Source organism: Streptomyces sp. NPDC020917 (assembly GCF_044333795.1).
In the GTDB taxonomy this organism is placed as follows: Bacteria; Actinomycetota; Actinomycetes; order Streptomycetales; family Streptomycetaceae; genus Actinacidiphila.
On sequence record NZ_JBIRRR010000003.1, the window covers coordinates 115,344 to 230,686 of the forward strand.

General features: G+C 70.6%; 92 protein-coding genes and 4 pseudogenes (2 of these 96 cut by a window edge). 36 read left to right on the top strand and 60 right to left on the bottom strand.

The annotated features are described in order from the left end of the window. The 5 genes in view from ACH4TG_RS07855 to ACH4TG_RS07875 are tightly spaced (at most 41 nt apart) and all read right to left on the bottom strand, a layout consistent with a single transcriptional unit that may run on beyond the window. On the bottom strand, positions 1 to 767 hold the 5' portion of the coding sequence (locus ACH4TG_RS07855) for an ABC transporter substrate-binding protein (RefSeq protein WP_398241293.1). It extends 139 nt beyond the left edge of the window; 767 of the gene's 906 nt are visible here — the first part of the coding sequence; its start codon is at positions 765 to 767; its stop codon lies off the left edge, out of view. Beyond that, a complete protein-coding gene (locus ACH4TG_RS07860) occupies positions 764 to 1,732 on the bottom strand; it encodes an ABC transporter ATP-binding protein (RefSeq protein ID WP_398241294.1) in 969 nt (322 codons plus the stop codon). Before ACH4TG_RS07860 ends, ACH4TG_RS07855 begins: the two co-directional genes overlap by 4 nt. Further along, complete coding sequence (locus ACH4TG_RS07865) at positions 1,729 to 2,562, bottom strand: ABC transporter permease (RefSeq protein ID WP_398241674.1); 834 nt, start codon at positions 2,560 to 2,562, stop codon at positions 1,729 to 1,731. The genes ACH4TG_RS07860 and ACH4TG_RS07865 overlap by 4 nt, the downstream gene beginning before the upstream one ends. A gap of 38 nt (positions 2,563 to 2,600) precedes the next feature. Next, on the bottom strand, positions 2,601 to 3,617 hold the full coding sequence (locus ACH4TG_RS07870) for an ABC transporter substrate-binding protein (RefSeq protein ID WP_398241295.1): 1,017 nt from the start codon (positions 3,615 to 3,617) through the stop codon (positions 2,601 to 2,603). A gap of 41 nt (positions 3,618 to 3,658) precedes the next feature. Continuing rightward, positions 3,659 to 4,705 carry an ABC transporter substrate-binding protein gene (locus ACH4TG_RS07875; protein ID WP_398241296.1) on the bottom strand — a complete coding sequence of 349 codons (1,047 nt, stop codon included), beginning with the start codon at positions 4,703 to 4,705 and terminating at the stop codon, positions 3,659 to 3,661. Positions 4,706 to 5,171: 466 nt separating this feature from the next. On the opposite strand from ACH4TG_RS07875, the gene ACH4TG_RS07880 reads away from it, so the two are divergent. Next, entirely contained in the window at positions 5,172 to 5,975 is an 804-nt protein-coding gene (locus ACH4TG_RS07880) for an IclR family transcriptional regulator (protein ID WP_398241297.1), read from the top strand. 48 nt (positions 5,976 to 6,023) lie between these two features. Here ACH4TG_RS07880 and ACH4TG_RS07885 read toward each other — a convergent pair whose 3' ends face one another. The 7 genes from ACH4TG_RS07885 to ACH4TG_RS07915 all read right to left on the bottom strand — a co-directional run bounded on the left by ACH4TG_RS07885 (position 6,024) and on the right by ACH4TG_RS07915 (position 18,440). Next, positions 6,024 to 6,413, bottom strand: a complete 390-nt coding sequence (locus tag ACH4TG_RS07885) for a hypothetical protein (protein ID WP_398241298.1) — start codon at positions 6,411 to 6,413, stop codon at positions 6,024 to 6,026. A 23-nt stretch (positions 6,414 to 6,436) separates the two neighbouring features. Beyond that, positions 6,437 to 8,236 (bottom strand): protein kinase, encoded by a 1,800-nt coding sequence (locus ACH4TG_RS07890; RefSeq protein WP_398241299.1) that lies wholly within the window; start codon positions 8,234 to 8,236, stop codon positions 6,437 to 6,439. A gap of 170 nt (positions 8,237 to 8,406) precedes the next feature. Next, positions 8,407 to 9,738: a flavin monoamine oxidase family protein gene (locus ACH4TG_RS07895; RefSeq protein WP_398241300.1), complete on the bottom strand. Its 1,332-nt coding sequence runs from the start codon at positions 9,736 to 9,738 to the stop codon at positions 8,407 to 8,409. Continuing rightward, complete coding sequence (locus ACH4TG_RS07900) at positions 9,738 to 12,725, bottom strand: aminotransferase (RefSeq protein ID WP_398241301.1); 2,988 nt, start codon at positions 12,723 to 12,725, stop codon at positions 9,738 to 9,740. Before ACH4TG_RS07900 ends, ACH4TG_RS07895 begins: the two co-directional genes overlap by 1 nt. A gap of 65 nt (positions 12,726 to 12,790) precedes the next feature. After that, complete coding sequence (locus ACH4TG_RS07905; protein WP_398241302.1) at positions 12,791 to 13,231, bottom strand: Lrp/AsnC family transcriptional regulator; 441 nt, start codon at positions 13,229 to 13,231, stop codon at positions 12,791 to 12,793. Between the two features lie 179 nt (positions 13,232 to 13,410). After that, complete coding sequence (locus ACH4TG_RS07910) at positions 13,411 to 14,418, bottom strand: LacI family DNA-binding transcriptional regulator (protein WP_398241303.1); 1,008 nt, start codon at positions 14,416 to 14,418, stop codon at positions 13,411 to 13,413. After that, positions 14,415 to 18,440 (bottom strand): glycosyl hydrolase, encoded by a 4,026-nt coding sequence (locus tag ACH4TG_RS07915; RefSeq protein WP_398241304.1) that lies wholly within the window; start codon positions 18,438 to 18,440, stop codon positions 14,415 to 14,417. Before ACH4TG_RS07915 ends, ACH4TG_RS07910 begins: the two co-directional genes overlap by 4 nt. 278 nt (positions 18,441 to 18,718) lie before the next feature. Here ACH4TG_RS07915 and ACH4TG_RS07920 point away from each other — a divergent pair, with 278 nt between their 5' ends. Beyond that, on the top strand, positions 18,719 to 20,221 hold the full coding sequence (locus tag ACH4TG_RS07920; RefSeq protein ID WP_398241305.1) for an arabinose isomerase: 1,503 nt from the start codon (positions 18,719 to 18,721) through the stop codon (positions 20,219 to 20,221). 110 nt (positions 20,222 to 20,331) lie between these two features. On the opposite strand, the gene ACH4TG_RS07925 is transcribed toward ACH4TG_RS07920, so the two are convergent. Further along, on the bottom strand, positions 20,332 to 21,498 hold the full coding sequence (locus ACH4TG_RS07925) for an SGNH/GDSL hydrolase family protein (protein ID WP_398241306.1): 1,167 nt from the start codon (positions 21,496 to 21,498) through the stop codon (positions 20,332 to 20,334). Positions 21,499 to 21,981: 483 nt separating this feature from the next. Between ACH4TG_RS07925 and ACH4TG_RS07930 the strand changes: the two genes are divergently transcribed. Both ACH4TG_RS07930 and ACH4TG_RS07935 read left to right on the top strand, forming a co-directional pair. Beyond that, on the top strand, positions 21,982 to 23,562 hold the full coding sequence (locus ACH4TG_RS07930) for a hypothetical protein (RefSeq protein WP_398241307.1): 1,581 nt from the start codon (positions 21,982 to 21,984) through the stop codon (positions 23,560 to 23,562). Continuing rightward, positions 23,454 to 26,312, top strand: a complete 2,859-nt coding sequence (locus ACH4TG_RS07935; RefSeq protein ID WP_398241308.1) for a family 78 glycoside hydrolase catalytic domain — start codon at positions 23,454 to 23,456, stop codon at positions 26,310 to 26,312. Before ACH4TG_RS07930 ends, ACH4TG_RS07935 begins: the two co-directional genes overlap by 109 nt. Before the next feature lie 189 nt (positions 26,313 to 26,501). Here ACH4TG_RS07935 and ACH4TG_RS07940 read toward each other — a convergent pair whose 3' ends face one another. The 7 genes from ACH4TG_RS07940 to ACH4TG_RS07970 form a co-directional block, all read right to left on the bottom strand. After that, positions 26,502 to 28,277: a hypothetical protein gene (locus ACH4TG_RS07940; protein ID WP_398241309.1), complete on the bottom strand. Its 1,776-nt coding sequence runs from the start codon at positions 28,275 to 28,277 to the stop codon at positions 26,502 to 26,504. 105 nt (positions 28,278 to 28,382) lie between these two features. Then, a complete protein-coding gene (locus ACH4TG_RS07945; RefSeq protein ID WP_398241310.1) occupies positions 28,383 to 29,375 on the bottom strand; it encodes a LacI family DNA-binding transcriptional regulator in 993 nt (330 codons plus the stop codon). Positions 29,376 to 29,394: 19 nt separating this feature from the next. Next, positions 29,395 to 30,378 (bottom strand): hydroxyacid dehydrogenase, encoded by a 984-nt coding sequence (locus ACH4TG_RS07950; RefSeq protein WP_398241311.1) that lies wholly within the window; start codon positions 30,376 to 30,378, stop codon positions 29,395 to 29,397. Between the two features lie 166 nt (positions 30,379 to 30,544). After that, positions 30,545 to 31,678, bottom strand: coding sequence for a glycoside hydrolase family 99-like domain-containing protein (locus ACH4TG_RS07955; RefSeq protein WP_398241312.1), 1,134 nt, complete (start codon positions 31,676 to 31,678; stop codon positions 30,545 to 30,547). Positions 31,679 to 31,808: 130 nt separating this feature from the next. Next, positions 31,809 to 33,458 carry an extracellular solute-binding protein gene (locus ACH4TG_RS07960; protein ID WP_398241313.1) on the bottom strand — a complete coding sequence of 550 codons (1,650 nt, stop codon included), beginning with the start codon at positions 33,456 to 33,458 and terminating at the stop codon, positions 31,809 to 31,811. A gap of 149 nt (positions 33,459 to 33,607) precedes the next feature. Next, a complete protein-coding gene (locus ACH4TG_RS07965; protein ID WP_398241675.1) occupies positions 33,608 to 34,471 on the bottom strand; it encodes a carbohydrate ABC transporter permease in 864 nt (287 codons plus the stop codon). A gap of 59 nt (positions 34,472 to 34,530) precedes the next feature. Then, positions 34,531 to 35,508: an ABC transporter permease gene (locus tag ACH4TG_RS07970; protein WP_398241314.1), complete on the bottom strand. Its 978-nt coding sequence runs from the start codon at positions 35,506 to 35,508 to the stop codon at positions 34,531 to 34,533. 881 nt (positions 35,509 to 36,389) lie between these two features. On the opposite strand from ACH4TG_RS07970, the gene ACH4TG_RS07975 reads away from it, so the two are divergent. Both ACH4TG_RS07975 and ACH4TG_RS07980 read left to right on the top strand, forming a co-directional pair. Then, positions 36,390 to 37,379, top strand: a complete 990-nt coding sequence (locus tag ACH4TG_RS07975) for an AraC family transcriptional regulator (protein ID WP_398241315.1) — start codon at positions 36,390 to 36,392, stop codon at positions 37,377 to 37,379. A 438-nt stretch (positions 37,380 to 37,817) separates the two neighbouring features. Beyond that, the gene (locus tag ACH4TG_RS07980; RefSeq protein ID WP_398241316.1) at positions 37,818 to 39,329 is read left to right on the top strand and encodes a hypothetical protein; all 1,512 of its coding nucleotides are present in this window, start codon (positions 37,818 to 37,820) and stop codon (positions 39,327 to 39,329) included. Between the two features lie 159 nt (positions 39,330 to 39,488). On the opposite strand, the pseudogene ACH4TG_RS07985 reads toward ACH4TG_RS07980, so the two are convergent. Then, a pseudogene (locus tag ACH4TG_RS07985) lies at positions 39,489 to 39,659 on the bottom strand (response regulator transcription factor); the annotation flags it as partial. Between the two features lie 824 nt (positions 39,660 to 40,483). Here ACH4TG_RS07985 and ACH4TG_RS07990 point away from each other — a divergent pair. Further along, positions 40,484 to 41,761: a hypothetical protein gene (locus ACH4TG_RS07990; protein WP_398241317.1), complete on the top strand. Its 1,278-nt coding sequence runs from the start codon at positions 40,484 to 40,486 to the stop codon at positions 41,759 to 41,761. On the opposite strand, the gene ACH4TG_RS07995 is transcribed toward ACH4TG_RS07990, so the two are convergent. From ACH4TG_RS07995 to ACH4TG_RS08025, 7 genes are all read right to left on the bottom strand, one after another. Further along, positions 41,727 to 42,416, bottom strand: coding sequence for an SDR family NAD(P)-dependent oxidoreductase (locus ACH4TG_RS07995; protein WP_398241318.1), 690 nt, complete (start codon positions 42,414 to 42,416; stop codon positions 41,727 to 41,729). The two genes, ACH4TG_RS07990 and ACH4TG_RS07995, sit on opposite strands and share 35 nt — an antisense overlap. Positions 42,417 to 42,485: 69 nt before the next feature. Next, positions 42,486 to 42,863 (bottom strand): DUF2255 family protein, encoded by a 378-nt coding sequence (locus tag ACH4TG_RS08000; protein WP_398241319.1) that lies wholly within the window; start codon positions 42,861 to 42,863, stop codon positions 42,486 to 42,488. Further along, positions 42,860 to 44,386 carry an MFS transporter gene (locus ACH4TG_RS08005; protein WP_398241320.1) on the bottom strand — a complete coding sequence of 509 codons (1,527 nt, stop codon included), beginning with the start codon at positions 44,384 to 44,386 and terminating at the stop codon, positions 42,860 to 42,862. Before ACH4TG_RS08005 ends, ACH4TG_RS08000 begins: the two co-directional genes overlap by 4 nt. A 150-nt stretch (positions 44,387 to 44,536) precedes the next feature. Next, the gene (locus tag ACH4TG_RS08010; RefSeq protein WP_398241321.1) at positions 44,537 to 44,857 is read right to left on the bottom strand and encodes a carboxymuconolactone decarboxylase family protein; all 321 of its coding nucleotides are present in this window, start codon (positions 44,855 to 44,857) and stop codon (positions 44,537 to 44,539) included. 490 nt (positions 44,858 to 45,347) lie between these two features. Beyond that, positions 45,348 to 46,016, bottom strand: a complete 669-nt coding sequence (locus tag ACH4TG_RS08015) for a hypothetical protein (protein WP_398241322.1) — start codon at positions 46,014 to 46,016, stop codon at positions 45,348 to 45,350. Next, positions 46,013 to 46,537: a SigE family RNA polymerase sigma factor gene (locus ACH4TG_RS08020; RefSeq protein ID WP_398241323.1), complete on the bottom strand. Its 525-nt coding sequence runs from the start codon at positions 46,535 to 46,537 to the stop codon at positions 46,013 to 46,015. Before ACH4TG_RS08020 ends, ACH4TG_RS08015 begins: the two co-directional genes overlap by 4 nt. Positions 46,538 to 46,625: 88 nt before the next feature. Then, positions 46,626 to 47,243, bottom strand: a complete 618-nt coding sequence (locus tag ACH4TG_RS08025) for a hypothetical protein (RefSeq protein WP_398241324.1) — start codon at positions 47,241 to 47,243, stop codon at positions 46,626 to 46,628. 330 nt (positions 47,244 to 47,573) lie between these two features. Between ACH4TG_RS08025 and lepB the strand changes: the two genes are divergently transcribed. From lepB to ACH4TG_RS08045, 4 genes are read left to right on the top strand one after another with little or no spacing between them, the layout of a single operon-like run. After that, positions 47,574 to 48,374, top strand: a complete 801-nt coding sequence (gene lepB, locus ACH4TG_RS08030; RefSeq protein ID WP_398241325.1) for a signal peptidase I — start codon at positions 47,574 to 47,576, stop codon at positions 48,372 to 48,374. An 8-nt stretch (positions 48,375 to 48,382) separates the two neighbouring features. Next, positions 48,383 to 49,645 (top strand): choice-of-anchor P family protein, encoded by a 1,263-nt coding sequence (locus ACH4TG_RS08035; protein ID WP_398241326.1) that lies wholly within the window; start codon positions 48,383 to 48,385, stop codon positions 49,643 to 49,645. A gap of 41 nt (positions 49,646 to 49,686) precedes the next feature. Beyond that, complete coding sequence (locus tag ACH4TG_RS08040) at positions 49,687 to 50,025, top strand: hypothetical protein (protein ID WP_398241327.1); 339 nt, start codon at positions 49,687 to 49,689, stop codon at positions 50,023 to 50,025. Between the two features lie 35 nt (positions 50,026 to 50,060). Beyond that, positions 50,061 to 51,110 carry a LacI family DNA-binding transcriptional regulator gene (locus ACH4TG_RS08045; protein ID WP_398241328.1) on the top strand — a complete coding sequence of 350 codons (1,050 nt, stop codon included), beginning with the start codon at positions 50,061 to 50,063 and terminating at the stop codon, positions 51,108 to 51,110. 56 nt (positions 51,111 to 51,166) lie between these two features. Here the strand turns inward: ACH4TG_RS08045 and ACH4TG_RS08050 are convergent, their stop codons facing one another. The 3 genes from ACH4TG_RS08050 to ACH4TG_RS08060 all read right to left on the bottom strand — a co-directional run bounded on the left by ACH4TG_RS08050 (position 51,167) and on the right by ACH4TG_RS08060 (position 54,096). Further along, entirely contained in the window at positions 51,167 to 52,426 is a 1,260-nt protein-coding gene (locus ACH4TG_RS08050) for an MFS transporter (RefSeq protein WP_398241329.1), read from the bottom strand. Between the two features lie 183 nt (positions 52,427 to 52,609). Continuing rightward, positions 52,610 to 52,846, bottom strand: coding sequence for a hypothetical protein (locus tag ACH4TG_RS08055; RefSeq protein ID WP_398241330.1), 237 nt, complete (start codon positions 52,844 to 52,846; stop codon positions 52,610 to 52,612). Positions 52,847 to 52,926: 80 nt separating this feature from the next. Then, positions 52,927 to 54,096 (bottom strand): RNA-guided endonuclease InsQ/TnpB family protein, encoded by a 1,170-nt coding sequence (locus ACH4TG_RS08060; RefSeq protein ID WP_398241331.1) that lies wholly within the window; start codon positions 54,094 to 54,096, stop codon positions 52,927 to 52,929. Positions 54,097 to 54,107: 11 nt separating this feature from the next. On the opposite strand from ACH4TG_RS08060, the gene tnpA reads away from it, so the two are divergent. From tnpA to ACH4TG_RS08075, 3 genes are all read left to right on the top strand, one after another. Further along, on the top strand, positions 54,108 to 54,536 hold the full coding sequence (gene tnpA, locus ACH4TG_RS08065; RefSeq protein WP_398241332.1) for an IS200/IS605 family transposase: 429 nt from the start codon (positions 54,108 to 54,110) through the stop codon (positions 54,534 to 54,536). Positions 54,537 to 55,034: 498 nt separating this feature from the next. Then, complete coding sequence (locus ACH4TG_RS08070; protein WP_398241333.1) at positions 55,035 to 58,151, top strand: discoidin domain-containing protein; 3,117 nt, start codon at positions 55,035 to 55,037, stop codon at positions 58,149 to 58,151. A 397-nt stretch (positions 58,152 to 58,548) separates the two neighbouring features. Next, positions 58,549 to 59,718 (top strand): alanine--tRNA ligase-related protein, encoded by a 1,170-nt coding sequence (locus tag ACH4TG_RS08075; protein WP_398241334.1) that lies wholly within the window; start codon positions 58,549 to 58,551, stop codon positions 59,716 to 59,718. Positions 59,719 to 59,760: 42 nt separating this feature from the next. Here ACH4TG_RS08075 and ACH4TG_RS08080 read toward each other — a convergent pair whose 3' ends face one another. Beyond that, complete coding sequence (locus ACH4TG_RS08080) at positions 59,761 to 61,230, bottom strand: MFS transporter (RefSeq protein ID WP_398241335.1); 1,470 nt, start codon at positions 61,228 to 61,230, stop codon at positions 59,761 to 59,763. A gap of 153 nt (positions 61,231 to 61,383) precedes the next feature. On the opposite strand from ACH4TG_RS08080, the gene ACH4TG_RS08085 reads away from it, so the two are divergent. Then, positions 61,384 to 61,950, top strand: coding sequence for a TetR/AcrR family transcriptional regulator (locus tag ACH4TG_RS08085; RefSeq protein WP_398241676.1), 567 nt, complete (start codon positions 61,384 to 61,386; stop codon positions 61,948 to 61,950). 31 nt (positions 61,951 to 61,981) lie between these two features. Here ACH4TG_RS08085 and ACH4TG_RS08090 read toward each other — a convergent pair whose 3' ends face one another. From ACH4TG_RS08090 to ACH4TG_RS08140, 11 genes are all read right to left on the bottom strand, one after another. After that, complete coding sequence (locus ACH4TG_RS08090) at positions 61,982 to 62,587, bottom strand: dihydrofolate reductase family protein (RefSeq protein ID WP_398241336.1); 606 nt, start codon at positions 62,585 to 62,587, stop codon at positions 61,982 to 61,984. A 93-nt stretch (positions 62,588 to 62,680) separates the two neighbouring features. Next, positions 62,681 to 63,379, bottom strand: a complete 699-nt coding sequence (locus ACH4TG_RS08095) for an SDR family oxidoreductase (RefSeq protein ID WP_398241337.1) — start codon at positions 63,377 to 63,379, stop codon at positions 62,681 to 62,683. Positions 63,380 to 63,915: 536 nt separating this feature from the next. Further along, positions 63,916 to 64,278: a hypothetical protein gene (locus ACH4TG_RS08100; protein ID WP_398241338.1), complete on the bottom strand. Its 363-nt coding sequence runs from the start codon at positions 64,276 to 64,278 to the stop codon at positions 63,916 to 63,918. Positions 64,279 to 64,482: 204 nt separating this feature from the next. Continuing rightward, the gene (locus ACH4TG_RS08105; protein WP_398241339.1) at positions 64,483 to 66,813 is read right to left on the bottom strand and encodes a DUF4838 domain-containing protein; all 2,331 of its coding nucleotides are present in this window, start codon (positions 66,811 to 66,813) and stop codon (positions 64,483 to 64,485) included. A gap of 28 nt (positions 66,814 to 66,841) precedes the next feature. Next, positions 66,842 to 67,732, bottom strand: a complete 891-nt coding sequence (locus ACH4TG_RS08110; protein ID WP_398241340.1) for a MurR/RpiR family transcriptional regulator — start codon at positions 67,730 to 67,732, stop codon at positions 66,842 to 66,844. A gap of 113 nt (positions 67,733 to 67,845) precedes the next feature. Continuing rightward, positions 67,846 to 70,170, bottom strand: a complete 2,325-nt coding sequence (locus tag ACH4TG_RS08115; protein ID WP_398241341.1) for a heavy metal translocating P-type ATPase — start codon at positions 70,168 to 70,170, stop codon at positions 67,846 to 67,848. Positions 70,171 to 70,260: 90 nt separating this feature from the next. Beyond that, positions 70,261 to 70,428 carry a hypothetical protein gene (locus tag ACH4TG_RS08120; protein WP_398241342.1) on the bottom strand — a complete coding sequence of 56 codons (168 nt, stop codon included), beginning with the start codon at positions 70,426 to 70,428 and terminating at the stop codon, positions 70,261 to 70,263. Positions 70,429 to 70,508: 80 nt separating this feature from the next. Then, positions 70,509 to 71,252, bottom strand: coding sequence for a sulfite exporter TauE/SafE family protein (locus ACH4TG_RS08125; RefSeq protein ID WP_398241343.1), 744 nt, complete (start codon positions 71,250 to 71,252; stop codon positions 70,509 to 70,511). After that, positions 71,249 to 71,614, bottom strand: coding sequence for a rhodanese-like domain-containing protein (locus ACH4TG_RS08130; protein WP_398241344.1), 366 nt, complete (start codon positions 71,612 to 71,614; stop codon positions 71,249 to 71,251). The genes ACH4TG_RS08125 and ACH4TG_RS08130 overlap by 4 nt, the downstream gene beginning before the upstream one ends. Before the next feature lie 36 nt (positions 71,615 to 71,650). Next, the gene (locus tag ACH4TG_RS08135) at positions 71,651 to 73,009 is read right to left on the bottom strand and encodes a rhodanese-like domain-containing protein (RefSeq protein WP_398241345.1); all 1,359 of its coding nucleotides are present in this window, start codon (positions 73,007 to 73,009) and stop codon (positions 71,651 to 71,653) included. Between the two features lie 98 nt (positions 73,010 to 73,107). Further along, a complete protein-coding gene (locus tag ACH4TG_RS08140; protein WP_398241346.1) occupies positions 73,108 to 73,749 on the bottom strand; it encodes a histidine phosphatase family protein in 642 nt (213 codons plus the stop codon). 708 nt (positions 73,750 to 74,457) lie between these two features. Here ACH4TG_RS08140 and ACH4TG_RS08145 point away from each other — a divergent pair. The 3 genes from ACH4TG_RS08145 to ACH4TG_RS08155 all read left to right on the top strand — a co-directional run bounded on the left by ACH4TG_RS08145 (position 74,458) and on the right by ACH4TG_RS08155 (position 77,239). Continuing rightward, a complete protein-coding gene (locus ACH4TG_RS08145) occupies positions 74,458 to 75,192 on the top strand; it encodes a ferric reductase-like transmembrane domain-containing protein (RefSeq protein WP_398241347.1) in 735 nt (244 codons plus the stop codon). Between the two features lie 122 nt (positions 75,193 to 75,314). Continuing rightward, complete coding sequence (locus ACH4TG_RS08150; RefSeq protein WP_398241348.1) at positions 75,315 to 76,913, top strand: FAD-dependent oxidoreductase; 1,599 nt, start codon at positions 75,315 to 75,317, stop codon at positions 76,911 to 76,913. Further along, positions 76,910 to 77,239, top strand: a complete 330-nt coding sequence (locus ACH4TG_RS08155) for a hypothetical protein (RefSeq protein WP_398241349.1) — start codon at positions 76,910 to 76,912, stop codon at positions 77,237 to 77,239. The genes ACH4TG_RS08150 and ACH4TG_RS08155 overlap by 4 nt, the downstream gene beginning before the upstream one ends. Before the next feature lie 89 nt (positions 77,240 to 77,328). Here the strand turns inward: ACH4TG_RS08155 and ACH4TG_RS08160 are convergent, their stop codons facing one another. Further along, positions 77,329 to 78,492 carry a TIGR03086 family metal-binding protein gene (locus ACH4TG_RS08160; protein ID WP_398241350.1) on the bottom strand — a complete coding sequence of 388 codons (1,164 nt, stop codon included), beginning with the start codon at positions 78,490 to 78,492 and terminating at the stop codon, positions 77,329 to 77,331. Between the two features lie 54 nt (positions 78,493 to 78,546). Here ACH4TG_RS08160 and ACH4TG_RS08165 point away from each other — a divergent pair, with 54 nt between their 5' ends. After that, a complete protein-coding gene (locus tag ACH4TG_RS08165; protein WP_398241351.1) occupies positions 78,547 to 78,990 on the top strand; it encodes a MarR family winged helix-turn-helix transcriptional regulator in 444 nt (147 codons plus the stop codon). Positions 78,991 to 79,065: 75 nt separating this feature from the next. On the opposite strand, the gene ACH4TG_RS08170 is transcribed toward ACH4TG_RS08165, so the two are convergent. From ACH4TG_RS08170 to ACH4TG_RS08195, 6 genes are all read right to left on the bottom strand, one after another. Beyond that, on the bottom strand, positions 79,066 to 81,354 hold the full coding sequence (locus ACH4TG_RS08170) for an FtsX-like permease family protein (protein ID WP_398241352.1): 2,289 nt from the start codon (positions 81,352 to 81,354) through the stop codon (positions 79,066 to 79,068). Further along, complete coding sequence (locus tag ACH4TG_RS08175; RefSeq protein ID WP_398241353.1) at positions 81,351 to 82,049, bottom strand: ABC transporter ATP-binding protein; 699 nt, start codon at positions 82,047 to 82,049, stop codon at positions 81,351 to 81,353. Before ACH4TG_RS08175 ends, ACH4TG_RS08170 begins: the two co-directional genes overlap by 4 nt. After that, positions 82,046 to 82,570, bottom strand: a complete 525-nt coding sequence (locus tag ACH4TG_RS08180) for a PadR family transcriptional regulator (RefSeq protein ID WP_398241354.1) — start codon at positions 82,568 to 82,570, stop codon at positions 82,046 to 82,048. Before ACH4TG_RS08180 ends, ACH4TG_RS08175 begins: the two co-directional genes overlap by 4 nt. Before the next feature lie 462 nt (positions 82,571 to 83,032). Next, positions 83,033 to 84,109 carry an MAB_1171c family putative transporter gene (locus ACH4TG_RS08185; protein WP_398241355.1) on the bottom strand — a complete coding sequence of 359 codons (1,077 nt, stop codon included), beginning with the start codon at positions 84,107 to 84,109 and terminating at the stop codon, positions 83,033 to 83,035. Beyond that, positions 84,102 to 84,608 carry a hypothetical protein gene (locus ACH4TG_RS08190; RefSeq protein WP_398241356.1) on the bottom strand — a complete coding sequence of 169 codons (507 nt, stop codon included), beginning with the start codon at positions 84,606 to 84,608 and terminating at the stop codon, positions 84,102 to 84,104. Before ACH4TG_RS08190 ends, ACH4TG_RS08185 begins: the two co-directional genes overlap by 8 nt. Further along, the gene (locus tag ACH4TG_RS08195; protein ID WP_398241357.1) at positions 84,605 to 85,042 is read right to left on the bottom strand and encodes a helix-turn-helix domain-containing protein; all 438 of its coding nucleotides are present in this window, start codon (positions 85,040 to 85,042) and stop codon (positions 84,605 to 84,607) included. Before ACH4TG_RS08195 ends, ACH4TG_RS08190 begins: the two co-directional genes overlap by 4 nt. A 337-nt stretch (positions 85,043 to 85,379) precedes the next feature. On the opposite strand from ACH4TG_RS08195, the gene ACH4TG_RS08200 reads away from it, so the two are divergent. Together ACH4TG_RS08200 and ACH4TG_RS08205 are read left to right on the top strand one after the other, a co-directional pair. Next, positions 85,380 to 85,835: an RICIN domain-containing protein gene (locus ACH4TG_RS08200; protein ID WP_398241358.1), complete on the top strand. Its 456-nt coding sequence runs from the start codon at positions 85,380 to 85,382 to the stop codon at positions 85,833 to 85,835. A gap of 227 nt (positions 85,836 to 86,062) precedes the next feature. Then, positions 86,063 to 86,725 carry a hypothetical protein gene (locus tag ACH4TG_RS08205; protein ID WP_398241359.1) on the top strand — a complete coding sequence of 221 codons (663 nt, stop codon included), beginning with the start codon at positions 86,063 to 86,065 and terminating at the stop codon, positions 86,723 to 86,725. Between the two features lie 99 nt (positions 86,726 to 86,824). Here ACH4TG_RS08205 and ACH4TG_RS08210 read toward each other — a convergent pair whose 3' ends face one another. The 3 genes from ACH4TG_RS08210 to ACH4TG_RS08220 form a co-directional block, all read right to left on the bottom strand. Next, positions 86,825 to 87,508, bottom strand: a complete 684-nt coding sequence (locus ACH4TG_RS08210; RefSeq protein ID WP_398241360.1) for an alpha/beta hydrolase — start codon at positions 87,506 to 87,508, stop codon at positions 86,825 to 86,827. Between the two features lie 375 nt (positions 87,509 to 87,883). Beyond that, complete coding sequence (locus ACH4TG_RS08215) at positions 87,884 to 88,447, bottom strand: TetR/AcrR family transcriptional regulator (protein WP_398241361.1); 564 nt, start codon at positions 88,445 to 88,447, stop codon at positions 87,884 to 87,886. Next, a complete protein-coding gene (locus ACH4TG_RS08220) occupies positions 88,447 to 89,385 on the bottom strand; it encodes an oxidoreductase (RefSeq protein WP_398241362.1) in 939 nt (312 codons plus the stop codon). The genes ACH4TG_RS08215 and ACH4TG_RS08220 overlap by 1 nt, the downstream gene beginning before the upstream one ends. 712 nt (positions 89,386 to 90,097) lie before the next feature. On the opposite strand from ACH4TG_RS08220, the gene ACH4TG_RS08225 reads away from it, so the two are divergent. Beyond that, a complete protein-coding gene (locus ACH4TG_RS08225; protein ID WP_398241363.1) occupies positions 90,098 to 92,023 on the top strand; it encodes a putative Ig domain-containing protein in 1,926 nt (641 codons plus the stop codon). Between the two features lie 416 nt (positions 92,024 to 92,439). Then, complete coding sequence (locus ACH4TG_RS08230; protein WP_398241364.1) at positions 92,440 to 92,790, top strand: hypothetical protein; 351 nt, start codon at positions 92,440 to 92,442, stop codon at positions 92,788 to 92,790. Positions 92,791 to 92,813: 23 nt separating this feature from the next. Here the strand turns inward: ACH4TG_RS08230 and ACH4TG_RS08235 are convergent, their stop codons facing one another. After that, positions 92,814 to 93,332, bottom strand: coding sequence for a TMEM175 family protein (locus ACH4TG_RS08235; protein ID WP_398241365.1), 519 nt, complete (start codon positions 93,330 to 93,332; stop codon positions 92,814 to 92,816). 359 nt (positions 93,333 to 93,691) lie between these two features. On the opposite strand from ACH4TG_RS08235, the gene ACH4TG_RS08240 reads away from it, so the two are divergent. After that, the gene (locus ACH4TG_RS08240; RefSeq protein ID WP_398241677.1) at positions 93,692 to 94,729 is read left to right on the top strand and encodes an alcohol dehydrogenase catalytic domain-containing protein; all 1,038 of its coding nucleotides are present in this window, start codon (positions 93,692 to 93,694) and stop codon (positions 94,727 to 94,729) included. A gap of 163 nt (positions 94,730 to 94,892) precedes the next feature. Here ACH4TG_RS08240 and ACH4TG_RS08245 read toward each other — a convergent pair whose 3' ends face one another. After that, on the bottom strand, positions 94,893 to 95,534 hold the full coding sequence (locus ACH4TG_RS08245; protein WP_398241366.1) for a TetR/AcrR family transcriptional regulator: 642 nt from the start codon (positions 95,532 to 95,534) through the stop codon (positions 94,893 to 94,895). Between the two features lie 275 nt (positions 95,535 to 95,809). On the opposite strand from ACH4TG_RS08245, the gene ACH4TG_RS08250 reads away from it, so the two are divergent. From ACH4TG_RS08250 to ACH4TG_RS08260, 3 genes and pseudogenes are all read left to right on the top strand, one after another. Beyond that, positions 95,810 to 96,445: a nuclear transport factor 2 family protein gene (locus tag ACH4TG_RS08250; protein ID WP_398241367.1), complete on the top strand. Its 636-nt coding sequence runs from the start codon at positions 95,810 to 95,812 to the stop codon at positions 96,443 to 96,445. Between the two features lie 456 nt (positions 96,446 to 96,901). Beyond that, entirely contained in the window at positions 96,902 to 97,273 is a 372-nt protein-coding gene (locus tag ACH4TG_RS08255) for a nuclear transport factor 2 family protein (RefSeq protein WP_398241368.1), read from the top strand. Between the two features lie 289 nt (positions 97,274 to 97,562). Continuing rightward, a pseudogene (locus tag ACH4TG_RS08260) lies at positions 97,563 to 98,195 on the top strand (menaquinone biosynthetic enzyme MqnA/MqnD family protein); the annotation flags it as partial. A 306-nt stretch (positions 98,196 to 98,501) separates the two neighbouring features. Here the strand turns inward: ACH4TG_RS08260 and ACH4TG_RS08265 are convergent. Beyond that, positions 98,502 to 98,690: a hypothetical protein gene (locus ACH4TG_RS08265; protein WP_398241369.1), complete on the bottom strand. Its 189-nt coding sequence runs from the start codon at positions 98,688 to 98,690 to the stop codon at positions 98,502 to 98,504. Between the two features lie 339 nt (positions 98,691 to 99,029). Between ACH4TG_RS08265 and ACH4TG_RS08270 the strand changes: the two are divergent. The 3 genes and pseudogenes from ACH4TG_RS08270 to ACH4TG_RS08280 form a co-directional block, all read left to right on the top strand. After that, a pseudogene (locus ACH4TG_RS08270) lies at positions 99,030 to 99,739 on the top strand (LLM class flavin-dependent oxidoreductase); the annotation flags it as partial. A gap of 49 nt (positions 99,740 to 99,788) precedes the next feature. Then, on the top strand, positions 99,789 to 100,190 hold the full coding sequence (locus ACH4TG_RS08275; protein ID WP_398241678.1) for a hypothetical protein: 402 nt from the start codon (positions 99,789 to 99,791) through the stop codon (positions 100,188 to 100,190). A 214-nt stretch (positions 100,191 to 100,404) separates the two neighbouring features. Then, entirely contained in the window at positions 100,405 to 101,676 is a 1,272-nt protein-coding gene (locus tag ACH4TG_RS08280) for a glutaminase (protein WP_398241679.1), read from the top strand. A 773-nt stretch (positions 101,677 to 102,449) separates the two neighbouring features. Here the strand turns inward: ACH4TG_RS08280 and ACH4TG_RS08285 are convergent. Further along, positions 102,450 to 103,202, bottom strand: coding sequence for an SDR family NAD(P)-dependent oxidoreductase (locus tag ACH4TG_RS08285; RefSeq protein WP_398241370.1), 753 nt, complete (start codon positions 103,200 to 103,202; stop codon positions 102,450 to 102,452). Positions 103,203 to 103,325: 123 nt separating this feature from the next. On the opposite strand from ACH4TG_RS08285, the gene ACH4TG_RS08290 reads away from it, so the two are divergent. The 4 genes from ACH4TG_RS08290 to ACH4TG_RS08305 all read left to right on the top strand — a co-directional run bounded on the left by ACH4TG_RS08290 (position 103,326) and on the right by ACH4TG_RS08305 (position 108,051). After that, a complete protein-coding gene (locus ACH4TG_RS08290; RefSeq protein ID WP_398241371.1) occupies positions 103,326 to 104,276 on the top strand; it encodes an AraC family transcriptional regulator in 951 nt (316 codons plus the stop codon). Positions 104,277 to 104,693: 417 nt separating this feature from the next. Then, the gene (locus ACH4TG_RS08295; RefSeq protein ID WP_398241372.1) at positions 104,694 to 105,206 is read left to right on the top strand and encodes a GNAT family N-acetyltransferase; all 513 of its coding nucleotides are present in this window, start codon (positions 104,694 to 104,696) and stop codon (positions 105,204 to 105,206) included. Between the two features lie 346 nt (positions 105,207 to 105,552). Then, complete coding sequence (locus tag ACH4TG_RS08300; RefSeq protein ID WP_398241373.1) at positions 105,553 to 106,740, top strand: hypothetical protein; 1,188 nt, start codon at positions 105,553 to 105,555, stop codon at positions 106,738 to 106,740. A 600-nt stretch (positions 106,741 to 107,340) separates the two neighbouring features. Further along, the gene (locus ACH4TG_RS08305; RefSeq protein WP_398241374.1) at positions 107,341 to 108,051 is read left to right on the top strand and encodes an SDR family NAD(P)-dependent oxidoreductase; all 711 of its coding nucleotides are present in this window, start codon (positions 107,341 to 107,343) and stop codon (positions 108,049 to 108,051) included. Between the two features lie 974 nt (positions 108,052 to 109,025). Here ACH4TG_RS08305 and ACH4TG_RS08310 read toward each other — a convergent pair. Further along, positions 109,026 to 109,664 carry a LysE family translocator gene (locus ACH4TG_RS08310; RefSeq protein ID WP_398241375.1) on the bottom strand — a complete coding sequence of 213 codons (639 nt, stop codon included), beginning with the start codon at positions 109,662 to 109,664 and terminating at the stop codon, positions 109,026 to 109,028. 353 nt (positions 109,665 to 110,017) lie between these two features. On the opposite strand from ACH4TG_RS08310, the gene ACH4TG_RS08315 reads away from it, so the two are divergent. Both ACH4TG_RS08315 and ACH4TG_RS08320 read left to right on the top strand, forming a co-directional pair. After that, positions 110,018 to 110,587 (top strand): Uma2 family endonuclease, encoded by a 570-nt coding sequence (locus ACH4TG_RS08315; protein WP_398241376.1) that lies wholly within the window; start codon positions 110,018 to 110,020, stop codon positions 110,585 to 110,587. Between the two features lie 888 nt (positions 110,588 to 111,475). Then, positions 111,476 to 114,025 (top strand): family 20 glycosylhydrolase, encoded by a 2,550-nt coding sequence (locus tag ACH4TG_RS08320; RefSeq protein ID WP_398241377.1) that lies wholly within the window; start codon positions 111,476 to 111,478, stop codon positions 114,023 to 114,025. Between the two features lie 46 nt (positions 114,026 to 114,071). On the opposite strand, the pseudogene ACH4TG_RS08325 reads toward ACH4TG_RS08320, so the two are convergent. After that, positions 114,072 to 114,205: pseudogene (locus tag ACH4TG_RS08325) on the bottom strand (ABC transporter ATP-binding protein); the annotation flags it as partial. A gap of 157 nt (positions 114,206 to 114,362) precedes the next feature. Next, positions 114,363 to 115,343, bottom strand: partial view of a polysaccharide lyase family 8 super-sandwich domain-containing protein gene (locus ACH4TG_RS08330; protein WP_398241378.1) — the 3' portion only. It continues 1,989 nt past the right edge of the window; the window shows 981 of its 2,970 coding nt (coding positions 1,990-2,970); its start codon lies off the right edge, out of view; the stop codon is at positions 114,363 to 114,365.

Consider the following 115,343-nt stretch of genomic DNA (forward strand, 5'->3'; position numbering starts at 1 on the left):
ACGAAGGCGTCGGAGACCGGCTCGATGCGCCACGGCAGCGCGGCCAGGGCCTCGCGCCAGTCGGCGGCGGTGCCGCCCTGGTCGGCCGCGGCGATCGCGGCGGCTTCGTCGAGGTGGCCCGCGGCCCAGTCGTCCGCGGCCTGAAGGGCGGAGACGATCACGGCGATGAGCTCGGGCCTGGTGTCGGCGACGTCGCGGCGGGTGAAGAACACCGAGCGGTCGGCGATCACGTCGCCGGCCTCGGCCAGGGTGCGGACCCGGCCCTCGCGCCGGGCGGCCGACAGTTCGGCGCCCTGCCCGACCCAGGCGTCGATCCGGCCGTCGAGCAGCTGGGCGTAGGAGTCGGCGGCGGAGCGCTCGGCGGTGATGTCGGTGCCGTAGGACAGGCCGTGGCCGGTGAGGGCCTTGCCGACGAAGTGGGTCTGCCAGGATCCGATGGCCAGGTGGATGGTGCGGCCCTTGAGGTCGGCGACCGAGCCGATGCCGCTGCCGGCGCGGACCAGCAGGGCGCCGTGGCCGGGGCGCGGTGCGGAGACGGCGGCGTACACCAGGTCGTGGCCGGCGGCCTGCGCGGACAGCGGCGGGGTGGAGCCGGTGCCGCCGAAGTCGATCGTGCCGTCGGCGAGGGCCGCTGCGGTCCTGAGGCCGCCGATCTGATGCCAGGCCACGGTTTCACCGAGGGGGCGGAGGGCTTCTTCGAGCAGGCCGAGCCGGGACAGGTGGTACAGGGACGGGTTGGCCGGGTGGACGCCGACGTTGACGGTCATGCGGGGTACTCCTTGGCGGATTCGTTCGTGGGGGCGGACGCGGGGACGGCGCCGCTGCCGGGCGCGTCGCTGCTCTGCGGGCCAGGCGCGGACCCGGGTCCCGGTTCCGGGGCGGCTTCGGTCGCGGGCGGTGGGCCGTGGACGCCGAGTTCGGTGAGCAGCCGGGTGCGCAGGGCGGCGAAACGGGGGTCGGCGCTGTCCCTCGGGTGGTCGATGGCGATGGTCTCGTCGGTGGCGAGCCGCCCGTCGCGCAGGACCGCGACCCGGTCGGCGAGCCGGATGGCCTCGTCGACGTCGTGGGTGACCAGGAGAACGGCGGGCCGGTGCCGGCGGCACAGTTCGCCGACCAGGTCGTGCATGCGCAGCCGGGTCAGGGCGTCGAGGGCGGCGAACGGTTCGTCCAGCAGCAGGAGTTCCGGTTCGCGGATCAGCGCGCGGGCCAGTGCGACACGCTGGGCCTCGCCGCCGGACAGCGTTGCGGGCCAGGCGTCCGCGTGCCCTTCCAGGCCGACTTCGGCGAGGGCGCGGCGGCCGGTCTGCCTGGTCCGCGGCCCGCGCGGCAGTGCGACGGTGACGTTCGCCAGGACGCGCTTGGACGGCACCAGCCGGGGCTCCTGGAAGACCACGGTCCGGCTCTCGGGGACCAGGACCGTCCCGGCGTCGTGCCGGTCCAGTGCGCCGAGGATCCGCAGCAGGGTGGTCTTCCCGGTGCCGCTCGCACCGAGCAGCGCGAGGAACTCGCCCTGGGCGATGTCGAGATCGAGGCCGTCCAGGACGTCACGGGCGCCGAAGGTGCGGCGCAGGCCGCGGATCCGGACGGCGGCGCGGCGGCCGCTGGGCTCCGGCGGGGATGCGGCGCCGGCTCCGGGCGCGGTACCGGTGGTCCCGGCGGTGGGGGTCCCGGCGGCGCCGGTCTCTGCGGCGGTGTGCTCGGGCCGGCCGGAGCCGGTCAGGGTGCTGCTCATCGGGCCGCCCCCTGGGTGCGCCACGGCATCAGCAGCCGTTCCAGCACGCGGGCGGTGCCGTCCGCGAGCAGTCCGATGAGGGCGTAGATGAGGATGCAGACGGTGAGGATGTCGGTGCGGGAGTACTCCTGCGCGGTGGACATCAAGTACCCGATGCCCGCAGTGGAGTTGATCTCCTCGGCGGCGATCAGGGCGATGACGCTGAGCGTCATCGACAGCCGCAGTCCGGACAGCAGCGCGGGCAGCGCCCCGGGGAGCACCACTTCGCGGACTAGGGCCAGCCGTCCCATGCCGAAGCTGCGCATGGCCTCGACGAGCTTGCGGTCGGTGTTGCGCACGCCGCCGGCCGCGGAGACGTACATGGGGAAGCTGGTGGCGACCGCGATGAGCACCACCCGGGCGGTCTCGCCGATGCCGAACCAGACCATGAACAGCGGCACCAGGGACAGGAACGGAATGGTGCGCAGCAACTGCATTGAGGAGTCGAGCAGTTCCTCGCCGAGCCGGGAGAAGCCGGTGATGACGCCGAGCACCAGCCCGGCGCCGGCGCCGAAGGCGAGGCCGAGCCCGGCCCGGGTGAGGGACACCGACAGGGCGTCGCCGAGCTGGCCGCTGCTCCACAGTTCATGGAAGGCCGAGAGGACCTGGCGGGGCGAGGCGAGGAGGGACGGGCTGAGGGTTCCGGAGGCGGACGCCCAGATCCACACCAGCAGCAGCGCCAGCGGGCCGAGCAGCCGCAGCCCGAGGCTCAGTGCCCGGGGGCGGGGCCGCGCCACCGTGGGCCGCGGGGCGACCAGTCCCGGGGCCTCCGGGTCGGTGGACGTTCCCAGCGGCGGCACGGGAACGGCGTGCGGGGCGGCGGTGGCGGTCACTTGGCCTCCGCAGGTGCGGCGGTGATGTCGATGATGTGCGGCGTGACGTCGAAGACGCCCTTGGTGATCTTCTGATCCGCGAAGAACCGCGCGACGGTGGCGAAGTGCGCGAGCTGCGCGCCGCCGATGGGCTGCGCGGTGCCGCTCGCCTTGTCGATGGGCAGTTCGACGGCCTTCTGCGCCGCGCTGACGGCTTCGGGGCCCGAGGTGGTCTTGACGTTGAGGTACGCCTCGGGGTTCTGCTGCTGCTTCAGCCCGGCGTCGTGCAGGTAGGTGTACAGGGCCTTGACGACCTCGGGGTGCTGCTCGGCGAAGCCGTTGCGGACCGCCCAGACCGCGTAGTTCTCGGAGCCGACCTGTCCGCCGGTGGTCAGGAAGCGGGCGCCGGAGTTGGCGATGGCCGGGACGGAGTACGTCGCCCAGGTCGACCATGCGTCCACCTGGCCGGAGTTGAAGACCGGGCCGATCTGGTTGGGCTGCAGGTAGACGCGCTTGACCTTGTCCACCGGGATGTGCTGCTGCTGGAGCGCCTTGAGCAGCAGGTACTCGCTGGTACCGCCGTGCCAGACGGCGACCTTCCTGCCGACCAGGTCGCTGATGCTGGTGATGCCGGAGTCCTTCTTCACCAGGATTCCCTCGCCGAGTTCGTCGGGGTCGACGGCGGCGAAGAGCTTGAACCCGGGGCTCTGGGCGAGCGCGGCGATCGCGGAGGTGATGGAGCCTTCGGCGAAGTCCAGTGCGTTGGCGTCGAGTTCCTGTGCTGCGGGGGCGAACGCGCCGGCGGTGCCGGTCCAGGCGACCTTGGCGTGCACGGTGGCGAGTGCCTTGTCGAGCGAGCCGTCCTTGCGGGCGAGGGCGAGGACTCCGGAGTTGCCGCCGTCGGGGATGCGGACGGTGACGGTGGCGCCGCCGGCGGCGGTGTCGGTGCGCGCGGATGTGGTGGAGGAGCAGGCGGCCAGGCCCAGGGCGGCGAACACGGCGGTGGTGGCGAGGGCGAACTGTCGGACGTTCACGGGGATCTCCAGGAAGGGGCCGGCCAGGGCCGGCGCGGGGTTCAGGCGGTGGTGGGGGCGTACGGGGCGGGGACGGTGGCGTCGGCTGCGGCGGCCCGGGCGGCCCGCAGTTCATGGGCGCGGCGCAGCGGTTCGGGGTCCGCCCACGCCGCGACGTCCACCGGGTCCGGCAGGAAGCGGTGCGCCGACAGGAACCGCTCCTGCGCGGCGAGCAGGTCCAACCGCTCCTGGCTGAGGTCGAGTTGCAGGCTGCTCGCGGTGCCGTCGCGGTAGGCGCCGGCCACTCCCTCCGGGCCGGCGCCGGTCTCGGCGCCGAGGATGCGGGGCACGTCGCCGGGATGGGCCGCGGCCCAGTCGGCGGCGTCGAGCAGCACCGCGAGGAAGCGCGTCACCAGGTCGGGGCGGTCGTCCAGCAGCCGCTGGTGGACGGTGATCGGCCGCGGGGTGCCGTTGTTGATCCGGGCCCTGCGATCGGGCACGGCGTCCAGGTCGATCGCGACCTCGGCGCCGTAGCGGCGGGCGGTCTCCACCGCGACCGCGCCCTTGACGTAGACCGCGTCGACCACGCCGTCCCGCAGCGCGGCCAGTTCGCCCTCCCACTGTCCCTGCGGCGCGCCCGGCACGTCGACGAGGTGCGCGTCGTCCAGGGTGAGTCCGGCCAGGCCGAGCGCACCGGCGTGGCCGTGCAGCGCCATCGCCCGCCAGAAGTCGATGGGGATGTCATGATGTGGGACGGCGAGCCGCCGCCCGCGCAGTTGCTGCGGGGTACGCAGGTCGCTGCCCTGCCGGACGAGGATCGTCTGCCGCTCCTCGATCCAGGTCAGTGCGATCACCCGCGTCTGCTCACCGCGTGAACGGGCCCACAGGGCGGGGACGTTGCCGCCTTCGCGGAACAGCGCGGTGAGTTCGTGGGTGAAGTGGCTGCGCGGCAGGCCGCCGGCGGCGCCGCGCCCGGCGGCGTCCCGCAGCGAGCGCACCGCGATGCCGTCGGGGGCGAACTCCGCGGTCAGGGTGCCCCGGTCGGCGGCGATGCCGGTGGCGGTCGGGACGGGGCAGCGGGTGAACCAGATCTCGTCCGGAACGGACATGGGTGCTCCAAGCGACAGGCATGGGGAGGGCGGGGCGCGGGCGGTCCCGCGGCGTCGGGAGGGGCGCGGCCTCGTGGGAACGCGCGGGGTCGCCGACGGGAGAAGCCGTGTGTGCGTGTGCGGGATGGGGCGGGGCGGGGCGGGGCGGGGTCAGCGACAGCTGGCGCCGCGGGACCGGCCGAGGTCCAGGTACAGCCGGGCGGAGAGCAGCGGGCGGAACGGGCTGAGCAGGCCGGGCGTGATGGTCACGGGGCGCTCCCTTCCGTTCCGGTGCGAGGCATGGCGTCTGCCGGCGGCGCATGCGGCGTGCGTGCGGTCTGCAACGGAGGCTGGCACACCTTTTCGACTCGCGGCAACATCTCCCACGATGTGGGACACCGCGGGAGGCAATGTTCACGTCGGGAGACACGGCGCAATGTTCCGGCAACAGTTGCCAGAACGTGGCGGCCTCCGCATGCTTGGGGCCATGACGACGGATGCGCGCGCCAACGTCGCCGGCGCGCCCCCGGGGGCCCAGGCGGTCACCCGCGCACTCCGGCTGCTGCACTGTTTCCGTGACAACGCGGGCGAGTTGAGCGCGTCCCAGCTCGCCCGCCGGATGGAGCTCTCGCCCTCCACGGCGCACCGGCTGGCCCGCACATTGGTCGCGGCGGGCTTCCTGGAGCAGGACGCGCACACGGCCCGCTACCGGCTCGGCCCGTCCGTCGCGGAACTCGGCCAACTGTCCCTGCACCAGAGGGGGATGCACCGTGCGGCGCCGGAACTCGACGCGTTGGCGCGGACCACCGGTGCCACGGCCGACCTCGCCATCCGCGACGGCGGCCATGCGGTGATCCTGGTCGGCGGTTCGGTGAACGCGGCGTCCGGTCTGGGCCTGCGCCGCCCGCTGCACTCCACCGCGCTGGGCAAGGTGCTGCTGGGGTGGGCCCGCCCCGGCGGGCGGCAACTCGACGAGCTACCTCCGCTGCGCGCGCACACCGACCGGACCATCACCGAACTCGCCGACTTGCGCGCTGAGTTGGAGCGGGTGCGGGAGGCGGGCTACGCCCTCAACGAAGGAGAGTCCGCATACGGTGTGCGCACGGTCGCGGTCCCGGTACTGGACGCCGCGGGCCACGCGCACGCGGCACTCGCGGTGCGATCGACGCCCGACGCCCTCACCGACGAGCGGCTGCCGTGGTTCGTCGCGCGGGCCCAGTCCTGCGCCCGCGCCCTGGAGGTCCTGCTGCTGCCCCCGTCCCAGCGGCACTCCCCCACCGACGCGGGCTGACCAGTTCGGAGGGTTCCCGGCCCTGGCCGTCGAGGTGGCGGCCGGCGGTCAGGCGTCGGGGTCGACTTCGGGGTGCGTGAACCGCACGGGCTTGCCCAGCGACCGGGCGTAGGCGATCTCGGCTCGGGTGCTGTCTCCGACGTAGTCGCCGACCACGAGCACCTCGTCAGCGAGCCGGATCTTCGCCCGGTGCAGATCGTCGAGTCGAACCTTCAGCGCCTCGGCCTCGGCGGGATCGGACCAGAGTGCGTGCGGCGACTTCATGTCACAGCCCGGTTTGACGACAATCCTTCCGGCTGCGGTCTCCCGCAGATCGGCCTCGGTCATCTCGGCCATGAAGCGGGTGGAGCCACAGATCACGACGACAGGCGGGAGGCCGAGCTGCTGCTTCGCGTCGGCGAGCTTCTCCTCGGGGGTGAGCAGTTGCGGGTGCGACACTGGTTTCTCCTGGTGGTGTGGGCCTAGTAGGGAACCGACCCGCACCAGGTCTGGGCCCAGGCGGAGGCCCCGTACTTGTTGGCCGCGCGCACCGCGACACAGATCTCGTCGCCAGAGTACGGGTCCTGGATCGTGTAACTGGTGTTGCTCGTCGAGTAGACGGTGTCGATGCTCTTCTTCGTGTAGTTGCTGCCCTTGTTGGTGTAGTGGATGTCGTAACGGGTCGCCCGGGACACCGCGGACCAGCTCAGCCTGACCGGCATGGTGCACGCCCCGACACAGTAGTTCGGGTATTCGATCTTGTAACTCTTCATGGCGGGCGGCACGGAGCCAGAGGACGTGCCGGACGAACCGGACGAGCTCCCGCCGCCCGTGCCGCCGGAGCCCGAGGACGAGCCGCCTGAGCCTGACGAGCCTCCCGACTTCGAGCCCGAGGAGCCGGACGACGAGCCGCCGGGGGCGGTCGAGGTCCCTGCTGACGGACCGGAACTCCCGTCGTGGCTCCCTCCTTTGGGCTTGCCCTTGCCGCTCCCGTCCTGCGCTGCCTTTCCCGTGGAAGGCGAACCGCTCGGGCTGCTGGGCGAGTTGCTGACGACAGGGGTGGAGGTCGCGCTGATGCCGGGCGCCTGGGCGTGCGCTCCTCCGCCGTCACTGCTCCAGGGCTGGAGCACCGCCAAGGTGCCCCCGCCGGCGCCGAGAACGAGAACGACGGGCAGCGCGATGACCGTCCGGCGACGGGGGCGTCGGTCACGCTTCTCCTGCGTCCCCGAGCTGTCGGCCGCCTGGATGACGACGGGCGGCTCGGCCTGCTTGTGCAGGCCGACGGTCTCCCGATCCGCGGCCTCCTCACGCAGCAGCACCTCGGCGTCGAGCAGCCGCGCGGCCTGCTGTGCGAGGTGCGCGACCACGTCGGCGGGCAGCCACGCCCGCCCTGCGGCCCCCGCCCCGGCTTCCTCGGGCCGGTCCGCCAGCAGTACGTCCACGCCGGGCCGCTGCTCGACGTCCTTGGTCAGGCACCGCGCGATGAGCGATCGGAGGGCGGGGTCGTCCACTCCCTCCAGATCCGGCTCGTCCTGCACGATCTGGTACATGACGGAGTGCTGGTTGCTCGCCCCGCGCCCGAAGGGCATCTGCCCTGTCGCCGCGTACGTGAGCACGCACCCGACGGTGAACACGTCGCTCCCGGTCCCGGCGCTCTGTCCGCGAATCTGCTCCGGCGACATGAAGCCGGGCGATCCGACCACCATCCCGGTACTGGTGAGCAGCGAATCGACGGAGGTCTCCAGGGCCCGCGCGATCCCGAAGTCGATGACCCTGACGCCGTCCACGGTCAGCATGACGTTCGAGGGCTTCAAGTCGCGGTGCACGATCCCCGCGCCATGGATGTCCTTCAGGGCGCGCAGCAGGCCGTCGGCGAGCGCGTGCACCGACGCCGCGGGCAGCGGGCCGTGCCGACGGACGACTTGCTCCAGCGACAGCCCCGGAACGTACCCGGTCGCCACCCACGGGGGCTCTTCGTCGGGCCCGGCGTCGAGCACCGGGGCGGTGTACCGGTCGGGGACGCGTCGCGCCGCCCCGATCTCGCGCCGGAACCGCGCCCTGAAGTGGTCGTTGGACACGTGCTCCTCGTGCACGACCTTCACCGCGACGGTGCGTCCGCTGTCCGATCGCGCGAGGAACACCCGCCCCATGCCGCCTGCTCCGAGCCGGCCGAGCAGCAGATACGGCCCGATCCTCGTCGGATCGAAAGCGGTGAGGGGCTTGATGCCCCCCTCGGTGTCGTCCTCCCGCTCGCTGCGCCCGTCCCCGCTCGCGCCGCCCATGCCGGTATGGCACCCCCGCACTTGTTGCACCTGGTGATCAACTCAACGCCTCAGACAATAGAGGTCTTTGACGTTCCTGATGAAGCCGACGCCCGGAGCGGCAAGGACGGTTCCGTCCACGCGGTGGCCGGGCCCCGGCCGAGGCTTGTCACCGGCTGGCCCTTGCTGCATCACCTCGAAGGGTTGACGCCCTGTGCGAGCCCGGCCAGGGAGATCGGCGAACCGAGGATCCGCTCCGCGGCGCGATGGCCTGAGTGGAGCGCACCGTGGACGGTGGACGGCTCGCGCCCCCACGTCGCTTCTCCCGCAAAGTGGAGAACGCCGTCAACGGGTCCTGCCATCGCGTCATGATCGGCGTGCGAGGAGCCGACGGCGACGTAGGAGTACGAGCCGAGGGCGAGAGGATCGATGCCCCACCGGGTGATCCAGTGCGCCACCGGCCTGGGAACAAGGTCGCCGTAGATCTTGCGGAGGGAGTGGAGCACCGACGAGACCACCTCCTCGTCCGTCTTCTGCTCGATCTCCCGCCCCCAGGCACCTCCGGCGAAGGTCAGGAGCATCGGCTTGCCGCTCACCGCGGAGACGTCGTACCAGGAATGCCAGGGGACGCTCGCCTGGCCGTGCTGCCGGATTGCGTAGATGCCGTCCTGCCAGAACCGGTCGGGAAACTGGAGGAAGACCTTGTTGAACACGCCCATTCCGAGGCGGGCGATCGGTCCCGCAACGGAGTCGGGCAGAGCGGGCGTGAACTCGATCGCCCCGGCTTTGAGCACGCCCAACGGCACCGTGACGATCACGTGGGCCGCCTCGAAGGAGCCGTCCTGCGTGTCGACCCGCACGCCTGTGGCCGACCTGGTGACGGCGGTCACGGTCGTTCCCAGACGCACGTCAAGGCCTTCCGCGAGAGCCCGCGGAAGCACGTCGTAGCCACCGGGGAAGATCACTTCGTCACCTTCGATGGCATCCTCGTCGAGGGCGTGGGCGGCGACCTCTTCGGCCTCTGCGCCGCACTGCTCCTCCGTGCGATGCCGGTAGAACGCGCGGACCCGTTCGGCGCGTTCGGGTTCCCATCCCGTTCTGGCGAGAGCGCGCTCGGCCGCGGCGGCGTAGCTCTCGTCGTGACCGGAATCCGCGATGGTCGTCTGGAAGAGGTCATCTGCCGTGTCGACATCGACGGTCCATTGCCGGGCCGCTTGGTCGTCCAGCAGGCGCCGCGACTCGTCATAGTCGGCGATCGGCCGCCCGCCGGCCTGGAAACTCCCCACCGTGAACTCGTGTGTCTCCATCGCCAGCGCGGCGACAAGTCCCGTGAGGGGGTTGCCGGTGAGGCCATGGATCCATGAGGCGCCACGGTCCACGCAGAATCCAGCCGTGCGGTCCGTCCGAATCCGCCCTCCGACGCGGTCTCGCGCCTCCAGCACGACCACACGTTGTCCTGCGGCGTGCAGCAGTCGCGCCGCGGTAATGCCGGCAATTCCCGCACCGACGACGATGGTGTCCATCATCTTCTCCCTTCCAGGAGTCCTGAGGTCGGATCTGGGTGTCGTAGTTGGTCGAGCGCCCGGTCGAGCATGTCGGCGTAGAAGTCGGCCGCGGTGGTGTCGATGCACAGCGGAGGCTTGATCTTGAGGATGTTCAGATGATCGCCGGTGGGCTGGACTATCACGCCGAGGTCGAGCATCCGCTCGCACAGCTCCGCGGTCTCTTCCGTGGCGGGATCGAGCGTGTTCCGGTCCCGGACGAGTTCGAGGCCGAGATAGAGGCCCGAGCCGTGGACTGCGCCGATGACCTCGTGGCGGTCGGCGAGTTCCTGCAGCCGGCTCCGCAGGTGGCCGCCGACGCGAACCGCGTTGCCCTGGAGGTCCTCGTCGCGCAGGGTGTCGAGGACGGCGAGACCCACGACGCTGGAGACCGGGCTGCCGCCGGTGGACGAGAAGAAGTAGCCCTGCTCCTGGTAGCGGTCGGCAACCGCCTTGGAGGTGATGACCGCGCCGAGGGGATGACCGTTCCCCATGGCCTTCGCCACGCAGACGATGTCGGGGACGGCCTGCTGCTGTTCGAAGCCCCAGAACCAGTGGCCCAACCGGCCGTAGCCGACCTGGACCTCGTCGGCGACGGCCAGGCCGCCGTGCCGGCGGACCGCGGCGTACACCTCGGCGAGGTACCCGTCGGGCAGCGCCACTCCCCCGGCATTGCCGTAGAAGGTCTCGCTGAGGAACGCGCCTGGCGGGCGGCCCGACGCGGCGAGTTCGTCGATCACCGCAACTGCCTCAGGTGCGTAACACACCGCGTCCGGCCCGCGGTGCCGACCGCGGTAGGAGTTGGGCGAGTCCACGGTGTGGACCCAGTCCGGGCGGGTGGCAAGGGCGTTGGGGTTGTCCTGGAGTGAGGTGGAGACCGCGTCGGAGGCGTAGGTCCAGCCGTGGTACGCCTCGCGCAGCGCGACGACATCAGGCTGTCCGGAGGCGCCGATGGCCAGACGGATGCCCAGGTCGACCGCCTCGGAGCCCGAGTTGACCAGGAACACCGTGTCCAGCGGATCGGGCAGCAGGGCGGCAAGGCGCTCGGTGAATTCGACGACCGAGGCGTAGTGGAAGCGCGAGTTGGTGTTCAGTCGCCGCAGTTGCTGCGAGACCGCCTGCTCGACGCGGGGGTGGGCGTGGCCCAGCGGGGTGACATTGTTGACACCGTCGAGATAGGAGCGGCCGGCGGTGGACAGCAGATGGTGCCGCCAGCCGCGTTCGATGCGGGGCGGATCGTCGTAGTAGTGCTCCTGCACGGTGGCGAACACGGCGTCGCGCCGGTCGAGCAGGTCCACGGGCGCTTCGGAGCCCTTGTCCGGTAGGCCGAGGAGCGGGGACGGGTCTGCGGTGAGCGCCAGCCACCCCGCTGCGTATTCGGGGCGTACCAGCGCCGGCACGAGTGGGCTGTCGGCCTTGCGCAGGCCGACATGGACCAGGGCTCCGGCCGGGAGCCGGACGAGGTCGTCCCCGGCCTGGATCAGCGCCCCCGGGGAGACCGCCGGTCGGACCTGCGGGGGGAAGGACAGCGTCAGGACCTGCGCGCCGTAGGCGATCTGCACCTGCCCAGGCACCGCCGTAAGTGCCTGTCCCGAGCCGGGGGCCTGCAGCGTGCCGGCCCGGCCGAGTCGCAGATCGATGCCCGTGGCCACGGTCGCGGGAGAGACGGCGGACAGGGCAGGCGCCGCGGTGAGCCGCGCCTGCGCATACCGGGTGGCCACCGCGGCGGCGCCGGCGGCGAGCGCGGCGGCCGCCAGCCGGTCCTCGGCATCCGTTTCGAGCCAGGCGCCGCGGTCCATCGTCTCAGCGTCCGTGGACAGGTCGAGCAGATGCAGGTCCGCGTCCGCCAGGCCGCGCAGCAGCGGCTGCTGGGGCGCCTGGGCGCGAACGGGATCACCGGCCAGGCCGATCGCGTCCTCGACGAGGTGGGTCATCACGGGAGCCGGCAGGAGCGTGGCCTGTTCGAAGATGCGCCATTCGCGGTCGAGCGCGGCCCTGGCGTAGGCGTTGTCCCCGTCGACAGCGGCCTGGTGCCGCCCGCTGACGACCAGGCCGGCGGCCCGCAGCACCACGAGCGGCCACAGCGCCTGCGCTTCCGCCGGCGAGAGCGGCCGCAGCTTGTGGAAGGCCCGGACGGCGGGCAGCACGTGATGCGGCTCGGCACCATCGTGGTGGAGCATCGACGAGATCGTGACGGCCAGTTCGCTGACCGCCCAACTCACGGTCGTATCGCCGAAGTCGATGACTCCGTCGGGCATCGGCAGACGGCTGAGGGGAGAACGGATCAGGTTGTCGTCCGTGAGGTCCAGGTGAACCGGCTGCGACGGCAGCACCGGTGCGAGCTTCTGGACCCGCGTCCACGCATCGGCTGTCGCGGCTTCGACGGAAGCACGCCGCTGGGGCTCCTCGATGTGCCCGAGCAGCTTGGCGACGACGCGGTCGGCGTACCGCAGGTCCCACTGCAACACGCGCTCCAGCCCCGGGTGCCGGAAGTCCCGCAGCGCGGTGCTCACCTGGGCGGCGGTCATGCCCATGGCCGCCACCGTGCGCGGGGACAGGTGCCGCGGGCCGGAGAGCGACCCGCCGGGCAGGTACTCCAGCAGGCGCGCGATGACCGGCCCGTCCTGGGTGTCCACGGTTGTGCGACGTGCGGCACCGTCAGGGCGGCGCAGTACGGTGGCAACGCGCAGTTCCGGGTGGGCCGCGGCGATCAGGTCGGCGGCGGTGTCCTGGGCTTCGATCTCCAACGGGCCGAAGGCCGGATGTGCGATCTTCAGGACCGCCAGGGCCGGCCCGTCGTCCGCGTACAGGAGGAAGTTGGCGTCCTGCTGGCTGCCCAAAGCCTTGGCGTGCGCGCTGATGTCCAGGTGTTCGGCAGCAATACGCTCTGCCTCGGCCGCTGTCACCTGCGGTGCGGGAAGCGAGCCTTCGGCGAAGAAGTCGATCGTGCGGTGGGCGTCGTGCGGCATGCAGGGTCCTCGGGCTGGTGGGTGGAGCACGATGCGGATGGGCGGGGCCGGGACCGACGGGTGCCTCAGTCGACGTGCCACAAGAAGCGGTGGGTGTGAATCGCGAAGTACGGGAAGTTCTCCACGGACGCGACTCCCTCGATGGGCCGTACGACGTCGTTGATGAAGTCCAGGACCTCAGCGGGGTTGCCGCACACCACCTCGACGAACAGATCGAAGCCACCGGCAGTCAGGACCGTGTACACCACTTCGTCATGCCGGGACAGTTCGTCGGCCACCGCCCGGGAGTCACCGTCGACGCGCAGGCCCAGGAGCGCCATCGTCGACCGCCCCATGGTCATCGGATCGGTCACCCCGACGACCTGGACCGCCTTGCTGTCGACCAACCGTTGCAGTCGCAGTCGCGCGGCCGACGGCGACAGTCCCACCTTCGGTCCCAGATCGGCATACGGAATCCGGCCGTCGACCTGTAGCTCCCGCAGGATGGCCCGGTCGATGTCGTCCATGAAGCACTTCCCGTCTTCCGCAAGCAGCATGCCCTACCGCCGATTCAAGCATGGTCCGGGATTACCACGCTCGAATCAAGAGTTTCAGCGACGGAATCGCGCACCGGCGCCCGGCTGGGGAGCCGCCGCAGAAGTGGGCACGCCTGCACGCCCCGCCAGGTCCGGAGAACGTTCCAAGATCATGTTCGGCGGGTCGAGTCCCGGCGAACGAGCCGAGGGACGAACACGCGGGTCTCGTGGACGTGTTCGTCGCTGGCCTCGATCTCGTCCATGAGCAGGTGCACTGCGGTACGACCCAGGTCTTCCACCGGCTGCTGGACGGTGGTCAGCGGGGTGGCTGCCAGGGTCGCGATGTCCAGGTCGCCGTAACCGACCACGTGCACGTCGCCGGGGATGCGGACGCCGCGTTCCGTCAGCCCCTGGCACACGCCCACCGCAAGGAATTCGTTCGTGCAGAACACCGCGTCCGGGAGCGTGCTCAGGTCGCGGGCGACGGCGGCGCCCGCGGCGACCGTCATCTGCGTGGCGACGGCTTGGTCGAGCCGGGCACCACGGTGGCTGCGGATCGCCTGGCGAGCCCCCTGGTACCGATCGGCGCACTGCCTGATGCCACGACCGCCGTTGACGACGAGGACGTGGCGCGCGCCGCTGTCCAGCAGGTGCTCCACTGCCAGACGGCCGCCCGTGACGTCGTCGACGGCGACCGAACAGCCCTCCTGCGGCGGCATCTTCCGGTCGGTCAGGACCAAGGGGATGCCCCGCCGGCGCAGCCTGGCAAGGCGGTCCGGGTCCGCGCCGAGAGGGACGACCACGACGCCGACCGCGCGCTGTTCGGCGAGCATGTCGAAGTAGTCGCGCTCCCGGTCGGGGTGATCGCCGCTGTCGCACAGGACGAGCGAGAAGCCGTGCTCGTACGCCGCCTCGGCCGCCCCCCGGGCGATCCGTGCGTAGAAGGAGTTGACGATGTCCGGGAGGACGAGCCCGATCGACGAGGCGCGGCCGCTGCGCAGGCCGGCCGCCCCCGGGTGCGGCACATAGTCGAGGTCGGCGATCACTGATCGAACCCGGTCGGCGGTGCGGGCGGTGACGCGCTCGGGGCGGTTGAGGACGTTGGAGACCGTGGACACGGAGACGCCCGCGGCGGCCGCGACGTCCTGGATACGCGCGGGCGGCCTGGTGGTCGTCATGCCCCTCGTCCTCCCATCGCCTGAGTCCCGGCGACGTGTGCCGTCTCCGCCGACGGCGGTGCGGTCACGATGGTAACCGGGCCCAGCAGGCCCGAGACGAGCTGCGAGGGAAAGGTCCAGGCAGTGGGGGTGGCCTCGCTGAAGTACGGGGCCAGCGTGTTGTACACCGTCACGTCGAGGCGCACCGTGCGGCCGGCTGTGCCCGGCAGTGGGAAGCGGTAGGGGGCGCAGAAGGCCTCGCCTGCCTTCTCCCCGTCCACGGCCACCTCGACGGAGCCGCGTACCCGGCCGAGGTCGAGTACGGGCGGTACCGCCGGGTCGTGGCCGGGCGGGATCGTCACCGTACGCGAGTAGCGCAACCCTCCGCTCCAGCCCGCGAGCCCGATGCCGTGCCAGTCGGCCAGCGGGACGGGGGCCTCGGCGATGCGGACGGTGACCGGTCCGGACAGGGCGCTGCCGCCACGGAGAGCAGCAGTGGGCTCGGTGACGATCTCCATCAGCGCGGGCGCCTGGAGAGGCTGTTCCAGGTGGAGTGCGCTGCCGTCGAGCCGCCGCTGGGTGCCGTCCAGCATCACCTCGGCAGCGAGTCGTAGCGGTAGATCCACCGCCACCGTGCCGGCGGGCAAGGTGGCCCGCAGGCGTTGTTGCTGCGGCAGGGCGTTGTCGGTGGCACGCACCGCGTCCACGGTCTCGCCCAGGGCCGGAGCGCCGTGCAGCCATGCGGTGTCGTGCAGCGGGTGCGGTCGGGTCGCGGCGTAGCACGGCTGCAACTCCGTCCAGCGGCCGCGGTGTTCGATCGCCGTACCCCGCCAGTCGCCGGTTTCGGCTTCCCAGCCGGCGCCGCTGACCAGCGCGACGGCTCCGGATCGCGTACGGGCGACCATGTCGACGAAGAGCACGTCCCCGCCATGGACACTGTCGGCGACCAGTTCCAGCAGATGGTCGCCCGCCGGCAGCCGCAAGGCGTGGCGGAAGAACATCGGGGTCGCGCCCCAGGCCGACGCGTAGTACTCGACCTTCTCCTGCCGGGCCACAGCGGCGCCGTCCAGCAGTACGGTGACGCCGGTGGCTGCGCCGACGACGAGGACGGCCTCGGCGGCGTCGTGGTCGAGACGCACGCGGGCACGGTAGGTGGCCTTGCCTGACGGCCGTACCCCATCCGGGAGGCGCATGAACTGGGGCCGCGGTGAGAACGTGCCGGGCCGGGTCAGGCAGAAGTAGCTGCCGAGCGGTTCGGCGTCGGCGTCCGCGGCGAGCCCGGTCCGGACGTCCGCATCGAACAGTTCGTACTCGATGACGTTCAGCGGCTGGTCGACGTCGATGCGGACCGTGGTCAGATAGCCGCTGCCGGTGGGGAGTTCCACGCCGTTCCACCACAGGCGCTTGCCGGCCGCGGCGCCGACGTGGAGGTCGGCGGCGCCGAGCCGGTCCGTCTCGACGATGGCCCGGACCCGGGCAACCGTGCCGTCCGTCGGCATGCGGAGGCGAACGAACTCCTCGCCGACGAAGCCCTTGTGGCCGAGGGTGCCGTAACCGGGATCAGCCACGCCCCGGCAGGCGGAGTGGACCGAGACCTCCCATCCGGCTGCGTCGCCGGCCAGCGGCGCCTGCCCGGCGAGGACGCGGGCGACGGCGTCGCGGTCCAGCGGGTCCGGTGCCTGCCCGACCGGGACCGGGGAGAGTACCCGGACGCGATTGCCGTAGGTCGCCCGCGCGGTCTGCGCCGGGTGACCTGCGGGCCCCTCGGACCATCGGAAGTTCCAGATCTGCAGGTCCTCGATGGGCGACGCGGCGGGCAGCGCCATGTCACCCCAGGTGTTGTCCATGGTCGGGACGAGCCGGCCGCGCCAGCCCGTGGATATGTCGGTCGTGACGGCCGCCGGAGCGGGTGCCGCAGGCGTGGGCTCCGCGGTCGACGCCTCGCCTTCTCGCCAGGCGACGATGACAGCGGGAGCCCCGTTCACCGGCACCTCGATCCTGGAGCGCTGCCCGGACACCGTGACCGGGACGGCCCGACGTACGCCGGTGGCCGGGTCCCAGACCTCCGCTTCCGCCACGACGGCGTTCACCTCGACCGACGACATTCCGGCATAGCGCGCCGGGTCGAAGTCGAAGTCCTCCCACTGCCGAGTCATGGGATCGCGCAGCGGATGGCCGCTGGCGTTGGGGAACGCTCCGGTGACCAGGGCGACGGCCTCGTTTCCCCGGCGGCGGACCAGGAGGGGAACATCGCCGGTGGCGTGGTCGAAGCGGCCGGCCACGGACCTGGCGCCGGACTCGGGGTCGGCGACACGCTCAAGGCGCGGGTGGGCGGCCAGCGCGGTGACCACGGAATCGTCTCCGCCGGTCCCGGCCGCGAAGGCGGGCAGCCGGCCGACGACCACGACCCGGCCGCCGGCATCGAGCAGCGCGACGAGTTGCCGGGCCGTGGCCGTCTCGAGCACGCTCGCGGAGGGCAGCAGGACCGCGGAGAACCGCAGTCCGGCCACCTGCAGCGTGCCGTCGGCGACGTCGGCACGCTGGACCGAGTCGTCGTCGATGACGTCGAAGGCCACCCGCTGCCGGTCCAGTTCACCGATCCGGGTGTGGAACCAGTTGTTGGTGCCGCACAACTGCAGGTAGTGGCGCTGCGTCTCGTCCAGGTCCGTGTGCGCGCCGCCGGCCTGCCCGTCCCCGAAGTGGTCGACGGGCAGGTCCAGCGGCAGCAGCGCCTGCGCAGTGGTGGTCGGGTGCAGGACGGCGACACCGGCGCTGTACGTTCCCCACGACATGATCGATGCGATGCGGGAGACGGCCTGGGAGAAGGCCGGGTACTGCTTCCAGTACGGCTGGCGCCAGTCGGTCGACGGGGGTGCCCATTCGAACCAGCCGCCCGCTGTGCCGAAGTAACTGGCGTGCGGGTTGTACAGGTTGGCGCCGCTGCGCAGGAAGGGCAGCAGCCAGTCGTACGTGTCCTCCAGCGTCCCGCCCCAGCCGGAGGAGTGGAACGCCTCGATCCACACCCGCTCGTGGCCGTAGAGGTGGGCCATCGACGAGTGGATCTTCGCGTCGCCTTCGTGGTCGCTGCCCGCGGCGCTGTACCAGCGGTGGGTGCGGAAGTAGTCGGTGTAGAGCTGCGTGGACTGCGTGGGGTGTCCCGCCCGCGCCGGGTTGCTCTGGTCTGCGCCCAGCAGCATGCCGCGGCTGTCGTGCCATCGGCCGAGCGGCTTGAAGAGCGCTTCCTCGGTCAGCTCGGCGCGGACGCCGTAGTAGTCGGTGCGCACCTTGGCGGCCTGCCGGCCGCCGAGCCGGAACAGAGCGGGCAGGTGGTCGAGGAGGTCGTAGCCCCGGCGGGCCGTGAACTCCGAAGGAAAGCGGGACGTCCAGGAGTTGGTGGCGGGCAGCTCGTCCTGGAAGCTTCCGGCGATGACGTTGCCCAGATGCTGCGGAACGCGGCGTTCGTACTCTCCGTGGACGGTGTCCATCAGGAGACCGACGGCGTGCGGGTCCAGGTAGTCGAAGGCCGTCGGGACGGAGGTGACCAGCAGGACCTCGGTGCCGTCGGAGGTGTCCGCGACCTGGAGCCGGCTGCCGTCCGCCCCGTACGCGCCGATCAGTGTCTCGGTGCCCAGCAGGTCGACCCGACCGCCGGTGACGACCGCGTCACGGCAGCGCAGCGCCTGGCCGGCCGCCTCCGGGTGTCGGTGGGTGATGCCGCCCTGGACGTTGGCGCCCGAGAAGCCCACCTGGTCGTAGAACCACAGCCGCATGCCGAGCCGCTGCGCGATCTCGCAGGTGTCGCTGAACCGCGCCCACCACTCCTCGCTGAACCAGGCCGGATCGTCGGCCTTGGCACCGAACGCGGGCCCCGCCGGGGCCAGGTTGATCACGACAAGGTTGTGGATGCCACCCGCAGCGAACCTGCGCATCTGCCACTCGAGCCGTTCCCGGGTGACCTTGGCGCCCGACCACCACCACAGCGGCGTCGGACCGAAGTCGCGGGGCGGGTTCCGGAACAACTCGGTGAGGGTGCGTGAGAGCACAGTGCCGCGGTCCTCTCGCTGACTTCGGACACTCAAGGAATTGGAACGATTTTACCGTCGTCACCGTACGCGTCGGATGTGGCTTGTACCAGCCCTCGATCACCTGCTTCATGCGCGATTTGCGTGCCTCATCCCCCTTCGCGCCCGGCGACAGGAAGGAGTTCCAGCGTCTTGAAAAAACGTTCCAATCGGCTCTACAGTCACTGCCATTGCTCAGTGTCACCGCTCTCGTGCGTTCAGGCGCCGTCGCGCATCCGCTGAAGGAAGGCACAGCCCCGATGACTCCGAAGGAATCAGCGCTCAGGGTCGATGCGACCGAACCGGACCGGACCCCCGACGCAGCGCACCGGGTGGCCGCTCTGCGCAGGCTTCTCCCGCCCGCACCGCGCAGGGCGGCCCGGATCGGCCTGGTGGCAGGCGGCCTCGGCGCCTACTGGCCCCAGTTCCCTGACCTGCTCCCGCAGTTGCGGGAGTCGGCCCGTTACGTCACCGAGCGGTTCGAGGCACTGGACGCGGAGGTGACCGACGTCGGCTTCATATCGGACGCCCGCGAGGCCGAAACCGCCGCCGAGCGGCTGCGCCGAGCGGACTGCGACCTGATCGTGGTGTTCCTGGCCACTTACCTGACGTCGTCGATGGTCCTGCCGATCGCGCAGCGTTCGGGGACCCCGGTCCTGGTGATCGATCTCCAGCCGACGGAGCGGATGGACCACGCGTCCTTCGACACGGGCGCGTGGCTGGCCTACTGCGGGCAGTGCCCCGTCCCCGAGGTGGGCAACGTCTTCCGCCGCGCGGGCATCCCGTTCCGTTCCGTGTCGGGTTGGCTGCGCGACCCCAACGCCTGGCGACGCATCGAGCAGTGGGTCGCCGCGGCGAAGGTCCGAGCGGCGCTGCGGCACGCCCGCCATGGCCTGATGGGCCATCTGTACCCCGGGATGCTCGATGTCTCGACCGACATGACGCTGCTGTCCGCTCAGTTCGGCTCGCATGTCGAGGTTCTCGAGTTCGACGATCTGCGGGTGCGGGTCGCCGCTGTCACGGATGCGGAGGCCGAGGAGCGGATGGACCTGGCCCGGGAGATCTTCACCCTCGACGACTCCGTGGTGGCGGAGGACTTCGCCTGGGGGGCCAGGGTCTCCGTCGGACTCGACCGGCTGGCCGAGGACTTCGGGCTGACCACACTCGCCTACTACCACCGCGGACTCGGCGGCGAGCAGCACGAACGGCTCGGCGCGGGAATGATCCTGGGGGCGTCGCTGCTGACCGCACGCGGCATTCCGGCCGCCGGCGAATTCGAACTGCGTACATCGGTCGCGCAGCTGGTGTCCGAGAGCCTGGGGGCGGGAGGCTCGTTCACCGAGATCCAGGCGCTCAACTTCTCCGACGGCGTGGTCGAGATGGGGCACGATGGTCCGGCGCATCTGGCGGTGAGCGCACGGGATCCGCTGCTGCGGGGACTGGGTGTCTACCACGGCAAGCGCGGATGGGGTGTCTCCGTGGAGTTCGACGTCAGACACGGCCCGGTCACCGCTTTCGGTATCGGTCAGGATCAGGACGGCACCTTGGTGTTCATCGCCTCGGAGGGGGTGACCGTACCCGGGCCGCTGCTGGAGATCGGCAACACCACCAGCCGGGTCGACTTCGGCCGCGACCCCGGCGAATGGGTGGACGCCTGGAGCGAGACGGGCATCGGGCACCACTGGGCCCTGTCCACCGGCCACCGCGCTGCCGACTACAAGGCGGCCGCCCACCTGATGGGGGTGCCCTTCCGGCAGGTGTGACTCACGGATCACGCGTCGGCCCGGTCCGGAGGTCTTCGGCGCGGAGGGCAAGAAGGCCAGTTGCTGAGCCGAGCGACACAGCGCCCGGTGAACCACCGCCGGCCCCGACCTCAACGCCCCGGATCCAAGTGGTTCTGCATCGATGTCGCCAGCTTGACCGAGATCTTGTCGTGAGCGGCGACGGTCGGATGCGTGCCGTCGGTCGTCTCGGTCGCCGTATCGATCCACCCAGTGGTGTCGACGTACGTCACCTTCGCGTCTCCGGCAGCGTTTCTCGCGCTTACGGTCTCAGAGATCTCGTTTCTGTGAGCGGTATTAAATGGTGACATGGCAAAAATCACCGCTTCAGGATAGTACGTTCGCAGATTCTCGAGGAACGTCGCATACGCAGGCTTGAAATTCGGCGCCTTTGTGCCTGTTGAAGGGTCATTGGTGCCGAGATTGATGACGACGTAGTCCGGTACGTATTCCGAGGTGTCCCATTCCGGTACGGCCGATTCGCCCGGAACGTATTCCGACAGCTTGGTGTAACGGCTCACCATCCCTGACGAGTCCGGCCCGCCTGACCCCGCGGCCACCGCTATCCCGCCGAACGCAACAGTATTGTGGGAAAAACCCAGGAGCTCAGGCGTCTTAAAGCTGAAGGAGCTCCCCAGCGAATTGGTCAGTCCGGCCCCGATGTATCCCACTGAAATTGAGTCGCCTATGAACTCCATGGTCGGCCTCCCGGCACACGGATGCACGCTTGCGCCGTGGTCGACCCTGAAGTACTCGATCTTCGGGAAGGACTGCTGGTACTCCGAATAGACCTTGACTGAATGAAGCCCCTCCTGGAGTCCTGATGCAATGGTCAGCGTACCGTTCGCGTTGATGTTGCGCTGGAACGCGCCGCCGTCCACCGCGTAGAGAAGTCTGCACGGCGCCTCAAGCGTCACGGAGAGAGACGTTCCAGTGAAATGGAACTCGAGACCGCTTTCGAAGTACCCGTAAAAGGATCCGTTCGCTTGCTCCTTCCAGCGCCCCCAGTACTGGATATTATGGGCACTCGCCGGGATCAAGCCCTTGGCGTATGAGGCCGAACCATCTGCGTGAAGAGTCGGCTGCGTGTCGAGCAGTGTTGCCGGGAGGCTGCCGCCACTGGGGCTCGCCGCTGCGACCGCGCGATGCGACGTACCCAGGATGATCCCGCCCGCTGCGATCGGAATTGCTCTGAGGAGCGCCCTCCTGTCGATCCTGCCGGCACCTCTCCCCATGACCTCGGAATCCCGTTCGGACATACCGCCGCCTCCTTCGATGCGTTTTGGGCTCAGGGTGTTGACGAACGTGCCTTCTTCGGCTCGTTCGGCCCAAGGGAACGGTAACGACCGGCCTCCTGCTAGTCCTTGGACTATGTTGTCCGAATACCGGACGATATTTCCTGGCTCCGCTCCACCCTGCAGCGCCGCTTCGAGGATCGAGGTGGATCAGTCAACATCCTCCAGGTTTTGCCCAATTCGGTGCCAGTGGCCGGGCTGCGACGAGGGGCTAGTGTCCTTGGCGCGGAGTCACCGGTTCGAGGTCGCCTTGTGCCGGCGGATCATTTCCCTGAGGTGGCTGCGTACACGTACGAGGTGCGTCTCATCGTTGGAGGTTGCGCTATGTCTCGTGGAACGGGTTCAGGAGCGGACGGGCTCAGCCGCCGTGGTGCGTTGAAGGTGGCGGCGGCGGTATCGGGTGCGGCAGTGCTGGGTCTTCGAACGAAGGGTGCGACGGCGGCTGGCATGCCGGACGCGCGTTCCGCTCGAACATTGGTCGGCGCGATTCGATGGGACGCGTGGGTGGGCGGTGAGTACCACGTCGGCAGCACGGTGAACCGGACGCTGTCTCCGCAGGAGTATCAGTTCCGGCTGCCGTACTACGCCGACATCACCGTGCCTGGTCGCGTGCTGGTGGATCAGGGCTTCGACAGCGACACGACAGGGGCTGCCCCGTCGGGGTGGAGTGTGTCGGCGCCGAGTGCAACCACCGTAGCGGTGGCCGCCAGGCCGGACGGCGGTGGCAAGTGCGTGTACCTGCATGACGCTTCCGGGTCGGACATGGCGTCGATGACGCACACGTTCACTCCCCAGAACAGGGCTCTGACGGTCGAGTGGGAGTGGAAGGAGACGGTCGCCGGCAAGTGGTCCCGAGCGCTGCTGGTTGCCGGATCGAGTGCGGTCGTCGACATCGCGACTCGGGTGGATGCCACGGGCAAGCAACTGGTGTACCGCGCACCCGACGGGAGCTGGAATGTCATCCAGGCCATTGCCGACGACACCTGGTATGCGCTGAAGGTGATCGCTGATCCGGCGCCGCCGCAGGAGTCCGCGCCGTGGGTGGACATCTTCGTCGACGGGGTGCGCAGGGTCAGCCACGCAGCCTTGCTCGTGTCCGCGCCGACGTTCGACAGCCTGACCCTCCGCACCAACGAGACGCTGACGTCGGATCTGTACATCGACAACGTCAGCGTCGAGGTGACCGAGTCGGTGAACAGCGATGGGGCCAGCCAGGGCGTCATGGACCAGGAGATTCACTACGCGGCTGCGGCGGGCATCGACTACTGGGCCTTCGTGTACTACCCCCAGGAGCCGTTGGCGCAGGGCAGGGAGCTGTATTTGTCCAGCGCGTACAAGGACGACGTCAACTGGTGTGCCATCGCGGACGGCAATTTCCTCTCGGCGTTCGATGCGAACCTTGCAGAGCTGGCGTCACATTTCGGCGAGACGAATTACCAGAAGGTACTCAGTGGCCGCCCGCTGGTCTACTTCTTCTCCGCCCCCACTGCCGACCAGGTCACCAAGATGAGGGCCAAGGCCACCGAGGCAGGGGTACCGGATCCGTACATCGTGGTCATGGGGTGGACCGCGCCGAGCGCCGGCGCCCTGAAGACCGCGGTCGGCGCTGACGCCGTCAGCCGGTACGCGACCGGAGCCGGGAACGGGGCTGCGTATTCCTCGCTCGCTGCGTCCGAAACCGCCCAGTGGTCCGACTACGCGACCGCGGCCGGGCAGGTCGTTCCCACCGTGACCACCGGATGGGACGAGCGGCCCCGATACGACTACCCGGTCTCCTGGGAGCCCGACTACTCGACGTTCGCGAACAGTTGGGCCCAGCAGGCGACGCCCGGTGAAATCGCGACCCACCTCGGCGGAGCCGTCAGCTGGAGCAACACCCACACGGCGAACACGCCGGCCAACACTGTTCTGATCTACGCGTGGAACGAGTTCGACGAAGGCGGCTGGATCTGCCCGACCCTGGCCGAGATACAGAACAGTGGCAGGCCGCTGCGCCTGGACGCCATCGCATCGGTCCCCCGGACCTGACGTTCTCACCCATCTGTCGCAGAACGGAGCTCCGTTCCTTCATGACCACCCCAGTCGAGCCTGAGGATTCTCACGATGCCGATACGACCGTGGAGATCGTCGAACTCGCCACGGCCGATGATGCGGGCCTCGTTGCAACGGGTGCCGGCAGACCCTTGCTGGCCTGGCGGTTGAGCGCGGAAGATCCCTCGTTCTCGCAGCGCGGCTACGAAGTCCAGTGGGCCGCCGATGACGGCTTCCGCACGGGTGTGGTCAGCAGCGGCACGGTGTCGAGCGACCGGAGTCACGACATCCAGATGCCCGGGCCCCCGCTGCTCAGCAGGGAGGTGCGCTGGTGGCGGGTGCGGGTCCGCACCGATCGCGGATGGACGGGATGGAGCGGCCCTGCGCATGTCGAGGCGGCGCTGCTGGAGCAGGGGGACTGGTCGGCTCGCCCCATCGCGCTGGGATCCGACATCGGCCGCCGCACAGCGGGGCCTGCGCCGATGTTCCGCCGTGAGTTCCGGGTCCCTCCGAACTGGCGATCCGCCCGCCTGTATGTGACCGCGCTGGGAGTGCACGACACCCGCCTGAACGGGGTGGCCGTCAGCGAGGACCTGCTGGAACCAGGCTGGACCAGCTACGGGCACCGGCTGCTCTACTCCACCTATGACGTGACGCGGATGCTCGAACCCGGCGCCAACGTGATCAGTGCGACGGTCGGGGACGGATGGTACCGGGGCACGCTCACCTGGGAGTCGCACCGCAACGTCTACGGGGACGCCACCGCGCTGATCGCCCAACTCGAAGTCGTTCTGGACGACGGGGAACGGCTCGCGGTGTCCACGGACGACGCCTGGCGGGCGTCCACGGGCGAGATCGCCTCGGCGGGTCTGTACGAAGGAAGCGCCATCGACCTGCGGAACCGCCAGGACGGGTGGCAACTCCCGGGTTTCGACGACAGCGCATGGGCCCCGGTTGTCACCCTGGACCTCCCCGCAGGGCTCGAGCAGCGAGCCATGCCCGCCGTCCGTGTGATCGAGACCCGATCGCCTGGCCTCGCCGCCCGTTCGCAGCGGATACGGGTCGACGCGGGACAGAACCTCACGGGCTACGTCCGCATCACCGCCGCGGGCATGCGCGGCGCCAAGGTGGTCGTCCGGCATGCGGAAGTCGTCGACGGGAACGACGAACTCCACACCGCCGCGCTGAGGGGCGCCACTTCCACGGACACGTACGTCCTGGCCGATGAGCGCGCGACGGTCCTCAGCCCTGCATTCACCGTCCACGGATTCCGCTACGCCGACATCACCTTCGATCCCGGTGTGACGATCGGCGAGGTCGAGGTTGTCGTGGTGGCTTCGGACCTCTCCGTCACGGGCGCTTTCTCCTGCTCCGAGGAGTCCGTCAACAGGCTCTTCGACAATGTCCTGTGGTCCCAACGGGGCAACTTCCTGTCGCTTCCCACCGACTGCCCCCAACGTGACGAGCGCCTGGGCTGGACCGGGGACATCCAGGTCTTCGCCGCTACGGCCTGCCACATCGCCGACTCGCGGTCGTTCTTGCGCAACTGGCTGCGGGATCTGGCGGTGGAGCAGCGAGCGGACGGTTGCGTCCCCAACGTCGTTCCCGACGTGCTGCACCTGGTGGACGGAAGCGACTTCGAGTTCGGCAGCACCGGGTGGGCGGATGCCGCAGTGATCGTGCCCTGGGCGCTCTACGAGGCGTACGGCGACGTGGACGTGCTGGCGCGGCACTACGACTCGATGTCGCGGTGGGTGGAGTGGAGCCGGCGGCAGTTGGACGGCGACGGCATATGGTCGAGCGGGTTCCACTTCGGTGACTGGCTGGACCCTGGTGCGCCGTCCGAGCGCCCCTACGAGGCAACGACACCGACGCCTTTCGTGGCGACTTCCTCCTTCGCCCACAGCGCTCGGCTCCTCGCCCGTGTGGCGCTGCTCCTCGGCCGCGACCAGGACGCCGAGCGCTACGCGGGAATCGGCGACGCCGCGGCCGGGGCAGCGTGGGCACGCTTCGCCGACGAGGCCCTCGGCACGCAGACCGGTTGTGCCCTCGCCTTGGAGTTCTGCATCGCGCCACAGGAAGATCGCGCAAAGATCGGAGAGCGGCTGGCGGACCTGGTACGGACCTCCCAGGGACGCATTTCCACCGGCTTCCTGGGCACCCCCCTGGTGCTGCCGGCGCTGACAGCGGCGGGACAGCACGAGCAGGCGTACCGGTTGCTGCTCAACGATCGATGCCCGGGTTGGCTGCACCAGGTCCGCCAAGGCGCGACGACGATCTGGGAGCGTTGGGACGCCCTGGATGAGTCAGGCACCATCCACGCCGGTGACCTGGACGACGGAGCGTCCATGATGTCCTTCAACCACTATGCCTATGGAGCCGTCGCAGCGTGGCTCTTTCGCTCCGTCGCGGGGCTGGCGCCCGACGCCGAGGCCCCCGGCTACCGCAGGATCGTGTTCGCCCCTGTCCCGGGCGGCGGACTGACCTGGGCGCAGGCGGAGATGAAGACCCGTTACGGGGTGGCCGCGATCCGCTGGGAACTCGACACGGATCGCTCGTTGTTCATCGCGGACGTCGAGGTTCCCGGCGGAGCGTCGGGGCTCTTCATTCTGCCGCCCGGCACCCGGGAGTCCCACCGCGACGGCGCTGAGCCCACCGCCTGCGGGTACGGAGTTCACCAAGGCCGAACGGCTATGACCCTACGAGCGGGGCGTCACCGGTTGGTGCTCGACGTACGGCACGAGTGAGCAGTGACCGGCGGTTCCACGCCGATCGCTGCTCGGTGGCGTCAAGGGTGCGACGTCAACCGTCCGGCAACGGAACCCGATACACCCGCCGGGCCTCCGCCGAAGCCTGCCGCATGGCCGGCGCCGGCGGGGTCCGTCAACGCGATCGGCTCCAGCGCGGGCGCCCGGCAGGAGACGTGGAACCCGTGATCAGCCGGTCGCGGTGATCCAGTAGCGGACGGTGTCCGCCGGGCCGGGCAGATCGAGTCGGGCAAGACCGTACAGCCCGCGGCGGCCCTCCCAGCCGGCTGGGACCACGGCGACGTCGGCGATACCGCCGTCCACCCGGATCTCCACGGTCTCGTCGGCCAGACGCAGGCGCACACCGTCGGGCAGGCGCTCGACAGTCGTGCGGTCGGGTGCGCCGATGTCGGCCGGGTACGGGACCAAGAGGGTCGGGTGCGCGTTCGCACCGGGCACCGATTCCTCGACTTCGATGCCTTTGCGCCCGTCCGTGAGCAGGCGGACGGCGAGGCGGTGGCGGCGGGCGGGTGCGCGGTCGGTGGCGGGGATCCCGGTGTCCAGGACGAGCGCCGCCTCTGGCTCGGAGAATACCGGGACACACGGGGTGTGGCGACGCGCGGAGAGCACCTCCAGGGGCTGCCGGCCCGGGCCGGCGCGCAGTGCGAGGCCGATGGCCGCCTTGCCGGCCTCGACGGTGGCCTGCGCCACGCCGAAGCCGAGGCTGCGGCCGGGGCCGAAGACGAGGTCGGCGATGCCGAAGGCGTCGTACGACTCGGCCGGGTCGCCGTCCAGGTGGACGCTGACGCATCCCCGGTGCGCGACCGTCCGGAAGATCGGTGCCCCTTCGACGCGTACCGCCTCGCGGGCGTCGAGCGCCGGCGCCGGATCCCCAGGCCATCCGGGACCGCCGTAGCCGTCCATCAGGGCGTCGGCGAGGAAGGCGAGGGCCAGCGAGGAGTAGTGGGCGTCGGCGGTGTAGATCTCGTAGCCGACGCGCAACTCAGCCGGCAGCACGTTGTCGACGGGGCTGAACGGACCGCCGGCACGCTGGCGTTGGCCCAGCAGGTGGACGGCGCGATCGGCGGCGGCGCGGGCGGCCCCGGCAAGGTCCTGGTCGCCGCCGTCGCCTGCGAACCAGCCCGCGGCGAGGGTGAAGAAGGCCGCCTGCTGACCGACGGTCCAGCTCTGCCCGGTGCTCCGGTGCGCGGAGGCCATCGACCCGTCGGAGAGCTGCATGTCGAGCGAGCGGCGCAGTCCGGTCTCCAGCAGCCGGGCGAGGACGGGCCGCAGCTCGCCGTCGTAGCCGTCGGTGAGGATCTCGGCGAGGTGGCCGCGGGTGAACAGGTCGTAGGAATTGGGAAGTCCGGGCTCGGCGTAGAAGCCGCGTTCGAGGTCGATGAGCTCCTCGAAAAACACCGCGATCAGCCGGTCGATGTCCTCCCGGGTGTACCCGGACAGCCCCTCCCGGTAGCGGATCCATTCACCGCGGAGCCAGACCGCCGCCCAGTTGAGCGGTGGGCGGAACTTGAAGGACTTCTCCGGGTCGACGGCGGCGGCCTGTTCCCGAAGGGCGCGTACGGTGTCGGCGTCGGCGCCGATACGCGGCAGTATCCGCAGGGTCTTCAGGATCGGAGGCCAGGTGAAGTCGCGGTGGTTCACACGGCCGGTCACGCTGCCGGTGGTGCGGTCGAAGGTAGAGGCGCACGCGGGGAGTTCGGGGTCGGCGGTATGGCCGAGGGCCGCGGTGATGCCGCGGACCGCCCGTTCCAGACGGTCCGGTCGTCCTTCGGGCGGGCCGAGCAGGGCGAGGACGGCGTTGCCGTAGGCGTGGTAGGCGGTGCCGTACTGCGTGGGTTCTCCGAAGCAGGGGTCGTGGAGCTCGCCGGAGTCCTGGAGGTGGTCACGGAAGCTGTCCACTCCGGCTTCGAGGATTCCCAGGGCCGTATCACGTTGGTCTGGCATGTCAGCGTTCCCATCAGGGTTCTCAGGAGCCCGGGGGCCGGGCACTCGGCAGGTGGGCGGAGGGAGACCGGCCCAGTCGTGCGGACGTCGTCCCGGGGGCCGGGGTCACCCGCTCATCGCCGCCGTCGCACGCTGCGACGACGCTCGGACCACCAGCTCAGGCCGCAGGACCAGGTGCTCGTGCTCGTGCTTGTGCTCGTGCGTCAAAGGGGTGGCGCCTTCCCGTAGGAGTAACCGGACGGCCTGCCTGCCCATCTCCGCCGACGGCCGTTGCACCGTCGTCAGCGGAACGACGGCCGACAGTCCGTGCGCCCCGTCGTCGAAGCCGACCACGGCCACGTCATCGGGCACCCTGAGGCCGGCACGGTACAGCGACTGCAGCACCCCCGATGCCAGGGCGACGTCAGCGCAGACGATCGCCGTCGGGCGACAGGAGCGGGCCAGCAGTTCGTCCCCGGCCTGCCTGCCGGCCTCGGGCGTCAGGGCGCCGGCACGTACCGTGAGCGGGCCCTTGACCGGCGGACCCTGTTGCGGGGACAGCGACGCGGGCCCGTCGACCCAGGCGATGGCCCGGTGTCCTCGTTCGCGGAGATGCCGCAGGGCATCGATTCCGCCGGCGGTGTCGTCTATGCGCAGGGAACATGTGGAGGGCCGCGGACGGTGATCGCCGACGACGACCGAAGGAAGACCGCGTTCGCGCAGAGCCCCTGATGCCTGATCGGTCCATTCGCCCGCCACCAGTACGACGCCGTGAACTCGCTGGGAGGCAAGGAACGAAACGTAGCCCGCCGCTTCCGCATCCTGCGGGCGCCCGGAGTGAACCATCGTGCCGAATCCCCTCCCGGATGCTTCTTCCTCGATCCCGCGGTTCAGTTCGACGGCTGACGGCGCCGCCAACTCCGGCAGCATGACGGCGATGACGGGAGCGGGCAGTCCGTGCAACTGCCGCGCCCCTTCCGTGCGCACGAATCCCAACGCGCCGATCGCGTCCTGTACGCGCTGCCGGGTGGCGGCAGCCACGATGGCAGGGCGGTTCAGGACGTTGGACACCGTGGCGATGGACACGCCGGCTTCCTTTGCGACCTCGTGGATCGTCACTTTGCGCGGCATGGAACTCTCACGCCTGAATGGCGAGGCCCTGGAGGGTGACGCGGCCGAGCGGCGGGAGGCCCGCGCAGTAGCGCTCGAGTTCGGTCAGCGCTGCCTGGGCCATCCTGCGGGTCTCCGTGCCCTGGGAACCGGCGATGTGCGGGGTGATCAGGACATTCGGGAGATCGTACAGCGGTGAGCGCGGGGGCAGCGGCTCGGGGTCCGTGACGTCGAGGACCGCGTCCAACCGCTCGGAGGCGCAGGCGTGTTCCAGCGCGATGGTGTCGACCAGCGTGCCCCGGGCGGTGTTGATCAGCGTGGCATGGGGTGGGAGGGCGGCCAGTTCGGCTGCGCCGATCATGTGCTGGGTCTCCGGCAGGGCCGGCGCGTGCAAGGACAGCACGTCTGCACGCGGCAACGCCTCGCCCAGCTCGGCGGGTCGAGCTCCTGCCGCGAGCACGTCGGCCGGATCCGCATACGGGTCCACCACCAGGATCGGACCGTCGTGGAGCGTGTGCAGTTGGGAGACCACGCGGCGTCCGATCCGGGAGAATCCCACGATCACAACCGTGCGGTCGTGACCGCTCAGCTTGCCCCGGCGGTCGCGGTAGGAGTGGTCGTCACGGAAACGGCGCGCGTCCTGGGCGAGGAACGGCACCTTCTTGAACGCCCAGAGAATCGCGGCGATCGTGTACAGCGCCACCGGCTCGGCATTGACGTCGGCCGCGTTGGTGACCAGGATCCCGCGCTCGAACACCTGGTTCCGGACGACTCCCCGTACGCTGCCCGCGGCGTGGAAGACAGCGCCCAGGCGGGGCGCCGCATCCAGAAGGTCCTGGTCCAGTGGCGGGCATCCCCAGGAGGTGAGGAGCACTTCCACCTCGCCCAGGCGGGCCCGGGCCTCGGGTGAGCTCAGCTCGTCCACCAGGATCGGGGCGTCCACGGTGGCCAGCCCTTGTAGCCGCGTCAGCTCGGCCTCACCGAACTGGGTCCGAAAGGTTTCCGGCGCCATGGCCAAGAGGGCCTTCGGACGACGCGAGGGCGGGATGGGGACGTCCTCATGCCGATCGGCATGTTTCATTGCTTCCTCCGTCGAATGTCTGTCTCGTCGCTGACTTCGGGAAGGGTCCCGCGGCCCGGCGGGCGGGGAGAACCAGCCGGGCCGCGGGCGATGTGTGTCAGTGGCGGGTGCCGAACACCCGGCGGATCTCCTCCAGATGACCGAACTCGTGCACGGTGTCGGGCTCGAGATACGTGCCCTCGGTCCACTCGTTCCAGGCGTTGATCGTCACCAAGGGAGAACCTGTCTTCTCGACGTAGGACCGCACCCTTTCCAGCGCCTTTCCGAACTGCTCCGGAGTGCAGTCCGAGATGATGTTGGTGTGGGGATAGCCGAGGGCCGGGTTGTACCGGTCCGACTGCACGGTTCGCGGTGACGAGTCCCACCCGACCGTCACGTTGGGGTAGTACGGCTGATCGAACTTGGCCGCGAGTACCTCCCATCCCTTCTCCGCCTGCTCCAGGACGTCGGCGTACGGGGTGAGCAACGTCGGCAGCGCATGGTGGTGTACCCACACGTACGAGGTCACGCTGTCGAAACCCAGGCGGTTCAGCAGGACGGCTTCGTCGAGCGCCAGGCCGTCCTGCGGTAGGACCGGCTGGTCGCGCGCGATGGCGTTGAGGTGGACGCCACGGTGTCCCGCCCTCTTGGCACGCGAACGCAGATGGTTCAACGCGGCCTGGGTGGCGTCGATGCCACCGAGCCCTTCGAGGAGCGTGGGGAGGTCGTAGATGGACAGGTAGGGACGGCCGTCGATGTGCAGGTACGCCGGGTGGTTGACATACCGCTCCAGGAGGTAGTCCGTGGCGGCCCGGAACTGAGCGGCGTCGACGTGGCCCGACTCCAGCTGAGTGGCACCCGTCGCGGATTTCCATGGGTGGATGTTGGTCCAGTGATGGTTCGCCCACATGACCGCGAACTTCATGTCGCCGTCGGCCGCGGCAGGCATGAAGGCGTTCTCCAGCGGACGCTCCAGGTAGGGACGTCCGCCGTACCAGTACCAGTCGAAGATGAAGGCGTCGACCCCGTGCTGGGTGGCCATCTCGACCTTGGCGGCCATGACCGCCGGATCGGCCTCGTCCTCATAGCCACGCAAGGGGACACGGGGCTGCATATGCCCCTCGAAGCGCGGGGTGGCCTTCTTCGCCACCTCCCACTCGGTCCATCCCTCGCCGTGCCACTGCTCATTTCTCGGGTCGACGTGGTAGTTCGGAAAATAGTAGGCCGCAAGCATCACCTCACGCCTGTTCATGCACAGCACCCCGCATATTCGAAAGCGGCCGGATCGGCCGGGATTACCCGATGGGATATCGCATGGTCCACGCCTGCGCGTGCGATGGCCCACATGGTGCCGGCCATCGCATGCGCGGTCTCGCCGCGGGTCACTTCGTCGTGTTCGCCGCGTACTCCTCGGCGAATTCCTGGGCGGTCTTGTCGCCACCACCCGATTTGAACTTCTTGACGGCGCCGTCCCACGAGCTGACGGGCTGCCGGCCGGTGACGATTCCGGTGATGGCATCGGCGATCTCCGGACCGAGTATTTGGCTCCGGGTCGTCCATGTGTCCGAGCGCAGACCCTTCGACGGGTCGTCGATCATCTTGGGGCAGACCTTCTGCTCCCACTCGTAGAGGGCCTTGACGCCCGTCTGCGCACCGGGCATGTACAGGACCTGCGGGGCGTCGCACATGTAGTAGAACGGCAGGTTCGTGACGTTCTCGGTGGTGCCCAGCTTGGTGGGTGTCGGGTCGCCGTCCTTGCTGAACGTGAAGTGGACGCCCTCCACGCCGTAGTGCATCAGCTGGTACTCCTCCGTGCCGAACGGCGAGGCGAGGTAGTCCAGGACCTGCAGGACCATCTTGACCTTCGGCTTCGACAGCTTCTTGTTGAGGACGGTGTAGCCGGAGTAGCCGAGGCCTGACCACGGGGTCGGGGTGACCCCCTCGGGGACGTACGGGACCATCGGTACGGCCTCGAAGTCCTGCACCGTCTTGAGCGTGGTCAGGTATGCGCTGAAGCTGTCCATGTAGGACTGCACCGTGCCGTTGTAGAAGCGCGTCTTGAGGTCGACCGCTGCGATCGAGGTGGAGTCCGGGAAGTACAGGCCATCACTCCGGAGCGTCTTCAGATAGGAGAGCATCTCCGGGAAGTGCTCGCTCTCGTAGGACGAGGTGAACTTCCCGTTGGACACGGACCAGCCGTTGGGGATCCCGTAGGACGGCCCGTGCGCGATCCAGCCGAACGGCCACTCCTTCGACGCTCCGATTCCGTACTTCCTGCCGTGCGTGAGCGACTTGAGGGCACGGGTGAACTCGTCCCGGCTGAGGCCGTCGCCCGTGTATCCCTGCTGCTTGAATTCCGTGCCGTTGATCCACAGCGCGGTGCTGGGCTTGGGGCGGTGGATCGGGATTCCGTAGATGCCGCCGCGGAACCGGCCCACCGCCTTCCACGAGGCGGTGGGGAGGTTGGCCAGGTTCGGGTAGTCCTTGACGGCATCCCCGGAGAGGTACTCCGAGAGGTTCGTCATGGTCTTGAGGACGAAGTCGGCTTCATGAGCGATCGAGCCGCCGATGATGTTGAGTATGTCAGGGAGGTCGTTCCCCGCCATGACGGTGGACAGCTTGCTCGTGTAGTCCGCGGCAGGAACCAGGGTGAAGTCGATCTTCACCCCCAGCGCCTTCTCCATCGCCTGCCAGTAGCGGTTCTGCCCCTCGGGCTCGGGTACGACGCCGTACGTGATCGTCATGACCTTGAGCGTGGAGCCGTCACCCGGGACGTCTGAGGTGCCCTTGGTCAGCTGGGAGGGGTACTTGAGATAGGCGTCCTGCACACCCGTCTGCGGGTTGCCCTTGAGATCCGGTGCGGGCCCGGTTCTCGGGATGTAGGTCGGCCAGGGCGCCAGTTCGACGCCTCGGTTGGAGACGTCGCCGGACGAGCCGGAGCCGCCGCAGGCGGTCAGCAGGGAGGGCGCGGCCATCGCGGCGGAAGCCACGCCGATGGAGCGCAGCAGGGAGCGGCGTGAGATGTCTGGCACGGGAGTAGGTTCCTTTCGGGACGAGCATCGAGCTGCGGCAAGGGGCAGCACGGCGCGCTCGCTGAGGGGGACGACGGGGAGCGGGAGTGGGGGGCGGCTCTCGCTCTTCGCTTTGCGCGGGGACCGGATTCGGCTCTCGACGACCGGTATCAGCTCTTGATGGCGCCGGTGAGCACGCCCTTGGCGAAGTACTTCTGCAGGAACGGGTAGACGAGGAGAATCGGGACGGTCGCCACGACCAGCACGGCCATCTGGATCGTCTGCGGGGCGGACATCGCGGAGTCACCGGCCCCGTTCGAGTTGCCCAGCTGGGCACCGCTGAGCACGTAGGTGCGCAGGACCTGCTGCAGCGGCCAGTGGTCGTCGTTCATGTAGATCGATGCCTGGAACCAGGAGTTCCAGTAGCCGACGGCGTAGAAGAGGGCGACCACGGCCAGCGCTGCCTTGGACAGCGGCAGCACCACGGACAGCAGAATCCGGAAGTTGCCGACGCCGTCGAGGCGTGCGGCTTCGAAGAGTTCCTCCGGGATGGACTGGAAGAAGCCTCGCAGCACCACCAGGTTGAAGACGCTGATGAGCATGGGCGCGATGAGCGCGAGGTAGTTGTCCAGCAGGCCCAGGTTCTTGACCATCAGGTAGGTGGGGATCATCCCGGGCGGGAACAGGAAGGTGAAGAGCACCAGCAGCAGCACGGGCTTGCCACCGAACACCTTCGGCCGGGCAAGGGCGTAGGCCAGCATGACGGTGCAGGCCACGCTGGCCGCGGTGCCGACGAGCGTCACCCCGACGCTCACCCACAGTGCGTGGGACACCACGGAGCCGCTGAAGATCTGCCGGTAGGCAGCCAAGGTCGGCTTTTCGGGCCACAGCACCCAGCCCCCGTTGTCGATGACCTCCTTGGGAGAGGCCAGGGAGGTCGCGATGACCACCAGGAAGGGCGTCAGCACGAGGACGACGATCACGGCCAGCGCGATCGCCTTGGCGGCCGAAGTGATCTTGCGGGGCTTCTCCATCCACATCGGACGGGTCTGCCGGCCGGCGCCGCGGTTGGCGCGGGTCCCGAGGATGACACTCACTGGTAGACCCCTTGCTCTCCGAGGCGGTGCGCGATCTTGTTTGCGGCGAAGACGAGGATCGCCCCCACTACTCCCTTGAAGAGCCCGGCGGCCACGCCGTATCCGAAGTTGCCGCCGATGATGCCCTTGTAGTACACGAAGGTGTCGATGATCTCCGCGGCATGGGGCCCCACCGCGTCACGCTGCAGCAGGATCTGTTCGAAGCCGACGGACAGGATGTCGCCGATCCGCATGACCAGCAGCAGAAGAAGGATGGGGCGGATGGCCGGCAGGGTGATGTGCCAGAACCGCCGCCAGGGTCCTGCTCCGTCGATCGCCGAAGCCTCGTAGAGCTGGTCGTCGACCTGGGTGAGAGCGGCCAGGAAGATGATGGTGCCCCAACCGCAGTCCTTCCAGATCACCTCGAGCACGGTGAGCGGTTTGAAGAGGCTGGGGTCCCCGATGATGTCGACAGTGTGCATTCCGGTCCCGGAGAGCGCCGAGTTGAAGACCCCTGTGGCGCCGAGTATCTGCTGGGCCATCGCGACCACGATCACCCAGGACATGAAGTGGGGCAGGTAGACGATCGACTGGACGGCTCGTCGCAGCGTGTTCGAGGTGAGGCTGTGCAACAGCAGCGCCAGGGCCAGCGGCGCCGGGAAGAAGAAGACCAGTTGGAGGAACGCGATCTCCACGGTGTTGAGGGCAGCGTGCCAGAAGTCGGCGTCACCGAACAGGTCCGTGAAGTTCGTGAATCCCACCCACGGACTGCCCGAGAACCCGTCGAAGGGTATGTAGTCCTTGAAGGCGATGATGTTCCCGAAGAACACCCCGTAGTGGAAGAGCAGGAAGTAGACCACTCCCGGCACCATGAGCAGCAGGAACGCGCGGTCTCGCCAGAGTCGGCGCAGCACCCGTGGCCCAAGGCGTCTTCGTCGCGGCGGCGGGCTGTGGACCGTACCCGACTCCTCAGGGATGGCGGCGATCTCGCTCATGCTCACCACGGTTCGACCTGTCCTTCTCGCGAGGGCGGCCGTTGGAGAGTCTGGGGACCTCCAGCCGACCGCTGTTCATGTCTACGACACTTGGCGTGTGTGGTTGTTCGGGATGCGATGGCCCCCTCGGACCAAGGAACGGACAGCCTCTTCCCGCGCACTGCAACCCGACTGGCACCTTCTCACCGGGGTGACCGGTGCGGGGAGAAGGGTCGACGAGCAGCAGGTGGGACCGCCAGGCCCCGCCACTGGGCCCGAACACCTCAGCCACGTGGCGACCGGAGGTTGTTCACCCGTATGTAGCGGTGCCGACCCACTGCCGTGACGCTAGTCACCGACAATGCAGCTCACCATGGCGAGGATTGAGTAAAAGTAGGACGAACTTGTGCTTGGATCGGACCGGGCGTCGTGAGTCGATCCGGATGAGCGGCCTCGCAGCGTGGAGGACGACCCCGGCGACGGCCGGCTCTGCCTCGTTGCCCGCGGCGGCCGGGGTGCCCCGTGACCCGGAGCCGGTAGAGACCCCAGCCCTTGAAGTCAGCTGCGCGGTCCCGCCTGGACCGATCTCGCACCGGGTCACAAATGCATGACAATGATGCAGGTCACCTCCGCAACGCGCGATCCGGTCCCGTACGATCCCCAGGACAAACTTGCCCCCGAGCCGGCGCGGCTCCTGTCGCACTCGGTCCTGCGAGGCAGCCGCAGCACGGCCTGCCCGCTCCGCAGTTCCTCCACAGCGCCCGCAGACACGAAGCAGCCGGAGGTCGTCGACCTGCGATCGTTGCTCGACCACGGCCAAGGCTGTATGGAAGAGTCCAGCCGAAGGGGGTAGGACAAAATTGAGGCACGAGGGAAGGAAGCCACGCTACGAGCGTGCCACCGTGTTCAATCCGGACGGCCTTCCGGTCTGGGCGGACCGCCACGGTCTTGATGCCGACGTGGCAGCACATGATCACGACTTCTTCGAGATCGCGCTCGTCACCCAGGGCCGTGGAGTCCATATCGCGGCCGACGGCGACCACCCCATCGGTCCAGGAAGCGTCATCGTGATGCCGCCCAACCAGTGGCACGGGTACAGCGAGTGCGAGGACCTCGCGGTCTTCGACGCCTTCATCACTCCTGAACTGCTCGACACCACCCTGTCGTTCCTCGACAACGAGCTTCCCCTTGTACAGGCAGCGAACTCCACGCGCCTGCCGGTGCCACAATGCATCCAACTCCCGCCGCGCGATGTCAGCTTGGCAATCAGCGAACTGCACAGCATGACCGACATGACCGCGCAGCGGTCACGCATGCAGGTCGTCGGGCATCTCCTGATCTACCTCGACATTCTCAACCGCGCCTGGACCAGCGAACACGACGTGCGCCCACGCTCTCTCACCCCGCTCCATCCAGGTGTGCAGCGAGCCGTGGAACTCCTGGAAGCCGACCCGGGACACCCGTGGACGCTCGCGCAACTGGCCGCCGAGACCTCCACGGAGCGCACGTACCTCGTGCATCTGTTCCAACGCGATCTGGCGATCTCACCGATCGCCTACCTCCACCGGTTGCGTGAGCACTCCGCCGCCCGCCTCCTCGTGCAGACGGACCAGCCGATCGCTCAGATCGGTGCGCAACTCGGTTGGGACGACGCCGCCTACTTCGCCCGCCGGTTCAAGTCGGCCTACGGCCTCAGTCCATCCGCGTATCGGAAACGTGCCAATACGGGTGAGACCCGCCATCACTCGACAGCCGACCGCGAACTCCCCCTGCCGGTCAGCAGTGTCCGCCTGCCCGCCGGCGGGCCGCGCTTGCCCGTCAGCGGGGCGCGCTTCGACACGATGCCGGTCACAGGTACCGCATCAGGAAGCCCTGTCCCGATCGTGAGGTGACTCGCCTCCTGAGTCCCGTTCCGGGTGGAGTGCTGCCGACAGGCCGTGGTCGGCAAGATTGTCCAACAACTACCCAACATGACGCCAGCAGCAATCTCTCCGACGAGGGATATGGTCCTGCCGCGGGGTTTGCGGACAGGTAACCGGCGATGGGCACCGGCAGATTGTGCCGACCTCCGGGCTCAGCAGAAGAGAACGTAGGGCCCCTCTCAGATCTCAGGAGAATTCGCGATGACAGAAAGTACTTCGCAGTCCACCGCCGCCGGTAGACCGAGTCGCCGGGACATCCTCAAGGTGGCGACCGCCGCGTCGGGTGGAGCCGTCCTCGGCCTCTCCGTGCCGACAGCAGCTGGAGCTGCCGGGCGGCCCGCCAGGACCCTTGTCGGAGCGATTCGATGGGACGCCTGGGTGGGCGGGGCCTCTCACTACGGGAGCGGCGTGAACCGCACCCTGTCACCGGACAAGTACCACTTCCGCCTGCCGTTCTACGCCGACATCACGGTTCCGCGACCGGTGTTGATCGACCAGAGCTTCGACGCGGAGACGACCGGAGCCGCTCCTGCCGGTTGGGACGTTTCGGCCCCTTCGGGTACCGGGGCATCGGTCGTCGAGGTGTCCGGCAGGGCGGGCAAGTCTGCGCAGTTGCGGAGTTCCTCCGAGTCGGCTGCGACGATGGCTCACCCGTTCCCGGCTCAGGAACGTGCGCTGACCGTGCAGTGGCAGTGGAAGGAGACAGTCGCCGGCAAGGGGGCCCTCGCGCGGCTGAGCGGCGGTTCGTCCGTGGCCGTCGATCTGGCCACCCGAGGCGAAGGCGGCGCCAAAGAACTCGTCTATCTCGCGCCTGACGGCACGTGGAACCTTGTGCAAGCCGTCCAGGACGATACGTGGTATTCGATCAAGATCATCGTCGATCCCGCACCCCCCGAGGGTGCCGCGCCGTTCGTTGACATCTTCGTGGACGGGACGCGGATGGTGCGCAACGCAGCCTTCCGCAACTCCACGGGGGTACTCGACACTCTTGTCCTCGGAACCAGCGAAGGCTCACCCTGTGAACTCTCCATCGATGACGTCAGCGTACGGGTGACCGAGTCGGTCAACAGCGATGCGACGCTCCAGGGAATCATGGATCAGGAGATCCGGTACGCCAAGGAGGCCGGCATCAACTATTGGGCTTTCCTCTACTATCCGCAGCAACCGCTGGCGCGGGCACGAGAGTTGTATCTCTCCAGCGAGCACAGGAATGACGTCGGCTGGTGTGCCATATTGGACGGAAATTTCACCGGAAATTATGCCGCGAATCTTCCCCAGCTTGTGGCGCGGTTCAGCGAGCCGAACTACCAGCGAGTGGTGGGCGGACGGCCACTCGTGTACTTCTTCTCCGGTATCACCGCGGACTGGGTCACCAGGATGAGGGCCGCCTGTTCGCAGGCCGGGCTGCCCAACCCGTACATCGTGGCCATGGCGTGGACCGCGGTGGGCGCGGCCACCGCCAAGACCGCCTCGGGCGCGGATGCGGTGAGCCGCTACGCGACCGGAGAGCAGAACGGCCAGCCGTACTCTGCGCTCGCCGACGCCGAGAGCAGCCTGTGGGACCAGTACGCCGCCGCGGCGGGAGACGTCATCCCGACCGTTTCGACAGGCTGGGACAAGCGCCCACGATATGACAACCCGCTTTCCTGGGAGCCCAACTACACGGGGTTCAAGGACGAGTGGACACAGCAGGCGACGCCCAAGGAAATCGCCATACACCTGCGCCGGGCCGTGATCTGGAACAACACTCATCCCGCCAACGCGCCGGCCAACGCAGTCCTCATCTACGCCTGGAATGAGTTCGACGAGGGCGGCTGGATATGCCCGACGCTCTTCGAGATCCAGAAGGCGGGCAGGCCACTACGCCTCGACGCGATCGCGAAGGTGCCTCGAACCGGTGCCGTCACGCCAAGGCGATGACCTTCCGGCCTCGATCGTCGTGACGGCCCGTCGGCTTCGCCGGCGGACCTTCGCGCCGTGCGGGCGGACGATGGAGGTCGTCCTGCTCACCGACCGGGTGGCGACCCTGCGTGGGCTCCCGCCTGGCAGGCCGGCCCCACCGCGGCCCGCCTTCGCTGCTCAGTCCCCGGCCCGTACCAGCCCGCTCTCGTAGGTGAAGATCACTGCGTGGACACGGTCGCGGAGGTCGAGTTTTGCCAGGATGCGGCCGAGGTGGGTCTTGACGGTCGTTTCTCCCACGAAGAGGCGGTCGGCGATCTCGCCGTTGGTCAGCCCCCGGGCGACCAGGTCCGGGGCTCGGCCGCCGAGCTGGTCGCCGCGGTAGGCGGCGAACCGGTCGACGCGGTGGTCTCCGTGCTGCCGTGGACGGTCATGCCGCAGGATCGGCGGGGTCCCATCCTGGATGCCGTGACCGAAGTCCTGGCACCCGGCGGCCGGTTCACCACCTTCGCCTACCTGCATGCGGCCTGGACCCCGCCTGCCCGTCACTTCGCCGCCGAACTGGCTCGCCGTTTCGACCGGTTGGAGCGCTCGAAGACGGTATGGACGAACCTCCCGCCAGCTTTCGTACACCGGGCCGTCCGGAAGCCATGACCACGAGCAGTCCTGCCGGGGGGACCGCGACCGGGAGGACCGGCACGGCAGGCGAGACTGTCCGCGCCGGACGTCACGCTCGCCCCGCCGCCAGCCATGCCCGCCGTAAGGCGCCGGCCCTACCATTTGGTCCGAGACTGAAGCAGCCGGGCCGCGACCGGAGTTGGAGCGGGCGCGGGAGCGGGCTACGCCCTCACCGACGAGGCTGCCGTAGTTCGTCCCACGGGCCCACTCCTGCGCCCGCGCCCTGGAGGTGCTGCGGCCCCGCCCCCTCGAGACTTCCCCACCGGCGGCTGAGCCCGCACCTTCATGGCGGTGGCCTGACGCGAAGATCCGTCGCCTGCCGGTTCGGGTTGCCGCGGGCGTTCCCTTCCTCCAGGGTGGGGCACTGTGCAGTCGCCGAGTCGCAACTCCCGGGACCGTGGGGGAACATCGCCCAGGGCTTCTCCCCCGGCGGGCCCCGATCCACCGCGCGAGAGGGCTTACAGGCCGGCTCCGGCCTGCCGTTCGACCGTCGCGTGGTGATCCTGGTCGAGATCGCCGATGACCCCAACGAGACAGCTCTGGCAGAGGAGTTGTTCGCGCAGCGCGGGTGGCCGGTACGGCCCGCGGAGGAACCCGAACGGGCCGGCTGCCCGCCCGAGCGCGTCGCCCGCGTGGTGGAGGTCCGGCTGACCGGGGCGCGGGAAGGCGCCGTCGAGCGGGCGCTCGGCCTCATCGACCGGCTCGCGGTGGCGGCGTCGCTGAACATGTGGGCCAGGGACGCCGTCCTCCTGGAACACGAACCTGAGCGGTACACGGCCTGGCGGGTGCGTCCCGCTCCCGGCGTCCCCCAGCCCGGCCGGGTGGTCCGGACGGTCGAACCCCGCGGCCGGGCAGGCGCGCTCGCCGACCTGCGTACCCGGGAGCTGGCCGGCCACGTGCACGGCCCGGCCGTCGACCTCGATCCCGCCGACGTGCCGTCCACCGGTGTCAGGGCCAACCTGCTGCTGGTCAACCTCGGCAACACGGTGGCCTTTTCGGCCGCCGCCCTGGCCATCGCGCCGCACACCGGCTGGCAGTTCTTCGGATGGTCGGTGACCGCGCTGTTCGGTCTGCCCTGGCTGATCGCGGGTCTGCGCCACGCGCTGCGGGACTCCCCCGCCCGGCGGGCCGCCCTGTGGGCCCTGCCGCTGGCCTCGCCGGTCCTGCTGCCGTTCGTGACCTGGCTCGGCGGGCTGGTCCAGGACCGCTACATCGGCTCGTTCGGCATACCGTCCGACGCGGTGCACGCGGGCACGACCGACCGCCTGTGGGCAGGAGCCCTGCCGGTGACGGGGGTGCTCTACTGCATGGCGTTCGGCGTCGCGGCGTACGGCTGGAACCGGCGGTTCCATGCGCATCCCGATGCCCGGGACCTCGGCAACGCAGCTTTCGCGGCGGGTATGGGGCTCCTGCTCGGCGTGGGCCTGGTCGTGATGCCGTTCTCCTTCCACGTCAACACCTCGGCCGCGGCCGATGCCAGGAACGCCGCGGTCCGCCTCCAGGAGCCCTCGTCCTACTACGGCCTGCGCCCTGTCCTGGTCTGCGTCCGGCCCGTCACACCCGTGGCCCACCCCGAACGCGGCTTTCCCGGTGCCTCCTACGGGGGCACCGTGCCCCTGACCCATCCGGTGCTCACGTTCGGTCCCGACGGCGACCACATCTGGCTCTGGGACCCGCGGTCGCGCCGGGCCTTCAGCATGGACCTCGCCGACGCCACGTTCGAGCCCTTCGACACCGACTTCACGAGCCAGGACCAGCCGTGCCCCCGTGGGTGATCGGTGAGGCGTAGTGGCGGAAGTCGCCGCGCTGGTGGTGCAGTGTCCACAGGATTTCGGCGAGCCGGCCGGGGTCGGTGTGCTCGTCGCCCGGCGCGATGGCACCGGGGATGATCAGCTGGGCGATGTGGATGCTGTCGGCGGCCAGCGCATCGTGGAGCATGCGCGCGTAGGCGCTTTCGGCGGCGAACGCGATGGAGGTGCCGGCTCGCTGGGGATGCGGCTGCACCGCGGTTCCTCCGTTGACGAACAGCACGGTGCCCGCGCCGTGTTCGCGCATGCCGGGCAGCACGTGCTCCACCGCGGTCATCGGCCCGAACAAGGAGAACGCCAAGGGTCCTTCCAGATCCTGGGGGCGGGTGTCCAGGACGGGCTTCATGAAGTCCTTGTGCGGGACGGGGCTGTACTGCAGGACCTCGATCGGGCCGAGCGTGGAGGTCGCGGCGTCCAGCGCGGCGGTGAGGGCCTTCCGGTCGCGGACGTCGGCGGCGAACCCGCGGGCGTGCACGCCGCCCCCGGCCAGCTCGGCGGCCAGGGCGTCCAGGTGCTGCTGGTTGCGGGAGATCAGCGCGATGTCGAAGCCTTCGCGGCCGAAGCGGCGGGCGACGGCCGCGCCCAGGCCGGGGCCGGCGCCGATGAGGGCGAGGGTGGGCATGAGGGCTCTCCTGAGCGGTGGTCGTGTGCGGGCGACGGTGTCGGCGGGCCTGTCGTGGCCCGGACCCGGTTACTGCTGGGGGGTCAGGCGCAGTGTGGTGCTCCGGGCCTGGTCGGCGACCATGGGCTCGACATAGCCGCTGTAGCGGCCGTACTTGGCCCGGTAGGCCGCGTCCACCCGGTCGTTGACGGCGGGGTCGCTGACCGCCGTGAAGGTGACGTCGGCTTCCGCGCCGCCTGCGGTGACGTGCCCGGCGTGGCTGTCCCGGGCGGTGTTCCACCAGGATCCTTGCTTGCCGCGCCAGGACCGGACGTACAGGTCGTCGCCGTCACGCACGACCCAGATGGTGGTCGGGTTGCGCAGTGATCCGTCTCCCCGGCGGGGTGCGATGTGCAACTCGTCCGCCGTGGCGATCCGCTCCAGGGTCTGGCGGTTCCATGTGCTCATGAGCCGGTCTCCTTCATGGTGGCAGGGACGGTTTCGGGGTATGGCTGGGATCCTCCCGCCTCACCGGCGCCGGGAGTGGGAAGCGGTGCGGGGCCGGTCGGGTGGTCGGCGGGACGGAGGAAGCAGGCGGCGGTGGCGGCGGCGCACACCACGACGGCGGAGATGACCAGGCTCACGTGCAGGCCGGTCAGCATGTGCGCCCGGCCGCCGATCAGGGCGCCGAAGACCGCGACGGCGAGAGCGCCGCCGAGCTGGCGGGAGGTGTTGAAGACACCGCTGGCGGTGCCGGTCAGGTGCGGGGGCACGCTGTTGACCAGCAGCGCGGTGGTGGTGGGCATGGCCAGGGGGCCGCCCAGGCCGACCGGAAGCATCAGCAGCGCCAGCGCCCACGTCGGCGTCCCGGCGGGGACGACGGCCAGCGTGACCAGTCCCGCCGCCATCAGGAACAGGCCGAAGGCGATCGGCACGCGCGGACCCAGCCGCTCCGCGGCCCGTGCGGAGACTGGGTTGACGAACGCCGACAGCACCGTCATCGGGACGAACGCCACGCCGGTGGCCAGCGCCGAAAGGCCCCGCTGCTGCTGCAGGTAGAGGCTGAACAGGAAGACCGTGCCGTAGAAGCCGGCCATGAACGCGAACCCCGCCGAGCAGGAGATCACCACGGTGCGCCGGCGCAGCAGTCCCAGCGGCACCATCGGATGCGCGCCCCGGGCCTCGGCTCGTACGAAGACCGCGGCGGCGGCCACCGTGAGGATGCCCGCGGCCCACACCGGGGGCGCGGCGAAGCCGCGCTCCCCGGCCTCGATCGCGGCGAACGTCAGCGCGCCCAACGCGGTCACGGCGCTGACCTGCCCGGCCAGGTCGAAGGGGGCGGGCCGGCGCGGGGAGCGCGCTGTCCGGGACAGGAGCAGCAACGCCACCGCCCCGGCAGGCAGGTTGATGAAGAAGATCACCCGCCAGCTGATCAGGGTGGCCGCTCCTCCGGCGACCGGTCCGGCCGCCGAGGCGACAGCGCCGCCCACCGCCCACAACGCGACCGCCCGGGCCCGACGGATCGGGTCGGTGTACGCCTCACGGATCAAGGCCAGCGAGGTCGGCATCATGGCCGCTGCGCCGGCGCCCTGCACCAGCCGGGCGGCGACGAGGACGGGCAGGCCGGGCGCCAGCCCGCACGCGGCGGAGGCGGCGACGAACACGGCAAGGCCCAGGCCGAAGGCGCGGCGTGCGCCGACGCGGTCCGACAGCGAGCCGGCGGACAGCAGCAGCGCGGCGAACATCAGGGTGTAGCCGTCCAGGACCCACTGCAGACCGGTGATGCCGCCGCCCAGATCGGTCCGGATCGACGGCAGGGCGACGTTGACGACCAGCGCGTCCAGGGTGATGACGAAGAACCCCAGCAGCGCGGCGGCCAGCGCGGCGCCGGGACGGGCCGGATGCGCTGCCTGGTGGGGCTGGTATGCCCACCTGGGGCGAGCGGATGCGGCCGGCCGGCGCCGGCGCGGGACGGGGGGACGGTTGGGCATGGGCGTCTCTTCGCTCCTTTGCGGCAGTAGTTCTTGCGGGCCGGAGTCGGGGGGCCGGAGTCGGGGGGTGGCCGGTGAGCGGGCGAGGCAACCGCGGTCGGCGGGGAGGACGGTGCCGACGTTGACGCCCGGGGGCGGGGCCCGCCCCGATCAGGCGGAGCCCTCGTCGGCGATCTTCTTCAGCTGGGTGATCGCGGTCATGGCGCTGGGCCAGCCGGCGTAGAAGGCCAGGTGCGTGATGGCTTCCGACAACTCCTGGACGCTCAGCCCGTTTTCCCGTGCCTTGGCCAGGTGGTAGGGCAGCTGTTCGGTCCGGTAGAGCGCGGCCAGCACGCTGACGGTGACCAGGCTGCGGTCCCGCGGCGACAGCTCGGTGCGTTCCCACACGTCGGCGAACAGCACCTCGTCGGTGACCTCGACGAGCTTCGGCGCGATACCGGCCAGCTCCTGGGGCGCGGACTGCTTCGTCATGCGGATGACTCCCTGCGACAGATGGAACAGATGGAACAGATGGACAGGCAGCGATGCGGTCGAGGATCCACGGTCGCCCGCGGTGGGCCCGGCGACAGCTCCAGCCGTGCCGCCTCCCGCTGAAGCACGGGGCCGCATCTGCTGCCACCGTCGAGGAAACCGCGGCTCACAGGGCTGGGGAAGGCACTGCCGTTACAGGTACTGGCAGGGCCCCCTGGGGACGTCGCCAGGTTCCGTGGCAGCTGCGGTCCCAGCTCTTCATGGAATGACGAGTTCTGGCGCGTGCGAGGTGGGGAGGTCGGTGATGCCGGCTGCCGTGGCCGACTCGCCCGGTCGGCTCGCCGATGTCGTGACGGTGCGCGATGCGGGCGGCCCGCCGGCTCCCGGTGCGGGTGAGGTCGTGGTGCGCATGCTCGGCATGCCGTGGCCACGGCAGCCACCTCGGCGATCGACCGGCATCCGCGATGGCGGATCGCGACGGTCGGGCGGATCAGGGGAGGTTGAGGGTGGCCAGGGTGTCGCCGCCTGCGTCCCGGACGGTGACGCGATGGATTGACCCGAGGCCGACGTCCTTGGCAGTCGGCAGGGGGGCGGAGGCGTACCAGGCGCCCCAGCCCGGCGTGCCGGGCAGGTGGACGAGGCGACCGGTCACGATACCCCGGTCGGTGGTGACGGCCACGGTGGCCGCGCGACCGGCCACGTCGCCGTAGTAGACACCGGACAGGAAGTACCGCCCCGGCACCGGCTCGGACTGCAAGGTGATTCCGGGCCGGCTCATGTCCAGATTGCCGTCGGAGACGCTGCGGAACTGGTCCGCCTCGTCAGGAGTCGACCAGTGCTTGCCGTCCCCGGTCAGCCACAACCGCACGCCGGGCGCGGCCTGCACCCGCTCCCCCGGCGCCACCACCCGCACCGACGAGGCCGGAACGCCTGGCTGCGCGACGGTCTGGGGCGAGGAGGGCGTGGCGACGTGGACGGCGGTCGCGGTGAGCGGGATCAGCAGCAGTCCGCAGGCGGTGGCGAGTACCGCGGCGTGACGTCGCCGCCTGGAACGGCCCTCCCTTTCGATGGCGGCCAGCGGTACCGGGGAGGGCGTGATGTCGTGGGCGGCGTCCGTGAAGAGGTGCTGCAGCCGCTCGCCGTCGGGGTGGGAAGTCATCGGCGGGCTCCGGAGGGGAGGGCGTCGGAGGCGAGGGCAGGATGGCTGCGCAGGGCGGCGAGCCCACGCCGGGCATGGGTCTTGACCGTGCCCAGCGCGCAGTTCAGGGTCGTGGCGATCTCCTGGTCGCTCAGGTCCTCGAAGTAGCGCAGCACCATCACGGTCCGCTGGCGGTCCGGCAGCGACGCCAGCGCCTGGGTGAGGGCCGCGCGGTGCTCGGTGATCTCCGCGTGCCCGGCCTGCACGCGGTGCACCGCCTCGGGGAGGAACGGCATGAGCAGGTGAACCACCCGCCGCTTGCGGATCCGGCTGCGGTTGTTGTTGATCAGGGCCCGGCGCACGTAGGCGTGCACCTCCTCGTGGGGAATGCGCCGCCACCGCGCGTACACCTTGGCCAAGGTGGTCTGCACCAGGTCCTCGGCCTCGTGGAAGTCGCCGGTGAGCATGTGCGCGGTGCGCACGAGCCGAGGCCAGGCCGCCGCGGCGAAGTCGGCGAACTCGCCAGGGCTCTGGTCCGTCACAACAGCTCGTTCCTCAAGGCGATGGGCGAAGGCGTCGTCGGGCGGAGTGGGGCCTGGCGCGGTGTCCGGGCCCCACAAGCGTCACGCGTCAGGGGAGGGAGAGGGTGGCCAGGGTGTCGCCGCCGGCGTCCCGGACGGTGACGCGGTGGACGAAGTCGTGCTTGGTGTCCTTGTTCTTGGCGGCCGGCAGGGGGGCGGAGGCGTACCAGGCGCCCCAGCCCGGCGTGCCGGGCAGGTGGACGAGGCGACCGGTCACGGTACCCCGGTCGGTGGTGACGGTCACGGTGGCCGCGCGACCGGCCACGTCGCCGTAGTAGACACCGGACAGGAAGTACCGCCCCGCCACCGGCTCGGACTGCAAGGTGATTCCGGGCCGGCTCGTGTCCAGATTGCCGTCGATGACACTGCGGAACTGGCCCGCCTCGTCAGGAGTCGACCAGTGCTTGCCGTCCCCGGTCAGCCACAACCGCACGCCGGGCGCGGCCTGCACCCGCTCCCCCGGCGCCACCACCCGCACCCGCGCCACGGCGCCGGCGTCCTTCACCGGGGTCGACGCCCCCGTCCTGGCCGCGGGCGCAGCCGGAGCCGCGGCCGGGGCCTTGGCCTGGGCCTTGGCCGGGGACGACAGGGCCTGCGCCATCGTGGGCGCCCCCACCACCGCGGCGGCGACGGCCGTGGCCGCCACGTACTTCTTCATCCGTGTCATGGACGGAACTCCCCGTGGATCGCGACGAACAGGGTGGAGGGCGCCTCTCCACCCTCCTCAACCCCGCCCGCCGCCAAGCCGGATGACACGGAGCGCGGAAATTCTTCCGATCAGGATCCGACAGGTACGAGGCCGTACCGGCGCCCCGGGGCCGTCAAGCCGAGGTACGAGCGCCTCGGGAGCCGTCCCACCCGCTGGAGGGGTGGCCCTTCCGGACCCGACATGGACGAGCAGTTCGACGTCAGCCTGACGTCCGCCGTCCGGCGATGGACGCGTCCCTGTCATGATGTCGCTCCACGGCCACGGGGCCGAGCACGAGGGGGCGTCACGATGAGCGGATGGGGATCCGGGACGAACGGCCGGCCGTACGGGCCGCCGGCGGGAGGGCAGGCCGCACAGAAGTGGGACCAGGGCGGTCAGGGCCGGCCCCAGTGGCAGCAGCCATGGCAGCCCCCCACTCCCCCACGACAGCACAGCAGCGGTATCGCGCTGCGCGTGGCGCTCGGCGTCGTGGCGGCCGGCGTGGTCGTGGCCATCGCCGGCATCCTCGTTCCCACCGCCGGCGGCACCGGCTACCGGACGATGCGGGAGGTGAGCCAGTCGATGGAGCCCACCTACCGCCCGGGCGACAAGGTCACCATCAAGGAGACGGACGGCTCCACCCTGCGCGACGGCGACATCGCCCTGTTCGACGGCCACGACTGGGGCGTCCAGGGCGCGCTCCTGCAGCGCGTGGTCGCCCGGGGCGGCGAGCACATCGTCGTGACCGCGACCGGCACGGTGACGGTCGACGGGAAGGTCCGCAAGGAGCCCTACCTCTACCCCAGTTCCTACGGCGGCTTCTCCCCGCCGGTGGACCTCGTCGTCCCACAGGGCCGGCTGTTCATGATGGGCGATCACCGCGTCGACTCGCTCGACTCCCGCTACCACCACGACGTGGCCTCCGGCACGATCGCCGAGTCCGCCGTCGCGGGCAAGGCCGTGAACTCCGCGAGCGCGCCCTCCACCGACTTCCGCTGGGCGGGGCTCGGTGCGGGAGTGGCCGTCGCCGGCCTGGTGGCGGCCATCGTCGTCGCGGTCCGGAGCAAGCGCCGCGCGGTCCCGCTGCCGCCCCCGCCACCGTCGTACTGACGTGAGCCGTGGGCCGGTTGTGGTTTGCTGATCCGCGTTCGGGGGACGGCAGGCCGTTCGGGATCATCACCGCCTACTACTTCATTCCCTGCGACTTCCAAGCTGCGGACGTCCGGGCCGCGGACTGTACCGGCCCCGAACAGCCCCACAAAGTCGACACCCAACTCGCCTACACCGGCGACACAGCCGTGGTGAACGGTTCTCCCGCCCGGCTCTCGGCGAGACTCACCAACGTTTTCGGGACACCGGTCAACGGCCGCCAAGTCCGGTTCGACCTGGGAACCGGGACCGCGCAGCAGACCTGCACGGGCACCACCACGGCATCAGGCTCTGCGAGTTGCACCATCGACGCGGTCGACCAGCCGCAGGGCTCGGCGAACGCGGTACCCACAGCGGCTCAGTTCGCCGGCGATGACGACTACACCCCCTCCAGTACGTCGGCCGAACTGGGGTTGACCTCACCCACGACGCTCGACTACACCGGCGTGACCCGCCTCGCCAATGGCACCTCGGCGGAACTGAGCGCCGTTCTCAGGGACTTCGCCGGTGACTCGGTGCCCGGTCGTAGCGTGCGGTTCACGCCCGGCAGGGGCGACGATGACCAGGCATGCACCGGAACGACGGACAGCGCGGGTTCCGCGGCCTGCACCGTGGCCTCGGTCGACCAGCCGCTGAACGACTCTGCCACCGTCGCGATGCATGCATCCTTCGCCGGTGACGCGGGCTACCTGGCCTCCAGCACCTCGGCACAACTGGAACTCCAGTACGCGACGGGCCGCGCGTACGGCGTCGCGGCACACGTCGATCTCCTCGGCGTACCGCTGCTGGACGTCGAGCCACAGCCGGACACCAGTACCGTCCGCACGGCCGATGCGACCACGACTGACACGCCTTGCTCAGGGCAGTTCAGCTCTCTCCTGCTGTCGGTCCAGGAGCTCTGCCCGAAGGTCACCACGTCGCTCGCGCCCGGCCAGGTCACGGCGTCGTCGACCGTGGCGCAGGCCCGCATCGCACTGACCGGTGTACCTCTCATCGAGGTGTCCGATCTCACCGCGACCTCCACCGGCACGTGTGGAAAGGCCACGGGCAGCACCACACTCACGCTGAAGATCGCGGGAGTACCGGTTACCGTGTCGGGTGCTCCGAACACGGAGATTCCACTGCTCGGAGGAGGCCGGCTCATCGTCAACGAACAGACCCCCGGCACCGGAGCCAGATCCCGGTCTCAAGGTCAACGGCGTCCATCTCGTTCTGCCCGCCGGCGGCGGTGAGGTCGTCCTCGCCTCCACGGACACCGCGATGCACAACTGCAGTGACTGACGCCCACGCCGCCTGGGGCGGACCGCAGGAGTACACCGAGGCGTTCCTGCGGTCTGCCCGTCGTGCTGTCCAGGATCTGTGCGAGCGGCGGGGCGCGGAGTTCGCGTCGCTATCCCACGACGTCGTCCCCGCCACCGGCGGCAACGTGGTCGTCGCTGCCACGGCGGTGGTGGTCTTCCGCGGCCGTCGCTGCGCTTTCCGCCGCGGGATCTGGCCCCCGAGCCACCCCGCCACCACCAGCGCCGCCCTCTACGCCACCGTCCTGGAGGAGCAGCTCCTGACCAGAGTCCACCCTCGCCCGGACGACGACGCGTCGCCGCTCGACCTATGATCCCGGGCACCCCGCTACGGTGTGATGCCAGGGCAATGATCGGGCGGCTCCGCTGGGCGCGGTACGGGAAGAGGTGCGGGGTGGGCAGGGCGAAGCCGACGATCGAGGATGTCGCGGAGCGGGCGGGTGTCTCCCGTTCGTCGGTGTCCCGGGTCATGAACAACGCGCCGGGTGCTTCCCCGCAAGTGCGGGATCGCGTACGCCGGGCCATGGCCGATCTGGGGTACGAGCCCGACCAGACCGCGCGGGCACTGGCCTCCGGCCGGCAGCGTGCCGTCGACGTCGTGGCCGTCACAAACGGCCCCGTCATCGGGTGGCTGGGGTCGCATCCGTACTACAGCCGCGTCCTGGCCGGGGTGATCTCGGCGTTGGAGGGCACGGACGTCCAGGTCCGGGTCCAGGCGCTGTCGAACCCCGATGACTTCGAGGCGCTGGACGCGATCGCGGCACGGGCGACGGTGGGCGCGGTGCTGGCCGACGTCCCGCTCGCCATGGCCCTGCGGTTTCAGCAGCGGTGCCGCAGGGTGGTGTCGCTGGCGGCGACGTCGCCGTCGGTTCCGGCGGTCGAGGCGGACAACGCCGGTGGCGTGCGTGCGGCCGTCGCGTACCTGTACCGGTCGGGCAGGCGGCGCATCGCGGCCGTCCACGGTCCCGAGTACAGCGCGGACGCGCGCGAGCGCCGGGACGGCTACCTGCGGGCGATCCGGGAGTTCGGCCTGCCCGAGTTCGGCGAGCGCGGCGACTTCCGGCGGGAGGACGGTCACCGCGCCGCGCGCCGGCTGCTGGCGGCGCATCCGGAGATCGACGCGATGTTCGTGGCCAGCGACCTCATGGCCGCCGGTGCGGCCCAGGCGGTCACCGCGCTCGGGCGCACCATCCCGGACGACATCAGTCTCGTGGGCTTCGACGACAGCGTGGCCGCGGTGTGCGCCAACCCGCCGCTGACCACGATGCGCATGCCGGTGGAGCAGATGGCGGTCGCGGCGATCCGGGTGCTGCTCGACGGCGACGTCGCCTTCGGGCACCGGCAGACGCTGCCGGTCGAACTGGTGGTGCGCGACAGCACCGTGCGGGTCGGGCAGTGAGACCGGTGCTCCGCAAAGGCTCAGAGACTGCGTCCCACCGACCGCGCCGCAAAGGCTCAGATGCTGCGTCCCACCGCCCGCGCCATGAAAGCCAGGCCGACGGCTGCGAGGAGGGCGAGCGCGGAAGGGATGAGGAAGACCAGCGGTAGCCCGATCGCGGCGACCCCGAGCCCTCCGGCCGCCCCGCCCAGGGCGGAACTCAGCGCGGTCGAGCTGATGAAGAGGGCCGAGGCGGTGGCCACCGCCGTCGGGAGCAGCCGCTGGGCGACGATGATCCCCAGCGCGGCGAAGACGCCCCATACGCCGCCCATGAGGATCTGCCCCGCGAACAGCCCCGCGGCGGTGCCGGTGAAGGCGAAGCAGAGGTTGGCGGCAACCCCGAAGCCCGCGCCGAGCACCATCAGCCGCAGCATCCCGGTCCTGCGGGCCACGATGACGGCGAACGGCATCAGGACGATCTCGACCAGCGGCTGGATCCCGATGACCGCCCCGCTGAGCCCGGAGGCGAACGCGAGCCGGCCGTTCATGTAGAGCGGCAGGTAGGCGTACTTGATCGACTCCCCGGCGTAGACCAGGACGTAGAGGGCGGTGAAGGTGAGCAGGGGCAGCATCGCCCGCACACCGGGACCGCGCCGGTGCGGTCCCCGGTCCTGCTCCGCCGCGGCGGCGGCCGGGCCCTGCGGGGTGCGCAGGGTCCACAGCGGCACGATCTGAGCGAGGGTGCAGACCGCCGTCGCGAGAAGCATGGTGCGCAGCGAGGTGTGGGCGGCCAGGAAGGAGCCCGCCACCGGGCCGACCACCCATCCCGCGGTCAACGCCATCCGCACCAGGGACACGATCCCGTCGTCGCCCGGGCCGGGACACGCCTTCATCTCGTCGTGGACGGCGGCGAACAACTGGGAGGTGGCGGCGCCGGCGAACCCCAGCACGACGGCGCTCAGGACGTACGGCATCCACAACTGCGTCGAGTAGGCGATGCCGGCCCAGCCCGCGAACCCGGCGACGGCGCAGACGCGGAACAGCCCCAGGCGGCGGCCGGTGCGGTCCGACCGCGTGCCCACCAGGTAACCGGCCACCGGAGCGGTCAGGTTGGTCAGATAGAACAGGCCCGCCGCGGTCAGTGACCCGCCCAGCTCGTTGACGAGGAACGACGCGATCTGCGGCGCGGCGGCCGAGAACCCGAGGCCGGAGAAGAACAGCGCGACGGCCGCACCTCGGTACAGCGGTGACGCCAGCGTCAGCCGTATCACCGATGTGGGCGCGGTGGACGGCGGCGCAACGCGCCGCTCGTCGACCGGGCCTCCGTCCTTCGTCATGCCTTCCACGGACACTCCTGCGATCAGTCGTCGGGCGGGGCGCCGGCCGGATGCGCCCGAGGGGCACACGGGACCGGGCAGCGGGACTCCCCACGGATCGCCCGGCGGGAGCCCCGCGGTGGCGCCGGTCGGGACAGTAGGAGCGGGAGCGCTTCCAGGAAAAGCGCCCGGTTCGCGGACTGATCACGTCCTGCCGGTTGCGGTCCGCTTGGAGGGTGGGATCAGCATCGCGACCGCGAGGGTGAGGACGGCGCAGAGGATGCTCACGCCCAGCTGGGTGATCCGCCACGACCACGTGAACGCGTCGAGTTCACGTGCGGCCAGGAAGCGGTCGGCGTCGAGGTCACCCGCACTGACGGCGGCGGCACGGGGCCGGTCGTCGAGCCGGTGGGTGAGCAGCTCGAGGAGGGAGGCGGTCAACTTGACCCGGCCCTAAAGGACCGGGCTTGGAGGTAGTGCCCAGCTGGTTGCTGGGTTGGCTCCTCCGTCCGGACACCCTGTTATGGGGTGTCTGGGACGCGTGACTCACGCCCCGCGTTCCACACGCTCTCGCCACGAGTGGCGGTGTTGTGGGAAGCATTCCGGTCGGCGTGGGCAACGACCCCGCACCCCCGGCAGATGAACAGCCCCTGGTCGACACGGTTGCGCTTGTCGACATGGCCGCACTCGGCGCACGTCTGCGACGTGTACGCGGGATCAACGAAGACCAGGGGCACCCCGGCCCGCTTGGCCTTGTAGACGATGAAGTCTCCGAGCTGGGCGAACGCCCAGGAATGGAGCGCGACCCGTTGGGGCTTGCGGAGCCGTACCCTCTGCCGGATTCCCTTGAGTTCTTCCAGGGAGAGTCCGAACGAGGTGCGTTCAGCCTCGGTCACGATCGTCTTGGCGATGATGTGGTTGGTGTTCTTGACGTGCCGCGCCTCGCGGCGGGAGCGCTCCTTCAACCGGCGCTTGGCGGACTTGGTGCGCTTCTTCTGGAGCTTGGTCCGCAGGGCGAGCTGTCGCTTGCGGTACCGGCTGAGACCGCGCCCGGCGGCCTGGTAGCCAGTGGACGTGGTGGCGATGTTGACGATGCCGAGATCCACGCCGATGAAGCCGTCCGGCTCGTACTGCTCGGCCTCGGGGACCTCGCACGTGGCGATCAGGTAGAAGACGCCGTCCCGCTCGATCAGGTCGGACTCGCCCTTGCGGTACTGCTGGAGCACCTTGAGCGCATCGGCAGAGCAGACGAAGCGGACGTTCTTAATGCGCCCGGCCGTAGTCCAGATAGACACGGTCTGCTGCTCGTACTGCCAGCTACAACACCGGTCGTCGTACGGCTGCGCAGCCTCGGGCCGGAACGTGATCGGCTTGGACTCTGCCTTGATCCGGCGCTTCGACTTCGGCTTGCCGAGGTTCCCGGCGCGGATGTTGGCGTGCAGCGTGGTGTACGCGTCACGCACCTTCTTGATGATGTGCTGCGCGGCCTGCGCCCCGATGCCCTGCTCTTTGAGGTGGGCATAGGTGTGCTTGCGCAGCTCGTACTCACGGGGTACGTCGTTGACGAACGCGACCTCGGAAACCCAGCACGCCAGGTCGTTGACCGTGCGCAGGGTTGCCGACAGTGTGGCGGCCTGGTCGGCCTCCGGCATCAGCTTGACCTGGGCCACGATCTTCACAGGCGTGATCATAACATTGATCTATGTCACCACGCTGGGAGCCAAATCCCAATATCCGCAGGGGCCGCACCGTCGTCTACATCCTGCATGCACACTTGGTCTTCACGCCCAAGTACCGGCGCGGCCCGTTCACCGACGAGATCCTTCGACGCTGCGAGGAGATCATGCGGGCCGTGTGCGCCGACTTTGAGACGGAGTTGGTGGAGTTCAACGGCGAGCGCGACCATGTCCACCTGCTCGTGCACTACCCGCCCAAGGTCGCCATCTCCAGACTCGTCGGCAGCCTCAAGGGCGTCTCCGCCCGCAGGCTCCGCCAGGAGTTCCCCGGACACATCCGCAAGTACCTGTGGGGAGACCACTTCTGGTCACCCTCCTACTTCGCCGCGTCCTGCGGCGGCGCCCCGCTCGCGATTATCAAGGAGTACATCGAGAACCAGAAACGTCCCGACTGAGGTCAGCAGTTCAGACCCGTGCTCCGGTGCGGGTCACCCCAATCTTGACAAGCGCTTCCTCCCGGGCGTGAACGCCCGGGGTTCCGCGCTAGACCACACTGAATCAGCCGGCGAACAACCTCGCGGAATTCGTCCGCAAGGCACGGCAGAACGATTTCCCCGTTCCTTGGCCCGGATCGGTGTAGTAGACCCTCAAGTCGTGGGCCGGTTAACCGAATTCAACGCGAGTAGCACGCCCCGCGGGACGCCTCACACGCCGTCGCGCCTTCCTTTGAAGTTTGCCTGCCTGCCCAGACGGCGTCACTTCGCGTCCCTAGGTTTCGGCGTCGTGGCCTGTGCGGGATTGGCGGTATGCGGTCGACCCGGCGCTGGACGGGGACCACGTCCTGGTAGTTCGACGGCGTGGTTGAACTGCTCCAACAAAGTTTGAAGGGAAGCTACATGCAGGTAGTACGTCAACGACGCGTGAAGGCCCGCAGGGGTCCTCTCGCCAGAGCCATGGGCCGCAAGTCAGTGGTGGTCGTGGCAGCCGTTGCCGCCGTGGCCACGGGTACAGGTGTCGCTTTCGCTCAGACGAACCAGTTCGGCTTCGCCCAGGTCGGCCAGACCACCGACAAGGGCCAGGTGGTCTCCAGCGACCAGTACATCAAGCCGATCGGCCAGCGTCTGGTCATCCCCTACGGCAAGATCATGTCGTCCTCGGTGAGCCCGGACGGCACCCACCTCGCGGCCTCGCTCACCGACGGCGGGCAGATCCTCGCCATCGTGGACCTGAAGACCTACAAGGTGCAGCAGTACGTCGGCAACAACGCGCAGTCGGACCTGCGGGTCAACGGCGGCGACGTGGGTCAGGAAGGCCCGACGTACTCGCCCGACGGTTCGCAGCTGTGGCTGGGCCGGATCGACGGCTACACGAAGTTCACCGTGAACGCGGACGGCAGCCTCGCGAACCCGACGACCATCAGCATTCCCGCGCAGGGCTCGAAGCACGCGCTGTCGGCCGCGCCGGTGTTCTCGGCCGACGGCAGGACCGCGTACGCCGCCGTCAACGGCCAGAACCGCGTGGTGGCCCTTGACGCGGCGACCGGGACGATCCAGCAGAGCTGGGCCGTGGGCACCGCCCCGCGGGGCATGGTCCAGGTCGGCAGCAAGCTCTACGTCAGCAACGAGGGCGGCCGCCCGGCCAAGCCCATGCCCGGCACCCTGCTCGGGCAGGTCGGCACGGTCACCTCGAGCGACGAGAACCCGCCGAACGAGGTCGCCGCGAACCTCAAGGACCACGATCCGTCCACCAAGTGGCTGGCGCACAGCTCGACCGGCTGGGTGACCTACCAGCTGGCCAAGCCCAAGGCGGTCGTGCAGTACTCGCTCACCTCCGCGAACGACTCGCCCGGCCGTGACCCCAAGGACTTCACCCTGCAGGGGTCGAACGACGGCAGCACCTGGACCGATCTGGACAAGCGGACGGGGCAGCGGTTCGACTCGCGGTACGTGACCAAGAGCTACACCTTCGCCAACACCACCGCGTACAGCTACTACCGGCTGAACGTCACCGCGAACTACGGCGACTCGCTCCTGCAGCTCAGCGGCTGGGACATCAGCGACTCGACCGCCCCGGCCGAGCACACGCAGAACTCCTACGGCACCGCGGTGCCGGCCGATCCGAACGCGGGCAGCACCACCGGCACGGTCAGCGTGATCGACCTGGCGAACCCGTCCGCCGCCGCGGCGAGCATCGACGTCGGCCTGCACCCGACCGCGGTGTACGCGAAGAAGGGCGCGGTGTTCGTCACCAACACGAACAGCAACACCGTGTCCGTCATCGACACCGCAGGCGGCAAGGTCGTGCAGACCATCGCGACGCAGCCGTGGCCGGACGCCTCGGTCGGTTACGACCCGAACGCGGTGACGCTCACCGACGACGGCCACCTGCTGGTGACGCTCGGCCGGGCCAACGCCGTGGCCGTCTACAAGTACACGTCCGCGCGTGAGCCGGTCGCCTACGTCGGTCTGCTCCCGACCGACTACTACCCCGCCGAGATCAGCGCAGACGGCGACAACGTTGTCGTCTCCAACACCCGTGGTATCGACGCCCTGCGCAACACCAGCAGGCACAACAGCCACGACACCACGTCGAGCCTGACGCGGTTCACCCTGCCCAACGACGGTGCCATCAAGGGGTACACCGCCAAGGTGTTCGCCCAGAACGGCTGGATCGGCAACTCGGTCAAGCAGAGCAACGGCAACCCGAACGTGGCGCCGGTTCCGGTGCCGGTGAAGATCGGTGACCCGTCGACGATCAAGTACGTGTACCTGATCGTCAAGGAGAACCGGACCTACGACCAGGTCTACGGCGACATGCCGGCCGGCAACGGCGACCCCTCGCTGACCGACTACGGCGCGAACGTGACGCCGAACCAGCACGCGCTGGCAGCCCAGTTCGGGCTGTACGACAACTTCTACGACCCGGCCACGAACTCGGCCGAGGGGCACAGCTGGCTGATGCAGGCGGACGACCCGGAGTACACCGAGTCCACCGCCGGTGAGTACCAGCGCAGCTACGACAGCTACAACGACGTGCTGGGCCACCAGGCGTCCGGGTTCATCTGGACGGGTGCCGAGGCGGCCGGCAAGACGGCGCGGGACTTCGGCGAGTACCAGATGCAGTCGAACAACAAGCCGGCCGCGGCGTCCTGGCAGAACCTGTACTGCGACAGCAAGAACATGGCGGCTGACCCCAAGGCGACGACCGCGTACCCGATGTACTCGAACGTGGACATCCCCTCGCTCAACGACATCTCGGTACACGGCTTCCCCGGTGGCGACCTGTCCATCCCGGACAACTACCGTTACCAGATCTGGAAGCAGGACTTCGAGAAGAACGGTCCCGCGAACCTGAACATGATGTGGCTGCCCGACGACCACACCGGCGGCCCCGTCACCGGGCCCGCCCAGGTCGCGGACAACGACCTGGCCGTCGGCAAGCTGGTCGACACCGTCTCGCACAGCAAGTACTGGAAGCAGTCCGCGATCTTCGTGGTCGAGGACGACTCCCAGGCCGGCCTCGACCACGTCGACGGGCACCGGGCCCCGATCCAGATCATCAGCCCGTGGGCCCAGCGCGGTGTGGTGGACAGCCACTACTACACCCAGGCGACCATGATCCGCACCATCGAGCAGATCCTCGGCATCCACCCGCTCAACCAGCTGGACGCCGCGGCGAGCCCGATGAGCGGGGCGTTCACCAGCACGCCGGACTACTCGCCGTTCAACGTCGTGCCCAACCGCACGTCGCTGACGCTGGGTCTGTCCACCCCGCCGTCGTGCGGCGCCGACACCCCGGCGACGCAGGACCCGGCCGCGGCGCCCGCGCCGACCACGGCCGCGGTCCCCTCCGCGCAGCGGAGCGTGGCCGCGCAGTGGCAGAAGTGGAAGGCGGCGCAGCCGTTCGTCGGAGACAACTCCAAGGTCGACTCCGCACCGCCGGCGCAGATGAGCCGCTTCAGCTGGTACGAGGCCACCGGGTGGACCAAGCCCTACCCCGGCGACTCCAAGATCTACGCCCCGTCCCAGGTGCCCGGGGCCTACCTCCCCGGCTCCGACAGCGACGGCTGACCCCCAGCTGACGCACCACCCCCCCCAGGACGGCCCGCCGCAACCCGGCGGGCCGTCCGCTGTGCTGGGTGGAACGGAGTGCCCCGTCGCTCCTGCCAGGTGGATGCGCGCGTCGGTCGTTCGGCGGGTTGCGCCGGGCGGCGTGCCGGAAAATCGGGTGGCTCGGGGGCAGTCGGCGGGTTAGCCTCGGCGGTATGAACGTCACAGGCCGAGGTATCACCGCGACCGCGCGAGCGACCAGCTCGCCGGTTGCCGCCGCCTGACGTACGTCCCAGTTCCGCCGGCGATCGGAAACGGTCCCCGGTGGTGGCTTCGAGGGGTTCCCTCCTCGGCTCCGATGATCGCGCGGACCTGTTGTCCGGTGCCGTCCCGGCACACACGCGAAGGAGCCCCCCCCATGAACACCGACCAGATCGTCCGCACCTTCACCGAGTACTACGAGGAGCGCGGCCACCGCCGGATGTCCGGATCCACCCTGCTGCCGCCGCCCGGCGACCCGGTGCTGTTCACGACCTCGGGCATGCACTCCCTCACGCCCTACCTGGAGGGGCGCCCGCACCCGCTCGGCAGGCGGCTGGTCAACGTGCAGCGCTGCCTGCGCACCACGGACCTCTCCGAGGTCGGCGACCGCACCCACCTGACCGTCTTCGAGATGCTCGGCACCTGGTCGCTCGGCGGCTACGAGGGCCCGCAGAGCCTCGACTGGGGCTACGGGCTGCTCACCGAAGGGTTCGGCATCGATCCGGGCCTGCTCCACGTCACCGTCTTCGGCGGCGACGAGCAGGTCGGCCCGGACACGGGCTCGCTCGACCTGTGGCAGGACCGCGGGGTGCCGGTCGAACTCACCGTCGAGGACAACTGGTGGTCCAACGGCCCGACCGGCCCGTGCGGCCCGGACTCCGAGATCTTCCTGTGGACAGGCGACACCCCGCCGCGGTCCACCCCCACCCGGGACGACCGCTGGGTGGAGGTGTGGAACCACGTGATGATGCACTACCGGCGGCTCGACGACGGCACGCTCGTCCCCCTCCCCCAGCGCAACGTCGACACCGGGCTCGGCCTGGAGCGGCTGCAGTCCCTGCTCCAGGGCCGGTCGTCGGTCTTCGAGTGCGACGTCTTCGACCCCTGGCGCCGGCTCGTCCCGCCCCTGTGGCAGCTCGACGTACCGTCGCTGCGCCTGGTGTGCGACCACCTGCGCTCGTCGGTCGTCGTCATCGGCGACGGCGTCCGCCCGTCCAACACCGGCCGCGGCTACGTGCTGCGCCGGCTGGTACGGCGGGTGCTCACCGTGCTGCGCAGGGACGACCCGCACCGCGGACTCGGCGACCTGTCAAAGGAGTTGGTGCGTCACACGCTCGACCGCTTCGGCCAGGACCTGGACCCGGACGTGGTGCGTCAGGTCCTGCTCGACGAGGAGCGCCGCTTCGACCTCCTCCTGCAGCGCGGCCGTCAGGTACTGTCCGGCCGCCGGTTCCGCGGCCCGCTCAGCGAGGACGACTTCCACTACCTCCACGACACCCACGGCCTCCCCCGCGACCTCGTCCTGACCCTGCGACCGCCGCAATGACAGCTCGGCCTGCGACGGGTGAATCCGGGCGGTCCGTCCTCCTCAACGGCTGTCCGCGGACACCTCGTTCGGTGGGGTGGCCGCACCGGGATCGGTGGAGCGGTGCGGCACCGCCGGGCCATGAACGGGCTTGGACCTCGCCAGCCACAGGCCGGTGAACACAGCCGTGGCCAAGGTGACGATGCCGGCGGCGACGAAGGCGCTGTCGAGGCCGCTCTCGAAGGAGGCGCCGCCGGATTGCCGGCTGCGGACGACCGCTCCGAGGACGGCCACGCCGAGCACCGCGCCGATCTGCCGGGTGGTGCTGCTGATGCCCGAGGCGAGGCCGCCCTCCTGCGGGCTGACCGCCTGGATGGCGGCGCCCGTCAGCGGGGACAGCGTCAGGGCGAAGCCGGTGCCGACGACCACCAGCCGCCACCACACGTTCCCGTAGCCGGTGTCGGCGTGCACCGTGCCCAGCGCCAGCAGCCCCCCGCCCGCCAGGGCCAGCCCGGTGGTGACCACGACGCGGAAGCCGTACCGGACGGCGAGCCGGCCCGCGTACGGGCTGACGACCACCATGGCCAGGGAGGCCGGGAGGGTCTGCAGGCCGGCGCGCAGGATCGAGCTGCCCTGGACGTACACGAAGAACTGGGAGAAGAAGAACGACGAGCCCATGAGCGCGAACCCCACCACGATCATGGCGGTGTTGGACACGGTGAACAGCCGCTGCCGGAACAGGCGCAGCGGCAGCATCGGCGCGGAGCGACGCGCTTCGACGGCGGTGAACGCGGCGAGGAGGATCGCCGCGGCGGCGAAGCTCGCCAGGATGACCGGCGAGGTCCAGCCGCGGGCGCCGCCCTCGATCAGCCCGTAGGTCAGTGCCCCGACCGCCGGAATCGACAGCACCGTCCCCGGGACGTCGATCGCGGGGGCGGCCGGATTGCGGGACTCCTCGAGGTGCCGCAGGCCGACCAGCAGCAGGATCACGCCGATGGGCAGGTTGACCAGGAAGATGGCGGGCCAGCCGAAGGCATCGGTCAGCACGCCGCCGGCCACGGGTCCAGCGGCCAGGCCGATTCCGCTGAACCCGGCCCACAGCCCGATCGCCTTGATGCGTTCCTGCGGAACGGGGTGGGCGGCGGCGAGCAGGGCCAGCGAGGCCGGGCTCAGCGCCGAGGCCCCGATGCCCTGCAGCATCCGGCCGGCGATCAGCCATCCGACCGAGGGTGCGAGGCTGCACAGCACCGATGCGGCGGTGAACACCACCGCGCCGGCCAGGTACACCCGCTTGCGGCCGAACCGGTCGGCGAACACGCCGCCGGACAGCAGCAGCATGGCGACCAGCAGCACGTACGCGTCGACGATCCACTGAAGGCCGGTCAGCTGGGTGTGCAGCCCGTGCTGCATGTCGGGCAGCGCCGCTCCGACGATCGTGTTGTCGAGCAGCACCATGAACTGGCCCAGGCAGGTGACCGCGAGCAGAACGGTCCGGTTCGGTCGACTGCCTTCGGGCGCAGGCAATGCCGCCATGGGGTCCCCTCCCAGTCGTGGGTGCGCCGCTCCACGGCCGGCACGGCCGGCCTCGGGGCGCCCTAAAGCAGTCGGCGACTGCGTTAGGAGACTGTAAGGAGGTCCTCCCGTAAACGCAAGTCCCGACTGCGTTAAAGTGAGGGCATGGAGGACATGGACGAGCGACAGCGAGCCCGGCGACCCGGCGGGCGCGGTGCCCGCGTCGGTGCGGCGGTGCACCAGGCCGTCACCGACCTGATCAGTGAGCGCGGCTACGGCACGTTCACCGTCGGCGACGTCGCAGCCCGCGCGGGCGTGGCCGACAGCAGCATCTACCGCCGGTGGGGCAACCTGGAGAACCTGCTCACCGACGTGGCGGTCACCCGCCTCAACGCGCGGTCGCCGATGCCCGACACCGGGAGCCTGGCCGGCGACCTGCGCACCTACGCGGCCAACGTGGCCCGCGAGATCACCGGGCCCGACGGCCTCGCGGTGCTGCGCCTGGCCGTCGCCCTGTCCAGCAACGGCGAGCAGGGCCTGCGGGCGCGTGAGGAATTCCTCGCCGAACGCGCCCGGCAGCTGGACTCCATGCTCGATCGCGCCCGCGAACGCGGCGAGGACGCACCCGACGCACTCGGCGTGCTGGACCATGTGATGGCCCCGATGTACGTCCGCGTCCTGCTCGGCATCGGCCCCCTCACCCCGGACTACGTCGACGGCCTGGTCGACCGGTTGCTGTGACCTCGGCCAGGCCCGAAGGTGCCTCGTAGCACTAGTAACTGTCGTAGCCGGGCTCGCCGTTCGGCCGGTAGACGCCGACGATGGTGCCGCCCTTCGTCGTCGCGACGCTGACCGGCTCCAGCGCGGTGGGGATCGCTCCGTCGGCGAACAGCCGCTTGCCGCTGCCGATGATCACCGGGTGGATGGTCAGCCGGTACTCGTCGACGAGGCCGTGCCGGATGAGGGTCTGGGCGAGGTCGCCACTGCCCACGACGTTGATGTCGCCTCCCTCGGACGCCTTCAGCTTGCGTACGGCGTCGACGGTGTCGCCCTCCAGCAGCGTGGAGTTCTGCCACGCGACGGAGGTCAGGGTCCGGGACGCCACGTACTTGTGCATGCTGTTCATCCGGCTGGTGAACGGGTTGCCGGGATCGGCGGTCGGCCAGTACGCCGCGAAGATCTCGTACGTCTTGCGGCCCAGCAGCATCGCGTCGGAGTGCTCGTACCAGCCGGCGATGGCCGCGCCGACCTCGTCGTCGGACACCGGTTTCTGCCAGCCGCCGTGCTCGAAGCCGCTCTGAGCGTCCTCGTCCGGACCGCCCGGTGCCTGCATGACGCCGTCGAGCGTCAGGAACGTGCAGATGTTGATCTTGCGCATGATGTGCTCCCTTCGTCGACGGGTAGACCCCACGACCCGCGGAAACTCATCGGCGGCGGCCGGGCCGTTCGCGGGCGCGGCTGAGCGGTCGGGTCAGCCGAGCTGCCCGGTCGGCCGCAGGGTGATGTGGTTGACGTCCACGCCCGCGGGCTGGTTGACGGCGAAGACGATCGTGTCCGCGATCTGATCGGGGGTCATCGCGGGAGCCGCGTCGGGGGTGCCGCCGCGCTCGTCCCAGAACGGGGTGTCCACCACCCCGGGGGCGATGACCGTCACGCCGACGCCGTCCTTGCCGACCAGCAGCCGGGTGTTCTCGGCCAGCGCGTGCGCGGCCCACTTGGTGACCGAGTACAGGTTGCCAGGCGTGTTGCGCACCCCGGCGACCGAACCGATGATGACGATCCGGCCCTTGGAGTCCCTGAGGTGCGGCAGGGTCTCCCGCACCAGCAGGGCCGGGCCCAGGACGTTGGTGAGGACCATTTCGCGCATGTCGTCGGGGGCGTGGCTCTCCAGGTTGCCGGGCAGCGAGAAGCCGGCGTTGGCGATGACGTTGTCCAGCCGGCCCCAGGTGTCCATGACGCGGCGTACGGCGGCGGCGACGTCGTTCGCGTTCGCGGCGTCGCCCGTGATCGTGAGCAGCCGCTCGCCCGCTCCGGCCGAAGCGGCGAAGGCGGCCAGCTTGCCCGCGTTCCGTCCGGTGACGGCCACGCGGTGGCCCTGCTTGAGCAGAGCGCGGGCGGTGGCGGCGCCGATTCCGGTCGAGCCCCCGGTGATCAGCGTGACGGGTTCCATCAGACGGCCTCCTCAGCGATGCGTCGTCGGGGCTCCGCCCGGTCCCGGATGTCGATGAACGCGAGGTGGAGCGTGAGGTCGACCGACTCCGGGGCACCGGTCCCCCGAAACGACTGCACTATACCCAGCGATCTTCCCGCCGGGCCGGTACGCCCTCGCTGGCCGGCCCGATGCCCTACGACGTGGCCGAACCCGCCGTGTCGGCCCTGAAGGTGGCCGGGCAACCTCCCTGAGCCGCGCGGTCGGGAGGGGGCCCGGAGCGGGCGGCTCAGCTTGCAGGGGGTGATGCTTCCCGGCGAGGGCGGGGCCCGCGTCCGGCTGGTCACCTTCAGCACCCCGGAGTACGGCCCCATCGACACCGTACGGGGTCCCGGTCCCTGACGATCCATCAGCACAGGAGCGCCGTGGGAGCGGGGCGGCCGCGGCAGGACGCCGTTCGTGCCGCAGAGCAGAGCCTACGACGGCCGGGCCCGGGCTCCCTCTCGGGGGCCCGGGCCCGACGCACGTACCGGCTCAGTCCCCGGTGGCCGCGACGCTCACGCCATGATGGTCGACGGCCCGGCGATCTCGCTGTGGAAGTTCGCCGGGACGGCCTCGCTGTAGACGTTGCCCGGTGCGACGTCGGCGTAGAAGTGGGCCGGGACGGCCTCGTTGTAGAAGTTCGCCGGGACGACCTCGCTGTAGACGTTGCCCGGTGCGACGTCGGCGTAGAAGTGGGCCGGGACGGCCTCGTTGTAGATGTTGCCCGGGACGGCCTCGGTGGAGACGTATCCCGGCACGACCTCGCTGTGGAAGTCGGCCGGGCCGGCCGCCGTCGGCGTCGCGGCCACCGCGGCCGGCGCCACCCCCGCCACGGCAACCGCAACCAGCAACCCCGCAAAGGCATATCGGATCTTCATGGGTTCCCCTCCCCTGATGTCGGTTCCCGGGCGGTGGACACGCCCGGACCAGCACGGCCCATCCTGGCCACAGAACGCCACCCCGCAGGCGGGCCGGGGGCGGAGCGGCCGATACCGCCGGCCAGGAATGGCCGATACCGGGCAGTCGGCCGCCCCGCGCCGTTCCCGCGGTGGCCGTTCGCGGGAGCCGAGTCCGGCCGACCGTTACGCGCGGACCCCGATCAGCCGGTCGACGTACAGGTAGCCGACGTCGGGGTTGTCGACGGGGGCGATCCAGAACCAGTGGACGTTGTTCGGGTCGGTGTCCCTGGTGTACGCGCCGGGGAGGGCGATCTCGTGGTACTGGCCGTCCCGCATGGTCTCGACGGACGGAAAGACCACGTTGCCGAACGGCGGCCATACGCCGGTGGACAGCGCGGCGCGGGTTCCGGCGCCGGAGGTCTGCGGGACCCGCGCGGCCACGTACAGCTTCCACGTGCCGTCGGCCGGAAGCTTGTCCAGGGGGACCATCACCGCCCAGTCCGTGTTCCCGGTGGCGACCATGCGGGCCGCGCCGTGGTCCGACGCCAGGTCGTCCGGCACGATCGCGCAGGTCTTCGTCGAGATGGTGAAGTCGTAGTCCTGGATCTCGAACCAGTCGGTGGCCGGCAGCCCGGCCGCCACGCCCGGCGGAGGTGGCGGAACGCGTTCCACGACCGTGGTGGCCCGGTCGATCATCTGCTCGATGGTGCCGCCGGATTCCGTGTACTGGGTCAGACCGGACTGGTTCAGTTCGACCTTGAGCCGGGCCAGCCGGCGCGTGGTGTCCGGGTCCCAGCTGATCCCGTGGGCGCGCGCGTAGCGCTGGAACTCGTCACGCCGGATCAGGATCTGGAAGTCGACGCCGAGGCGTACTGCCGCCAGATGGGCGGCGTGATCGGCGTTGTTCTGCACCAACGACTGTGCCTGGTCAAGCAGTTGGTCCGCGGCGGTGAGCGAGTCGAAGTTCAGGTAGGGCGCGTTCTCCGGGGCGAAGCAGGTGAGGGTGGTGCCGGTACTGGCTACCGCCTGGACCATGAGTTTCATGTAGGCGTAGAGGGCGTCCGCGGCGGCACCGTAGAAGCCCCGCAGGAACTCCCGGATCAATGCGTCAGGGTCCAGGGAGGGGTCCCACATGAGTCGTGAGAGCACCCATATCCGCAGATGGGCGAATTCGGCTCCGCGGACGTTCCACGCCCCTTCGCCGAAGTAGCCCTGGATGGCCGGGATCGCGGCGAACGCCGGGAACGACTCGCACATCGCCCACCAGTTGGGGAACGGCTGCGGGTAGGCGTGGAAGTCGGTCAGGTAGTCCCAGATCACGATGTTGTCCGCGATCCGGCCCCACTCCGAGATCCCCTCGGCGATCTGCTGGTTTCCCGATCCCATCAGCGGCTTGCCGAAGTCCCCGCTGATCGGCGCCACGGTCATCACCACCGAGTCGTCGACCCGCAGGCCGGTCGGCGGGGTGAAACTCCAGGTGTATGCCTCGGTCTCGAGGCGAGCGTCGGGTATCCGGGCCCGGACCCGGCCGGCGATGTCGTTCATCATGTCGACCAGCGGTGCGGAGGGCACGCCGCCGTGGGCAGCGGCGAACTCCTGACTCGCTGCGTCGAGGGTCCACGGCTGGTCGTTCTGGGCGAACGACGCAGTCGGCTCCTCACCGGCGGCGACGCGGCTCCGGATCAGGGTGACCAGCCGGTCGGCGGCCTCGGCCCGGGTGGCCGGATCCATCATCGCGATCTGCCCACCCGACGCCCAGGACGCCTCCGGCAGGATCGTGGAGAAGAAGTCGGGCCGGTCCTCCGGCCAGTACCGCGACCAGGTGTCGATCCCCGGGGTGCGAGGGAGCGAGGTGAACTCGTCGTCCCCGCGAAGACCGTTCAGGAGGTTGTGCTGGCGGTAGGCGGCGTCCTTGCCGTCCGCGGCGGCGACCTCCCGGAAGCGGAACCTCGGAACCTGGTCGACGTTCAGGGCGGCCGCCGGTACGGACACGCTGCCCGAGCGGGGAACGCTGGTGAAACCGGGGGCCCACCACCGTACGCCCAGGAGGCGGTCCAGCACCCAATAGACGCCGTACAGGGTGCCGCGCGGGACAGGTCCGCTGATGAAGACGGTCTGGCCCCTGGTACGGAGCGCGAATCCGTCGTCGGCCAGCTTGCCGTAGTCGAGGCCGAGGCTCTTGGTGAGCGGGTTCTCCCGCCCGACCACGATCAACCGGTCGTTGCCGCCCGGCGGTTGATCGGCCTGCACCACCGGCGGGACGGCTCCGGACATGGTCGCGAGAGTGTCGGCAAGTTCCTGGGCGGCCTGCCTGGTCACGGCCCCTTCACCGGTTCCCAGGAAGATCCGGTACTGGGCGGAGCCCTTGTGCACGAGTTCCAGTGTGGGCGCGGCTGCTTCGGCGGTGCTGGGCAGCAGGCTCGTGCCCAGCGCGGTGGCGGCGGCCATGCCGCCCGCCCGCAGAACGGTTCGGCGGGTCAGGTCCGCATGGTCGCCTTGTCTCGGGTGGGTCATCGGCGTGCTTCCTCCAGGTCGGTCGCGTCTAGGACGGACTGCGGGGGGCGATGGCAACGCGACGCTGGTGGGCGGCGACAGCGGCGCGGGCGGAGTCGTACAACTCCGTGGACTGCTCGGCGGTCCGGTTGGCCAGGCAGACGAACAGCACGTCAAGCAGGAACAGTTGGGAATACCGCGAGGCGAACGACTGGGTCCGGGGGTCCGCGCTCTCGGCCACTCGGGTGGCCAGCACCAGGTCGGCTGCGAGAGCCAGCGGGGAGGACGGTTCGGACGTCACGGCGATGGTGGAAGCGCCGAACGACCGTGCAACGTCCTGCACTTCGACGACCTCGGCGGTGGCACCGCTGTGCGAGAAGCTCACCTGCACGTCGCCCGGTCGAAGCCGGGCCGCAGCCGCGAGGGCATCGAGGGTGTCGGTGCCGGCCGTCACGGGCAGTCCGATCATCACCAGCCGGGCCCGCAGTTCCGCTGCGGCGTGGGAGCTTCCGGACAGACCGAAGGCATGGATCGCACGGGCGCGCCCCAGCAGGTCGACCGCACGGTCGACCACCGGCGGGTCCAGCAGGTCGGCGGTCCGTTGCAGGCTCCTGATGTCGGCGGCGACAACCGCCCGGGCGATGCCCGCCGTCGAATCCCCTCCGTCGATCTCCAGGCCGACGGTGTGCGCCCACACGGTCTCACCGAGCCGGCCGAGATCGGCGGCGAGCGCGACCCGGAACGCGGCGTACCCGTTGATGGACAGCGCCCGGCAGAAGCGGTTGACCGTCGCCGGGGACGTGTCGCTCCGCTGGGCGAGCTCGGTGATCCCCTCGTCCGCCGCCGCCGCGGGATCGGCCAGGACCGCCCCGGCGACCCTCCGGAGAGCGCCCGACATCGTTGCGCTCTCGCGCTCAAGTTTGGCAAGCAAGTGATCCACTGGAAAAGATTATCAGCGATGAGCATGAGGACGATAGATCTGAGCGAAATCAATCAGGCGACTGCCCGCGGAGCCCGCCAGCGGGCCGCCGCAGGCCCGTTCGGGGCGGACGCTCACTGCGCGAGGGAGAAGTAGTTCTCCTCCTCCTGCGTGAAGTGCAGGCGCAGGACGCTGTGCAGGCCGTACAGGCACGCACGCAGGTCGTCGAGTTGATCGGGCTGCAAGCCGCCCTCGGCATCGGCGAGTTGGAGGTGGGCGCCGATACGGCGGGCGAGGCGGTGGATCTCCGTGTGGGCGCGGCTCATCGTGGCGGTGGCCTCGGAGCCTCCCAGAGCCGAGGCGAGGGCGGGGTAGAGCTGCTGCTCCTCGGCCCGTTCATGGGGCAGGAGTTGTTCGTTCAGCAGCCGGTCGACGTGGCGGACGGACTCCAGGGCCTCGGGGCCGGGTGTGGAGCTGAGCTGGTCGGCGGCTGCGCGGACGGCTTCGACGACCTCGCGCAAGTCGTCGTGCTCGGCGGCGAAGCGCTGGAGGAGCTGCTCGGTGGCCGGCGCGACGGCGACGCGCGCGGTGCGGTCCACGCGCAGCGCTCGCAGCGCGTTGAGGATGACGGCGACGTCGATGGCCTCCTGGAGCAGCGCGCCGACCGCGGGTGGCAGCAGGCCGAACGCGGCGGCGATCATGGCGGCCAGTGACATCGCCATGCCGGCCACGGCGCTCTGCGCGGCGATGCGGCGCGCACGGACGGCGATGCCCGCGGCGTCGGCGAGTCGGTCGACGCGATCGGTGGTCAGCACGATGTCGGCCGCTTCGGAGGACGCGCCGGCACCGCGGGCGCCCATGGCCACGCCGACGTCGGCGGCGGCCAGCGCGGGGGCGTCGTTGACGCCGTCGCCGACCATGACGGTGACCGCCTTCTCGCGTTCGGCACGGACCGCGGCGACCTTGTCGGCCGGGGTCTGGCGCGCGCGCATGTCGTCCAGCCCGAGGACGGCGGCGATCTCCAGGGCCGGCTCGGTGCGGTCGCCGGTGAGCATGAGCAGGCGCCTGATGCCGGCCTGGCGGAGGCGGCGCAGGGTGCGCGGCGCCTCGGTGCGCAGCGGGTCACGCAGCAGCAGGGCACCGCTGAGCCGGCCGTCGACGCTCAGCCAGGCGACGGCGGCGCCGTCCAGGGTGGCCCGGTTGTCGGCGGTGCGCGCCCACGCGGCCAGGGGTGCGCCGTCGTGCCGGCCGACGTGGACGGTGCTGTCGCCGATGCGGCCGGTGGCTCCGCGCCCGGGTTCCTCGGCGACGTCGCGGACCGGGTGCAGCGGCAGGCCGCGGGCGTGCGCTTCGTCGGTGATCGCCTGGGCCAGGACGTGGGGTGAGTACTGGTCGACGGAGGCGGCCAGGGCGAGAACCTCGTCGGGGGTGTGCCCGGGTGCGGCGGTGACGTCGAGAACGCGGGGCCGGCCGGTGGTGAGGGTGCCGGTCTTGTCCAGGACCAGCGTGCGAGCGCGGCCGAGGTTCTCCAGGGCGGCACCGTCCCGCACCACCACGCCGAGGCGGGCGGCACGCGACAGCCCGGAGACGATCGCGACGGGCGCGGCCAGCAGCAGGGGGCAGGGAGTGGCCACGACGAGGACGGCCACCGCCCTCACGGCCGACCCGCTGACGAGCCAGGCGATGCCTGCCACGGCCAGCGACAGCGGCAGGAACCAGGCGGCGTACCGGTCCGCCAGGCGGATCACGGGGGCGCTCTCGGCTCCGGCCTGCCGGGCGAGGCGGACGATCTCGGCGTAGGTGCTGTCCGCTTCGGTCGCGGCGGCCACCAGCTCGAACGCGCTGCCGGCATTGACGCCGCCGCTGCGCACCGTCTCGCCGAGCCCTCGTTCCACCTGGAGCGACTCGCCGGTCAGCACGGACTCGTCCAGGACCGCGGTGCCACCCTCGACGCGACCGTCGACCGGGACCACATCCCCCGGGCCGACGACGAGCAGGTCGCCCACCTCGACCTCGGCGAGCGGCACGGTGCGGACCCGGTCGCCGACGCGGCGCCGGGCAGAGCGCGGCGCGTGCTCCAGCAGGTGGCGCAGGTCGTGCGAGGCGCGGCGTTCGGCCGCCGCGTCCAGCCAGCGGCCCGTGGCGAGCATGAGCGCGATCAGGGCGCCGGCCAGGTACTCACCCGTGGCCAGCGTTCCGGCCAGGGCCAGGACGGCGATCAGGTCGACGCCGGCCCGGCCGCGCCGCAGGGCGCCGATGACCCACCCCACGGCGGGGAGGATCGCCACTGCGGTGCCTGCCGCCCAGAAGCTGCGAGCGAGTGTCTCGGCCCCGGTCAGCCAGGCCACGCCGCCCGCCGTCAAAGCCGCGGCGGTCAGTGCGAGCAGCGCCGGTTCCAGCGAACGCCGGGCCACCTCGAGTGCCCGCGCCGTCCCGCGTTCCGCGTCCGGACGCTTCACCGTGCGCTCTGCCTTCCTGCGCCGGGTTTCCTCACCTCCAGTAGATCCGAGGGTGCGGGGTCCCGCCAGTGATGGCCGGACCCCGCCTTCTCAGCCGCGCCCGAGAAGGCGCTTCCACAGCCGCCCGGCGGACCTCGCCTCCTGCGTGCAGGTGCAGCGCTGTGACGCCGGGACTCCGGCCAGTACCTGGTCGACGTGCATGCCGCAGCCGCGATAGGTGAACTTGTGGCACTTCCGGCAGGTGGCTCGCTGGCACATGGTGGTGACTCCTTCGGTTCCGTTGGTTTCTGTTGGGTGCTGTACGTTGCTGTTGGTTTCGTGGTGCGCGGGGTCGGTGGTCAGAGGACCGCATCGCCGAGCATGAATGCCGCGACCGCGAGCAGGACGACGGCGAAGATCCGCCGCAGCGTGCCGCCCGAGACCTTCGCGGCGAGGCGCTTGCCGTCCCAGGCCGCCAGGACGGCCGCTCCGGCGAACGGCGCGACCAGCCCCCACCGCAGGTCGCCTCCGGTTCCGGCGCGGGCGGCGAGCGCGGCGAGGGAGTTGACGGTGATGACCAGCAGGCTGGTGCCCACGGCCTGCCGCATCCGCAGGCCGAGGACGCCCACCAGGGCGGGGACGGCCAGGAATCCGCCGCCCACGCCCAGGAACCCGGTCACCGCACCGAGTCCCGCGCCCGCCCCGGCCGCCTTCACCGGCCGTATGCCGCCCGGGAGTTCGGGGGTTGCGGGCCGCAGCATCCGCAGTGCCGCCAGGGCGGCGACGGCGGCGAAGCCCGCGGTGAGCACCGCCTGCGGGAGGTGCCCGGCCGCGGCGCCGGCCAGCACCGCGGGGACGATGCCCGCCGCGGCGAACAGCGATCCCGTCCGCCAGGCCACGTTGCCGTCGCGGGCGTGTGCGGCCAGCGCCGTCGCGGACGTGGCGGTGACGATGATCAGGCCGGCGGTGGTGGCGGCGGCCGGGGTGAATCCGAGGAGGTAGATCATGGCCGGGACGGCCAGGACGCTGCCTCCGCCGCCCAGCGCGCCCAGTGCCGAGCCGACGACGGCCCCGGCGGCGAGGGCGAGGATCAGTGCGCTCACGCCGTCGCGCCGGTGTTCCCGTGCTCGCCGACGACCGCGTAGCCGGCGGCGGCCCACGCGTTCATGCCGCCCTCGACGTCCGCCGCGTCCGCGCCCCGTCCCACGAGGAGCTCCACCGCGTGCTGCGAGCGCTGCCCGCTGCGGCAGATCACCACCAGGGGGCGGTCGCGCGCGGCCTGCGGCAGCGGGGCGCCGGCGATCAGATCCGTCAGTGGTGCGTGCACCGCGCCGGGGGCGTGTCCCTCGGCCCATTCCGCGTTCTCCCGCACGTCCAGCAGCACCGCCCGTGCGGGGTGTCCGCCGGTGCGGGTGTGCGCTTCCTGGACGGGCAGGCGCTCCCTCCTGCCGGGGATGTGGGCCATGGGGCTAACTCCTTTCTGCCGGTGACCGGGTTCGGGTCAGCCGGTGGTGATCGTCAGGCCGGCCTCGGCGGCGGCCTCGAAGCCGTCGTCCATGGCGATCACGTCACGACCGGCCGCGTGCAGCAGCGACGCGGCGATCGCGGCGCGCGTCCCTGCGGCGCAGTGCACCCAGACGGTGCCCTCGGGGACGTCGCCGGTGCGGCGGTGCAGCTGGTGGACGGGGATGTGCGTGGAGCCCTCGATCCAGCCCTTCGCACGTTCCGAGTCGCGGCGCACGTCGAGCACCACGACCTCGTCCGGGTGCTGTGCCGCGAGTCCGGCGAACGTCGAGCGAGGGAAGGACACCGGACGCTGCCCGTCGGGCACCCACCGCTGCGGTCCGCCGGTGGCGGCGGCCACGGGGCGGTCGATCCCGACCCGGACGAGTTCCCGCTGGGCGGCGGCGAGTTGCCCGGCCGACTCGGCGAGCAGGGTGACCGGCTTGCCCCAGGGGATCGTCCACGCCAGATACGTGGCGAGCTTGCCCTCCAGCTCGAAGTTGAACGAGCCGGCCACGTGTCCTTCGGCGAAGGCGACGCGGTTGCGCAGGTCGACGACCCACTCGCCGGCCGCGAGCCGTTCGGCGATCTCCTGCGGGTCGGCGGGTTCGGGAGCGGTCAGGTCCACCGGAGCGGGACCGGCCGCGTTGATCGGGCCCATGTGCGCGTAGTAGGCGGGAACGTCGTCCAGGCCGTCCAGCAGGTCGGCGACGAAGGTGTCCACGTCCGTGAGGAGGGCGGCGTTGCCGGCTTTCTCCTTGGCGATCGTGGTGGTGTCGCCGTCGGCCTGAGCCGAGGAGCAGAAGCTGCCGAAGCCGTGGGTGGGCAGCACCGAGGTGTCGTCCGGCAGGGCGTCGGCGAGCCGGTGGACGGACGCGTGCTGGGCCCGCGCCAGGCGCTCGGTGAGGCGCGGCTCGACCAGGTCGGGGCGTCCGACGGTGCCGATGAGCAGTGATCCGCCGGTGAAGACGGCCGCCGGACGGCCGCCGTCGCTCATGACGTAGGCGGTGTGGTGCGGTGTGTGGCCGGGGGTCGCCACGGCCGCCAGCGCCAGGCCGGTGTCGATGTCGACGGTGTCGCCGTCCGCCACCGGTACGCGCGCGTAGGACACCCGCGCGCCGGCCGGGACCAGATACCTGGCGCCGGTGATCCGCGCGAGCTCCTGCCCGCCGGTGACGTAGTCGTTGTGCAGGTGCGTCTCGACGACGTGGGAGATGCGCACGCCGCGTCGGGCGGCCGCGGCCAGCACCCGGTCGATGTCGCGCGGCGGGTCGACCACGACGGCCGCCTGCTCGCCGCCGGCCAGATAGCTGCGGTTGCCCAGCCCCTCCAGCTCGATCGTGTCGACGAAGAACACCTGGACGCTCCCTTCCGAAATTACCCCCCGGGGTATTCACTCCACCGTAGCAGAGGTACCCCCGGGGGTATTTTCCCGACCCTCGCCCCGGGCAGGGGTCAGTCCGTGCGGGCGGGGCCGAGGTGACGGGTATCGCCGAGGGCGACGACCTGGCGATTGTGGAAGAAGTCGTCCTCGCGCAGCGTGGTGATGCTGCCGGAAGGGGCCCGGAAGCTGGCGTAGCCGACCGCGTCGATCGGCATCTTGATCCAGGACGCCACGACGAACGTCAGGGAGCCGCCGTGGGTCACGATGATCTGATGCCCGCCGGGGCTCCGCAGGATCTCGTCCATGGCCGCGTAGACGCGCTCGGCGAGCTCCGCCTTGGTCTCGGCACCCTCCACGCCCTCGTCGTGGTCCAAGCGCTCCCCGGCAGCCGGCGGCGGGACGAACCGCCGGTCCAGCCATTCCTGCGGTCGTCCCCCCGCCTCGCCGTAGGACTTCTCCCGCAGCCTGCGGTCAAGGATCGGCTCCACGCCGAACAGCTCGGCTATTTCCTCGGCGGTCCGCCGGGTGCGCCGCAGGTCCGAGGAGAACAGTTCCACCTCGGCCCCGTCCGGGATCCGGGCCCGCAGCGCCTGGGCGATGGAGACCGCCGCACGCACGCCTGCGGGCGTCAGCTGCGAGTCGTGCCATCCGCCGACGACTCCCTCGACGTGGTGCGTCGACTCGGGATGGGTGACGACGTGAAGAGTGCGCATGAACGCGTGCCTCCTGCAGAAGGGGTGTGGTCAGGGACGCCGCGGCAGCCCCACATGCGCCACGCCCTCGGCTCGTTGGGTCAGATACGCCAGCACACCACCCGCGGCCACGCCGGCAATCGAGATCACGGGGTCCACAGGTCTGCCGCCATGGCCGGCTCCTACCAGCAACTGCCCACCGGCCGCCGACGATCCCGCGGAGACAGATCACTTGCCCCGAATGCCCGGCGTCCCACTGCGACCGGCGCAATACGGGATCGGGAAAGCGATCCACGAAAGTCCCACGCCCGCCTCCGCTTTCACTTTCATGGATTTCGCACCCCGATGGATCATCACGCTGCGCAGGGAGGCAATGGCGCCGGGTGAACGCGACCAAGATGCCGTCAGGCGTGGTCCCTTGCGGTCTTCGGCTCAGAGGAAACTCAGATGTTCCCGCCCTTGGGCCCCGCCTTTGCCGACAATGAAGGGATTTACCACCCTCGCCGGTCGCACCTGTGCACCGGATAAGGCTTCTCGATCAACTGTTTGGTGTACCGTCTGCGCCTGAGCAGGGACCCCGACCAGTAATCGACCCCGGGGCGCCGTGCTTTCGGGGGCGTTTGTGTCATTCCTTGGGGGATGCGCATCCGGGCTCGACGGCAGTCGTGCGGTTGCCGCCGTGCCCCGTCACAGACGTCTACGCAGGGAGTTCGCGGGATGATCAGGGGAATGGTGCAGGCCCCCCGCAGACGGGTCGTCGTCGCGGCCGGGGCCGTGCTCGGGTTGCTGCTGACGGCGGCGTTCGGCTGTTGTCTGGTCGCGCCGGCCGCCTGCGCCGCGGCGCCGCCCATACCCGGGTCGCCGCTCGACGCGTACAACCAGCACGTTCCGTACGACTCTGGCGTTCACCAGATCGCGCGGCTGGTCGCCCTGATCGCGTACGTCCTGATGGTCGCGACCGTGGTCCTCGGCGTGATGCTGCGGCTGCGGTTCATGCAGCGGTCCGTCAACCGGGCGACCTTCTACGGGGCCCACATGACGCTGGCGCTCTCGGCGATGATCTTCGGCGCCATCCACGGTCTGACGTTCCTGTACCAGCCGATCTGGCGGATCGGCTGGACCCAGTTGGGCGTTCCCTTCGTCGGGGGCGTCCAGCGGGTGCCGGTCGGGTTCGGCATCGTCGGGACGGAGCTTGCCGTCGCGGTGGCGTGCTCGGTCTGGCTGCAGCGCCGCCTCGGGTACCACCGCTGGCTGCGGATCCATCAACTGGCCTACGTCGCCTTCGCGTTGATCTGGCTCCACATCTTTCTCGTGCACCCCGAGCCGCGCCACTTCAACCCGGTGTCGGTCGGCATCGCGGCGGGCGCCGCAACGGTTCTCCTGGTCTTCCTGATCCGTCTCCTCCCCTCGCGTTCCCGGTTGCGGCAGCGGGCCTTCCCCGACGGTGCCGGAGCGGTCAGGTGACGCACCCCTACCCCGGAAACCCGGCCCCGCAGCACCTTCCCGTCACCAGGGCGCCGCACGCCCCCGTTCCGGGACAGGGTCACGGGACTCCTGGGCCCACCGTGTACGCGTCGCAGCCGGTCATGCCCCAGCAGCCGCGCCCTGCGATCGAACTCCGGTCCGCGACGGAGCCGATCAGGGCCGACTCGTTCGATCTGCCGCGCCCCGCGCTCGTGGCCGAGGACGAGCCGGTCCGGATCAGCGTCGACAACAACCGCTGCCACATCTACGGGATCTGCCAGCAGGAGGCCCCCGAGATCTTCCGGATCTCCGAGGGCGGCTCGCTGCACTACACCCGCGGCGTGCCGGCGGAGTTCGCCGCCCAGGCGCGCCAAGCCGTGCGCTGCTGTCCCATGCAGGCCATCCAGATCCGGGGCGGCGCCGGACAGGTCACGAGGACTGACCGCGGGCGCCCGCTGCGCAGCGGGAAGGCGTCCAGGGCGGGGCGCAGGAGGATCGTCGTCGCGGGTGCCGGGCTGGCCGGCCTCAGCGCGGCGACCCGCCTGCGAGAGCGCGGATTCGACGGGGAACTCGTCCTGGTCGGCGAGGAGCCGCACCGCCCGTACAGCCGCCCGCCGCTGTCCAAGCAGTACCTGTCGGGTTCCCTGGGCGACGAGCAGCTCACCTTCCGGGCCGACGAGGGCCTCGACGCCCACTGGCTGCTCGACACCCCGATCACCGGACTCGACGTCGCCGGGTCGGCTCTCGAACTGCGCGGGGGCGAGCGGCTGCCCTTCGACGGCCTGGTCGTCGCCACCGGGGTCGACGCCAAGCGGCTGCCCGAGGCACCGGTCTTCAGCCAGCGGGTGCGCACGATCCGCACGCTGGCCGACGCCGCGGCGATCCAGCGGGCGATGCGCACGGCGCAGGCGCGCCATGTGGTGATCCTCGGCGGGGGATTCATCGGCTGCGAACTGGCCTGCACCGCCCGCGAACACGGCATGGACGTGACTCTGGTCGTGCACAGCGCGCCCTTGCTGCGGCGGGTCCTCGGCGAGCGCGTCGGCTCTGTCGTCGCCGGCATCCAGCGCCGGGCGGGCGTGGACGTACGGCTCGGTACGCGGATCACCGACTGGCAGGACCACGGCGACGTGCTGAGGCTGCGGCTGGACGACGGTGAGGTACTCGACTGCGACTTCGTCGTCCTCGGCCTGGGCAGCCATCCACGCACCGAATGGCTGCGCGGCAGCGGTCTCGAGGTCTCCGACGGGGTGCTGTGCGGGCCGACCTGCCATGCGGTGGACGGGTGGGGCCGCACCATACCGCACATCGTCGCCGCCGGCGACGTCGCCCGCTGGCCGAACCCCCGCTTCGACAACCGGCCCCGCCGTACCGAACACCTCATCCACGCGGTCGAGATGGGCCAGCACGCCGCCGACGCGCTGCTGCGCGGCCCGGATCGCGCCGCACGTTTCGCCCCCGTCCCGCGCTTCTGGTCCGAGCAGCACGGCACCCGCATCCAGGCCGCGGGGATCCCCGCGCTCGGCACCGACGTCGAGATCGTCGAGGGGTCCCTGCGCGCCGAGCGCTTCGTCGCCCGCTACTCCCGCCGGACCCCGTACGGACCGCAGATCGTGGCGGCAGTCGCCTTCGACATGCCCGTCGAACTCCTCGCATACCGCGACCAGATCGGCCGCTCCCTCCCGCGCACGCGCGACGCCGGCAGAAGGAAGAGACGATGAGCCGAGGTGGATACCCGCGCAGCCGCCGAGCCCGGCGCGCACCGTCCGGCGGGCTGCTGGCCTGGGCCCTCAGCCTGCCCGCGCGCCTGCACCTGCGCTGGCTGGTGATCCTGCTCGTGACCGCGGCCGTGATGGGCGTCTACGGCAGGGTCCTCCTCGACGCCTCGCCCATGCCGCCCGGCAAGGCCCCGGCCACGGAGTCCGGAACGGAGCACGGCTCCGAGCCCGCGTCGGTGCACACGCCCAGGGCCACGCCCAAGGCACAGTCCAAGGCCGGCAAGGCAGCAGCACGGCAGTCCCGCCCGGCCACCCCGCCCGCACGGTAGGCGGGACCGCGCCCCAGGTCCGTGATCGACGGCGGGGACGCGACGCGGACGGTGCTCATACCGGGGTCGAGGGCGCACGGCGGTGTGGATCAGGCGAGTTCGCGGGCGAGGGCCGCGTAGACGTATTCGCTGCTCCAGTCCGTCCCGTCGAGGTCGTTCTCGACGAGGTGGGCCTCGCGGCGCATTCCGAGGCGCTCGCACACCCGGATCGAGGCGGCATTGCGCGTGTCGAGGCGGGCGAAGAGACGGTGGGCGCCGAGAGTGCCGAAGGCTGCTGCCGCCACCGCTCCGGCTGCCTCGGTGGCGTACCCCTTGCCGCCGTGCTGCGGGTGGAAGACCCAGCCGATCTCCACTTGGCGGGCGCGGGCGTCGGCCAGTTTGAGGACGATCTCGCCGATGGGTTCGGGGGACTCGATGCGCCGGACGGCCAGTACCAGGGAGTCGCCGGCGTTCGCCCAGGGGCTGCCCTGCGAGATCGCGTCGACGACCTCGGCGGTGCGCTCCCGGGTGCGCGGCGGACGGTAGAGGTAGCGGGCGACTTCGGGGAGGCCCTGATAGGCGTGCATCGCGTCGACGTCGTCGGCGGTGAAGAGGTCGATGCGCAGGCGGTCGGTGTGCAGCGGCCAGATGGTGGGCGAAGTGGGCTCCGGCCAGGTGGGACTGCGCCCGAGGAGGCAGAGGATCGCGTCCAGCGGCGTGCCGTGGGAGTCAGTGCCCGGGTACGGGATGCGGGGGGCGAAGGCTGAGCCGGGGGCGTTGCGGGCGGGACCGTCGGGGACCGCCCGGGCCACGGCGAGCGCGGCGTCCAGGAGTTGGGGGCCGAACTCCACCGGGATGTCCAGACTCTGCGCCACGTCCCAGGCGTGCACCACGTAGTCGAGCAGGTGGAAGCCGACGGCGAGAGCGCCGGGGAAGGTCCGTTCGGGGTGGAGCTCCGGCAGGAGGAAGGACCGTTCGAGGACGCCGGGTTCGGCGAAGGCCGTCAGGACGTCGTCGGCGGCGGCCATGTACGCGCCGGCAGGGTCGGGCTCCTCGGCCTGGGGCCGCCACGCCTCCAGGCTGCCCCCTCCCTTCGCGGCCGCCGCGAACCCCCGATGCTGCGCGGTCATATGGGCGAGCAGGTCGCGCAGTGTCCACGCGGCGCACGGAGTCGGCCGGTCGAGATCGGCCGCGGTCACCCGCGCCACCACGTTCTGGCTGGCGCGCACTGCTTCGGCGTCGAGCGTGAGAAGTCTCCCGATATTCGTATGCATGCGCTTACGATCTACTCGGACACATCATCTGTCAACGCGGATTATCATGCGGTCATGACGGACGAAGACCGGAGCCGCGATCTCGCCGCGATGCTCCACCCCCTGCTCAACTCCCTTGTCAGCGCGGAACAGCCGATCCTCGCCGCGCACGGCGTCTCCATGTGGGGCTACGCGGTGCTCGGGGCACTCGGCGACGGCCCGGTGCGCACGCAGGCGGCGCTGTGCGAGATCATCGGCGCGGACAAGACACGCATCATCACCACCCTGGACAGGCTTCAAGCAGCCGGGTTCATCTCCCGGTTGCCCGACCCTGGCGACCGTCGCGTCCGCCTCCTGTCCATCACCGAGCAGGGGCGCGAAGTTCTCCGGTCGGTGCGGGCCGGAATCCGCTCGAGCGAGGACCGCATGCTCGCCGCGCTCCCGGCCGCCGACCGCCGCGGCTTCCTCCGCGCGCTGAATGCCCTGACCGGCGCGGCGGACCTCAAGGACGGTTCGTGAAGGTGGTCGGCGGCCGGCTGCGTTGCCGTCGCGGACCGCGGACCATGCGCCCACCCCGTGGCGCGGGCGCGGCCCTCACTCGTTGCGTGCCGTCTCGGGCCCCGTGGTCCGCCGGAGCAGGGGCATCGTGGAGGCGATGACGCCCAGCGAGGCGGCGAGCCCCGCGAGCACGATCACGTAGTACTCGGCACCGGGCGCGCGGATGGAGTACTGGAACTGTGCCTGCACGAAGAGTTGGGCGGCCAGGAAGCCCGTTCCGATCGCCACGACCGCGACCACCAGGAGCGGCACCGCGCTCTCCAGCAGGACCACCCGCCGCAGCACCGCGAGTTGCGTGCCCGCCAGCCGCAGGAGGCTGAAGGGGCGTCTGCGGTCGCGCAGGCCGCCGGCCACGCTCACCGCCAGGCTGCAGCCGGCGATGGGGAAGCTGACCAGGACGACGACGTCGGCGAGTTGCTGGTATCCGGCGAGTTCCGCTCCGCTCTCGGCATGGTCCTCGCGGACCGTCCACGGAACGTCCTGGTCGGGGTACGCGTTCGCGAGGACGGTGCGCGCCGTCTCGATCGCCGACGTCGATCCGTCGGTCGCCACGGCGATCTGCTGGACCGGGAGGCGGGCGAGCCGCTGGGCGGAGAGGGCGGCAGCGGGCCATGCCGCGGGCCAGTGCTCCCGGGAGTACGTGCCGAAGAGGGTGTAGTCCTCGCTGACCGAGGCCACCGCGGCTCCGTCGGCGCACGCACGGTAGGCCGGCATCGTCGAGAGTTCGGCGCACGAGGCCAGGCCGGCGACCGGCGGCGCCCCGGCGTTCGGAGGGCCGTACCAGGTCGGGTCAGGGGTGCGGAGCGGGTTCGTGTGGATCATCACGACGCCGTTCACACCCGGTACGGAGTTCAGCTCCCGGAGCGTGTCCGCCGTGAGGGGGTGGACGCTTCCGACCGTCTCCCCCGACGATCGGTCCAGCCCGTGGACGTAGCTGGCCGCCAGGACACTGCCGACCGCCGGTGTGCTCTTGGGGATGCCCCGCTCGGCATTGAGCGAGCCGATGACCCCCACGGCCGTGCTGGTGACGCACAGCGCGAGGACCAGCCCGCTGACCGCGCGGAAGCCGGCCTTCGGGTCGTCCGCGAGCCGCCGCCCCGCGACGAGCAGCGCCGGCCGGCTGGTGAGCCTCGCCAGGAAGCGCGCCCCCGCCATGGTCAGCCAGGGACCGGCGATGACGAGGCCGAGGAGGACCAGCAGGATGCCCGGGACGAAGACCAGGATCTGGCCGTTGGTGCTCCTGGGCACCCGGCCGATGGTGTACGACAGTTCGGCGATGCCCGCCGCCAGCGGGATCAGCCGGAAGGCCCGCGGCGGGCGGGGGGTGACGCGCCGGGTGACGCCGAGCGGGGAGACCCGTACGCGGCGCAGCGCGAGCCGGGCCGCGACCGCGGCGCCCAGGGGCACGCCGAGGGCGACGAGGAGGACGTCGGGGGCCCGGAGCGCGATGTCGGCGGCGAAGAAAGGCGTGCGCGTGAGGTTGACCGCCGCCAACTGCGTACGGAACAGGAAGAAGAGAGCGAAGCCCGCGGCCGTGCCGAGGACCGCCGCGACCGTCGATTCGACGGTGGCGATCAGCGAGACCTGCCGCGGTGTGGCGCCCACCAGGCGCATCGCGGCGAAGCGCTGCTCGCGGCTGGCGGCGGCGAGCCGGGTGGCCGTGCCGATGAGGATGAGCACCGGGAAGATCAGGGCGGTTCCCGCGACGGACAGGATGAGTTTGACGCCCCTGTTGTCGATTCCGGCCCTGACCGTGCAGTTGGTGCCGTCACATCTGCTGGGGGCGACCGTGGTGAGGGCGTTCACCCGCGTCGCACCGGGCTGCTTCGCGAGCTGTGCCGGGTCGTGGCCGATGACGACGAGCAGGGAGTCGGGCCCGGGCAGGGCCGCCGCGCCGATCGTGCCGGCTTCGTGCCCGGGGTAGCGGTCGGCGAGTTCGGCCGCCGGGACGGAGTGGAGGAGCTTGCTGAGGGCCGGCGACGCGTAGAACTCGCCCGGCCCGGGGAGGCGTGGAATGCCCGGTGGAACGGGGGACTTCGGGCCGGTGGCGGCGACGTCGACGCGGCCGACGATGTCACCGTCGAAGTGGTCGGCCCGCAGGAGCCACCACAGGGGGTCGGTCGCGGCCGGCTCGCCGGCCGCGCTCGTGCCGGAACCGGTGTTGAGCCAGGCGTTCCGGCTGTTCTGGGTCGCGGTCGCGTTGATGGCCGCAAGGATGCTCAGCAGGAGGCCGACGCCCAGGGCGACGGCGGCGGCGATGACGGCGAGGCGGGCGGCGGCCTCCCTGCCGCCCCTGAGGGTGAGGCGCAGGCCGAGGCGGATCACGAGGCGACCGGTCCGACGGTCAGCGGCGTCACCTTGCCGTCGCGCACGACGACCTCGCCGTGCGCGTAGGCGGCGACCCGCGGCTCGTGGGTGACGAGGACGACGGTGGTGCCCTCCTCTCGTACGGAGTCGACCAGCAGGTTCATCACGTGTTCGCCGGTGACCGAGTCGAGGGCGCCGGTCGGCTCGTCGGCGAACAGCACCGCGGGCCTGGTGACCAGGGCGCGGGCCAGCGCGACACGCTGCGCCTGACCGCCGGAGAGCTCCCCGGACCTGCGTCCTTCGAGACCGTCCAGGCCGAGCCGCCCGAACCACGACCGGGCCTCGGCCAGCGCGCTCGCCCTGCGGGACCTGGCGAGCAGCAGCGGCAGGGCGACGTTCTCCTCGGCGGTCAGCTCCGGGACGAGCTGGCCGAACTGGAAGACGAAGCCGAAGCGGTCCCGGCGCAGGGCGCTGCGCTCGGTCTCGCGCTGGGTGTCGACCCGGCGGCCCTCGAACCAGATCCCGCCCGCGTCGGGTACCAGGATCCCGGCCAGGCAGTGCAGGAGCGTGGACTTGCCGGATCCGCTCGGGCCGGTGACGGCGAGGATCTCGCCGGCGGCGGCGGAGATGCTGGCGCCCTGCAGCGCGGGCGTCTGCCCGAACGACAGGACGGCGTCCCGCGCTTCGACCAGGGGCTCCTCATGTGAACTCATGAGCGCACCTCCGCCGTCAGCGCGCCGAGACGCGCAACGGTCTGGTCGATCCACCGCAGATCGGCCTCCAGGTGGAACACCCCGTGGTCGGCGAGCAGCGCGTCGATCGTGCTGCCCGTCCGGCGCAGCAGGGTCAGCTGCCGCATCCGCTCCATGTGGGAGGCGCGCTGGATGTCGAGGTACACCCGCGGGTCGCGCTCCAGCAGGAGCGCCAGCACGACCTTGGTGAACAGCACGGTCTGCATGTGCGGTTCGCCGTCGACCGGCTCGGTCAGCCAGGTCTCGACCTCGGTGACCCCCAACTCGGTGATCACATAGCGCTTGCGGTCCGGCCCGGAGCCGGGCCGGGTCTCGCCGACCTCGACCTTTCCGTCGCGGGCGAGCCGGCCCAGGGTCGAGTAGACCTGCCCGGCCGGCAGCGGCTTGCCCCGCCCGAAGTAGGTGTCGTAGTCGCGCTTGAGGTCGTATCCGTGACTCGACTCCCGTTCGAGGAGTCCGAGGAGCGCCAGAGGAACGGTCATACCCCAGTATCTACACTCAGTATCTACTCGGCGTCAACTGATCCCCCCCTCGCCACATCGGCCTGCTCGTAGGCGAGTTGGCCACCGGTGGGATTGCCGCGACGGCGGCCGGGCCGCCGAGGGGCCAGGGACCGCCGCCCTGGCGGCGGCCGGGACGAAGCGGTGGTCCTCGGCCAGTGGGCATGGCCGTCCCGGGTGGTCCCGCACCGCTCGTTGGCCGGATGCCGGCAGATGCTGTCGGCGACCGCCGCCGCGGGAAGCCGGCGCGGGTGTCGATCCGGCGTGTCCTGATACGGAGCGGGGCGTCGGACCCGTGCCGTCGATCGCGCGGGTCGCGCCCTTCCCCCGCAATTCCTGGCAGTTGGGGCCGGTAGGCGAATGCCGTGAAGCGCCCACGGCATTCGCCGGGCAGTTCGCTGCCAGGCCCGCTCAATTCCGGCACGCCGTCCGGCCGTTCAGCGGTTACCGCTTCGTGCGGCGGCGGCCGGCTCTCGTGATGGCGTGATAAGCGTCAGCGAGACGGCAAAGGTATTCGGTGTCGCTGCTCAGGTCGTGGCCGCCCGATGCGGTGGCCTCGGCGGAAAGCAGCGGAATGCCCTTTGCGCGGGAATGCAGGGCCGCTGAGATCCGGGCGGCTTCCCGCTGGTCGTCCTCGATCCCGCCGGGATCGGATTCGCCGATGGGGAGGTAGGGGCGTATCGCCAGCAGACCATCGCGGATTTCGATGACGCGCCGGTACAGCTGAAGTCGAGTGGGGAAGAGCGTTCTCCCCTGCAGCAGACCGGGGGGTTCCAGCGCGATGGCCGGTTCGGCCTCGTACAGGGCTGACCACAGCGGGGCCAGTCGCCGGTAACGCCGGTAGCGGCGCATCCACTCGGCGATCGCCGGCATCGCGACCCCGGCAAGCACCAGGAGATGGGCCGTTGTCGGCAGAGCCTTGCTCATCACGTAGCCCCTTCCCCAGGGGAAGTCGATCGGGGCCCGGGCGGAGATCGCGACGACGGTTTTGCTGACCATGTAGCAGGCCGCCGCGGCGACTCCGGCCACGACCAGGCCGAGACCGAGACCCAGTGCCCGGTCCGGCGCTTGGCGCGCGTCCCGCAGGCAGAGCCGGGCGATGACGGTGAACTCGGGCATCAGCGCCACGGCATAGGCGATGCAGTACTCCATGACCCAGGGAGACTGCGGGTACAGGTTCGGGGTGAGCGCGAACAGGAGCGCCATCGCGGCGCCGGCAGCGACCGCCCACGCCGTGTGCGCGCGTGCCCGTGCGTCGTCGCCGCGCAGCCGCAGCAGGATCTGGGCCCCTGCCCAGACGGCGGCGAGCATGGCGACGTGGCCGACGAACCGTTCGACGCCCGGTGAACCGACGGCGTGAGTGAAGGTGAGAGCGGCAGGGGTGAGTGCCGTCTGCGAGACGGCGAGGCCGAGCACGCAGAGCCGCACGAGCCGACGACCTGGCGCGGGGCCCGGCCGTAACCACAGCAGTATCCCCCAGGCGAGCAGGGCCGGAGCGTAGTTCCGCACCGCCTCAGCCACGGTCGCGACCGTTCTCCAGGGCGGACCGCAGCAGGCCGGCCACGGAGTCGTCCTGGTCCGCCGGGCGGACGTGCTGGCCGAGCAAGGACGCCAGGAACTCCGCCTCCTGCTCCTCGACGCTCGAATAGCCGGTGCGGCCCAGCACCCGGCGGACCATGTTCGGGTCGAGGCTGGGCAGCAGGATTCGCGCCTGCTCGGCGGGGCTGAGCGTGACGGGGAAGTGGTCGCACAGCATGTGCCCGATCTCGTGCAGCACGATGTGGTTCTGATGGGGCACGGTGGTGTGCTGCTCGTATGCGATCAGGTCAGCGGTATCGGTCGCGATCCACAGCCCGCACACGTCGAACAGGTCGGGCACGGGCAGTTGCCTGATCGGCCGCCCGCGCCGCGCGCTCAGTTCGGCGCACAGCGTCGGGACGTCGAACGGGTCCGGCAGGTCCAGGTCCCGGAGCACTTCGGCGCAGCGGCGCCGCACCTTCCGCCGGCTGACCCCGTTCATCGGTCCGCGTCTCCCGGGGGGTCGGGCAGTCCTTCGAGTTCGCGGACGCGGTCGACCATGTCGCTGATCGCTTCGAGGCTCTTTGCCGACAACCCTCGTGCGCGCAGGGCGATGTGCCGCACCGGCGCGTCGCGCAGTGCGCTCAGCAGCGCGAGTTGCGCGTCGATGCGCTCGGCTTCCGCGTCGTCGAAGAAGTACGCCGGAGGTACGCCGAAGAAGGCTGCGAGAGCTTCGAGGTGACGTTTGGTCGGGTTGTCACGGATGCCTTTGCGCAACTGCCACAGATAGGTCGACGAGATGGTGGGGCCGCCCTGGGCTTTGATCGCCTCGGCGACCTCGTCGAACGTGTATTCGTTGCCGCCGGACGGACGCACCACTCCGAACAAGTGATCCAGCTTTGTCGCCAACGCGCCTCTGGCGATGCCATCTGCCATGCGCGGATTCTACTCGGCAACTGAGATGAGACGAGACCGGCGACACTCATCCACCTCAGTTGACGGGCTCGGCCCGTGCCCGTTACTGTCGTCCCGTCCCGGCCAATCATCCGGGCGGCATCCGGCGGCGGTCCTCGCGTCCGGTCGCGGATGCCAGGTTCGGTGCCTGCCATCGGGAACACGGGGAATGCGCAACACCCGCCCTGAGCGGTTTTCTCCAGGTGCGGTCGTCCTCCCAATCCTCCTCATTTCCCTCACACGATGGTGGCCACCTGTCCCCTGTTCACTCATCAGCGGCGCTTTGTCGCATCGGAACACACCGAGGGAGACCGAGTTGATGAAGAAGGTTGCCGCCGTGAGCGCGGCCGTTTTACTGGGTTGGGGACTGAGCAGTGCACCGGCGAGCGCGGCGTCGGCCTATGTGCACTTCCAGAACGTGGCCACGGGCGACTGCCTGGACTACCGGGCCGACTACGGGCCCTACGCGACGGGGTGCAACGGGGGCGCGTACCAGACCTGGCTGATCAACAACACGGCCTTCGAGCTCTCCGAACTGCGGCAGAACGCCGGTGACCGGCTGTGCATGGTCGCCCGCAACGGCCTGGCGACGATGAAGCCCTGTTCGTCCAGCGACAAAGCGGCCCTGTGGGTTCTGGCCCCCACCACCGCGGGCTTCGAGCTGATCAACAACGTGACCAACACCTGCCTCGGTGAGGGATCGGGGAGTCCCGCCCTCGTCCAGCTCGTCAAGTGCACGGGCGGCAACTCCCAGCAGTGGCAGCTCGAATCCTGACCGTTCGACACCTCGTGAGTGCCGGAGACGGTCGGAACCGTCGTGGGCGCTCACGAGGCATCCGACTGATCCGTCCGCCAGCTGATCCGTCCGCCGGCTGCCCTGCTCGGGGACGGCCGGCGACCGCGGGCACCGGTCCGCATCCACGCCGGCCGCCGGGCGGCTCCTGATTCCCGGTGGTGACACAGCCGCCGGACCACCTCACAGGCATCTTTCGGGGGAATTCCATGCGCCGTTCCATCGCGTCCGCCGCCGCGGCCGTCGTTCTCGCCGCCGCCCTTGTCGCGTGCGGCGGTTCGGGCGGTGGCAGCAGTGCCGACGCCGATCACTCGAAGGGTCCCGGCTCGGGCTTCGGCCTCAATCCGGGCGCGGGGCAGAGCACGGACGACACGTCGAGCGACATGCCCGTCCCCGACCCCACCACCACGCGGCCGACCGTCGGCAAGCTCGGGGACACCCTCACCCTCGAGGGATCGCCCGGGACCAGCTTCGGCACCGTCCTGGTCGACATCACCCTCAACAAGTACGAGGACCACGCCCAGCCGGCCATGGGCTACTTCGGGGCTCGCAACGGGCAGCGCCTGGTCGCGGCCCAGTTCACGATCGTCGGCAAGGGCGACACCGCCTACACCGACAGCACCGGATACGTGGGCGCGAGGGTCGTCGACGACCAGGGGCAGACGCACAACTCCAAGCCCGGCACCCCCACCGCGGGCGAATCCTTCCCCCTCATCCTGAGCGTGAAGCCAGGCGAGAAGGCCACCGGCTGGGTGATCTTCGACGTGCCGGAGAACGCGAGGATCACGGGCGTCCAGTGGGTGATGGACCCGATCGCGGAGGGCTTCGGCGACAGCAAGCCGGAGGGCAAGGGCAGGTGGAGCCTCAACTGACGGGCGGGGGCCGGTAGTTCCGCCACCGGCAAGAGGATCAGCGGTTTCGGGTCGGCGGAGCGCCCAGCAGGCGGGGCGCAGCCCGGGCGGGGAGGGGCCCTATGCGAGGGACTTGGCGGCGGCGCGGATGACGTCGAGGACCGCCTCGGGCTGCGAGAGCATCGGGACGTGGCTGCTGTCGAGGCTGACGGTCGTCGCCCCCATGCGCTCGGCGCCGGCCCGCTCCAGGTCCGGGTTCACGGTCCGGTCCTGGTTGCCCACGATGTACCAGCTCGGCTTCGTGCGCCAGGCGGTACCCGGCACCTGCTGGTCGAAGATGTCGGCGACCGGCACCGCGCCGGTCGCCAGCACCAGCTTCTGCTCCTGCGGCGGCAGGTCGCCGCAGAAGTCCCCGATGCCCGACTCCTTGAGGTAGACGCGGTTGTCGGCGATCTCGATGTGCTCGAACACCGGCGTGCGCGCGAACTTGTCCTGCTGCTGCTGCGAGGTCTCGTCCTCGTCCGGCGCGAGCGCGCAGATGTACACCAGCGCGCCGACCCGGTCGTGGGTGCCCGCCTTGGTGATCAGCGTGCCGCCGTAGGAGTGGCCCACGAGCACGACCGGGCCGGGCACGTGGTTGATGGCGCGGGTCACGCACGCCACGTCGCCTTCGAGCGAGTCGAGGCCGTGCTGCGAGGCGAACACCTCGTGGCCCTCGGCCTGGAGCGTGGGGATGAGCTTGGCGAAGCACGAACCGTCCGCCCACAGACCGTGGGCGAACACGACACCAGCCTTGCCGGCCATGTTTTGCCTCCTACGTGACGCTGTGCAATGAACACGCCGTGCCATGAAGAGCATGTGGTGCGGATCCCCCACCGCCTACTCTGCGCCGTGATTTCGCCTGCCGCTCGCCCGGCCGGTCCGGCGGCTGCGCCATGCGGGTCACTCCCGGGCCACCGAGGCACCCGGGCAACGGGGGCTGGCCGGCCGGGTGGGCGTGGGTGGCGCCGCACTCGGGGCAAGTCGCAGACGGTCCGCATCCGAGCTCCTGGCATCTCGAACCGGGGGAAACGAATCGTTCCGGCCCGGTCCGGGCGAGGACCGCTGGTGCGGGCCCGGGCGGCGAGCCGGGGGGCGTCAGCTCACGCGGGCGCGGCGCGTCCGTGCCCGTGCCCGTGGTCAGCCGGGCCTGCTGACGGCCCGCCAGCAGGCGCCGGCGATCTCGTCGAGCTGGTCCCCGGTCAGCTCGATGCCTCCGGCGGCGAGGCGCACGGCCGGGCTGAGCGACAGCTCGTAGAGCACGTCGACGGGGAACGGGAGCAGCCGTGCGGCGACGTCGGGCACCGCGACCTGGGCCAGCAGCGGGTCGTCCTTGTTGGCGAGGGCGGACGCGTGGGCGGGGCCGCGGTACGGGGAGTGCTCCACCTGCAGCAGGAACTGCGCGTGGTTCGGGTTCGCCTTCAGATAGCGGTAGCAGGCCAGCCACAGGGCGTGGAAGCGCTGTTCGGCGGAGAGGTCCGGGTCCAGGCCCGCTGTGGCGGCGACGCCGAGGGCGGCCTTCGTCTCGCCGTAGGCGGCCAGCACCAGCTCGTCCTTGGAGGCGTAGTAGGTGTAGGCGGTGCCGGTGGCCACGCCGGCCTCGCGGGCGACGGCGCTCATGGAAGCGCCGTGGAAACCGTTGCGCGCCACCAGGGTGCGCAGGGCCGCACGGACCGCCGCCGCCCGGTCGGTCGGCGCCGCCATCACGCGCCGGCCGAGGCGGGGAGATCGAGCGCGACGCCGGTTTCGCGCTCGGACACCGCCCAGAGCTTCGCGACGGCGTGGTCCATCCCGAGCCTGCGCAGGACCGGCTTGCGGACCGGGGCGCCGTTGTTGACGAACACCGGACCGTAGAACTCGCCGCCCTTGGCCGCCGGGTCGGTGGCGGCGCGCAGCTGCGACAGGGCGCCGTCCTCGGCGGACATGCCGGTGTGCCGGGCCATGGCGTGGAAGAACCGCTGCGAGGCGCCGCCGCCCGAGCCCTGCACACTGACCGTCTGCAGGTCGGTGTCGGACAGGCCGGGGTGCGCGATCAGGCTGGCGGTGGACGCGCCCGCGCGTTCCAGTGCGCGCTGCAGCCCCAGCCCGAAGTGGTAGTTGGCCAGCTTCGCCTGGCCGTAGGCGCGCCACGGCCCGTAGCGGCCCTTCAGGTGGGGGTTGGTCACGTCGACGGAGCGGCCCATGTGGTGGGCGGTGCTGGTGACGGTCACGACGCGGGATCCGGGTGTGCGCAGCAGCGCGGGCAGCAGGAGCGCGGTGAGTGTCCAGTGGCCGAGGTGGTCGACGCCGAACTGCATCTCGAATCCGTCGGACGTCCGCGCCTCGCCGATGCCCATCACGCCCGCGTTGTTGACCAGGAGGTCGAGACGGTCGCGGGCGGCCAGGATCTGCCGCGCCGCCTCCTTCACGGACGCCTGCGAGGACAGGTCGAGTGCGACCAGCTCCAGCGAGGCGTCCGGGACGGCCGCCCGGATCTCCTCGACCGCGGCGGCCGCCTTCTCCTGGTTGCGCACGGCCATCACGACATGCGCGCCCTTCACCGCCAGGTCCCGCGCGGTCACCAGCCCGAGCCCGCCGTTGGCGCCGGTGACGACGGCCGTACGGCCGTGCTGGTCAGGGATGTCGGTTGCGGTCCAGCTCATGACACACCTCCGAATGAATGTTCATTCAGCCTACGTCGCACACTCCCGTCCGGCAAGCCGGGCGGCGCGGTCACGGCGACCCGGGCGGCAGCCCGGGCCCGGCAGGCCACCCGAGCCGGTGGTCCACGCCGCGCCTCCGCGTGCCCATGCGCGGCGGGCGGCCGGACGCCGCGACGGACTCTGGTGCGGTCCACGGCTGCCCCGGGGAACCCGGGCGGCCCGGGTCAACGGATTGCCCGTGAACGGTCAAAGTTTCCCCTGGGCGACTGACGTACCTCTGTAGACGAACGCGCTGCTCAACCTCCGGTTCGGGGGTTCGGAGCGGCGTACCCGCTGGTGAGAGCGCTGCCCGTGTTCTATTGACCGGGTCACGCCAATCTGCTTCTCTGTCGCCACGGCGCACCCCCACCACCCCACCTGCCGGATCGTCAGCACGTCCCTTCGCAGCCGGTTCCGCCCCCGTCGGGAGCCCCGCCAGGGCTCCGCGGATCGCCTCGTCATGTCCCCGCTCGGCCGGTTCGCCGGTTCGGCGGACATGTCCGCTCCACCGCGCGTCCCCCCTGCCCGGACCTGCCAGGCCCGGAGCCGCCTCACCCGGCAATGCAGCCCCGGTGTCCGCCGGGGCTGTCCCGGTGCGTCTTCTCCTGTCCCTACGTGCGGATCAGCGCTGCCCACCGGCAGCCGAAGTCCGTAAAGAGAGGTTCCTCCATCCATGGGTGAATCCCCCCGCCGCGGAGCGGCCCGAGCAGCCTTCACCGGCCTCGCGTCGCTCGCTCTCGTCACCGGCGCAGCCTTCGCCGCCGCACCCCTGGCGGCAGCCGCACCGGCCCCGGAACCGGCATCGGCCCCGGTCTCCGCCCCGGCCTCCGGTCATTCGGTCGCCAACCCCTACAGCCCGGCCTACGACCACGCCTACCGGCACGGCGTCGTACCGACCCTCCAGCAGAACGCCAAGATGAAGTCGTGGGCCGCCGCTCAGGCGTCGCCCGCGGCGACCGGCCCGGAGACGCTGTCCTACGGCGGCGGCATCGACGGCATCGGCGTCCAGAGCGGCCATTCCAAGGTCTACCTGGTCTTCTACGGCACCCAGTGGGGCACGCAGAGCACCAACAGCAGCGGCGACGCGACGTTCTCCGGCGACCCGGACAGCGCCGCCCCCGCGGCCCAGGAGATGTTCAAGGGCATCGGCACCGGCAACGAGTTGTGGTCAGCGGACCTCACGCAGTGGTGCGACGGTCCGAACGTCTCGACCGGCGCGACCAGTTGCCCCTCGAACGCCAGCTTCGTCCCGTACCAGAGCGGCGGCGTGCTCAGCGGCGTCTGGTACGACAACTCGGCCGCGTCGCCCAGTGCCGCCTCCGGGCACCAGCTGGGCGTGGAGGCCGTGAAGGCGGCCAGCCACTTCGGGAACACCACCGCGGCGGCCAACCGGGACGCGTACTACGTGATCCTGTCCCCGCACGGCACCAACCCGGACAGCTACCAGGGCCAGTACTGCGCCTGGCACGACTACAACGGCGACACCACCCTCACCGGCGGCGCCGTGTCGTCGACCGTCGGCGACGTCGCCTTCAGCAACCAGCCGTACAACATGGACTCCGGTGCGGGCTGCGGCGTCGGGTTCGTCAACTCCCCCGGGACCCTTGACGGGTGGACGATGACGCTCGGCCACGAGTGGCACGAGATGATGTCCGACCAGAATCCGGCGGGCGGCTGGACCAACCACACCGGCAGCTCGTACGACGGCCAGGAGAACTCCGACGAGTGCGCCTGGATCAACCCCGGTACGGCGGGCGGCGCGGCGAACGTCAGCATGGGCACCGGCACCTTCGCCGAGCAGGCGAGCTGGTCCAACGACACCAACGCGTGCGCGATCTCGCACGCGATCGTCGGTGGCGGCAGCACGGGCAACACGGTCACCGTGACCAACCCGGGCAACCAGAGCTCGACGGTCGGCACCGCGGTGTCGCTCCAGGTGTCCGGCACCGACTCCGCCTCGGGACAGACCCTGACCTACAGCGCCACGGGCCTGCCGGCCGGGCTGAGCATCTCCTCCAGCGGCACGATCACCGGCACGCCGACCACGGCCGGCACCTCCAGCGTCACCGTCACCGCCAAGGACAGCACGGGCGCCTCCGGCAGCACGTCGTTCACCTGGACGGTGAGCACCACCGGCGGCGGCTGCACCGGAGCCGGCCAGAAGATCGGCAACCCGGGATTCGAGACCGGCACCGCCGCGCCCTGGACCGCCAGTTCCGGCGTGATCGACAACTCCTCCGGTGAGGCCGCGCACTCCGGGAGCTGGAAGGCCTGGATGGACGGCTACGGCAGCACCCACACCGACACCCTGTCCCAGTCCGTGACCATCCCGTCCGGGTGCTCGGCGACCTTCTCCTTCTACCTGCACATCGACACCGCCGAGTCCGGCAGCACGGCCTACGACAAGCTGACCGTGCAGGTGGGCAGCACGACGCTGGCCACCTACTCCAACGTCAACGCGGCCAGCGGCTACGCGCTGAAGTCCTTCAACCTGTCCAGCTACGCCGGGCAGACGGTGACGCTCAAGTTCACCGGCACGGAGGACTCCTCGCTCCAGACGAGCTTCGTGGTCGACGACACGGCGCTCAACGCCTCCTGATCCCAGGCGCGTTCGGCACGGTCGCGGGGGGGGGGGGGGGGGGGCCCCGCCCCCCCCCCCCCCCCCCCCCCCCCGCCCCGCCCCCCCCCGCCCCCCCGGGGGGGGGCGGCGGGGGGGCGGGGGGGGGGGGGGGGCGCCCCCCCCCCACCGCGGCACGGGCAGGACCGCGACGCCGCCATCGTCGAGGAGGTGGGCACGTGCCCGGCCCGACCGTCCGCAGGCCGTCCTCTCGCCACCGGACCCGCCGGACCGGCGGCCGTTGCGCCCCAACGCCCGTGCTGCTTCTGGCCCTTGCCGTCGGCCTGGGCGTGACCGGCGCCTGCACCTCGACGCCCCACCGGCCACCGGCGTCCACGGCCACAGACGCGCCGTCCACCACCACAACCACCACCCCACCCGCTGCCTCGACGGCCCCCGTGACGACGTCCCCCGCGACCCTCATCCTCGACGAGCACGCCGCAGGGACCCTCGTGCGCGTCCGCCCCGGTACCCGGATCCTCGTCCGGCTCCCCAGCACCTACTGGTCGACGCCCACGCCTTCCGACCCCCGGGTGCTCGCGCCGGGCGCCACCCGCCACTCCCCCGCGGGCTCCTGCCCACCCGGCGGCGGCTGCGGCACGACCTCCGCCCGCTTCACCGCCACCCGCCCCGGCACCACCCGCATCACCGCCCACCGCTCCATCTGCGGCGAGGCACGGCGCTGCCTCCCGGGCCAGAGCGGCTACACGGTCGAGGTGACCGTCATCGGCCCGCGCGCCCCCGCCTGACCACCGGGAAGGCGAGCGGACGCTCACATCGCCCCCACCTCGGTCCGGTTGGTCGCCGGGCGGGCTTCAGTGGGCGCGGCCCAGCGGGTGCGCCCGGGCGCGGTGGCCGAGCGCGAACTTGCCAGTTGCAGCAGGTCGATGAGGACGACCGTGCCCGCGTAGAGGGCCACGGCCAGGGGTTGCGAGGCGTACTCCGACAGCAGGGTGGTCGGGAACGGCAGCAGCGCGATGGCGCCCAGCCCCGCGAGCGTCAGCCGGAGCGCCGGCCCCTCCACCCGGCGGGCGATCTGCAGCATCCTGCGGTGGTCGCGCCAGAAGGCGGCGAGGATGGCGAAACTCAGCGCGTACGCGCCGATGTTCGGCAGCAACTCGTACAGCATGTGGCGGAAACCGGCGGCGTCCAGGCCACTGGTGACGCGGATGTCGAGCACCAGCAGCGTCATTGCGATGGCGAAGATCCCGTCGGACAGCGCGATCAGCCGCGCCAGGTTGCGGCTCTCGGGATCGTCGTCGCTCACGCTCACGCTCACGCTCACGCTCACGCGCACAGCCTGGCCGCCGCCCGGCGCCGGCACCCCTGATTACGCCTTCGGCGGGCACGCCGCCGGAGCCCGCCACCCGCGGCACCCGCCGGACGGAGTCACTGCGCATGCGGCGACATCCACAAGCCCCGGGCGCGCGCTCCGGCCCGCGTCTGCGCAGCGGCGCAGGGACCGCCATCGCGGACACCGCGTGGACCGGTTACGGCCACCGGTTCGCCGGCAACGCCACCCGAGCCGAGCGCGGCGCCGGCGATGTGGACGTCATCACCGTCCTGATGCGTCTGCCGGCCGGCGGGGAAAGAGTGAGGGCCCCGGCGCGTTCTCCTCGGCCCTCTCGTTTTCTCCCCGGCGAACGAGGATTGACATCCCGCGCGGGGGCAAGCGGCCGAAAGGGCCCTCGCCCCGCTGTCATCGAGGTCGCCCCGGACGGCTCGCTGCAGCCGGCGGAACGGGAACTGGCCGAGCCCGCCGCGGGACACGTGCGCATCCGGGTGGAGGCGTGCGGGGTCTGTCACTCCGACAGCTTCACCGTGCACCCGCACCACCCCGCACAACCGTCTACCGTTCCGGGGCACGAAATCGTCGGGGTGATCGACGCGCTGGGGCCCGAGGTGGAGGGCTGGTCGACCGGGCAACGCGTCGGAGTCGGGTTCCTCGGTGGCCACTGCGGGGTGTGCCAGTCCTGCCGGATGGGGAACTTCGTCGCGTGCACGAACCAGCCGCAGACCGGCATGGACGTCGACGGTGGTTACGCCGAAGTCGTCCACGCGCGGGCGACCGGTCTGGTCGCGATCCCGGACGAGTTGACGTCGGCTGAGGCAGCGCCGCTCCTGTGCGCGGGCTTCACGACGTTCAACGCGCTCCTCAAGGCGCACACCGAGGCCGACGACCTGGTGGCCATCCAAGGCATCGGCGGCCTGGGGCACCTGGGTATCCAGTACGCGGCCAAGATGGGCCTGCGGGTCGCCGCGATCGCCCGCGGCACCGCCAAGGAGAAGCTGGCCCGCCAGCTCGGCGCGCAGTACTACATCGACTCCACCGAGACGGACCCCGGCGAGGAACTCAGGAAACTCGGCGGCGCGCAGGTCATCATCGCGACAGCTGCCGCCGGCGACACCTCCCCCCTGCTCAACGGCCTTGCCAGCGGTGGACGACTCGTCGTCGTGGGAGCGTCCGACGAACCGGTCAAAGTCACCCCGATGCAGCTCGTCTTCGGCGACGTCCAGGTCATGGGATCCCTCACCGGAAGCGCCATCCAGAACGAGAACAACCTCCGGTTCGCCACCGACCAAGGGATCCGGGCGATGATCGAGACCCGGCCGATGAGCGAAGCGCCGGACGCGTACGAGCGGATGTCCAGCGGCGACGCCCGCTTCCGCATGGTGCTCACCGTGTGACCGCACCGGCCGGCCGGCACGGGTCCGGCGCACTGGGCCGGGCCAGAGCCGGCGCGCGGCCCGGGTGCTGCGGGTGTGGGTGGCGGTGTGGCCGGTGTCGACCATTCCCGGCGATGAGCGAACGCGGGCCGCCACGAGCCGTGCCCGGCAACCCGATGGAGAATCAGCGGCGACCGTCGGCGGTGTCTCCACGGAACGCCCCGGCCACCACGGGGACCAGCCTGCGCTCGATCTGCTCGGCGGACATGGCCGCCAGTTCGGCGCCGATGGGGGCCAGCGCAAGCCAGTTCAGCAGGCCGGCTGCGCATCGCGTACGGAAGACGAGTTCCTCCTCGCCGACTCCGGGAAGGTGCGCCGTCAGCACCCGGAGGGCCTCTTGGCGACTCTGGTCGAACTTGCCGGCCAGCCGCTCCCATCCCTGGGGCGGGTCGATGCCGACGCGCGCCACCGTCCGCATCACGGCCAGGTCCTGCCCCCCGGCCGCCAGGGCGCGGATCATCGGCCGGGCGAAGGCTCCCGCCACCTCGTGAAGTGACGCCGTCGGGCCGAGGGGGCCGAGAGCCAGGAGTTGCGCGTCCAGATACTGCTCCAGTGCGTGCTCGATCGCGGCGTCGCACAGCGCCTTCAGCGACCCGAAGTGGTAGCTCACGGCGGCGACGTTGGCTCCGGCGCGATCGGTGATCTCGCGGAGTGTCACGCCCTCCTGGCCTCGTTGCGCGAGCAGTTCCAAGGCGGCCGACTGCAGGCCGTCCCTGGTGCGCTGACCAGCCTTGCGGCGCAGGTCCGCCTTCTTTACCTCTGTCACACCATGAAGTCAAGCATCTGCTTGACTTCTTTGTCAATCAGCCGGCCCCGCCGCCCATGAGGCCGCCTTCAGCGCCAATCCCCAAAGCCGGGACGCCGGGCCCGAGTTGACGATCCCTGCCGCAGCCGCCCGGCGCGCCACACAATTCAAACGGTCGCTTGACAGGTGCGTGGACACGGGACAAGAATCTTAATCGAGCGTTTGATTAACTAAGAGCGCGAGAGACCACGACGCACGGATCCCGGATCCGGCGTACGAACCTGGAGGAACACGTCATGAAGCTGCTCGGCCGGAAGTCGATCACCGTCGCGGCCGCGATCGCGGTCCTGGGCGGTCTGTCCATCGCCGCCGTCCCCAGCCAGGCCGCGGGCCCGGTCACCGGGAGCACCGCCGCCCACGCCGGCCTGACCCCCGGCGACCTGGCCAAGCTGCCGCTCACGGACCGCCACCTGACCAAGCACGAGAGGGCCAACCTCGAACTCGTCCTGCGCGCGTACCAGTCCGCTGAGGGCAAGAGCCTGGACGTCGACACGTTCGTCAGCAGTTTCGCCAAGGACGGGGTCTTCAACGACATGGTCGCCGGCAACTCCTACCGCGGAAAGGCGCTCGGCGACGTCCCGCCCTACATGGTGAGCCTGTTCCCCGACGTCCACCGCGAACTCAAGCGGATCACCGTGAACGGCGACGTGATCAGCATCGAACTCGCGATCCAGGGCACGTTCGAGGGGCCGCTGGAGACACCGGCGGGCACCGTCCAGCCGACCGGCGCGAGGGTCGACGTGCCGACCGCGGACTTCTGGTACCTGCACGACGGAAAGGTCGAGCAGTTCAACTGCTACGTCGGATACTCGACCATGTACGCCCAGATGGGCGTGAACTTCGACTGGGCCTCCGCGGTCGGCAAGCACTGACCCGCCTCCCGGCGGGTGATGCCCGGCGCCCGTCAGCCGCCCGTCACCCGCCCGGGCCCGTGCCCCGCATGCCACTCCCCCGCGACCGCCCGGGCCGAGCGCGCGGCCCTCCCTCTGTTCCTGGCCGCGCATCTCCTCGTCCGCGGGCTGCCGGCGCTGACCTACCGTTCCGCCGGACTGACACGCCGGGAGGTCGTCGCCAGCGGACTCCCGCAGGCCCACTTCCCTGCCGGTCCCGGCGGCCGCCTCGGCCATCGGACTGCAAGTTGGGCGCGATCAAGCCCGACACAGCCGCCGTTCACGTGGCATCCGGGCTCCTGTCGGTGATCGTGTTCCCGCTCCCGCCTCTTCCGCTCCTGGGCTGCCGGCGAAGGTGCCGGGGCCGACGGCCCCCGAAGAACCCGCCGAGATGGGCCGTCCATCGGACCGTCCACCCAATGAAAGGCACGCACCGCCATGACGAACAGCATCACCGACCTCATGTACCGAAACCTTCTCGATGTCTTCAACGAGAAGGACCCGGCGCGCCGGTCCCTGGCGATCTCTCAGATCTACTCAGGAGACGTGGTCTGGCACGAAGCCGACCAGGACTTCACCGGGCACGAGGCTCTCGCACGTCGCGCCACGGAACTCCAAGCTCAGTTTCCCGGCTGGGACTTCCAGCCGTTCGGCCCCGTATCGGTCAACCACGACATCGGACACCTCGCCTTCCACTTCGGCCCCGCCAACCAGCCGGCCGCCGCAACCGGGATGGATATCGCCCGCTGCAAGGACGGCGTCATCGTGGAGCTCTACACCTTCGTCAACGCATCCGGAGAACCGAGCTGACGGTCGTTTCTACAGGGGGCGCCTTCGGGAAGTCCGCTGCGCACGCCTGTGTCGCCGGGTCCCCTCTTGCAGGGGCGCTCGGCGCCCGGTTCGTGCAGATCGACGTGACCGACGACGCCTCGGTCCAGGCCGCGGCCGCGGATGTCGCCGCGCACGAGGGAGCGATCGACGTCCTGGCCAACGTCGCAGTATGCCCTGCCCTTCTACTGCGCCTCGAAGGCCGCGGTCACCATGCTCACGAGGCAGTACGCCAGGGAACTGAGGGACGTGAAGGTCAACGCCGCTGCTGCCGGACATCGCGGTGGGGAGCGACGGGCCGGTGACGTCGTGCCTGATCGTCAGCCAGGTCCCGTTGGGCGAGCTGGACGGGCGGCGGCTGGCGCTGGGTTCCACCTCGCGTTCGTCGGTGCGCCTGGCCCGGCTGCTGCTTGAGGAGCGCGAGGGTGTGCGCCCGAGGTACGTCACCTGTCCGCCGGACCTGCCGGCGATGATGCAGGACGCGGACGCCGCGGTGGTGATCGGTGACGTGGCCCTGCGCGCCTACCTGTACCAGGCGCGGGAGCTGGGTCTGCGGGTGTACGACCTGGGCGAGATGTGGAAGGCGTGGACGGGGCTGCCGTTCGTGTTCGCGGCTTGGACTGTCCGCATAGTCTACCTGGAGCGCCACCCGGTCATCGTGCGTGAGGTGCACCGGGCGTTCCTGGAGTCCCGGGACCTGTCCTTGGCCGAGGTCGACAAGGTGTGCGAGCAGACCGCCCGGTGGGAGGCGTTCGACGAGCAGGCGCTACGTCGCTACTACACCGAGGCCCTCGACTTCTCCTTCGGGGAGCGCCAGTTGGCGGGCGTGCGGGAGTTCGCCCGCCGGGTCGCGGCGGACGCCGGGTTCGATCCCGAGCTGGAGATCTCGGTCCTGCGGCCGTAGCGGCGGCCCGCTCGTGGGCCGGCCGGTGCGGGCCCGGTCGTCGTCGCAGGTGGCACGAGTGACTGGACGAGAGACGGCGCGCAGCGGGTGCCACCACCCGAGTGCGGCGCCGACGCCGCACGCACGGGGCGTGCCGGGCTGCTGTGCGGGTGGGGCGGACGGCCCGGGGGGGTGAGGCGGCCCGCCCCGGCTCGGTTACTTCGCGAACTTGGCGTTGAACGCGAAGTAGTCGATGGCGCCGGCCATGGGGGTGTCCAGATCGGCGAGGAAGGAGCGAGCCGCGCTGCTGGATGCCGGCGCTCCGGCTCAGGCGGTCGGGATGGTGCCGAGCTGCTGGAGGACCTTCACGCCGTCGTCGAGCCCGAGCTCCTCGGTGGCACTGCCCAACGCCGCCGGCAGGAGCGCCGATACGTCGGAGATCCTGGTGGGCTCGGGGACCACCCTGACCGACGTGCAGATCGACGGCAACTCCGTCTGGCGCGGCCTGGGCGGCACGGGCGGATCGGACTACGGCATCAACGCCAGCGGCGCACGAACCTGCTCCCCGGCCAGGTCGCCACCCAAAACGACTCACCGGGCACCCTCACCGTCACCGGCTGACGCCACCCGGTGCGAGGCGCACGGTGCCAGGAACGCCCCAGGGCGGGCGCCTTCCCGGCGGGTCCGCCCGCTTCCCTGTGCGCGGGCCTGACGCGGGCGTGGCGCCCGCGTCAGGCAGCGGCGGTCACTCGTAGCCGACGACTTTGAAGTCCTTGCTGACGAACACGTGGTGCGGCCAGTTGACGCTGATGTTGTGCACCTCGTACTCCCCGTCGTCCAGCCGCACCACCCGGTCGGCTCGCCTCGGGCGTGACAGTGCTGTCCTCGGACGACCCGGTACGGGTTTTCCAGCGGTTCGCCACGGTCGACGCGCTCTCCAACGGTCGCGCCGAGGTGATCCTCGGACGTGGTTCCTTCAAGGAGTCGTTCCCCCTGTTCGGGTACGACCTCAAGGACTACGAGGTGCTGTTCGAGGAGAAGATCGACCTTTTCCATCGGCTCCTGGACGAGAGACCGGTCACCTGGGAAGGCACCACGCGCGCAGCCCTGAACCATGCGGACGTCTACCCGAAGACGGATTCGGGACGTGTCAACACCTGGGTCGGGGTCGGCGGGACTCCGCAGTCGGTGCTCCGCACCGCTCAGTACGGCTTCCGGCTCATGCTGGCCATCATCGGCGGCGCCTGACCGGTTCGCTCCCTACGTGGATCTGTACCGGCGCACCAGCGAGGAGTTCGGCACGACCGCACAGCCGGTCGGGACGCATTCGCCCGGCTTCGTCGCCTCCACCGACGAAGAGGCCAAGGAGCTCTTCTACCCCGGGTACAAGGAGATCCGCGACCGGATCGGGGGGGGGGGAGCGCGGCTGGCCGCCGCTCCGCCGGGAGGAGTTCGACGCCGAAGTGGACCGCGGGTCCCTGTATGTCGGCTCGGTGGAGACGGTCGCGACCAAGATTGCTCGTGCCATCCGGGTACTGAACTCGGGCCGGTTCGACTTGATCTACCCTGATCTCAGGGTCCGGTGACCCCTCCAAGATCGCGCTCACCATCAAGATCCTCACCCCCGGAGCGACCGCTGTGTGGCCGGCCCAGGCCGCGGATGCCGCCGACGCGGTGGTCCTGGCTCTCTCGCTCGGCAAACACCGCGACCTCCCCGTTGCGGAGTTGGAGGGCCAGCTGGTCATCGACGCGATGAACCACTGGTGGGAGGTCGACGGTCCCCGCGACGCGATCCTGCCGCCCGACACCTCTTCGAGCGAAGCCGTCCAGCGGTTCCTGACGGGCGCACATGTCGTGAAAGCCTTCAACCAGACACGCTCGGATTCGACCCCGTCGCCATCGGCGACCTCGCAGCGGGCATCCGGCTGGAGCCGGGAACCCCCGCCTTCGGAGCCAATGTCGACGCCGACCAGCTTCGCGTGCTCACCGCCGCCCCTGCTCCGACAAAACTTCTGAAACCCTCGTAACAGAAGCGCCGGTGCATCCGTGACCGTCCAACTCGATCTCGTCAGATTTCAGGAGTGATCACGCGCACCACGCTCGGCGAGGCGCAAGGTCATCTCCCAGGCCGCATCGATAATTTGACGCCGTGAAGCACTGTCAGGTGCAGCCCGGGCGCACGCAACCCGGTTCTCACAGCCTGAAGACTGCAATGATGCATGGAGGACGAATGCGGCCCATCATTCCCGACTATCTGGCCGAGGTGCTGGGAGATGTGGAGTCGGACACGTCCGGAGAGTTGGCGGGATATATTCCGGAGCTCGCAGCAGCGGATCCCGAGCGCCTCGGAGCGGCCTTTGCCACGATCGGCGGAGAGGTCTACAGTGTCGGCGACTTCGATGTCGAGTTCACCATCCAATCGATCTCCAAACCGTTCACATATGCGTTGGCCCTGTCCGATCGCGGATTCGACTCTGTGCTCGCCAAAGTCGGTGTCGAGCCGTCCGGCGAGGCCTTCAACGAGATCTCCCTCGAAAGCGACACCGGGCGCCCCCTCAATCCCATGATCAACGCCGGCGCGATCACCGTGCACTCACTGACCGGCGCGGGGGACCTGAATCCGGCGGAGCGTGTAGAACGCGTGCTCCACGGCCTCTCGGCTTTCGCCGGTCGTCGGCTGGAGATCGACGAGGCGGTATGTGTGTCAGAGCAGGAGAACGCGCACCGCAACCTCGCCATCGCGCACATGCTCCGCAGCCACGACATCCTCACCGAGGATCCCAGGCCCATCGTGGACGGCTACACCCGCCAGTGTTCCGTGCTCGTCACCACGCGAGATCTGGCCGTGATGGCCGCGACGTTGGCCAACCGCGGTAGGAACCCTCTCTCGGGTGAGCAGGTGGTCCCGGAAGCGGTGGTACGTCAGGTGCTGAGCGTCATGTTCAGCTGTGGAATGTATGACGCCGCTGGTGACTGGGCGACGCAGGTCGGTATCCCGGCGAAGAGCGGGGTGGCCGGAGGCCTGATCGGCGCGCTCCCCGGGCAGATCGGCATTGCCACCTTCTCACCACGACTGGACAGGCACGGGAACAGCGTTCGCGGGGTGTCACTGTTCGAGCGATTCTCTTCGGACATGGGTCTGCATGTGATGGAGGTCCCCGCCGCTGCGCGTGCCGCCGTGCGGTCCCACCATGTCGTCGGCAGCGGACCAGGCGCGCTCCGCGTCCTGCAACTGCAAGGTGGCATCGGCTTTGCCGCAGCCGAGAGAATTGTGCAGGAAGCCGAGGGAATTACACCTTCGGACGCCAGGGTGGCTTTGGACCTGACAAGGGTCCATGCGATCGACGACGTGGCACGGCGCATGTTGCTGGAGGTCGCACGCCGACTGACGCTGGACGGTCACGAAGTCTACCTCGTCGACCCAGAATCGATCATTCCCGACCCCGATCCCGGCGATGGTGGCCGAGTCACTGTCGTCGGCAACGTGGGCACGCTGACCTAGACCCCGCGACCGCGGGAGGAGGCCAGATCGGTTGAACGCGCACAGTGAGGAGGTCATGACCGGTAGCTGGAACGCCGCGATCCTCAGCGCTCCGGTTGCCGCGTACGCCGTGGTGCCGGCATGGGCCACCGATTACCCCCTGCTCGGGGTCCATGGAAGGGAGTCACCACCCGCGAGCGAGGATACGCCGGCTCCTGATCTCGGTCACGGTCCGATCCGGAGATTCATCGATCGGCTGAGCTCACATCATGAACGGGCGAAGCAGCAGCATCAGGAAGTGGACTTAGCCGAATTCGATCGCCAGTAACGATTTCGACCTGGGCGCCGACATCGCACGCCCAGTCGCTCTTCCCGCACGAGCTCGTCGGCTTCGACGCTCAAAGCGATCTCGGAATCGTCAAGCAGCCACCGGAATAGCGCGAAGAGGAAGGCGGCGCAGAGCACCGGACGAGCAAGGGGTCTCCCGGCACCCGGACCTGTGGGGTCCAGCGTCAGTGCACCGGTACCGCCGACGGACCGAGAACTCCGGCCAGGCACCAGCCGCGTGCCTGCTTGTCGCACGGCCGAAGCCGCCCCTCCTGCTCGGTCACTCCGTGCTCAACGACGGGGACCGCGTGGGCGGATCGGAGTCCACCTCACATCCAACCGCTACGACCGTCGACCCGGGGCCACCGCGACCGTCGCCCCGACTCCCGGGCAGCCGACGGCCCGTCCGGGTGAGGGGCGCATGGAACATGGAACGCCTCGGATGCCACCCGCCGTGTGCTGCCTGCTCAGATCTGGTTCGTGCCACCGTCGACGTAGATGTTCGCGCCGACGACGTAGCTGCTCTGTTCCGAGGCCAGGAAAGCCACGACCGCCGCGGCCTCCTCGGGCTGACCCATACGGCCCTTTGCCACGGTCGCGGCAACACTCTCCTTGACGGCCCGGGCGGTCTCCTCGTCGCCGAAAGCGGCGGTGCCCCCAGGAGTCTCGATCCATGCCGGCGAGACCACGTTGACCCGGATGCCCCGGCCCTTGAGCTCGTTGGACCACGTCCGCGCGAAGGACCGAACTGCCGCCTTCGACGCCGCGTACGCGCCGAACGCCTCGACTCCACGGTCGCCGGCCGTCGAACCGACGAGGACGATCGAGGCTCCGTCATTGAGCAACGGCAACGCCTTCTTCACGGTGAACAGCGTGCCTCGGACGTTGACTGCGAAGGTCTGGTCGAAGTGCTCTTCTGTGGTCTGCTCCAGCGTCAGGAACGCACCGATCGCCGCGTTCGCCACGAGCACGTCCAAACCCTTGCCACGCGCCCGCACCGCCTCGTAGAGCTGGTCCAGGTCCTCCGGCTTCGAGATGTCGCCGACAACCGCGGTGGCCCGGGCTGCTCCGATGATCTTGACGGCGGCCTGGAGTTCGGCCTCTCGTCGGCCGGTGACGAACACGTACGCACCCTCGTCCGCCAGCCGTACGGCAGTGGCCAGGCCGATACCGGTGCTGCCCCCGGTGACCACCGCCGTCTTGCCTGCCAGCTGTCCCATGTGGGCGTCTCCCTCGCTCTCTCGCTGCCGAACCGTTCGGCATATCGATACTGCGGGAGCAGCAGGGTACGATCAATAATGCAGAGTCCAGAGTTCTTTACGTAACGTCCAGGAGGGTCGTCCGTGCTCGGCTTTCAGGATCCGGTGGCTGACGCAATCGGCCTGCTCCGACCCCGCACGGTGATCGGGCCCAGTCTCCGGGCAGCGGGAGAGTGGGCTTTGCACTTCGACACGTTCTTGCACGTGCGGATCGGGGGCCTCGTGAGCGGCACGTGCTGGTTGATCCTCGAAGGGCACGAGCCGGTGCTCCTGCAGGACGGTGACACCTTCATGCTGGGAAACCCGCCGCCCTATGTGCTGGCCAGCACGCTCGACGCAAGCCCGCTCCCGGCGGAGCAGGTGTGGGCGGGTGCCGAAGACGGGTTCGTGCGGATCGGCCCGGAGTCCGAGGAGGACCTCTACCTCTGCGTCGGACACATCGGGTTCGACGACGAGAACGCGGCTCTCCTGACGGATCTTCTGCCGCCGCTCGTGATCGTCCGCATGGCCGATCCCCATGGCAGGCGGCTCGCGCAACTGATCGATCTCCTGGCCACCGAGGTCGGGGTGGCCGCCGCCGGCGGCCCGCTGGTGCAGAACCATCTCGCGCAAATCCTGCTCGTGCACATGCTGCGTGCTCACGCGGGTCAGACAGACCGGCCCACCGGCTGGCTGAGCGCCCTGAACGAGGACGGCATCGGTGCCGCCCTGCGCGCCGTGCACGCGGACGTGGCCCACTCCTGGAGCCTCAAGGAGCTCGCCGAGATCAGCCACATGTCGCGTTCCGCGTTCGCCCAGGCATTCAAGAGCCATGTCGGGGTCCCGCCGTTGGAGTACCTGATCCAATGGCGCATGAGCCTCGCGCGCGACGCCCTCGCCCGCGACACTCTGTCGATCTCCGAGCTCGCACGGGCCACGGGCTACCTGTCCGAGAGCGCGTTCAGCACCGCGTTCCGCCGCGTGGTCGGCTCATCGCCCGCACAGTTCCGGAGCCAGGCACGCCAGCCACCGCGCTCGGCCGCGAACGGAAGCTGAAGGAGGCGTCCTGGGCTCAGGTGTGCTGTTCACGCCAGCTACGAGGACACCAGCACGCCGCCGCCCCGCATGGACGGGGTTGCGTGGGAGCTTCGCCACCATCAACGATCTCCTGCTCGCCGAAGTCGCTGCGGTGACCAGAGCGGGCCGAGAACTGCCCCGGCACTTCGTCGAACCCTGGCTGCTTGCCATTGGTGACGGGGGTTTCGCAGAGCATGTGTACGGAATATGTCCCGCTGTCTCCGTCCCGTCCCCGCAGGTTGCCAGTGCGGCTTCGAAGGTTCGGCAGGTGCCGGTCCGGGCCGGAGCCGTTGGTCACGACGAGAACGGACCGCGTTCCCGCACCGCCCTTGGCCTTCCCGGGCATGCACGGAATCGCCATCAGGGGCAGGGCGAAGGCCCCGGTGAGGAACGGTTATGGTCGGTGCCGTGCCAGATGCCTCTGAATCCGCCCACGTGGCCACTCTCACGCTGCGCCCCGCGACGCGCACCGACTTGCCCGCGGTGCTCGCTTTGCTCGTTGACGAGGAGAGGGTGGTGGACCCGGCGGGGCTCGTGGTTGATGACGTGTATGAGCAGGCGTTCGCGGCGATCGACTCGGACCCGCGTAATGAAATTCTGGTCCTGGTTGAAGGCGTCGACGATCAGGGCGATGACAGCAGGGTGGTGGGCTGTCTGCAGGTGACGTACATCCCGGGGCTGGGCAAGGGAGGGGCAGAGCGGGCCTTGATCGAGGCGGTGCGGATCCGTGCGGACCGTCGAGGTGGCGGACTCGGACGCATCTTGATGGAGCGCACGATCGAGCGGGCCCGCACGCGTGGCTGCGGCCTGGTCCAGTTGACCAGCAACAAGCAGCGCGAGGACGCGCACCGCTTCTACGGCAGGTTGGGCTTCGCGCGCAGTCATGATGGGTTCAAGCTCGCTCTTTAGCGTCCCTCGCCCCAGTCGCTGGTGCTGGTGGGCGGAGACCGCCGAGCCAGACGCTCGCGCCGAGGAGGGCCGAGGTCAAGCTGAGCGCGCGGGGCACCGGAAGACCCCGCCAGGCCCTGGGTCCCCGTAGTTCGGTGCCGTGAGGCAGCACATCGGGGCAACCCTGCGCGCCAAGCCGTCAACGGGCCCGGCCAGACCAGGACGAACGGACCTGCCCCTTCGGGGCGGTGGGCACCTCCCAGGCGCAACTCTGGGGAACTTCCGCACCCTCGCCGGGCAGCACGGCCAGGCGGAACGGGGGGTTCCGGTGGTGGCGCCCGGGGGCGCGGTGACAGGATCCGGCTTCGTGTCCATGCCACAGATGCCCGCCGCAGGCGTGCCCGCCCCGTCCGACGTCCTGACCGTCCTGTCCCCGCCCGCGGACCTCGCGCGGCGCCGTGCCCGCAGCAACGCGATCCCGCTGGTGCTGGCCGCCGGCCTCCTCGCCTACGTCGCACTCGCCGCCGCGGACCTCATGCCCGGCAGCCGCGTGGACGGCAGGCTGTGGGGCGTGTTGTCGCTCGCCGGCCTTCTGGCGGGCTCCTGGCTCCCGCACTTGGTGCTGCGCGTGCTGGCGGGTCCCGCAGGACTGGCTCCCATCCGCGTCAGCGTCGGCGTTGGGCACTGGGGCGGGTCGAGGGTGCGGCGCGGACAACTCGTCGCCTTCCGCCAGGTACCGCTGTTCCCGGTGACCTGGCAACTCGCCCTGACCGGGCCCGAGGTCGGGCTGACTCGGCTGCGCGCGGCGTCAGCGGTCGCGCTGCTGGTGCCGGCCGGGGGCGCGGCCGCGCTGTTGGCGGCCGGCGGCCCGGCGGCCGCCGCGGGCTCGAGCTGCGCCGCCGTCGTGCTCTTCCAGGTCGCCGTCGGCATGCTGACGCGCCATGCGATCGTGGCGGTGCTCTTCCACTCGGCGTCCGGGGGGCTGCGCGAGCGGTTCGCCGAGTTGCGGCACGGCCCGGCCGAGCTGGCCGCCGCGCGGGCGCTGGCCGCGGGGCGTGTGACGGCGGCCCGCGAGGCGCTGGCCGAGCCGTGTGAAGCTCCGGACCCGACCCGGCTCATGCTGGAGGCGACGCTCGACCTCGCCGAGGGCCACGTCGAGCCGGCCGCCCGGCAGGCGCTGCTGCTGTACCGGCAGAGCCTCGTCGGCCCGAGGCAGGCGGCGGCCATGCGGATCTACGCCCAGGCGCTGGCCCAGGGGATCGCGGCGGGCCGGTGGACCGAGGAGGAGGCCGGGCCCGCGCTGGACGCGGCGGTGTCGACGTTGCGGGCATACGCTCCCCCGATGCTCAAGGCGTCCGAACTGCCGGCCGTACAGGCCAGAAGGCAGGGACGGACGCATGCGGCTGTCGCCCTGGCCAGGAGAGGGGCGGCGCTCGCGCCCGAAGCGTTCACGCGGGCTCGCGTGCTGGTGGTCCTTGCGGAGCTGCTCGACTCCGTCGGTAACGCGGACGAGGCCCGCGACGCCCTCCGCCAGTCCCAGCACCTCATCGCCTGACCGGTCGGCGCGCCCACATGGGCCACCGGGCGGCCTACGGCAACCCGCTGATCCGCGCGTTCGCACAGTCGGCGTCGGCGTCGGCACGGCGACGGGCTGAGGCGGCTGGCCGAGGTGGTCGGCTGCCTGCGGCATATGGGCACTCAGAAGGGTCCGTCAAGAGGCACCTTCCAGCTCGGAGGCCCTCGTCCACACGTCACGTGCCGGGCTTGCCTCGAAGACGGATGCCGGTCCTCGCTGGGCAAGCCCGCGGGTCCCCGAAGAGTCGACACGGCCGTTCGTGGAGCCGGCGGTGGACGCGCCGACGCTCGCTCGACGACCAGAACGCGCCCGCCGCCCCGCCATGCGGTAAGCAGGAGCAGTGGGAGGCTGCACGCTGCCCGACAGCCCGCCTACGCCCTGGGCCAGTACCCGTCGCCGAGGCGGTCACTCGCCCGTTCGATAGCGGTCGGCTATCCCTGACGCCGGCAAGAAGTCTTGGACGACAGTGCGGGCACCGGCTTGGCTTGTCGTGGGCACTCGTTCCCTTCCCGGTGTCGGTCTGCCGCCCGAGCAGCTGCCCGGGCGCCCACGACTCGCCCGTGAAAGGAGCGTTGCGACATGTCCACCGTGTCCTCTCAGGCCGCCCGGGAGCGCCGGGTGGCGGTCGTGACCGGCGGCGCAGGCGCGATCGGTGGTGCGATCGCCGCGCGGCTCGCCACCGATCACACCGTGGTCGTCCTCGACCGCACGGGCGACGTGCCGGTCGATCTGGGTGACCCCGACGACGTGCACCGAGCGGCGGGGTCGGTCCTGGACCGCTACAACCGCTGCGACGTCCTGGTCCACGCGGCCGCCATGACCGGCTTTGGGCCGTTCGAGGGGTACGAACTCCACCTGTGGCGCCAGGTCCAGGCCGTGAACGTCGAATCGCCGCTGCTGCTCGCCCAGGCTTTTACGCCTGGCATGCGCGAGCGCGGCTTCGGCCGGGTGATCTTCGTCGTGTCCAACACGTTCTGGCGTCCGTCGGGCGCGCACATGCTGGCCTACGTGGCGTCCAAGGGCGCGTTGGTCGGGATGACCCGGACCCTCGCCGTGGAACTCGGCGCCCACGGGATCTCGGTCACGGCCGTCGCCCCGGGCCTGACGCGCACCCCGGCAACCGACGTGGTGCCGACGGCGGAGTTCGACGAGGTCGCGGCCCATCAGGCGATGCCCAGACCGCTTGTCCCCGACGACTCCGCCGCCGTGGTGGCGATGCTCGCGGGCGACTCCGGCGCGGCCCTGACCGGCCAGGTCCTGACGGTCGACGGCGGCCTGGTGATGCGCTAGGCGGCAACCCGGCTTGCCCGTCCGGGCAGTTCGCGCTCGCCCCGATCACGCGCCCCCTCGGCCGACCCGCCTTGAGGGCGGTGCGGAGTGTCCGGGACGGCTATTCGTGGGCGCGGAGGAGCCAGCCGTGCTCCTCGGCGCAGCGCAGGGCACTGGCCACGAGACGGGTGACGGCGGCGGAGCGTGGGCGCGCGGACCACAGCAGGGACCACTCCACCCGCACTTCCGGCTGCACGAGGCGGTGCGCGGCGAAGCGTCGATCGGCCGCGGCGGCGTGGTGGGCGAGCTACGCAGCAGCCGCCGCGGCACTGGAACGCGCGGCGGAACTGACCCCCGCGCCGGAGCTGCGCGCCCGCCGCCTGCTGGCGGCCGCGCAGGCGGCCATGTTCGCCGGCCACCCGCAATGGGTCGGCGAGATGAGCGAACGCGTCGCCGACCTGGCCCAGGACCCCCGGCTGCGCGCTGAGGCCTCGCTGCTGGGCGGCTGGGCCCTGGGTGTCACGCTCCGCCACGAGGACGCGCTGGCGCTCCTGCTGGGCGTCGCTACCTCTCGCCCCGGACCGTGGGCTACCACCTGCACAAGATCTTCCCGAAGGTCGGCATCCACGCCAGGGCCCAGCTCCGCGACGCCCTCTCGCGCGATCAGCAGCGCTGACACCGCGGCGCAGCAGGTGTGCCAGCCGGATCGGCGGTGCGTGCCATGGCCTCGCCGAATACCACGGGTCCGGGAGCCGTCCGCGTGGCGCACTGCTCACGGCGCTGCTTCTGCGTACTGTCCTGCGTCGCGGGCGCGGTGGCGGAAACGGCTTGGGCAGCGGGACCGCCCGTCGGGCCGTTCCACCAGGTCAGGAGCGGCTACGGGTTCCCTGGAACGTGGTCCTGGTGCACGGCGGTTTCGCGGACGAGGAATGGTCGACAGGTGTGGATCAGTGCATCGCGCTTGGTTCGACAGAGCTGTGCCCGGTGCCGGGGCGTCAGTCGCTGAGGCTCAGGCGGAGGGCGAAGCCGGCGACCACGACGCCGGTGACGCGATCGAGGATCTTGCGGGCGTGCGGCTTGCGCAGCCAGCTGCCGAGGGCCGTGGCGGAGACGATGAGAGTCGAGGACCAGATCATGCCGAGGGTGATGTGGACGCTGGTCAGAAGGAGCCCCATCGGTAGGTGGGGCACGTCCGCCGGCATGAATTGCGGAAGGACCGCGACGTAGAAGACGCCCATCTTCGGGTTGAGCAGGTTGGTCAGCGTGCCCTGACGCCATCCCGCTGCCAGGGTGTCGGCTCCGGCGACGGCCTCAGCGGACTTCCGCGTGGCGTGGCCTTTCCCGCGGAAGCTGTCACGGATCATGCGCGTCGCCATCCACAGCAGGTAGCCGACGCCCGCCCAGCGCACGGTCTCGTAGGCGACGTGGGAGGCGGTCAGGAGCGCGGTCACGCCAAGTGAGGTGAGGGTTCCCCACAGCAGGGTGCCGGTCTGGATGCCGAGGACGACGCCCCAGGCGCGGGTTCTGCGTCCGAGGGCGGCGGTGCGGATGATGAGTGCGGTGTCGAGGCCCGGGGTGAGTGTCAGGAGCCCTACGACGAGAGCGAAGGACCAAAGTGCGGTGCTCATTGCCATGGAGGGCCATCCTATCGCCGGGGCGGCCGTGTCCTTCACGCGGCCGCCGCCTCGGACCGCTCGGCCGGGACGCTGTTCTCGAACCTGGCCGCGGAGCGGACCAGGGCCACGAGGGAGGCTCCTGGAGGGCGGTCCGGCGGGTGACACAGCGGCCGAGCCATGGCGGGCCGGGGCGCGGATGCCAGCGTCGCGCCGCAGCTGCGGCACGACCCTGATCATCACTGACTGTGACTGGTCCGAACGCGGCAGGTCCGTTCGCCACCGCGACCAGCTGCTGAGCACATGCGTGCGGGGGCGACACGGGCCCAGCGGCCGGGGCACACTGGAGACGGTCACAAGAGGAGGTGGAAGACGTGAGCGTTGCCAGCATCGAGCAGCACGGCGGGCCCTGGACCGTGGACGACGTCCTCGCCCTGGACGAGGACCGTAGGTACCGGTACGAGCTGGTCGGAGAGTCGCTGGTCATGTCCCCCGCCCCCGGTCTGCGCCACCAACGGGCCAGCCGCAGGCTCGCCAACCTCCTGGAGCAGGCCGCCCTCGCTGCCGGCGCCCCGGTCGAGGTACTGGAGGCCATCAACGTCACGCTGCCATCCGGCCTGGTCGTGCCGGACATCGTGGTTGCCGACGCGGGTGCGACCGCCGATGACGGCGTCTCCATCGACGCTGAGGCGGTCCTGCTGGTCGTCGAACTCGTCTCCCCCGGCAACGCAACGATGGACCGCAGGTTCAAGCCCATGCTGTACGCCGAGGCCGGCATCCCCGGCTACTGGCGGCTGGAGAGTGACCCCGCACCCATGCTGGTGATCTCTGAGCTGCACAGCGGCCGGTACGTCGAGCGCACCACCGCGTTGGCCGGCGCCGTCACCCGGGTCGACACGCCGTTCCCCTTCGAGATCGACCCTGCAGGGCTCGCCCACCAGTAGCGCAGCACGATCTGCGCCCGCGCTCGGTCACGGTGCGCGGTGCTGTGGCCGTAGGCCGCCCTCGCTGCCGGCGCCGTTCGGCAGCGGTCAGGACGATCGGGCGCACGGCGGCTACGGGCGAGGCAGGCGGGCCGTTCGGCAGGCGCGGATCAGGGCACCCGCCCCATGCCAGCCGACTGCCACCCCCCGTCAACGCACCCCGCACGGACGGTGGTTCCGTGCGGGGCATCGCCAGCATCAACGATGGCCTGCCCACCGCGGTCACCGCAGAGCCAGAATGCGCAGCGCTCGTCTGCGGCCTTGTCGACGCCGCCGCAGCATGCTGCCTCGCCGCCCGGGAGGAGGAAGTGGTCGAGGAGGGCGCCGCGATCCCGCCGCCGCCAGCACGACCTCTTATCGATTGGCAGAGGTGACGGTAAGTCACGAGTTCACACACGCCAACGCCTTACGCACACATAGCCCGAACCGACCGGCCACGCCTTGACGAGTCGCCGCGCCAAGCAGCGATCCAGACCCGCCACCACGGTCGACCGCGGCGTTTCGCACGGCCCTTCCCGCGGGCGGCAAGGGCCGCGACGAGGGCCGCTGAGCCGCTGAACCTCGCATCAGCCGACACCACTTCGCACCGGCGGGACCAGACGCCGGCTGGCTACCCTCACACTCTGCATCCAGCACTTGCCAGACTATCGATGAGTCCATTGACAGGCGAGGTGCCCGCTGTGACAGTGTTCCCCGCTGCCATCCACCAATAACTGGAGGCCCGCTGTGCTACGTCTGCGCAGAGCGTTGAGCGTGCTGGTTGCGGCATCGGGATTATGTGCGGGGGTGCTGGGTGCGGGCGGGACGTCCGCAGCGGTGGGGGCCGGGGTGGTCAACGCGCCACCTGGGGTGGAGCCTTCGCTGCAGCGGTGGGTCGGTGGCACTGGGGACTTCCAGCTGGGGGCCGGGGCCCGGATCGTCGTCGACCGGCGGTACGCCGATCAACTCGGCCAGGACGCGAGGGTGTTCGCGGCGGATGCCTCACAACTGACCGGGCTGGACCTGCGGGTGGTCGAGGCGGACAAAGCGGGGGCCGGGGATCTCTTTCTCACCCAGGGCGCGACCGAGATCGCCGCCTCCGGCTACCGGCTGACCGTAGACGGCTCCTCGGTGACCATCGCCGGAGTGGACCCGGCCGGGGCGTTCTACGGGGAGCAGACCGTCGAGCAGCTGCTCAAGCTCTCCCCGGGGCGGGACCGGCTGCCCCAAGGGCAGGCCGAGGACTGGCCGTTGTTCCGGACCCGCGGGATCCAGCTGGACGTGGCGCGGCATTTCCAGCCGGTCGCCGATGTCGAGCAGCAGATCCGGCTCGCGGCCTGGAACAAGATGGACGAGGTCCATATCCACTTCACCGACGACGAGGCCTTCCGGCTGCGCAGCAGCACATACCCCGGACTCGCCAACATCCAGTCCTACAGCCACTCCGACATCCAGTCGATCGTGGAGTACGCGCACCGCTACCACGTGGACCTTGTCCCCGAGATGGACGTTCCCGGGCACTCCCGGGTTCTGACGCACTACGACACCGGACTCGCCTTCACCTGCCCGGCGTTCGGCCTCGACGGCACCACCCACTACGCGCAGGGCGGTGTCGACCTGGACGTCACCAACCCCAGGACGCTCACCGTGGTGACCAACCTCCTCCAGGAGTTCGTCCCGCTCTTCCGCTACTCCTCGGTCTTCCACCTCGGCGGCGACGAGTACCCGGTCCACTCGCACCAGTCGGAATGCCCGGAACTGGTCGACTACGCCAAGGCCAACGGGTACGCCAGCACCCAGGACGTCTTCACCACATGGCAGAACAAGGTCGCGGCCGTGGTCAGCGGTCTCGGCAAGCGCCCTGAGATGTGGGACTGGTGGGACTACGCCGGCGGCGGCACCTACGGCCCGGACAAGAACGTGATCATCGACGGCTGGCTGGCCCCGGAGAGCGACTACACCAACCTCGGCTACGACACCGTGGGCACCGACGCCAGCGGTCTCTACATCGTCCCGGGGACGTACCCGGGGAACACCACTCACAGCTGGATCATCGCCAACGACGGTGACTACTACGCCAATTGGCACCCCCAGCCGAGCGCGCACCTGCTCGGGTACGAGGCCCCGGAGTGGGGCGACCGGCTCACCCCAGCGGACCCGGTCAGCTACATGCGGTCGTTCATCCCCCGGCCCCTGGAGATGCTCGCCGCGGTGACATGGGGCGGACCGCGGGCCTCGGACCTCTTCGCCTTCCAGGACCGGGTGGACGCGATCGGCGCACCCCCGGGCCTGCCGGAGCCGATCCCGTCCGGCGCCCGGACGCTGACCGGCAGCCCCTACAGCAGCGACGGCAGCCCGGCCGGGGCGGCCTTCGACGGGAATGTGCTGAGCGCCGTGTCGGTCGGCGGCGACACCGGGGGCGCGCCGGGGTATGCCGGTCTCGATCTGGGGGCCGCAGGGGCGGCGCCGGTCTCGGCGGTGCGCTTCGTACCCGCCATGGCGTCGATGACGGCCGGCAACGGGAGCGGCAACCCCGACCCCGCGAAGGACCCGGCCAGCGCGGCCGAGGACGCGATGATCGGCGGCACCTTCCAGGGCTGCACGGACGGCCCGGACAGCGGCTGCCACGTGCTGGCGACGGTGCGATGGCGGCCGACCGCGGACTGGAACGTGCTGCAGGTCACGGACATGACGGCCTACCGGTGGCTGCGGTATGTCGGCCCCTCCGGCGGCCGGGCGCAGACCGGGGAGGTGCAGTTCCTGACCGCCCCGGCGAGTGCGCTGCAGGTATCGGTGCGCGCGCCCGCGAGCATGGACTTCAACGGCGGCAACACCGTGACCGCCGTCATCACCAACGGCGGCAGCGAGCGGATCAGCGGCGTGCGACCGCAGTTGAGCGTGGCGTCGGTGAACGACGCCACGGCGCTGAGCTCCCACCTCCTGTCCGGGCCTGTCAATCTGGCCCCAGGACGGCAGGCGACCGTGCGCTGGCGGGTCTCGCTGCCACTGGCCGCGACAGTGGGCGGGTACCGGGTACAGGTCGACGCCGCCGTACCGGGCTCGCCCGGCGCACGCGCGACCGCCACGACCCAGGTCGACGGCCCATCGGTGGACGCCGTACCAGGCCCGGTGCGGCTGGCCCCGGGCGGCGCCGGGCAGCCGGTGAGCACCGCGATGCAGCTCACCAATCATTGGTCCAGACCAGTCGTGGTGGAGTGGCGGAACGCCTCGCCTGACTACGTCGGAAGCGGAGTCCTGGAGCCGGGCCGGGTGACCGTCCCGCCGCATGCCACCGTCACCGCCCAGGTCATCGTGCGGCCGATCACCGCCGGCCCGCTCCAGGTACCGCTCACCGTCACCGACGTGACCGGCGCCGAGGCCGTCCGCTGGGACGTCCAGCTCCCGATCGTCCAGGGCTGACCTCCGCCGATGCCGTGCGGCCGCCCCGATCAGGCGGCGGCCGCACTCCCGCCCCGTTCGGCCCCAGCAGGCCGAGGACCTGGCCGGGTTCGACGCGGAACGACAGGTCGCGCACCGCGTACCGGTCGGCGGACTTGGCTTGCTCAACCCGGTGATCTGCAGCGGCACGGCGGCCGGCGCCCGATCAGCCCTTTGTGTCGCTATGACCTGCCTGACGAACCCATGAACCATCCCTTACCCAGGGAGGAGGCGGTGGGCAGGTTCGTGCAGTCCGCGGCGTTCGAGGACGGCCGCGTCCGGCAGGCGGCCGTCCTCGCGCTGGGCGTCTACGCCGAGTTCACGCACGTCCTCCGCGTGGACGGGGACGACGCCGGCGCGGGATGGGGTGTGGCCGGTGCGAACTGGACGCGGGGGCGGTCAGGTCGAGGTGGAGGGTGGGTGGGGTGGTGGGGTCCTCGCGGGAGGTGAGGATGACAGCGAGGCCCGGGGCGTCCTCGGCGAGGGCGAAGGAGAGGGGACCGCTCGGGGTGGCGGGGACGTGGGCGGTCACGTCGAAGTCGAGGGTGGCCCGGGTCGTGGTGGCTGTGGCGGTGGACAGGGCGGCGCCGAGGGCGGGCTTGGTGTCCCAGGTCAACGCGGACTCCGTCCAGGCGGTGTCGGCGACGGCGTAGGCGGTGAGCTGGGTGGTGTCGCCGCCGCCGTCGGAGACGCGGCCGTAGGCCGAGAGGGTGGCGGCGCTGATCGGGCCGAGGACGGCGGAGGTGTCGAAGGCCAGGTAGGACTGGCGGGTGTAGCCGCTGCCGGTGGCGTTCTTGACGACCAGGGTGGTGGCGGTTCCGTAACCGGTCGCGGCGTAGGAGCCGTCCCGGACGTAGCCGTCAGCGACCGCGGGCAGGGTCGCGGAGGTGAGGGCGAAGGTGGCCTCGCGTGTGGCACCGGCCGCGCCGGCGAGGTCGAAGGCGAGGGTGAGGGTCGGCGTCGACTGCGTGACGGTGACGGCGTCGTCGGCGCTGATCAGCGTTCCGCCGAGGACGAGTTGGACCGTGACGGAGGTGGCCGCGCGGGACGGGTCGCAGACGCCGACCACCAGGTGGCCGCCGCTCTGCCGGGTGATGACGGAGCAGGGCGCGGAGACCGTGATGCCGCCCGCGGAGCCCGCCGTGAAGAAGTTCGCCGCGATGACACCGCTCGCGCTGTCGCGGACCGCCTGGACGGAGGCGGTGTTGGACAGCACGGTGACGGTGGGCGCGGCGGCGCGGGTTGCGGTGCGTTCCTTGGTGAAGCCGGGCAGCAGCACGTAGGCGTACGAGGCCGCGGC

Excerpts from the sequence above, each read along its gene's own strand:
- ACH4TG_RS07860 (WP_398241294.1), bottom strand. The coding sequence starts at position 1,732 with ATGAGCAGCACCCTGACCGGCTCCGGCCGGCCCGAGCACACCGCCGCA.
- ACH4TG_RS07875 (WP_398241296.1), bottom strand. The coding sequence starts at position 4,705 with ATGTCCGTTCCGGACGAGATCTGGTTCACCCGCTGCCCCGTCCCGACC.
- ACH4TG_RS07880 (WP_398241297.1), top strand. The coding sequence starts at position 5,172 with ATGACGACGGATGCGCGCGCCAACGTCGCCGGCGCGCCCCCGGGGGCC.
- ACH4TG_RS07890 (WP_398241299.1), bottom strand. The coding sequence starts at position 8,236 with ATGGGCGGCGCGAGCGGGGACGGGCGCAGCGAGCGGGAGGACGACACC.
- ACH4TG_RS07895 (WP_398241300.1), bottom strand. The coding sequence starts at position 9,738 with ATGGACACCATCGTCGTCGGTGCGGGAATTGCCGGCATTACCGCGGCG.
- ACH4TG_RS07900 (WP_398241301.1), bottom strand. The coding sequence starts at position 12,725 with ATGCCGCACGACGCCCACCGCACGATCGACTTCTTCGCCGAAGGCTCG.
- ACH4TG_RS07905 (WP_398241302.1), bottom strand. The coding sequence starts at position 13,231 with ATGGACGACATCGACCGGGCCATCCTGCGGGAGCTACAGGTCGACGGC.
- ACH4TG_RS07910 (WP_398241303.1), bottom strand. The coding sequence starts at position 14,418 with ATGACGACCACCAGGCCGCCCGCGCGTATCCAGGACGTCGCGGCCGCC.
- ACH4TG_RS07920 (WP_398241305.1), top strand. The coding sequence starts at position 18,719 with ATGACTCCGAAGGAATCAGCGCTCAGGGTCGATGCGACCGAACCGGAC.
- ACH4TG_RS07925 (WP_398241306.1), bottom strand. The coding sequence starts at position 21,498 with ATGTCCGAACGGGATTCCGAGGTCATGGGGAGAGGTGCCGGCAGGATC.
- ACH4TG_RS07930 (WP_398241307.1), top strand. The coding sequence starts at position 21,982 with ATGCCGGACGCGCGTTCCGCTCGAACATTGGTCGGCGCGATTCGATGG.
- ACH4TG_RS07940 (WP_398241309.1), bottom strand. The coding sequence starts at position 28,277 with ATGCCAGACCAACGTGATACGGCCCTGGGAATCCTCGAAGCCGGAGTG.
- ACH4TG_RS07950 (WP_398241311.1), bottom strand. The coding sequence starts at position 30,378 with ATGGCGCCGGAAACCTTTCGGACCCAGTTCGGTGAGGCCGAGCTGACG.
- ACH4TG_RS07955 (WP_398241312.1), bottom strand. The coding sequence starts at position 31,678 with ATGAACAGGCGTGAGGTGATGCTTGCGGCCTACTATTTTCCGAACTAC.
- ACH4TG_RS07965 (WP_398241675.1), bottom strand. The coding sequence starts at position 34,471 with ATGGAGAAGCCCCGCAAGATCACTTCGGCCGCCAAGGCGATCGCGCTG.
- ACH4TG_RS07970 (WP_398241314.1), bottom strand. The coding sequence starts at position 35,508 with ATGAGCGAGATCGCCGCCATCCCTGAGGAGTCGGGTACGGTCCACAGC.
- ACH4TG_RS07995 (WP_398241318.1), bottom strand. The coding sequence starts at position 42,416 with ATGCCCACCCTCGCCCTCATCGGCGCCGGCCCCGGCCTGGGCGCGGCC.
- ACH4TG_RS08000 (WP_398241319.1), bottom strand. The coding sequence starts at position 42,863 with ATGAGCACATGGAACCGCCAGACCCTGGAGCGGATCGCCACGGCGGAC.
- ACH4TG_RS08005 (WP_398241320.1), bottom strand. The coding sequence starts at position 44,386 with ATGCCCAACCGTCCCCCCGTCCCGCGCCGGCGCCGGCCGGCCGCATCC.
- ACH4TG_RS08010 (WP_398241321.1), bottom strand. The coding sequence starts at position 44,857 with ATGACGAAGCAGTCCGCGCCCCAGGAGCTGGCCGGTATCGCGCCGAAG.
- ACH4TG_RS08015 (WP_398241322.1), bottom strand. The coding sequence starts at position 46,016 with ATGACTTCCCACCCCGACGGCGAGCGGCTGCAGCACCTCTTCACGGAC.
- ACH4TG_RS08025 (WP_398241324.1), bottom strand. The coding sequence starts at position 47,243 with ATGACACGGATGAAGAAGTACGTGGCGGCCACGGCCGTCGCCGCCGCG.
- lepB (WP_398241325.1), top strand. The coding sequence starts at position 47,574 with ATGAGCGGATGGGGATCCGGGACGAACGGCCGGCCGTACGGGCCGCCG.
- ACH4TG_RS08045 (WP_398241328.1), top strand. The coding sequence starts at position 50,061 with ATGATCGGGCGGCTCCGCTGGGCGCGGTACGGGAAGAGGTGCGGGGTG.
- ACH4TG_RS08050 (WP_398241329.1), bottom strand. The coding sequence starts at position 52,426 with ATGACGAAGGACGGAGGCCCGGTCGACGAGCGGCGCGTTGCGCCGCCG.
- ACH4TG_RS08060 (WP_398241331.1), bottom strand. The coding sequence starts at position 54,096 with ATGATCACGCCTGTGAAGATCGTGGCCCAGGTCAAGCTGATGCCGGAG.
- tnpA (WP_398241332.1), top strand. The coding sequence starts at position 54,108 with ATGTCACCACGCTGGGAGCCAAATCCCAATATCCGCAGGGGCCGCACC.
- ACH4TG_RS08070 (WP_398241333.1), top strand. The coding sequence starts at position 55,035 with ATGGGCCGCAAGTCAGTGGTGGTCGTGGCAGCCGTTGCCGCCGTGGCC.
- ACH4TG_RS08075 (WP_398241334.1), top strand. The coding sequence starts at position 58,549 with ATGAACACCGACCAGATCGTCCGCACCTTCACCGAGTACTACGAGGAG.
- ACH4TG_RS08080 (WP_398241335.1), bottom strand. The coding sequence starts at position 61,230 with ATGGCGGCATTGCCTGCGCCCGAAGGCAGTCGACCGAACCGGACCGTT.
- ACH4TG_RS08085 (WP_398241676.1), top strand. The coding sequence starts at position 61,384 with ATGGACGAGCGACAGCGAGCCCGGCGACCCGGCGGGCGCGGTGCCCGC.
- ACH4TG_RS08090 (WP_398241336.1), bottom strand. The coding sequence starts at position 62,587 with ATGCGCAAGATCAACATCTGCACGTTCCTGACGCTCGACGGCGTCATG.
- ACH4TG_RS08095 (WP_398241337.1), bottom strand. The coding sequence starts at position 63,379 with ATGGAACCCGTCACGCTGATCACCGGGGGCTCGACCGGAATCGGCGCC.
- ACH4TG_RS08100 (WP_398241338.1), bottom strand. The coding sequence starts at position 64,278 with ATGAAGATCCGATATGCCTTTGCGGGGTTGCTGGTTGCGGTTGCCGTG.
- ACH4TG_RS08105 (WP_398241339.1), bottom strand. The coding sequence starts at position 66,813 with ATGACCCACCCGAGACAAGGCGACCATGCGGACCTGACCCGCCGAACC.
- ACH4TG_RS08120 (WP_398241342.1), bottom strand. The coding sequence starts at position 70,428 with ATGTGCCAGCGAGCCACCTGCCGGAAGTGCCACAAGTTCACCTATCGC.
- ACH4TG_RS08130 (WP_398241344.1), bottom strand. The coding sequence starts at position 71,614 with ATGGCCCACATCCCCGGCAGGAGGGAGCGCCTGCCCGTCCAGGAAGCG.
- ACH4TG_RS08140 (WP_398241346.1), bottom strand. The coding sequence starts at position 73,749 with ATGCGCACTCTTCACGTCGTCACCCATCCCGAGTCGACGCACCACGTC.
- ACH4TG_RS08145 (WP_398241347.1), top strand. The coding sequence starts at position 74,458 with ATGGTGCAGGCCCCCCGCAGACGGGTCGTCGTCGCGGCCGGGGCCGTG.
- ACH4TG_RS08150 (WP_398241348.1), top strand. The coding sequence starts at position 75,315 with ATGCCCCAGCAGCCGCGCCCTGCGATCGAACTCCGGTCCGCGACGGAG.
- ACH4TG_RS08155 (WP_398241349.1), top strand. The coding sequence starts at position 76,910 with ATGAGCCGAGGTGGATACCCGCGCAGCCGCCGAGCCCGGCGCGCACCG.
- ACH4TG_RS08160 (WP_398241350.1), bottom strand. The coding sequence starts at position 78,492 with ATGCATACGAATATCGGGAGACTTCTCACGCTCGACGCCGAAGCAGTG.
- ACH4TG_RS08165 (WP_398241351.1), top strand. The coding sequence starts at position 78,547 with ATGACGGACGAAGACCGGAGCCGCGATCTCGCCGCGATGCTCCACCCC.
- ACH4TG_RS08175 (WP_398241353.1), bottom strand. The coding sequence starts at position 82,049 with ATGAGTTCACATGAGGAGCCCCTGGTCGAAGCGCGGGACGCCGTCCTG.
- ACH4TG_RS08180 (WP_398241354.1), bottom strand. The coding sequence starts at position 82,570 with ATGACCGTTCCTCTGGCGCTCCTCGGACTCCTCGAACGGGAGTCGAGT.
- ACH4TG_RS08190 (WP_398241356.1), bottom strand. The coding sequence starts at position 84,608 with ATGAACGGGGTCAGCCGGCGGAAGGTGCGGCGCCGCTGCGCCGAAGTG.
- ACH4TG_RS08195 (WP_398241357.1), bottom strand. The coding sequence starts at position 85,042 with ATGGCAGATGGCATCGCCAGAGGCGCGTTGGCGACAAAGCTGGATCAC.
- ACH4TG_RS08200 (WP_398241358.1), top strand. The coding sequence starts at position 85,380 with ATGAAGAAGGTTGCCGCCGTGAGCGCGGCCGTTTTACTGGGTTGGGGA.
- ACH4TG_RS08205 (WP_398241359.1), top strand. The coding sequence starts at position 86,063 with ATGCGCCGTTCCATCGCGTCCGCCGCCGCGGCCGTCGTTCTCGCCGCC.
- ACH4TG_RS08210 (WP_398241360.1), bottom strand. The coding sequence starts at position 87,508 with ATGGCCGGCAAGGCTGGTGTCGTGTTCGCCCACGGTCTGTGGGCGGAC.
- ACH4TG_RS08215 (WP_398241361.1), bottom strand. The coding sequence starts at position 88,447 with ATGGCGGCGCCGACCGACCGGGCGGCGGCGGTCCGTGCGGCCCTGCGC.
- ACH4TG_RS08220 (WP_398241362.1), bottom strand. The coding sequence starts at position 89,385 with ATGAGCTGGACCGCAACCGACATCCCTGACCAGCACGGCCGTACGGCC.
- ACH4TG_RS08225 (WP_398241363.1), top strand. The coding sequence starts at position 90,098 with ATGGGTGAATCCCCCCGCCGCGGAGCGGCCCGAGCAGCCTTCACCGGC.
- ACH4TG_RS08250 (WP_398241367.1), top strand. The coding sequence starts at position 95,810 with ATGAAGCTGCTCGGCCGGAAGTCGATCACCGTCGCGGCCGCGATCGCG.
- ACH4TG_RS08255 (WP_398241368.1), top strand. The coding sequence starts at position 96,902 with ATGACGAACAGCATCACCGACCTCATGTACCGAAACCTTCTCGATGTC.
- ACH4TG_RS08280 (WP_398241679.1), top strand. The coding sequence starts at position 100,405 with ATGCGGCCCATCATTCCCGACTATCTGGCCGAGGTGCTGGGAGATGTG.
- ACH4TG_RS08285 (WP_398241370.1), bottom strand. The coding sequence starts at position 103,202 with ATGGGACAGCTGGCAGGCAAGACGGCGGTGGTCACCGGGGGCAGCACC.
- ACH4TG_RS08295 (WP_398241372.1), top strand. The coding sequence starts at position 104,694 with ATGGTCGGTGCCGTGCCAGATGCCTCTGAATCCGCCCACGTGGCCACT.
- ACH4TG_RS08305 (WP_398241374.1), top strand. The coding sequence starts at position 107,341 with ATGTCCACCGTGTCCTCTCAGGCCGCCCGGGAGCGCCGGGTGGCGGTC.
- ACH4TG_RS08310 (WP_398241375.1), bottom strand. The coding sequence starts at position 109,664 with ATGGCAATGAGCACCGCACTTTGGTCCTTCGCTCTCGTCGTAGGGCTC.